Here is a 95936-nt window from a genome sequence, read left to right on the forward strand (position 1 = left end):
CCGAAGTTGGTTTATAGAAAGAGCGATAAGCTCATGTTGAAACTGACGAGATAAAAATATCTCTTGTTTGATTTTGCGAACAAAATCATTTTACTCACTCGTTGTTCAGTTTTCAAAGATCAAACATTCTTTTCTCGTTGATTCAGTTTGTCGCCTCATCAACTCTTATATCATATCATGTCCGAACCAACTTTGCAAGCATTTTTTAGAATCTTTTTTTGAAACACTCGCTCGCAATATCGTATTTCTTGGCCGGAATTAGAGTATACCATTCTGCATATTTAAATGCAACCCTTTTTAATGAATAGTTTTTACTATCTTTATTGTTGTAATTTTACCCTGTGTACACTGTACTTTTGCCAAATGGACTTAGTTATCCGCATCCAAGAACGACGTGATATCCATTCAATGATCAAGAATACGCGGGTTGCTCATTACAACTCAAGTGCATATTCTGTTTTTTTCTTTAATATTGATGATTTGACAAAGAAAGGATGGGTAAAAAGATAAGGAGCTAGCCACAAACCATACTGTAGCAGCTATTGTTTCACGCAACTTTAGGTAATGATTAATTATAGCTGTATAGAGGAGTAGATTTTCTAATGAAGCAACGAAGGCAAACATGGACGAGAATTGTGTTTCTTATCATCTCTTGCTTATTGCTTTTCGTGATCTCCGGATTTGTGTATGAGTGGATTGCATCCAAGAAGGATAAATCACAATACCCACCTCCGGGGGAATTGGTCGATGCCGGGGGCTATCGACTTCATATTCGTAAACTCGGTAACGGTTCTCCAACAATATTGCTTGAATCAGGGAGCGGGGAAAGTAGCCTCTCCTGGAGAGATATTCCCGAAAAGCTGTCATCATTCGCCACCGTTGTATCCTATGATCGGGCAGGCTATGCATGGAGCGAGGAGGCAAATACACCACGCACCGGGGAAAACATCGTTCGAGAGCTTCATACTGCTCTAAAGAATGCGGACATCCGACCTCCTTATATCCTTGTAGGTCATTCCCTCGGGGGGATGTACTCAAGACTGTACGCGCAGACGTACAGAGACGAAGTGGCAGGATTGGTTCTGGTGGATGCCAGGCCTGAGAATGACGCCCGACGGACAAATAAGATCTATGCCAAGGAACGGCCTAAGGCCAATCCCTCCCCGTTAATATCCATTCTCCTAGAAAAATCAGGGGCTTTTCGCCTGTTCCCCAATTTTATGCTGACGGGTCGGGTCGAATATCAAGATAGAAAATCTTTTGTGAATATTGTCGCTTCTTCTAAATACTTTCGGTCTGTTGCAGAGGAGGGTGACCTAGCGAGCACTACCGAAGATGCCATACGGGGACAACATCTGGGTAATCTCCCTGTACGTGTAATTGCTCGGGGCATTCAACAAGATTTGACTCAGTTCGGTATTAGTAAACGCGGAAATAATCAGATTGAACAAAGCTGGCAAATCGGACAGCGCGAGATGCTTAACATCTCTACAAACAGCAAATTAATTGTTGCCAAGAAAAGCGAGCATATGATCATCCATGATCAACCGGATCTTGTCATCCAAGTCATCCGTGAACTCATCACCAACACCAGTCACTTTCAGTCAACCACGTCTAAAGCATACACAGATGATTAGGGAGTTTATATGTTAAGGACAGCTTAAAAAAACAAAAGACGCCCGAGTTCCTTCTATAATAAAGGAATCCGGGCGTCTTTGCTGCCTAACACTTATTATGCTTGATTGAGCTTAGGACAAAATGGGCTTGTTATTAGATGAAGCCTCTGTGACCTTGCCAAGTATCTGTCTCAGTACTTTAGCATTTTCCCCAATAAAACCGGAATCAAGCAGCACATCATGCGTTCCGATGACTTCGTATTCTTTGTATTGACCAAGTGTCGCCTGTTGCCATAACAATTTATCTAATGATGTATCTGGACCAATACTATCATCCTCTGCAATCAGAGCATGGATATTCGCATGAACTTCACCTGCGTTAATAAGCTCATCGCGGTAGGTGGAGTACACCAACATTTTGTCCATGACTCGCTCCCTGTCCACTGGATCGGCGAGGAATGCTTTGTACTGGTCCCTAATGCTGTCCAGTACCGTCTCGACAATCTCTTCGAGCTCCTCTGGTGTCGATTCATCCTTGGACATCTTTCTCATAGCATCTACCATAATAATGTCGCTAACATGGTGACCTCGGCTTTCCATGGCTTTAGCTACCTCGAAGGCGAGATTTCCTCCAAGTGAGTATCCTAGGAATACATATGGGCCCTCTGCTTGAATATCCACAATGGCATCAATGTATCGATCCAGCATATCTTGACCCTGGTACCGATCGCCGATAAATTCCATTCCGTACACCTCGCAAAACCCTTCCAGCTCCTTGGCCATCTCATAGTACCCCAGAGAGTGGCCTACCCGTGGAGGGAAGCAAAACACTTTAATTGTTCCTTTTCCTGGGAAGCGGATAATTTCCATTTCTTGTTCGTCGGCAGCATTCGTTGCCTGCAGCTTGAAAATTTCATGCGCCATTTCTTCCACAGTCGGCAGATTAAACACGGCCTGGAGTGGGAGATGGACGCCCATACTGGACGAGATCCTTTGGATCAAGCCCAATACTTTCAGGGAATGGCCCCCAAGTTCGAAGAAATGATCCCTGATCCCGATTTCCTGTACGCCGAGCACCTCAGACCAAATCTGAGCGAGCTCTACTTCTGTCTGCGTACGCGGCGCGATATACTCCGCTGTGCTCCGCAGAAGTGTTTCCGGTGCCGGTAGCGCTTTGCGATCCAATTTGCCATTCGGATTCAGTGGCATTTGTGCCAGCTGTACGAAGGCAGACGGAATCATGTAGCTTGGCAGCTCGCTGGCCAGTGCCTCGCGTAGTACGCCCGCTGCGAGCCCTTCCTCGGCCACAAAGTATGCACAAAGCTGAGTACTTCCGCTGGAGTCAGCCAGTGCTAGAACAACCGCTTCTTGTACCGACGGCACCTTCAGAATTTGTGCTTCCACTTCTCCCAACTCAATGCGGTAACCGCGGATTTTTACCTGGTGATCGATCCGTCCCAAATACTCAATATTCCCGTCTGGCAACCACCGGGCCAAATCGCCTGTTCGGTAAATCCGTGCTCCCGGTTTGTACGGATGAGGAATGAACTTCTCTGCCGTCAGTTCAGGCTGATTGAAGTACCCCCTTGCTACCCCTTCGCCTGCAATACACAGTTCTCCTGGTACACCTACTGGTGATACCTGAGAGGCGCCGTCTATCATCCATACTTGGACGTTAGCGTACGGTTTGCCGATAGGCACATGCGTTAGAGCTGCGGCCTCAGGACTCGTTGTATATCGAGTCGCATATACAGCTGCTTCCGTAGGACCGTAGATGTTTTCCAGTACTGCGTAAGGAGATACTTTATAATACTCTTCCACAAGTTTGGCAGGCAGCGTCTCGCCGCAGGCAAACAGATACTTCAGAGTAAGGAATCCTTGGGTACTGCTTTCTTTCAAATACTGGACGAGCACACTGAGCATCGAAGGCACCAAATTGAGATGCGTGATACGGTTCGTATCCACGGCCTCTAGCAATGCCGTCGGGTCTTTGTCCACGCCTTGTGGCAGGATCACGAGAGTCCCTTGTCCAAAGAACCAGCAGAACAGCTCCGGCACGGAGAAGTCAAAGGTGAATGTCGTTTTGAGCAGGAAACGGTCGCCTGCCAACATCGGATATTCAGCTTCCAACTGACTCAGCGTATGGACGGCAGCGCGATGCTCAATCATTACCCCTTTCGGCTTGCCGGTTGAACCTGACGTGTAAATGATATACGCCAGATGCTCCGGCCCCGCAATTGGCTCCAGTTTCGAGCTATCCGCATGATACGCCTGCGGATCATCAAGTGCCAGGATCGTGCCAGTGAACGGAAAACGATCTTTGAGATGGTTCTTCGTCAGCAGAAGCTTCGCTCCCGAATCCTCCAGCATGTGGCGAATACGATCTTCTGGGAACTCCGGATCAATCGGTACATAGGCCCCGCCAGCTTTTAGAATGGCATGAATACCAATGATCATCTCAAGCGAGCGCTCGACCATGATGCCGACTGGTTGGTCCGGTCTGACCCCTTGGGCACGCAGCGTACGTGCGAGACGGTTCGCCTGCTGATCGAGTTCTCCATAGGTAAGCTCCGTTTCAACGTAAATAAGTGCTGTACGATCCGGTGTGAGCGCTGCTTTTTCCTCAAATATACCGTGAAGGGTCTGCTCACGCGGATAAGGAGCTGCTGTATCGCCCCACACCTCTATAATCTGCGATTTCTCTTCTGGCGTGATCAACTCCAGCTCATCAATACGGATGGTAGGTTGAACAGCAACGCTTGTCAGAATTCTCGTCAAGTGTCCTTGAATGCGTTCCACGCTCTCCCGATCATAGACGCGGGCATTGTAACGGTACAAGAACTCCAGATTACGGCCCGGCAGCACAATGAGGTTAAAATCATAATTCGTCTGTTCAAACATCTGAACATCCGTAATTCTGTATTCAGCCTCTTCACTGGAAATTTTCTCTTCCAGATGCTCTTCTACCGGGTAATTTTCGAACACCATAATATGAGAAATCAAATCTTGCTTTTGTTCGCTCTGTGCTTGAATCTCATAGAGCGGATAGGAATCATATGCATGTCCTGCCAAATATAATTCCTGCTGTCTTTTCATCACATGGGAGAACGAATCGCTTCCCTCGGCCTGAACCCGAACCGGAACTGTATTGATGAAGAGACCGATCATACTTTCAATACCCGGAATCTCGGCAGGTCTCCCCGATACTACACTTCCGAAGACGATATCCTGGCTTCTATTGTAGCGCTGCAACACGATTCCCCAGGCTGCTTGCATCAATGTATTCATCGTCACCTGATGCTGTTTGGCCACCTGTTCCAGGCGATCGGTCAATTCCGCATCCAACGTGAATACCAGCTTCTCCGACACATAGGCTTCTGCTTTTGCTGATGGCTGTGTGATGGCTTGTGGCAACCTCGTCTGCTGCTCGTAGCCTTCCAGGTACCCTCTCCAGTAAGAGGATGCCTCTTCCTCACCTTGCTTCTCCAACCATTGAATGTACTGGCTGTACGATGCTGCTGCAGGAAGCTCAGGTTCCCTTTGCTCACGTAGAGCTCCGTATGTTTCAAACACTTCCTGGAGCACAAGCGGCATACACCAGCCATCCAAAATGATGTGATGAGAGCTCCACAACAGATGGTAATGCTCTTTTGCAGTACGTAGGATAGCAACTCGCAGCAAGGCTTCATTCGCAAGATCAAAACCTCTCGCTTTGTCTTGGGCAACATAAGCTGCAAGACGCGCTTCTATTTCAGCGGATTCCAGCTCGTGCAGATCCTCGTATACGAAGTCACACGCTCTTTCTTTGAACACAATCTGTATAGGGAAATCGCCCCATCCGGCATGGAAATTCGTTCTCAATATGGCATGCCGTTTCATCAGATATTTTAAGCTACGTTTGAAATCCTCAGGATAGAATGCTCCCTGAATTTCAAATTTGGCCTGCTCAAAGTAGACTTCCGAATGAGGCTCCAGCAAGCTGTGGAACAACATTCCTTTTTGCATCGGCGTCAGTTTATACATATTTTCAATACTGCCGATATGCCGTGTCTGCTCTTCTATCTCCTCGATTTTTTCCAAGCTGATATCTTTGAGGAGTACATCGCTTGGTGTAAGTTCTGTTCTTTCCTTACTTACGCAATGTCCAATGACTTCGCTGAGACGGTTCTTCAGAATGCCAACAAACTTAGTCACGGACTCCCCGTCGAGCTGATGACGGTTATAGCTGACCGAAAGTTGAAGCTGTCCTTCGGCAATCAGTCCATTAATGTTCAATGCCTGATGCTGCACCATCTGCTCACTGACCTCAGGTCCTACTGAGTAAGACGATACTTCCATGACCCCCTCTGCAAGATCCTGGTCGAACTGTCCCAAGTAGTTGAAGGTAATCTCAGGTTCAGTCGAGAAGGAGGAGACATCGGAACCGTCGCTTAAATATTTCAAAATACCATATCCGACACCTTTGTTCGGGATACGACGCAAGCCTTCCTTGACGTGCTTGATTCTGGCGCCGATCTCCAATTCCCCTCCCATCTCAAGGGCGACAGGGTATTGACTTGTAAACCAGCCTATTGTGCGAGTAATATCCAGTTCCGGCACAACAGGCTCCCGTCCATGTCCCTCCAGAAGGATGCCTACACGTTCGATTCCCGTCCACTCGTGAACAGCCATACCCAGAGCCGTCAGGAGCAGATCGTTGACCTCCGTATTGTAAGTGCGGTTCGCTTCTTTCAGGAACTGCTCTGTCTCTTCTGGTGACCATTTCACCGTGACAGCCTCACTGTCTTTGATGAGAAGAGCGCCGTCTACCTTGTCTTTGGGAAGAGGGACAAAGCCATCTCCCTCTACCTCTGCCCAATAGCTGCGTTCTTGTTCAGCCGCCAGACTATTCGCAAATTGTGTGATTCCCTCAACCCATGCACGGTACGAATCCGTCTTCTGTGGAAGCTTGACCGCTTCTCCACGTGCTGCCTGCTCGTAGCCATCCTGCAGGTCCTCAAAGAGAATACGCCAGGATACGCCATCCACAGCCAGATGATGAATAACGATCAACAGATGTTCGCCTTCCGCACAGCGGAACAGACCCAGTCTAAAGAGAGGTCCATCCTCCAGAGAGATGCTGCGCTGAATGGCTTCCGCACCTGCTTCTATTGCTGAAGCCGGGTCTGTCTCATCCCGCAAATCGTGGATCTGGAGGCTATAGAGCTCACCCTCACCCATGCTCCGGTTCCAGGCCTCCAATCCCTGCTCACCTTGGCGGAACACCAGTCGTAAAGCATCATGATGCTCTGCAATTTTCCGAACAACCTCGGCGAGCGCATCGGTATTGAAGCCATCCCGTCGGTACAACATGACCGACTGATTAAAGTGATGCAGATCCATCGACTGTTCATCGAAAAATCTGTGCTGAGCAGGTCCCAGTCTTACCGCTCCGTGTATCTCGCTTTGGTCCGCAATTCGGCTGACCACACTAACGCGCTGTGCCAGCTCTGCAATTGTCGGATAACCGAACAAATCCTTCATTTCAAGCTTATAGCCTGCTTGAAGAAGCCTTGAGGATACTTGAATGGATTTGATCGAGTCACCTCCAAGCTCAAAGAAATTATCATGAATGCCGACAAGCGGCACGCCGAGTACACCCTGCCAGATTGAAGCTAAAATGTTCTCCACATCCGTGCGCGGAGCGGTAAAGTCTGCTCCCGCCTTGATGCCCGAGTTCGGTTCAGGCAGTGCCTTGCGATCCAGCTTACCATTCGGTGTCAGAGGCATCACGTCCAGTTGGACAAAGTAAGACGGAATCATATATGCAGGCAGTCCAGCAGACAGTTCGTCTCTCAGCTCGCTGACAGACATTTCGCGATTAGCTACGAAGTAAGCACACAGCGATTTCTGCCCATGAGCATCTGCCCACGCAACAACGAGAGCTTCCTCGACAAGTGGAATGTCCAGCAGCTTGGCCTCAATCTCACCAAGCTCAATACGATAGCCCCGTATTTTAACTTGGTGGTCAATGCGTCCAATGTACTCAATGTCTCCATTAGGAAGGCGACGAGCCAAATCCCCAGTGCGATACATATTTCCTTCCGCAGCGAATGGATTTCTAATGAATTTATCTGCGGTAAGCTCAGGACGGTTCAGATATCCACGGGCTACCCCGTCCCCGGCGATGTACATTTCGCCCTCCACGCCTAACGGTACGAGACGAAGCTGATCATCCAGGATATGAATGTATATATTGTCTGACGGCAAACCAATCGGTACGGATTCACGTATATCCTTCGCAGGATCGTACAGGTGAATCATGCAACCGACGACGGTTTCGGTTGGACCGTATTCATTGTAGATTTTGATATTGCCACCAAAGAGGTCGGTAATCGTTTTTGACAAATGTGTGGTCAGATTCTCTCCACCTACAATGAGCTGCTGAATGCGACTTTCTGCTGGAATGGTCATATCTTTAATCAGACTGAGATGCGTCGGCGTCAGCTTGAGAATATCCACCGCATTTTCGCGCAAAATATGCTGAACAACCTCCGCCTTATCTATGCCATCATAAATCCGTACTATTCCTCCGTTAATTAATGGAGTAAAGATCGATGTCATCGTCAAGTCAAAGGAAATGGATGAATACAACGGGAAATCCGTTGGTTTTCCAGCACAATAGACCTTATTGGCCCACCAGATGTAGTTCACGATCCCTTTGTGGTTAATCATGGTTCCCTTCGGATTTCCGGTTGTACCCGAGGTATAGATTAAGTACACCAGATCGTTTCCTCCAACAGGAATATTGGGATTATCCACCTCGGTTCCGTAAATGTGCGGGGAATCCAATTCCATAACCGTCCCCTCAAATGAGGCTAACTCCGTCAGGTGGCTCTGTGTGAGCAGAATTTCAGCGCCAGAATCCTTCAGAATATACTGAATCCGCTCCTGCGGATATTCAGGATCAATAGGTACATAGGCTCCACCCGCTTTGAGCACACCCATGATGGCGACAAGCAGCTCTACAGACCGATCTGCCAACAGGCCTACCACTTGTTCACTCCGTAGTCCTTGGTCTATCAAGGTAGAAGCTAGTCTGTTCGCCTGCTCGTTCAGCTCCCGATACGTAATCTGAGTGTCCCCATTTACAGCCGCAATCTTATCCGGCGTACGGACAACCTGTTCTTCAAACAAGGTATGCAGACCCTGATCACTTGGATAGGTATGTGCCTTGCCGCCCCAGTCAAGCAGGTTCATCCGTTCCTCGGATGTTACAATCTCCAGTTCCTGTATCGTCGCCTGCGGACGAACAGCCACCTGATCGAGCATCTGCAACAAGTGTCCTCCGATACGTGCAATGCTTTCTTGCTCGTAAACCGAAGCATTATAGCGAATGCAGACCTTGATGTCTTCGCCTGGAATCACAACCAGGTTAAAGTCATAGTTGGTTTGTTCAAACATGGTGAAGTTGGCAACTTCGAGATTGTCCTCCGTTTGGTTACCCGATTGCTCCACCTGCTCGTCGAGCGGGTAATTTTCAAAGATCATAATATGAGAAATCAGGTCCTGCTTTTGGGTTGTTTTCCCCTGAATCTCATACAGTGGATAGGTGTCGTAGGCACGACCAGCCAATGACTGTGCCTGTGTACGTTTCATCACTTCGACAAAGGCTTCGTCTTTGGATGACTGTACACGGATAGGTACTGTATTGATGAACAGACCCACCATATTTTCGATCCCTGCAATCTCAGCGGGTCTACCCGACACAACGCCGCCGAAAACGACATCCGAGCTGGCATTATAACGTTGAAGAATCAGTCCCCAAGCTGTCTGCATGAGTGTATTGACGGTTACGTGATTGCGCTTCGCGACAACATCCATTTTACCTGTCAAAGATGCACCCAGATGGAGAACATGCTCTTTTAGAACATAGCCCGCTTCTTTTGCTTGAGATTTCGTTTTACCTTCCGGCAATACGGTGTTCCCGTCATAATCTTCAAGATATTGGCTCCAATATGTTGAAGCTTCTTGATCATCCTGTGCATCAAGCCACTCGATATAACGGCTATAGGGCTGAGCTGGCGGTAGGACAGGCTGTACTTGCTGTTTCTTGGCAGAATAATAATCGAACAGCTCCTGTGTAATGATCGGGATACACCAGCCATCCATGACAATATGGTGGAAGCTCCACAATACAAGACAGCTTTGATCCTTCTGCAAGACGGTCACCCGCATCAGCGGATCTTCTGACAAGCTGAACCCCTTAACCATATCTTCAGCAATATAAGCCTTGATTCGGGCTTCTTGTTCCTGCATAGATGCGTCGCGCAAATCTACGTAGTGCAGAGGGATTAACCGTTGCTTAAAGGCAACTTGCAGCGGTACATCAGCAATGTTGTTGTAAAATCCGGTACGTAGTATGGCATGTCGCTGCACCAAAGCCTGGAAGCTCTCGAAGAAGATATCTACATCGAAGCTACCACGCAGCTCAAACGTTGCCTGTTCGAAGTATGAAGAGGAGTCCGGCTCCAGCAGGCTGTGAAACAGCATTCCCTTCTGCATTGGCGTCAGCTTGTACACATCCTCAATCTCTCCGATGTGAGCCGTCTGCGCCGTGAGTCGATCAAGCTGCTCCAATGTTAATCCTTGAAACAGAACATCACTTGGTGTAAGCTGTGAACGCTCCTGAGCCACACAATGACGGATGACCTCACTAAGGCTTGACTGTAATAATTCAGCAAAATGACTCACCGTCTCGTTACGATACTGCCTGCTGCTGTACGTAATCGTCAGTGATAGCTGGCCTTCAGCAATCATGCCATTCACATCCAGAGCATATTGCTGTGGTGTGAGGTCGCTGAGCGCCTTACCAACTGAATGTGTGGATAGGCTAAGGGCATTACCCTCCAGATCCTGATCAAACTGCCCAAGATAATTGAAGGAAATTTCCGGCTCCACGCCAAATCCGACACTTTTCTCCGGTGCCATATACTTCAGAAGACCGTAACCGATTCCTTTGTGCGGAACCTCTCGCAAATTCTCCTTGATGCGCTTGATGCGCGCAGATACTTCCTGTCCGCCTTGCAGGTTCAGCAGAACCGGATACTGGGTTGTGAACCAACCCACGGTACGGGTAATATCCAGGTCTGGTACGATCATTTCCCGTCCATGCCCTTCAAGATTGACCAAAATCTGCTCCATGCCTGTCCAGCGCTGAATGGCTGCCCCCAGAGCAGTCAAGAGCAAGTCGTTCGTCTCCGTATGATACGCCCGGTTCGCTTGCCGCAACAGCAGGTCTGTTTCCTGCGCAGACCACGTTACCGTAACCGATTCAGTATCCCGAATGGTGCCTGGCTTCTGATCCTCATCCTTCGGCAGTGGGGCCAAAATCGCCTCCTCGATTAGCTGCCAGTATGCACGCTCCTTGTCCAGAGCAGGCCCTGCTGCATACTTCGTCGCTTGCTCAGACCATACAAGATACGAATCGGTCTTTTGTGGAAGGACGATTGCTTGTCCATTCAATGCCTGCTCGTACCCCGCTGCAATGTCCTCAAACAGGATGCGCCAGGATACGCCGTCAACCAAGAGGTGATGAATGACAATCAACAAATGATCGCCATCGTCACAATGGAACAGGCCTAGCTTGAACAGTGGGCCACCTTCCAAGTCAAAGCTTGCCTGAATGGCATCGGCTTGGGCCTGAACCACAGCTGTCTGGTCTTCCGCCTGCCGCACATCGGCAATGTCCAATGTGTAGAGCTCGCCTTCGTCCGTTCCCCGATTCCAAGCTGCATACCCAGCTTCTGTAGACCGGAAAACCATACGCAGCGCATCATGATGGATCGCAATTTGGTCCATTGTCAACCGGAGTGCAGCTTCATCAAAGCCGTCTTTCCGATAGAGCATGACGGCATGATTATAATGGTGCGGCTCCGCTGTATGGCGTTCAAAGAACCAACGCTGAATGGGCATTAACTCTGCTGCACCTTTAATTTCGCCCTGTTCCGCTGTACGTCCGGCTGCCTGAAGATACGGGCTTAGCTCGGCAATTGTCGGATATTTGAAGAGATCCTTCATCTCTAATTTATATCCGGCTTGGAACAATCTCGAGGACACTTGGATCGCCTTGATGGAATCACCACCCAGATCAAAGAAATGATCATGGATGCCGACCCGCTGCGCTCCCAGCACACCTTGCCATACGGAAGCCAAGGCTTCCTCAGTCTTCGTCCTTGGCGGTTCATAAACCGCTCCAGTCTGCACATTGGCCTCTGGAGCCGGAAGCGCTTTGCGATCCAGCTTGCCATTTGGCGTCAAAGGCATCTGTTCCAATTGCATAAAGTAAGATGGAATCATATAAGTCGGCAGTTCGGCAGCCAAGGCTTTTCTCAACTCGCCTACCGTCAGCATCTGATCGGCAGTGAAATAGCCGACAAGCACTTTTTGTCCACTTCCATCCTCTCGGGCGAGCACAACGGCCTCCCTTACAGACGGAGCATGGAGCAGCTTCGCTTCCACTTCGCCCAGCTCGATACGGTAACCACGGATTTTTACCTGATGGTCAATCCGTCCCAAATACTCCATGCTGCCATCCGGCAACCAGCGTGCCAAGTCACCCGAGCGGTACATGCGCTCGCCCGCTTCAAACGGATGAGCGACAAACTTCTCTTCCGTCAATTCCGGTCGGTTCAGATAACCTCGCGCCAGACCTACGCCCGCCACATAGAGTTCACCTGGAATGCCAATCGGCTGTGGACGGCATTGTTCATCCAAAATGTACGCTCGCAGCGTCGGAATCGTGGTGCCGATATTGCTGCGGCCCTGTTCAATTTCCAACTCTGTGATTTCCTTGTAGGTTACATGCACGGTCGTTTCGGTAATGCCGTACATGTTAATGAGCTGCACTTGCGGATACTTCGTTCTCCAGTCCTTGAGTAGGGCCGGGGCTAATGCCTCTCCACCGAAGATAATCATACGGAGGGTCAGTTCTGCCGCTTGATGACCGAGCTCTTCCTGTAGCAACTGGTAGAAGTACGTCGGTGTCTGGTTCAAAACGGTGACCTTCTGATCCTTAAGCAATTGCAAGAAACGATCTGGACTCTTCGCGGTAAGCGATGGAACGATGACCAACCGTCCTCCGTTCAGCAATGCTCCGTACATTTCCCATACAGAGAAGTCAAAACAGAATGAATGGAACAGTGTCCACGTATCCTGAGGACCAAAGTCAAACATATTTTTATCATTAAAGAGCAAGCGAACTACATTTTTATGCTCAATCAGTGTTCCCTTTGGCTTGCCTGTCGTACCCGATGTGTAGATGACGTAGGCAAGATGCTCCGGTCCGGCTGCAGGCTGCAGGTTTGAGACATCCTCCTTGTAGGAAGCCGTTTTGTCCAGACTTACGATATCCCCGGCGAAGGAGACACGTTGCTCCAGACGCGCTTGTGTCAGCAGTAGCTTGGCTCCCGAATCCTCAAGCATAAAGCGAATGCGGTCCTCTGGATATTCAGGGTCTACAGGGACATAGGCCCCGCCTGCCTTCAAGATGGCTAAAATTCCGACCACCATTTCAAGGGAACGATCCGCCATAATTCCAGCCAAACCGTCTGGTTGCAAACCACGTTCCCTCAGCGTTCGGGCAAGTCCATTGGCCTGCTCGTTCAGCTCGCTGTAGGACAGGGTTGCATCTTCACATACGACTGCCACTGCATTCGGAGTACGTGCGGCCTGCTCCTCGAACAGCGCATGGATCGTCTTGTCACGAGGATAATCTGCCTTGGCTTCGTCCGGCGCTTTCATCAGCCTTGATTTTTCCTGAGGTGTTACGATATCAAGGGATGACAACGGCAGTGCCGGATTGGCGATGGCTTCCCGAATAAGCTGTACAAAGTGGCCTGCCATCCGCTCAGCAGTCTCTTGCTTGTAGATCGCAGTCGCATACTCAAGCGTACAGTTCAATGCCCCGTCTGCTTCACTCACGGTCAGCGTGAGATCGAACTTGGCAGCCGGATGTACATTATCGTAAGGAGTGAAGCGCAATCCTTCTATTTCTTGTTCTCCCTGCTCAATATTTTGCAGGACAAACATGGTATCAAATAGCGGGTTACGGCTCAAATCACGCTGAAGCTCCAGCTTTTCTACCAGCTCCTCGAACGGGTAATCCTGGTTTTCATAGGCCCGCAGCGCTGTTTCCTTCACTTCCTGCAGATAAGCCTCGAAAGGCTTCTCTCCTTCTGGATAAGTACGAAGTGCCACTGTGCCGACGAACATACCGATGAGGCCTTCGAGTGTCGCATGAGATCTTCCTGCCACAGGTGAACCGACGATGACATCTTCCTGACCTGTGTACTTGTGCAAGAGCGCTGTATAGGCTGCCAGCAGTACCATGAACAGAGTGGAACCCGTTCGGGTAGCCAACTCCTGAAGTGAAGCACTCAGAGAAGAATCAATTTGGAAGTCGATTCGATCGCCCGCAAAGCTTCGCACCGCAGGACGAACTTCATCTCCTGGCAAATCCAGCACTGGCAAGCTTCCACGGAAAGCATCCAGCCAGTAAGCTTCCTGGGCCTTAAGACGCTCGCCTCCGAGCTGCTCTTGCTGCCATACAGCATAGTCTGTGTACTGGATCTGTAGCTCAGGAAATACGTCCTCCTCTTGGTAGAAGCGGAGAAACTCTTCTATGAGAATATTCATAGAAACCCCATCTGAGACAATATGGTGCATGTCAAACAATAGCAAATGGCGCTCATGTGCAATTCGAATAAGGCCGACCCGCAGCAATGGAGCTACACCTAAATCAAAAGGACGGACGAACTGCTGAAGGGTAGCTCCTGCCTCTTCCTCGCTCAACTCCGCATATTCCACAGTAAACGGAACATCCGTCAGGAGCTGCTGTACAGGTTCACCGTTCACAGTCACAAAACGAGTTCGCAGCGAACCATGACGATGAATTAGACGACGGAATGCCTGCTCTAGCCGTTCCCGATCCAAAGCTCCCTCAACGGTAAGGATACCCGGCATATTGTAGCTCAGCTCTCCACCTTCCAGCTGACTTAGAATAAACAGTCGTTTTTGGGCCGAGGACAATGGATAATGCTCTCTCGCTCCGGCTGTAGGTATTTCTTCGAAATTCAGCGGTGTATAGCCCTCAATGGCACGAGCCAATCCTTCAATAGTAGGAGACTCGAACACTGCTCTCAGACTAATCTCGCGATTCATTTCCTTGCGAATTCGTGAGACTAGCAGAGCTGCACGCAGTGAATGACCTCCAAAATGGAAGAAATTATCCTTCACTCCCGCGCTCTCTACACCCAGCACCTCTCGCCAGATTTCGGCTAATTGAATTTCCACAGGTGTCCTCGGAGCCTCAGATGAAGCCGCTGCCCATCCACGCTCGCCCTGCAGCGCTTTTCGGTCGATTTTTCCGTTCGACGTCAGAGGCATGTCCTCCAGTTGTATGAAGCGGGAAGGGATCATATATCCAGGTAACATCTCCGACAGAACAGCCCGAAGTTCGGATACCTCAAGTTTCTGAGCGGCTACGAAGTAAGCGACTAGATCTTTGTAGCCGTCATCGCCCTCTACAGCCATGGCTACGACTTCCTGAACGGACGGCACTCTGAGCATTTGTGCTTCTACCTCGCCCAGCTCGATACGGTAGCCGCGGATTTTGACTTGGTGATCTATTCGACCTAAGTACTCGATGGTTCCATTCGGTAACCAGCGAACCAGGTCCCCCGTCCGATACATACGCTCTCCTGGAGCAAATGGATTGTCCACGAACTTCTCATCCATTAACTCAGGTCGATTATGATACCCCCGTGCTAACCCGATACTCGAAATGCATAGCTCTCCAGCTACACCGACAGGTTGCAATCTAAAATGGTCATCCAAGATGTACACACTATGGTTAGCAATAGGTCGTCCAATAGATACAATATCCGTTGCTTCCTCACTGTCCGGGACAGACCAGATTGTGGTGCATACAGAGTCCTCTGTTGGGCCATAGCCATTAGAGTAACGTACATGCTTCCTCCATTCTTCGATCAACTCGACCGATGCGGCCGATCCAGCGGTTAGCAGGCACCGCAGTGTTGGCAAACGCTCTGGATCAAGGTGGATAGCGTAAGCGGGTGGCAAAGTCGCTACCGTAATCCCCTTATCGTTCATGAACTGCTCGAACAGGGCATGATCTAAAATATCTTGTGTAGAAGGGATGCACAGAACAGCCCCGTGGCTCAGCGCCGTTAAAATTTCCGAAACCGATGCATCAAACGACAGACTTGCAAACTGAACGATCCGATCCTGCGGTGTAACTTCGAAGTGTGTTCCGTATACGTCCGAAAGATTTGGTAGTCCCCGATGCTCGATTAATACGCCCTTAGGCTGACCCGTCGTACCTGAAGTGTAGATCACATAAGCCAGATCATCCGGGCTAGCAGTAGCCTCCAAATTCGAGGTGTCGGCATCATAGGTCGATGATTCATCCAGCAGCAAAACATTTTCCGTCCATCCGAGATGCTCCAAAAGATGGGCCTGTGTAAGGATCAGCTTCGCCCCGGAATCTTCAAGCATGTAACTGATTCGTTCTTTCGGATACTCTGGATCGATTGGAACATAGGCACCCCCGGCTTTCATAATGCCGTAGATCCCAACGATCATTTCGAGCGACCGTTCAGCAATCAGTCCCACCAGATCTCCCGTCTTGATTCCCTGAGTACGGAGCTTTCTCGCCAGTCCGTTGGCTTTTGCATTGAGCTCGGCATAGGTTAGCATCTCATCCTCGAACCAAAGGGCAGTCGCATCCGGCGTTCGTCCCGCCTGTTCCTCCAACAGCCCGTGGAACGTGTTACAGTGCTCGTAAATGCCTTTTGTATTTCCCCATACGTTCAGAATCTGTTCTCTCTCCTGCGGCGTGACTAATTCTAGTGCATCCACGGAAATGGCAGGGTTCTCTACAATTTGTTCCATGAGGTGAACCAGATGGCCCTTGATTTGCTCAATTGTCACTGGGTCATAAACAAGTGCATTGTACTGGAACAGCAATCTCATTTCTTCGCCAGGGAGGACAATTAAATTAAAATCATAATTCGTTTGCTCAAGAAGCTCCGCTTCCTCAATCTCAAAGGCAGCCTCGCCACCACCCAGACGCTCTACCTCCTCCTCCACAGGATAGTTCTCAAACACCATAATGTGGGAGATTAGATCCTGCTTCTGATCCGTCTGAGCCTGAATCTCAAACAACGGGTAGGTGTCATACATATGAGAAGCCATATATTGTTCCTGCTGCTGCTTCATCAGAACTGTGAAGGGGAGATTCTCCTCTGTCTTCACACGAACGGGAATCGTATTGATGAACAAACCGATCATCCGATCAATGCCCGGAATTTCTGCTGGTCTGCCTGATACTACACTTCCGTACACGACATCTCGGCTACCGTTATAGCGTTGAAGCGCAATGCCCCAGAGGGACTGCAGCAATATATTCATCGTGACATGAGCATCCCTGGCCACCTTTTCAAGGCACCCAGTCAATTCCCTGCTGAGAGGATAATTCAGCTTTTCTGCTATATAGCCTTCTCCCTTACTTGCTCCACCGACTTGAGGTAAAAGCGTCTGCTGTTCGTAACCGGCCAGATATCGACTCCAATAGTTGGACGCAGCTGCTTCATCCTGCTGTTCGAGCCATTCGATATATCGACTGTACGGATGAACCTCTGCCAACTGCGGCTCTCTTCCTTCCAGGAGGGCAAAATAGTGTTCAAATACCTCCTGTGTAATTAACGGAACACACCAACCATCCATGACGATGTGGTGAAAACTCCATAAGAGACGGAAGCTCTCTTCATCTGTTTGTAAAATGGATACACGGAGAAGCTCGTCTTCAGCTAGGTTGAAGCCCAGTGCTTTGTCCTTAGCACCAAATGTCTTCAGGTAAGCTTCGCGCTGCGATGCATTCATCTCCCGCAGGTCTTCGTACACCAATTTAGCGCCTCTGTGCCGAAATACAACCTGCAAAGGCTCGCTGCCCCATCCGCTGTAAAAGTTCGTGCGCAGGATAGCATGACGCTCCACTACTGCATCCAGACTGTGCCCGAAGGCGATCGGATCAAAGCTACCCTTAAAATCAAAGGCGGCCTGCTCAAAATAAGCACCTGTATGCGGTTCAAACATATCATGGAACAGCATGCCCTTCTGCATCGGCGTCAGACTATATACATTCTCAATATCGCCTATGTGGCTGGTCTGCTTAGAAAGCTCCTCCAGATCGGCAATGCTCAGACCCTTCGCAAGCACGTCGCTTGGTGTCAATACGGTTTTTTCTTGGGTTACGCAATGCTGGAGAAGTTCCCGCAGGCTTTCTTCAATATATCCAGCGAGCTGTTCCATCGTAGATGACTTATACTGTTTTCCGTTATAAGTAATCGTCAGAGTCAGGGCTCCGTCCGTCACCATGCCATTGATATCTAGCGTATAGGCCGGTTCCTCCAACAAGCTTTGCGCGCTTCCGGTCGGATAAGGAGAAATCTGCAACGAGCTTCCTTGCAAATCCTGATCAAATTGCCCCAGATAGTTAAAAGAAATTTCAGGCTGCAAGCTGAAGCTGCCTTCATCCAACTGACTTGCCATCGTTTTGAGCAACCCGTAGCCAATACCTTTGTTCGGAATTCGGCGCAGCCCTTCTTTCACAGACTTGATCAAGGAGGCCACTTCCGGGTTATTCCCCAAGTCTAAAATCACCGGATATTGACTTGTAAACCAGCCTACGGTACGGGTGATGTCGATATTCGGTATAATCGGCTCACGACCGTGTCCTTCCAGATTCACAGCAACCTTTCCGATGCCAGACCATTTGGATACCGCCATGCCCAGAGCAGTCAATAGCAGATCATTCGTCTCTGTTTGATAAGCACGATGGGCTTTTCCCAACAATTGGTCGGTTTCTTCTAGAGTCCATTGTGCTGTTACTACTTTGCTATCCTGTAAAAGAAGGCTTTCCACAGCCTCATCCTTCGGCAACTGTTCGAGTGGCTGATCCTCCAGCTCTCTCCAATACGCCCGATGAGTCGCCATTTCTGGACCTTCCGAATAATGAGCAAGGGCGTCTCCCCAGTCACGGAAGGAATCCGTCTTCTGCGGGAATGTCAGTGCTTGTCCTTGAATTACCTGCTCATAACCTGCTGCAATATCCTCGAACAAAATCCGCCAGGATACTCCGTCCACCACCAAATGGTGGATCACGATCAGAAGGTGGTCTCCATCCTGACAATGGAAAAGTCCTAACTTCAGCAGCGGACCTTCTGTCAGATTGATACTGCGCTGAATGTCATCCGACAGCGATGTAATGGCTGCAGTCGGATCGGATTCATTCCGTAAATCAGCGGTGAACAGGCTATAAAGCTCTCCTTCTTCAAGATCACGATTCCAAGCTTCGTAGCCATGCTCTGTCTGACGGAAAACCATGCGAAGGGCGTCATGATGCTCAGCGAGTTTTCTTAGCACCTGATGCAAGGCCTTTTCCTCAAATCCCTGTTCACGATACAACATAACCGATTGATTGAAGTGATGAGGCTCTGCCTGCTTCCGTCCAAAGAACCACTGTTGGACTGGAGTCAAGCGAGTCGTTCCACGCACAACTCCCTGTTCAGCCATATGCACAGCCGTTTGAATTTCCGCGCCTAGCTCGGCAATGGTTGGCGATTTGAACAGCTGCTTCATCTCTAACCGATAGCCGGCCTGCAGTAACCGTGACGACACCTGAATAGCTTTTATGGAGTCTCCACCCAATTCAAAGAAATTGTCATGGATACCCACCTGTTCGGCACCCAGTACCCCTTGCCAGACAGATGCCAAAGCTTCCTCAGCCGGTGTACGAGGAGCTGTATACTTCCGTCCTGTATGCGCGCCTACTTGAGGAGCCGGCAGAGACCTGCGGTCCACTTTTCCGTTTGACGTTAATGGCATACGATCCATCTGGATAAAGTAGGATGGAATCATATAGCCTGGAAGTACCTGCGATAGGGAAAGGCGTACTTCGCCTGCCGTGAGCGTACGATCCGCCACATAATAAGCGCAAAGCTGCTTCTCGCCAAGCTCATCCGCGCGAACGACCACTACGGCGTCGATTACTGACTCCACCTTGGCCAGTTGGGCCTCGATTTCAGGGAGTTCGATGCGGTAACCACGTATTTTGACCTGCTCATCAATTCTTCCTTTAAACTCCAAATTCCCATCTGGAAGCCAGCGTACCAAATCCCCAGTTCTGTAGCAGGGTTCTCCGTCCTTAACAGGACTAGGAACAAATTTCTCTGCTGTGAGATCAGGACGATTGAGATATCCGCGCGCTACACCTTCACCGCCGACAATGAGTTCACCCCAAGCACCAATAGGCTGTAATTGCAGCGATCCATTGACCACATAAGCGGTAGAATTATTAATTGGGCGGCCAATCGGCACGACCCCTTCGGCACGACCCAGAATCTTGTAGGTGGTGGAGAAGGTCGTATTCTCTGTCGGACCATAGCCATTGATAGGGACAAGATCAGGATTAGCCTCGATTACACGGTTCATATGAGATATGGACAGTACGTCTCCGCCGACCAGCAATGTTTTTAGCCCTTTGAACAGGTACTCATCCTGCAGGGAAAGCTGATTGAAAAGCGGTGAAGTGAGCCACATTGTTGTAATCCCGTACTTGGTAATGGCCGCTTTGAGCCTATCGGCAATCAGGATATCGTCGTTCTCCACGAAATAGAGCTGCCCACCGTTGAGCAACGCTCCCCATATTTCGAATGTAGAAGCATCAAAGGCCACGGCTCCTGTTTGCAAAATTCGTGTGGATTCATTCAGCTCCACATAGTTGGTCTCTTTGACTAGACGGACTACGTTCCGATGTTCAACCATAACGCCCTTTGGTCTACCCGTCGTACCCGATGTATAGATGACATAAGCAAGCCCCTGCGATCCCTGAGCAGTCTCCGGCTGGGCAGGTTCAGCTGCATAGGCCTCTTCACTGCTAAGATCGACAATCGGTAAACCGTAGTCTACACTTATAAGCTCGCTCTTTTGCACCAATAATAGCTTGGCGTCGGAATCATTAAGCATATAACGAACCCGATCTTCCGGGTAATCAGGATCAATCGGCACATAGGCTCCACCCGCTTGAAGCACCGCGAGCATACCAATGACCATCTCGATGCTTCGTCCGCCCATCACGGCCACAGGCTGCTCCCTCAACGTTCCCAAACGACGCAGTGTTTGGGCCAGTCGGCTCGCCTTGTCTTGCAATTCAAGGTACGTTAGCTGGACATCGCCGAATACAAGCGCCGTCTGCTCTGGTGTACGCTTGACTTGTTCTACGAACAGCTCATGAATGGTCTTGTCCCTTGGATAAGGAGCCGATGTCGCGTTAAATACTTCAACGATCTGTACTTTCTCCTCCGGTGTGATCATTTCTATCTCGGCCAGTTGCAACTGAGGATTAGCCGAGACTGCATGCAGAACCCGGAGCAAGTGCGTTGCAAGTCGCTCTACGGTTTCACGCCGATATAAAGCCGTACTATACTCGAGGCCAAAGGCTAATTTTGCCCCCTTCTCCTCTACATTGAGGGACAGGTCAAATTTGGCTGTGACGGTGTCCATCAAGTAAGGAGTAAAGTGCACTCCGTCCATTTCCTGCTCTTCCTGCTCGGTATTTTGTAATACCAATAAGGTGTCAAAGAGCGGATTGCGGCTGACATCACGTCCTACGCCCAGCTTTTCGACCAATTTTTCAAAAGGGTAATCCTGATGCTCAAACGCCTTGAGCGCCGTTTCCTTGATTTCCAGAAGATAATCCTGAAAGGTTTTATCTCCTGCCGGGTAGCTGCGCAAGGCCAGTGTGTTGACAAACATCCCGATGATGCCCTCAAGCTCAGCCTGCGGTCTTCCGGCTACTGGAGAACCTACGACGATGTCCTCCTGTCCTGTGTACTTGTGCAGTAGTACCGAATAAGCGGCCAGCAATACCATATACAGTGTAGTACCTGTACGGGATGCAAGCTCTTGTATCGCCTTATTGCCAGGCTCATCCAATGTAAAATCAATTCGGCTACCCTCGAAGCTCCGAACTGAAGGTCGTTGGAAGTCTGTAGGCAAATCCAATACCGGCAACTCTCCTTCAAAGGATTGCAGCCAATATTTCTCAAGATCTTGCCATTGGTTCTCTGACTGTTCCCGTTGCCATACGGCATAATCCTTGTACTGGATGTGCAGCTCTGGTAGCTGTTCTCCTTGATACAAATGAGTAAGTTCCTCTATCAATATTTGAATAGAAACCCCATCTGAAATGATGTGATGCATATCAAACAGCAACAGATGACGCTCCTCCCGGAGCTTCACCAAGCTAACACGCAGTAATGGAGCCTGGCTCAGATCAAAGGCACGAATAAAGTTGTGAATGAGCGTATCCGTCTCCTCCACCGAAGCCTCTGTGTAGTCCAACGCGAACGGCACATTCCTATGCACACGCTGAACAAGTTCTCCATCCTGCATATAAAAGCCGGTTCTCAGGGATTCATGACGCTGGATCAGTGCCTGGAACGCAGACTCCAGCCGCGTGCGATCCAACGGTCCATCCACTGTGAAGACCCCTGGCATATTGTAGCTGAGCTCTCCCCCGTCCATCTGTCTCAGCACGTATAACCGCTTTTGCGCTGAGGACACTGGGTAAGCTTCGCTTTCCGTTGCCTGTGGGATGGATTCGTACATGGTCGGAATGTGTTTCTTCACAAGTTGCGCCAAGGATTCGACCGTAGGTGACTGAAACACCTCACGCAGCGAAATGCTACATCCCAACTCTTTGTGAATCCGTGAAACGAGCACTGTTGCCCGCAAAGAGTGACCACCAATTTCAAAGAAATTATCTCTGACACCGACACGAGCAACGCCCAAGATATCCTGCCAGATGAGTACCATCTGAGCTTCCACAGCAGTTCTCGGAGCCAAATAAGCCTCGCCGGATTGTACGCTGCTTTCAGGAGCCGGCAACGCACGGCGATCCAGTTTGCCATTTGGTGTAAGCGGCATTTGCTCCAGCCGGACAAAATAAGAAGGAATCATGTAAGCAGGGAGTTCCGCAGCCAGCTGAGACCGCAATTCCCCCGGCGAAAGATCACTGGAGGCTACATAGTAGGCGCACAGCAATTTTTGGCCCTGTTCGTCTTCCCGTGCGAGGACAATCGTTTCTCGTACGCTTGGAGCCTTGAGAATTTGGGCTTCTACCTCGCCAAGCTCAATTCGGTAGCCGCGAATTTTGACCTGATGGTCGATCCGCCCCAAATATTCAATATTGCCATCAGGCAACCAACGAGCAAGATCCCCAGTTCGGTACAGCCGCTCTCCCGCCCGATACGGATGCTCAACGAATTTCTCAGACGTCAAATCCGGCCGATTCAAATACCCACGGGCAAGACCGTCCCCCGCAATGTATAGCTCTCCTGGAACCCCAACAGGTTGCAGGCGTCTTTGCTCATCGAGAATGTAAGCGCTAAGTGTGGGGATCGTTCTGCCAATATTGCTTTTCCCCGCTTCAATCTCATGTTCCGTGATTTCCTTATAGGTGACATGGACCGTTGTTTCCGTAATTCCGTACATATTAATCAGCTGCACATCAGGATACTTGACCCGCCAGTTTCTCAGAAGAGATGGACTTAAGGCCTCTCCACCAAAAATGATTTTTCTAAGGCCAAGCTCTGTCGAAGAGTGCGTTAACTCTTCCTGTAGCACCTGATAAAAATACGTCGGCGTCTGATTCAAAATGGTGACTTGGTTGTCTTTCAACAACTCCAGGAAAGCTGCTGGGCTCTTGGCTGTGAGAGATGGAACAATCACCAATTTCCCTCCATAAAGAAGCGCTCCGTACATCTCCCAAACGGAGAAATCGAAGCAGAATGAATGGAACAGCGTCCACGTATCCTGAGAGTTGAAGTCAAATAAATTTTTATCGTTAAAGAGCAGTCGAACTACGTTTTTGTGTTCAATCAGCGTGCCCTTCGGCTTGCCGGTCGTACCCGACGTGTAGATAACATAGGCCAGATGGCTTGGTCCCGAAATACTCTCCAGATTGGAAGCATCTCCTGTATACGTTGCAGCTTCGTCCAGACTCACAAGCTTTCCGTCAAAAGCGGTGCTCTCCCATAGATGACTTTGGGTGAGCAACAGACGGACACCTGAATCCTCCAGCATATAATGGATACGCTCTTCGGGATAATCGGGGTCAATTGGTACATAGGCACCACCTGCTTTCAAAATGGCCAACATCCCGATGACCATCTCCAAGGAACGGTCAGCCATAATCCCTACGAGCGTATCTGCTCCTACTCCCTCGGAGCGCAAATATCTCGCAAGCTGGTTAGCCTGCTCGTTTAGAGCTTGGTATGTAATGCTCTGCTCGTCCATCTGAACGGCTACGTGATCTGGCGTGCGCTCGGCTTGTTCCTCGAATAAGCCATGAATGGTCTTCTCACGTGGATAATCGACTGCGGCGCCTTCCGAAAGAGCCAAAATGGACTGCTCTTCTGGTTCACCCAATAAGTTTACCTCTGCAATAGAAAGCTGAGGTGAATGAATGATCTGCTCGGCGATCGTAAGCAACTGGGAAACCATGTCCTTAACTTCACTGCGTTCAAACAGCTCTGTCCGATAATCGACATCCAGTACCAGTTCGCCTTCATCCAGAATCTCCACGATATGAAGCACGAAATCGTTCACTTCATCCCCGCAGAAATCATAATCTGTCAAAATACGCACATCATCCAAATCAACCCAATTGATAAGACGATATTCCATGGAAACGCCAAAAAGCCGCTGAATATCCTTGTTCCCATGCATTTCTCTAAGATCCTGAATTAACTGATTGTATGGATATTTCTGATGCCGCAGGACTGACATCTGATCTCTGGCTACATCCTGCAGGAAGCTCAACACATCTATATCCTTTTTGACGTATGTTCTGGCAGCAGCGGTGCTGACGAACATACCTATCTTTTGCTTCTCTTTTTTGTTCCCTCGGTTAGCGAACGAAGTTCCAATCACCACATCCGGCTGATTCGTCATTTTGTGTATGTAGATATACATCGCACCCATGAAGAACTGGAACAAAGAAATTCTGTTCTGTTGGCAAAATGCTTGCAGCTCGTGATATAGCACTTCTGGTACGGTAAAATGCTCCCGAACGGCGTGGGTGCTTAAAGATAACGGATTATATGACTTCCAACCCGTAAGCTCAGGCAAATCAGAAAATTTATCCAGCCAGTAAGCCTTATCCTTTTGGTATCTGTCAGAAAGTTCGTATGCATTCTCATCTGCAATATATTGAATATACGAGCAATCGTCGCCCAGCTCCGGTTCATTTCCTTGAATTAACTCCATATAAAATGCTGTCAGCTGATTGCCATAGACCACCATTGATATTCCGTCAGAAATAATATGGTGCATCTTGATATTAATCCAATACTCTTCCTCGCTAATCTTCACAATTAAAAACTGGAAGAGCTCAGAATCGAGCAGGGGCAAGGGGTTTCTTTTGTGTTGCTCAAGTAAGGCTTCCACCTCAGATACACTTTCATAGTGACTAAGATCCAGGCACTCCAACTGTCTCTCTTCATAAGGAACAACGTACTGCTGAGGCACTCCATCCACTGAGGTAATACGGATGCGGAACGCATCATACTGTTTGATAATCAAATTAATGGACTGCATAAAGGCAGCAATATTGATATGCCCTTTCATCTTAGCTGTACCGGAAAGCTGTGACACTGACGTATCTGGGTAGAGTAATTCGGTATACCATATACGCTTCTGCGCATTTGTTAAATCATATAACTGCATGTCATTCATCTCATTCACTCCTATTCCATGATGTGAATATCCTCCCGCTGCACCTGGCAGTCAGGAGGACAAAAGGACAGTTTAACGTGCGCTTCCACCCCGTCATTGATCCAGTGAAACAATTTCTTCCGCCTCAACCACCAATCGATCCCCTACGGAAGCCCGACCGCTTCCGAGAATATAGCCCCGCCGACGCTTGATCACTTCAAAATAGAGATCAATTCGGTCTCCAGGCTTGGCCAAGCTGTGGAATCGAATTCCATTGAGGTTAGTCAGGTATGAAATGCCTTTTTTATCAATCGCAGCGAATGCCGCTAATTGTGCAAGCGACTCCACAATCAACATAGGAGGCATGTATGGGTTAGTGTCAGTAATGAACCACTCACTCCAGGTGACAAGCTTGTATCCCTTCGCCCATTGCGACGTTTCGTACCCGGTCACGCCATCCAACAGAAGAAATGGGTACCGATGCGGAAGCACATCCGGGATATGGATTAGCTCTTCGCTCACAGGCTTATTCCCCTTCCCACTTGCGAACAGCAAGGCAGACGTTGTGCCCTCCGAAACCAAATGAATTGCTAATCGCCGCGCGGACCTCGCGTTCCTGATATACATGCGGCACAAAATTCAATTCAGGAGCCTCAGGATTGTCGCAATTGAGTGTCGGTGGTACTTTGCTGTGAATCATACTCTGCACAGTCGCAATTAATTCGACTGCCCCTGCACCGCCCATTAAATGACCAGTCATGGATTTAATAGACGATATCGCCAAACGGGGGGCATGCTCCCCGAATACTTTTTGAATAGCATTAATCTCCATACGATCATTAAATGGCGTACTCGTACCGTGGGCATTGACGTAGTCGATTTCCTGCGGTGTTAAGCCGCCATCCTGCAGTGCGATATTGATCGCTTCTGCCGGGCCGGAGCCAGAGGGATCTGGAGCCGTGATATGATACGCATCAGTTGTGCATCCGTAACCCACAACTTCGGCCAGAATGGTGGCTCCGCGGTTCAAAGCATACTCCAATTCCTCCAGCACCAAGACTCCTGCTCCTCCACCGATGACGAATCCATCGCGATCCACATCAAACGGACGACTAGCCTTCTGTGGCTCTTCATTACGTCTGGAGAGAGCATGGATATTCGCAAAAGATGCCAGATCAAGCTGACTAAAATTGGCTTCTGCTCCACCAGCAACCACGACATCAGCCGTGCCGTACTGGATCGTACGTAATGCCTCACCAATGGCATTACTTCCTGTGGCACAAGCCGTAACCACAGCAAAAGAAGGCCCCTTGGCTCCAATAGCAATGGAGATTTCACCAGGTGCTGAATTAATCATCATCGAGGAAACAAAATAAGGAGAAACTCTTTTGGGACCAAGCTTTGTTAATTTCCCATAGTTCTCCTCTATAACGTCGAGGCCGCCTGCTCCAGAGCCGACAATAACTCCCACGCGACTTGCATTCCGCTCATCAATCACTAGTTTTGATTGCTCCACTGCCTGCCGGGCAGCCGCCAAAGCAAACTGAGTGAACTGTGCGACTTTATTAGCTTCCTTCTTGCTCATATATTGCAATGGGTCAAAGCCCGTAACCTGTGCACCGATCTTTGTCGGAATGTCCGCTGTATCGAAAGCAGTGACAGGTCCGATTCCACTTTTTCCTTCCAACAGTGAATTCCAGAAATCCGTAAGATTAAGCCCGACCGGCGTTACGACTCCCTGTCCAGTCACTACAACACGTCTTCTCACTGTATCCACGTCCTTCATTGAAATTAATTCTTAGAAGCCTGTTGCTCGTAGAGAGGAAAGTCGCCATACACATGACTGATTTTTTCATGCACATCCGCAAGATCAGCATATACCTCGACGACCACAAGCTTGTTCTCCTGATACTTTTGCCAAGCAAGCTGAAGCTGTTCGCGTGCCTCTCCCTTACTCCGAATTGCAAGGCTTTCCACAAACTCGTACTGAGGAATTTGAATTCCTGTCTTAGCCGCCTCAGAAACAAACGGGAGGGACTGCCCTGTGAGATGCTTATAATTCATCTGATTCTGTAACCAACCATACCCACCATTATTGAGTACGAGATAGATTAACGGTATTTGATACTCCACCGCCGTCATAAAATCCGAACAAAAGAGATTGAACGCCCCGTCACCTACGAGTGCTACTACTGGACGTTGTGTTGCCACGCTTGCTCCCAGAGCAGCAGCCGCACCGAATCCAAGACTCGTTTGATCACTAGGAACAATCGAAAGAGAGCCTTGGGCAAAACGAAAATATGGATAAAAATAGGACCACATATCCTGCAATCCATTCTCTTGAAGAAGCACCAGATTTTCAGGGAACTCCGTCTGAATCATGTCCAACAGCTCAGGAACGTGGATTCCAGGGGTCTTTTTCAGCTCTTCCAAATAAATAGCCCTGTGAGAAAAAGCCTCCTGTTTACAGCTCCTAATCGTTTCAAGCCACACTCCATCAGGCTCCTGGCTGCGCCGTTCAAGCCACTGCTCCACCGCTGCATATCCATCACCAAGCACCTTGATACCCCTGTACTCGTGTGCAAAATCCTCTAGATTTACATTGACTTGAATCAAAGGTGTATCCTGTAGCAAAATATCCCACTCAAAAGTAGCCGTTTCTTCCAATCGACTGCCCAGTGTGATTACCACATCAGATTCCTTCCAGATTTGTCTTAGACTAAGATCTGTATAGAGTCCCGCAACACCACAGAAGAGTTCGTGGTCTTCATCAACTACACCCCGTCCCGAGGCGGTTGCGAACAAGGCCGCTCCATGTTGGTTAGCAAACCGCTCAATCACATCACCTGTACCTGACTTCATTCCGCCTCCGACTAGAATGAGTGGCCTGCGGGCGTTCTCAATAATTCCCCACGATGCATCCAACTCCCGACGAGACGGAGAGCACGACAGCTTTTCTGGTGGGGTAAACTGAAGCCCTGTTGGCATAGGCTGGTCCATCAGATTTTCAGGGAGTTCGATATAGACAGGACCCGGTGCTCCATTGATAGCCAAAAAGGCAGCCCGCTCCATCGCCCATACAAGCCGATCCGCATGCTCGACACGATAAGCCCACTTTACGAGCGGCTTCACGAGTGAGATTTGATCCGCTTCCTGAAAGGATCGGGTACCCAGCTTGTCTCCGCCAGTGCCAAGCGCCAGAAGCAGGAGCGGAGCGCCCAGGTTTTTGGCTTCCAGCAGCCCTGTGAGTGTATTACTGAGCGCAGGGCCTTTCCCCACAACACACACAGACATCTGGTTGGTGGTGAGCGCATAACCTGCTGCCATGAACACAGCATTGCGTTGATCTTTGCACAGGATAAAATCCATACCGGATGAGGGGAGTGACGATACGATTTTGAGATCATCACTTGGTAATCCAAAGAGATGCTGAACCCCAGCCGATTTTAAGTAGCCAATGATGGCATCCCAGGGAAAGAAGCTCGCAGTCATACCAAACTCCTCTTTTCCGACAAATATTCTGCGACAATTTCTGAAATCAAGATCGGCTTCGAAATGAGCTTGAAATCGTAAAAAATATAGTTCGACATCGTGCCGTATCCACCAAAAGGCTTATTACCTTGATCCACATCCTCAAGCGTCTGATTAATGGTCAGCGTGTGCTTCTTTCGCAGAACGTCAGTCAGGTGCTCCGATCCGTATAAGCTGCAACCCATTGCACGTTCACTGAAATAACTGGAGGAAATACGCTTGATCAATTGCTCGTCGTCTTGGTAGCTAACTACATTGAAGACTGGCGAAAAATACTCAATAATCTCCAGATTCTGATCCAATTCACTATATACAACCGTTGGCTCCATCTTTTTTGTACGGAAATCAATGCCGCCGCCGTAAATAATAAACTTATCGTTCGTGTTGAAATATTCGGAAACCGAATATAGCGTGTCTTTATAGAATATAGGGGTATAGTTTGCGTTCGGATCATCATTGGCTCCAAACACGAGTTGGTCAAGCTGTTGAATCAGCAGATCTTTGAAATGCTCACTCACATCTTGATGTACCAGAATGATGTCGGGGCCTAGGCAGTCTTGTCCAGAGTTGAACAATCTCATTCGGATCACATCGGTAACCGCCAGCTCCAGATCTGCATCAGGTCCGATGATGAAAGGATTCAGTCCTTGTCCGTAAAAAATGTAGAGCTGATCTTTTCGAATCTGTTTTTTGATCTTCTCTGCATTGGTATAGCTTCCGGTGAACACCACAATATCAGCTGGCATCACGGAATTCTCCATGAACACCTTCTGGCTAACTTTACGAATATAGATGGGTAATCCATGCACAGCCTGAAGCTTTTCATGCAGCATGTTGACGTACTCGTTTACGTGAGAAGAAGGGCGAAAGTCTATATTTTCAACGTACAGGGACGGAATCAAGAGGTATAATGCATAGGAGTACAAAATGACGTTGGAAGGCATAAATACAGCCATAGATCGTTGCCAGCTTGGCTGATAGGTCTGCACTTCTTGCAGAGCACCTTGAAGTGTGAGGATCGTGGAGTCAATTTCTGCATTGGCAGCCCGATAGGATGAAAATTGTGTGAGAATATCCATCACTTCCTGCCGATTTTCAATCAAATAATTGAGGCATTTCAGAATAGATTCATGCCTTTTCAGAAACAGTGTGTTTTCTGCCAGTTCTGGATTTATACTCATGGCACATTCTCCCTTTCCTGTATGCAGTTTTGGTATATATCTTGTTATGCTTTGCGAGAAGCAGCTTTCTCTAGAGCAACACGCTCCATCTCCAGACGATCTACTTTTCCATTGCGATTTAAAGGAAAATGATCGAGCGGAAGCAAAAGATCGGGAAACATGTATGAAGGGAGTACCTGACTCATCTCTTTGCGGAGCACAGGCACGACCTGTGAGGAATCACTTTCGATGAATGCGACAAGCAATGTCCCTTTAGCCTCATCCTCCAAGGTAATCACGCAGGATCGGTAGCCTAGCGAACCAATTCGGTCCTCGATATAGACTGGAGAGACCATATAGCCCATCCGGTTAACCGTCTTACCGCTACGACCAATGACATACAGCATTCCGTCATCCAGATAGCCCAGGTCCCCCGTCTTGAACCAGCCGTCCTGTAGAACGGATTGCGTCAGGTCTGGACGATTTAGATAACCTTCCATGCATCCAGCACTGCGTATCCACACTTCGCCTACGATACCGTCCGCCTGCTGGTTGCCTGTAGAATCTAGTATTTTCAGATCCACACCAGGTAATGGTAGGCCACAACCTTTCGGACACTCTAGCGTCCCCAGCGTAACGTTGCCCAGTTCAGAAAGGCCGTAACCATTCAGCAGGGGCTGTCCAAATATGTTGTTAAATTTCTCTTCAAGGTCCTGGGTAAGTGGGGAACCGCCTACGCACCACATGCGCACCGGAGCTTCCTTGACCATTTCCAGTTGTTCGGGTTTTCGGTTCAGCATACGCAACAAGGTGTAAAAAGCAGAGGGGTTAGCGTCTACGACCGTCGCCCGGTCTTTCGTAATACTTGCAATGACGCTCCAGAGGTTTTTTGGATTGCAGATGATGAGAGAACATGAAGTTAACCACCAGGAGAAGATAAGTGAGATTCCATAAAAATGAGAAAAAGGCACAACGGGGAGCATATGGTCAGACGGTAGGTAGTTCATGGCGTGTATGGAATGCCTGATATTCTCCATAAAAGCTGAACCAGCTTTCACGATTCCCTTGGGTTTGCCAGTCGTACCTGAAGAATACAGAATGAGCGCATCTGACCTCTCGCACCACTTGCTAAAGTCGAGGGCTTCAAGCTTTGGCTCTCCCACCCAATCCGGGTGTACTGCTTCTTCTTGAATCAGATCTTGAATCAGAATAACGAGAGCATGAGGAAGTTCTAAATCGGAATCCGTAAGGATGCAACAGGCACCCGCTTCATCATAGATTTGGGCCACCTCATCGAGCACAGTCTGCTCGTCCACCACAGTCACCGAAACAGCAATATTGCACAGGGAGAACAGAGACACAACAAACCAATAGGAATTGGCCGCTTTCAGAATCACTCTACCGTCTTCGGGAATTCCTCTGAGCGTCAACATCCGGGAGAAGATCGTAACGTCTCGCTCCAGGCGCTCCCTAGTCATAACTCCTTCAGGTGAGATAATACGGCAATCCATATGCGTAATAAGCACAACGTTCCCTCCTTACATCCCCGTAATATGGTATCCAGCATCTACATGGATAACTTCACCCGTAATGCCTCTCGATAAATGGGAAAATAGGAATAACGCCGTATCTCCGACTTCCGACGTATCAACCGTCTTGCGTAGGGGCGTAGTTTCTTCAATATGTTTGAGCATTGTGTTAAAATCTTTAATGCCATAGGCAGCCAAGGTCCGTATCGGACCAGCGGAAATCGCATTTACACGAATGCCATATGTGCCCAGATCATTCGACAGATAGCGCATGCTGGCTTCCAGTGAAGCCTTCGCTACACCCATAACGTTGTAATTTTTGATCGCTCGTTCTGCGCCAATATACGTCATGGTGACGATACTTCCACCCTCTGTCATCAGTGGGTATACTCGACGGGATACAGCAGCCAGAGAATAGGCACTGATTTCTTGTGCAACGGCGAATCCCTCGCGAGAAGTGTCAACGAACAAGCCATCCAAGTCCTCAGCCTTAGCATAGGCGACACTGTGAAAATAACCATGCAATACGCCTACTTTTTCTTTTAGAAAATCCGCCAATGCATCAAGCTCTTCATTGCTTTGTACATTACAAGGACAGACCAGTGCTCCCGGAATGGTTTCAACGAGCTTTAGTACCCGCTCTGCAACCCTCTCATTTTCGTAAGTAAAAATGAGCTGTGCCCCTTCAGCAGCTAAAGATTGAGCTGTCCCCCAGGCAATACTCCTGTTATTAGCCACGCCCATAATCAAAATGTTCTTACCGCTCAGTAGTACTGCCACAGAAACCACCTTTCTTTTTTACATTTTTAAACAAAATAACAACTTAATTGCGTATGCCTACATTTATAGACATATGTAATCTTTCCTGGAATATTATCGCGTTAATTGCCAAACTTGGATAGGCGACGTTTTAGGCAAATCACAAAATTTATTTTAAAATTTGTGTAACACATCGTGTATGCTGTCTGTCATCTCACAAGAAATAGTTGTGTTGCTTCTGTTGGTCTGTGTTCAAATCGAAAGGAATACATGTATGTGAAAAAAGGTAGCGAGGCAAAAACAAGGTGACTGTCAAAGCGAGTTAAACATAAAATCCGCATATTTTTGTAAATATTTACATTCCGATGACAGAATCACCCACCTACCGGAAGTAACCACTTCATTTTCACCAACAATGACTCTTCCGATTTGAACATCCTGAGTGACCAGCCAGATATCATCTAAGTGTAAGCCTTAACCTTTATAGACTACGCTTTTGTTTTTTGGGAGCTAAAGTATAGCTAAAGGAGACAACAAAGTCGATTGCCAGAACGATTGCCCATGTTTGCATAATGCCCTCCAAAGACATCGTACGCTGAGGATCATCAACATACACAATGATGGCGAGCAACAAAGCATTACCTATAGCCCAACCCAAAAGGTGAAGCAACCAACCTATCCGTTCCTCTTTTGCATGAGCAGCACCATACTTGCGTTCAGGCTTGGGTCCCTTACCAAACCAATGGGAGAACCGTACATCCGCCCACTTAATTAACCTATGACCAAATGCTACTGTAATACCAAAATAACAGGCCGCCAAGCCAGTAGCAGTCGTAATCTCCATGCCACTTTTCACCGTGATGAACACCGCAATCAGTAACAAGATATCAATAATGGGGGTAAATAGTAAAAGAAGACCGCCTAACTTCTTCAAGCCAAACATATACCTTGCGATCAAGCCTGCAACAACAAAAACCCAAAATAAAACTTCAGCACTAATAATAAATAAATACATAATAGATGATTCCTTTCAAATTAGAAATTGGTATTTACCTCAACTATCCCCCTTTCATGCCCACTATCATACAATATTATACATAATATTCCTAGTATTTTGTCTATAATTACATAAAAGGAAACAAATAGCCGTTTTTTTCTGCGAAAAACAGTATCTGTTCAGAACATTTCGTTTTGTTCTCAAAATGGGCATTTTACATGATATGCTACCCATAAAGAATTATGATGATCTGAAATGAAAAAAGATGTACCTATGCTGATCAGCACGGGTACATCTTTTCTACAGATACACTATCCAATTACAATATGTCCTTCGGGACGACGGTACAATGTCTTGGTCGAGCGTGGACGAATGGCATAGGCAATCGTAAGAGGACCAATCCGACCAATAAACATGGTCACACAAATAATCAGCTTGCCTGCATCAGACAATCCTGGCGTTACTCCTACGGACAAGCCTACCGTTCCGATTGCGGAAGCAGCCTCAAATGCAAGGGAGAGAAATGGGGCATCCTCTGTCATTAGGAGCAGTACAACCACAATCGAGAATATAAATAGGGCCAGTACAATAATGGTCAGCGCCCGCATCATGATATCGTTAGGGACCCTGTGGCGGAAAAACACAATTTCCTTCTGTCCTCGCATGACGGCGATTAGCGCACCTACCATAAGCAGGAACGTAGTCGTTTTAATTCCTCCTCCCGTGGAGCCCGGAGAAGCACCGATAATCATCAGCAACATAATAAAAAACTGACTTGCCTGTCTTAACCCACTGATATCGACTGTGCTCGTACCTGATGATCTCGTGGAGACCGATTGAAAGACCGCTCCATATACTTTGCCCTCCCAGTTCAACGCGCCCAAGGTTCGTGTATTGGTAAACTCAAATATAAATATAACCAGCGCACCAATCACAATGAGCACTCCCGACACGCTAAGCACCATTTTGGAGTGTAGAGACAGTCTTCGGGTACGGCGAAAATCGAACAAATCACTAAGTACAAGGAAACCCAAGCCTCCAGATATAACGAGCACAGATGCAATCATATTGAAAACAAAATCTCCAGCGTACTGTTGGAAGCTAGTCCCAAACAGATCGAATCCCCCATTATTAAAGAGGGATACGGAATGGAATATTCCATAATAGATCGCTTGTCCGACAGGCATCTCTCGCATCCACCGCAAAGCCAAGACGACGGCAGCTATCGCCTCAATGGTAAAAGAAAAGATCAGCACCTTGCGAATAATACGCACGATCCCTTCCATGCTATCGGCATTAATAGCCTCCTTAAGCAGCAACCGATCCTTTAACGATAATCGCCGCCCCAACAACAGCGCAAACAAGGTCGCTAAGGTCATAAACCCCAGACCGCCTAGCTGCATCAGCACCAAAATGACAGTTTCGCCAAACATCGTATACGTTGAATCGACGTCAACAACGACCAGTCCTGTGACACAAGCGGCTGAGACGGACGTAAAAAGCGAATCAATCCAATGCGGAGCATGACCACTATGATTGGCAACAGGAAGCATCAGTAGCAAAGTACCCAATGCAATAATCAATAAATATCCGATGACCAATATAAAAGGAGGCGATGCAAACCGACTAAGCTTGACGCTGCGTTTCATTAGAGTATTCTCTCCATCCGTTCTTATGAAAAAGAGGAACAAGACACGGGAAGCCCGGCTGATCCTCTATATTCATAATGTTATGTTATTCTACTGTTGGTTACGCATATGCGGGAAAAGCAGCACATCGCGAATGGAAGGCGCATCTGTCAGCAACATAACCAAACGATCGATGCCGATGCCCAGTCCACCTGTTGGTGGCATCCCGTATTCCAAGGCGCGGATAAAGTCATCATCCATTTCATGCGCCTCGTCGTTACCGTGCTCACGTTCCAGCAATTGTGCTTCAAAACGTTGGCGCTGGTCGATTGGATCATTCAGCTCAGTGAACGCATTCGCATGCTCACGAGCAACCACGAACAGCTCGAAGCGATCCGTAAACCGCGGATCTTGTTCGTTTTTCTTGGCCAACGGTGAGATTTCAACCGGATGTCCAGTAATAAAGGTCGGTTGAATAAGCGTTTCCTCTACGAACTGCTCAAAGAATGCATTCAGGATATGGCCAAATGTCATATGCGGTTCAACCGAAACTTTATGCTCTTTCGCAAGACGATGAGCTTCTTCATTACTCATCTGCACGCTAAAGTCTACGCCTGTTACTTCTTTAACAGCATCAACCATGGAGACTCTGCGCCATTGCGGCGTCAGATCCACTTCCTGGCCTTGATATTGAATGTGCTGTGTGCCCAGTACTTCCTGCGCAATATGTGCAACCATGTTTTCCGTCAATTGCATGATATCTTTATAATCAGCATACGCTTCATACAGCTCAATCATCGTAAACTCAGGGTTATGGCGGGTCGAAATACCTTCATTACGGTACACACGACCGATCTCATATACTTTCTCCATTCCGCCGACAATTAGTCGTTTCAAATGGAGTTCAATAGCAATACGCATATAAAGCTGCATGTCTAATGCATTATGGTGCGTAACAAATGGCTTCGCTGCCGCCCCGCCAGCAATAGAATGCAATGTTGGAGTTTCAACTTCCAAATAGCCGAGCGAATCGAGATAACGACGCATGGATTGAATAATACGGGACCGTGTAATGAACGTTTTTTGTACTTCAGGGTTCATAACCAAATCGACATACCGCTGACGGTAACGCAATTCAACATCCTTCAGGCCATGATATTTCTCTGGTAATGGATACAAGGATTTGGACAAGACCTCAATATCCAGCACTTTGATTGTCGTTTCGCCTGTTTTGGTTTTAAAGAGCACACCCTTAACACCAACAATATCGCCCAGATCCAAAATACCAAATGCTTTATATTTGGATTCAGGTACCGTGTCTTGACGAACATAAATTTGAATACGTCCGCTAAGATCCTGTATATGAGCAAAGCTGGCTTTCCCCATCACACGTTTAGCCATAATACGGCCTGCTATGCTAACTTCAATATTCTTTTCTTCCAGTTCTTCCTTAGTCAAACTGTCATACTTGCTCAGTAGTACGCCCGCTTCAGCCGTGCGTATGTATTTGCGTCCAAAGGGATCAATGCCCAATGAGCGAAGCTCGTCCAATTTGGCACGGCGAATTTGCAATAGTTCACTTAATTCCTCGCGATTTTCTTGTGATTCCTGGTTAGTAGTTTCATCCGACATGGTGCTAAATCAGCTCCTTCAATATGAATAGACGGGCCGGGGTCCGTCCGGGTGTAGAGAAAAAAAGCTTCCACAAGGAAGCTTTTACACTAAATTCCAAAGTCCGTGTCTTATTTCTTGATATCCACGATTTTATATTGAATAACGCCTGCTGGAACGGTGACATCCACAACAGTTCCCTTTTTCTTACCGAGAATTGCCTTGCCAACCGGACTTTCATTCGAAATCTTGTTTTGTAGCGGGTCAGATTCGGCTGAACCTACGATAGCATACTCTGTAATATCTCCGAATTCCAAATCTTCAACGGTCACAGTTGCGCCTACTCCCACAACATCGGTGTCAATTTCATCACTATTGATAATGCGGGCATTGCGTAGCATCTTTTCCAACGTAATTACACGGCCTTCAATAAAGGCCTGCTCATTCTTCGCATCCTCATATTCGGAGTTTTCACTAATATCTCCGTATCCGATGGCTACCTTAATCCGTTCAGCCACTTCGCGGCGTTTGACAGACTTTAAGTTCTCAAGCTCATCTTCGAGCTTTCTAAGACCTTCCTGTGTCAGAATGACTTCTTTATCGCTCATCTTAACCGATTCTCCTGTCATGGGAAAAGTTTAAAAGTGCATCGGAATGCACGCTTTCAAAACATAATATGCCACTCTGAGGGAATGAGAACATTTCCTGCTGTTGTCTTGAGAGCTGCACACAATTTGTAGCATACATCAAGATTTTATACTGAACGATTATAGGGCAAGCAATTGGAAAAGTCAATCGCGTGCACAGGCCGGAACAGCTTCCTTATTGCGCAACAGCAGCAGGAGAAGCAGCACTTGTAAAAGGCTCATCGTTATCTACCATGTGCAATTGAGATACAAATTGATCCAAAATGCGTACCATATCGTCGCGCTTTGTTTCTTCCATAATGACATCCTTAATACGTGCCGAACCTTTAAACCCTTTGAGGTACCAAGCCAGATGCTTACGCATTTCACGGACAGCTACTGCTTCACCCTTCAATGCAACCAGACGATCCATATGCAGAATGGCAATACGAATTTTTTCTTCCGGTGAAGGATCGGGCAACAGCTCGCCCGTTTGCAGGTACTCAATCGTACGGTAGAGCATCCACGGATTCCCCAGAGCACCACGTCCGATCATAACGCCATCACAATTGGTCAAATCCAGCATACGGCGGGCATCTTCCGGTGATGCCACATCACCGTTTCCAATTACAGGAATGGAAACTGCTTCTTTAACTTCTTTTATAATATCCCAATTCGCATGTCCCGTATACAGTTGCTCCCGTGTACGGCCATGCACGCTAACGGCCTGACCTCCGGCACGTTCAACAGCGCGAGCGTTCTCTACGGCATAAATATGCTCGCTATCCCAACCAATACGCATTTTGACGGTAACCGGCTTGCTTACCGATTCCACTACCGCCGATACCATCTCATAAATCTTGTTTGGATCAAGCAGCCAACGAGCGCCTGCATCACATTTGGTCACTTTGGGAACCGGGCAGCCCATATTGATGTCAATAATATCTGCATTCGTCTCCTGGTCTACGACTTTCGCAGCTTCCACCAAAGATTTGCGGTCGCCTCCAAAAATTTGCAAGCTAAGCGGCTTCTCGCGCTCATCTACAAACAGCATCTCACGTGTACGCTTGTTGCCGTGAATGATGGCCTTATCACTAACCATCTCTGCACATACCAAGCCTGTACCGAATTCCTTGGCGATCAAGCGAAAAGCAGGATTGCACACGCCTGCCATGGGTGCCAAGACGACTTGGTTTTTCATTTCAATATCGCCGATTTTCAACATATCTGTTCACCCCTTTATTCCTTCTTTTATATCGTATACTTATCGTCAATCCGTCAATTCCCGGACTTCAATCTCTAGCGTTTGGGCGATGATGTTCAGCATGTCTGGGTCTACTGTACGATTGCCTCGCTCCACAGCACCTAATACAGTCAAAGATATACCAGTACGTTCTGCCAACTCCTGCTGTGTGAACCCTTTTAGCTTCCGAAAGGCGCGGAGTCGTTGCGCCAGCTGCATGTTTTCCAAAGCTGTATGCCGTCCTTTCCATCCACAGAATTCAATGCAGTATGCACGATACTGTACAGACCGGACGGATCTTTGTTCGGAACGATGTCAGCCAAAGGAACCAGCACAAAAGCACGCTCCAACATACGAGGGTGGGGAAGCTCCAAATCCGGTGTAGCCAGTTGTGCCGCTTCCATCCATAACAAGTCCAGATCAATGGTTCGTGGACCATTAGGAATATGTCTTACTCTCCCCAGACGACTCTCCACCTCCAGCATATATACTAGAAGCTCCTCTGGAGCAAGTGTTGTCGATACGGCTACCGTCATGTTCAAAAAAGAAGGTTGATCCAGATACCCAACAGGCTCTGTTTCGTACAGGCTGGAGCAACGCAGCACCCGTATACCCGGATGTTCGTCCAGCGCCGTAATGGCTTCATACAGGGTATGCTCGCGCTCCCCCAAATTAGCCCCTAAAGCAATATAAGCCTCTGATGCCTCAGAGGTCGAATGTGCATTCATGTATCGTTCCTACTTTCTTGCGCGATAAAGCTCAACCGTCACGCCTTGAAAATGAATATCAAACGGCGGATGCGGCTTCGTGACTTTGACAGTCAGTGCATTGACACTAGTATAAGTGTCCAGTAGGGAAGATGCAATACGTTCGCCCAAAGCTTCAATCAATTGGTAAGATTCCTTTTCTACAATATCTTTAACGGTGTAATGCACCTCGGCGTAATTAACCGTTTTGTCCAAAGCATCCTGCTCACCCGCTTCACGCAGATCAAGCTCCAGTTCCAAATCAATATAGAAACGCTGTCCCAGCTTTCGCTCCTCTGGAAAAACGCCATGATATCCGTAATACTCCATACGATGCAAAACCATTTTATCCATCGTGGTAGACCCCCTGTTTTTATTAGATTTTTCTAAATAGGCTCAACCACCATAACTCAGTGCATTTTTAGACCCGTACACCATCGCATCACACATACGTACGGTGCGCTTGATTTGTGCCACATCATGTACACGCACAATCTGGCACCCTTGAGCAATGCCAAAAGCAACAGTAGCCGCCGTGCCCTCCACCACATCATTCACAGGCAAATCGAGTGCTGTACGAATAAATCTTTTGCGTGACGTAGCCAATAACAGTGGGAAGCCTAGCTGACTCAATGTATCGAGAGAAGTCATGGCATGGATATTTTCATCATAATCCTTGGCAAAACCGATGCCTGGGTCTAAAATGATCTGTTCCTCACGTACCCCCGCATCCAGCGCTAATCGGATACTCTCTTTTAAATCAGACAGCATATCAGAAACCAAATCACTATAATTACGATCATGACGATTATGCATCAAAATGACCGGGCAATCGAATTCCGAAGCTACACGTGCCATATCGGGGTCTGCCTTAAACCCCCACACATCATTAATGATATGTGCACCAGCTTCAAGCGCCTGCCTGGCTACTTCGGCTTTGTAAGTATCTACAGATAACGGAATGTGCGGTGCAATACGATGGATGGCTTGGACGACCGGAATGACCCGTGCCAGCTCCTCTTCCACACCTACCGGATCATGACCCGGACGGGTAGACTCCCCGCCAATGTCAATGATATCGGCTCCATCTTCCACTAGCTTCAATGCATGTAAAACAGCAATCTCGGGACTATAATGTAATCCTCCATCGGAAAATGAATCCGGGGTCACATTCAGTATACCCATGATCTGTGTGGAATGTCCGAGCGTAAGCTTGGCATCGCCCATTCGGTAACTACGTTGATAAAGGGTCGGTATGTTCACTTGATCCCTGCTTTCTGTCTATAATCGTGCAACAGCAAAGCTGTTATGGACCGGGTTTGTGTCAAGGGAACCGATACATGGTTCGTTGCTCCACCCGGCTCCAACAACAAATCCACGGGCCGTATTTCTTGTATAGAGTTGGTCATAAAAATTTCATCAGCCTGTTTCAGCTCGTCCCAGCGGTACAAACCTTGCTCACAAGGAATGTCTCGCAGATGCGCCAGCTCCAAAATGAATTCACGCGTAATGCCTGGCAGAATTCCTGTGGACAAGTCAGGGGTATACAGCGTATTATTCCGCACAAAAAACAGATTGCTGACCATTCCCTCCGCCAGAAAACCATCCGCCGTAAGCATCATTCCTTCAGCCTTATAACAGACAGCCTCGGCATACTGCTGAAGTTCCCGCTTTGCAAGAATATTATTCATATAATGGAGCGACTTTAAACGAACCTCACCCTCTGGAGTGTTTCTGGGGGTTCGCAACAACTGAAGCGCCGATGGGGAAATGGATTGCCCGGTTTGTGTATTGGTAGAGGGCAACGGTTTCGCAAACAAAATATGGTTGGGGCGCGTATAGTCCCCCGTCGGCAATCCTAGCACCTCTTCGCCCGCTGATACGGTGTAACGAACATAGGCTTCATCCAGTCCATTCGCCACCATCAGATGTTGGATGTGTCTCGTAAGCTGCTCCTCATCCGGTTGAAAAGGAATGCCGAGCATTCGGCAACCTTCCTGCAGTCGATGCAGATGCCGATCCAGTAAAAATGGAACACCCTTGTAGGTGCGGAATGTTTCAAACAAGCCCATTCCGTATAAAAAGCCGTGATCACTTACGTGAATCACGGCTTTTGCGGCTTCCGTGAGGACGCCGTTGACTCCGATATATTTCATCAATCAGACGCCTACCTTGCGTTTTAGGAAATTGCGTAATAGTTGATGCCCGTAATCCGTAATAATGGATTCTGGATGGAACTGAACTCCTTCTACGGCAAATTCTTTATGCCGCAAACCCATAATTTCACCTTCCGCGGTTTCTGCGGTAATCTCTAGACACTCAGGCAGACTCTCGCGTTCCACCAGCAATGAGTGATACCGGGTTGCTGTAAACGGAGAAGGCAAGCCTTCAAATACCGACGTATTGTGATGAAGAATCGGTGATGTTTTACCGTGCATGAGTCGTTCAGCCCGGATAACCTTACCGCCAAAAGCCTGTCCGATAGCCTGGTGGCCGAGGCAAACGCCAAAAATCGGAATGCGACCTTTAAAATGGCTGATCACATCCAGTGATATCCCCGCCTCATTCGGCGTGCATGGACCCGGCGAGATCAAAATATGCTCTGGTGCCAGCTCTTCTATGCCTTTCACATCAATCTCATCGTTCCGTTTTACGGTTACTTCTTCGCCAAGTTCACCCAAATATTGAACAAGATTGTACGTAAACGAATCATAATTATCAATCACCAAAATCATACGACTCACCCTCCTGTGATACCGCTTCTGCTCAAAGCAGCTTCTTCTTCACCACATTGTACCGCCTTCATGACAGCTCTGGCCTTGTTCCGACATTCCCGATATTCCCTGTACGGGTCTGAATCAATGACGATCCCCGCACCTGTCTGTAAATAGGCAGTGCTGCCTTTAACAGCTAGTGTTCTTATTATAATATTTAATTCCATATTGCCGTTATAGTCAATCCATCCAAGAGACCCTGTATAAGGACCCCGGCGAACGGGCTCTAATTCTTCAATAATTTCCATGGTGCGCACCTTGGGTGCCCCGGTAATGGTTCCACCTGGAAAGGTAGCAGCAATTACATCTATAGCTGTACGACCCTGGGCTAATTTTCCCTCAACCTGAGATACCAGATGCATAACGTGCGAATAGTATTCGACAGTCAGCAGTTCAGGCACATGCACCGATCCGTATTCAGCAATCCGTCCGATATCGTTACGCTCCAGATCGACGAGCATAATATGCTCGGCGCGTTCTTTTTCGCTTGATAGAAGCTCTGCTGCCATAGCGGCATCTTCATCCGGTGTTAGCCCCCTTCTTCTCGTACCTGCAATAGGTCGGGCGCTCACACGTCCATCCTCCAGCTTCACCAACAATTCTGGCGAGCCACTGACGATCCGTAAATCTGGCATACGCAGCATACCCATATAAGGGGAAGGATTCAGCAGACGAAGCCATTCATATATATTTTCAGGGAGGGCTGTAAGCGCACGTTGCTGACGAATCGACAAGTTAACCTGGAATACATCCCCTTGGGCAATGTATTCCTGCACACGTCTTACGGCATGTTCAAATTCTTGTTGGTTAAATGCCGCTGTCCAACCATCAGATTCTTGATGAGCAGCCTCTAGCCCCTCTTCGGCAAGCCTAGCACAACGACGAGGGTACGCAGGATCAATCTCTCCTGCATTTATGATGTTATTCCACTGAATCAGCATACGTTCTGCACGTTGGGCAGCTTCCGCATAATGCTCGCAAAGTATGGGATTTGGCCCATCCCGTATAACGGGATTGGTCATATCGGTATCACGGCTGACTTTATCGGAATGCGCAGGAGCAGGCATATGAACAGCACAATATATGCAGGATTTTTCGTGATCATAAATCCATAGCTCATTCACCCTCATCCATACATAATCAGGTATGCCCGTATCGTCTGCAGCTTGAGATGGCAAACGCTCCAACGAGCGAGCTACATCGTAACCAAGATAACCCGCAAATCCCCCGGAGAAAAAAGGCATGCCAGGTACACGCGGTGCACGGTAAGGAGCGATCCAGTTGTTCATGACTTTCAAAGGTTGACCATGTATATCTCCATGTTTCCCACTTTGCAAATCGGTCCAAACTGCATGTTCTCCCTTGCCTTCCAATATAGCAACCGGATTTAAAGCCAGATAGGTGTACCTCCCACCTTTAGCGCTCTCCAGCAAAAAGGCATATGGCGACGAATCCTCCCAAGCCTTCCGCCACGATGACGGTAGCCCTCCCACAGGTAATGGGTACTCAGCGATATAGGGAAGTATGTTCCAGCCTTCCTCCTGCCAAACCTGCCACTGCGCCTCCGTCACTCTAGCTGTCGATTTCATCCGTGTGTGCTTCCCCTTCCCTACTTTTCAATAAGTCTACATTCTCTCCTTAAAAAGAAACCCCCACCCCCCTGCAACAGGGAAATGAGGGAATCCTTACGTATAGTATACACAATTACGACATAATTACAGCTCGAAATTGTATAGTGGCGTACTCAGGTAACGTTCTCCATTACTTGGAACAATGACAACGATCCGTTTACCCTTGCCCAATTGCTTAGCAAGTTTCAAAGCCGCATGAACAGCCGCGCCAGATGAAATACCGGACAAAATGCCCTCTTCCTTGGCCACTCTACGTGCTACCTCGAAAGCTTCATCGTTTTCTACATGAATAATTTCATCATAGATATCACGGTTTAAAATTTCAGGAATAAAGTTGGCACCCAGTCCTTGGATCTTGTGGGGTCCTGGCTTACCGCCTGCTAACAACGGGGAAGAGGCAGGCTCTACAGCCACAACTTTAATATCAGGGAATTCTTTCTTAAGCACTTCTCCGGCACCAGAAATGGTTCCGCCAGTGCCTATTCCCGCTATAAAAGCATCCAGAGTTCCGCCAATGGAACGAATGGCTTCCACAATCTCAGGACCGGTCGTTTCACGGTGAATTTTGATATTAGCTTTGTTCTTGAACTGCTCAGCAGCAAAATAATCCGGATTCTCACTCAGCAATTCTTCCATTTTCTTAACGGACCCATTCATGCCTTCTGATCCTGGTGTTAACACAAGCTCGGCTCCATAAGCACGCAACAAATTACGACGCTCTATGCTCATCGTTTCTGGCATAACGATGACTGCCTTATAGCCCTTCGCAGCAGCTACCATAGCCAAGCCGATTCCTGTATTACCGCTTGTTGCTTCAATAATGGTACCGCCTGGCTTAAGCAGACCTTCACGTTCAGCTTCTTCTACCATGCTAATCGCAATACGATCTTTTACACTGGAGCCTGGGTTCTGATATTCCAGTTTCAAATAGATTTCGGCGCTATCTTCCGGTACGATCCGGTTGAGGCGAACGAGGGGTGTTTCTCCGATAAGTTCGGTAATGTTATTAACAACTTTAGCCATGATAATTCCTCCCTGACTGTAGATGATATATTAAAAATTGCGAAATCATATTGTAGATGATTCTTAGTCAATTACTTTAATTTGGTGCCGTTCATTAATTTCCGATAAAAATAGTTGGTTTTATACACTAATCATAACAATCTTCAATTCCAATGTCAATACGAGTGAATAAGCCGCGATGCTGTCAACCCGCGTTATCAGCATCGTGCTTCCTTCAAACCAATATTCTTTCACTACGTTGCAGAGAAGTTTAGGATGCATTCTTTCCAGATAAAATACGCGCTCCATATTTATCACGCAGACCCTTCTCGACCTCTTCCAAAGGAGCGGCTTGTGCAAGCGCAAGAGATCGGCGAATTTGCTGCCGGATCTGCTGCTTATCCGGAGAATTCTTCAACCTTACATCCTGTACATAAATGACAGCATAGCCATCGTTAACAGAGATCGGACCTGCAACATCCCCAGAGCTTAGCTCTCTCGCCGCCTTCATGATCGCCTCCGGTTGCAATGGATCATATTCATCCACCCATCCCAGCTGTCCACTGCTATCTTTGTCGAAAGGCTTACCTGCATGCTCTTGAATCAGCACATCGAAGCTCTCCCCCTGCTTAACCCGATCTAGCAACGCTTCTGCTTCCTCCGCATTATCCACATAAAGAGCTGCCAATTGGATCTGCTTACCGACGGCAAATTCCTCAGGATGCTGCTCCCAATACTCGTCAATCTCCGCTTCCTGAACCTGAATACCCTGCGTGGCTATTTTCTCCAAACCAATCCGGTATTCCGCTTCATTCCGCAAATCAACCGGACCTAAGCCAAACTGTCGCTGCATTTCATCAAAATAGGCATGATCTGAGTCATACCCTTTACTATCCTGCTCCAGCACCTGCTGTAGATCCTCTTGGGTGATCTTGATACCGAGACGCTTGGTTTCAGCCTGCACGGCTTTACGATTCAACATTTGCAACAGCGTATTGGTTCCATATCGCTTTTTCAGTTCCGCTACCCACTGTTCCTCCGATATGCCTTCCTGACCCATCTCCGCCACAGTATGATCGCCGTCATCCTTGCTTACATCACCCGGCTTTGACAGCCCCCGAAGCATGATAAGACCACCCAAGGCGGCGACGCTAACGGTCAGAATAATGACAGCTGTCCATAATCCTTTTTCCCGTGTAATCATCGCTTGCACCGCCCATCCGGTTAGGCTTTGGCTTGATCTAACAGATTTTGCAATTCATCTTTATTAAATTGATAAGCCTCATTACAAAAGTGGCATACGACCTCAGCCTGTCCTTCTTCCTCAATTAACTGCTCTAATTCGCTTTCTCCCAAACTGATCAATGTTTTTTCCACGCGCTCACGTGAACACTCACATTGAAAATGAATATCCAATTCATCGAGAATCCGAACGTCCGGCAGCATCCAGCGCAGCATTTCATCAAGTTCCAACCCTTGATCCAGCAAAGCAGTAACGGGTGGAATGGAGCTGACTGCATTTTCGATCGCAGTAATCTCATCATCATTCAAGCCTGGAAGCAACTGAATAATAAATCCACCGGCCACAATAACCGAGTTATCCGTATCTACCAGCACACCCAAGCCCACCGCTGACGGGGTCTGTTCCGATTTGGCAAAATAATAGGTAAAGTCCTCACCCAGTTCACCGGAAATAATCGGAGTACTGCCGCGATACGGTTCTTTTAACCCCAAATCCTTGATGATATGAATGAACCCCTCTGTACCTACGGCACCCGCTACATCCAGTTTGCCCATACTATTGCTCGGCAAATGCACATGCGGTTCAGTAACATAACCTCGCACTTCCCCTAAAGCATTGGCATCAACGACGATTTGCCCAATCGGTCCATCACCTTTAACTTGAATGGTCAATCGCTCTTTGCCTTTTAGCATAGAACCCATAATAGCACCTGCTGTGAGGGTTCGCCCCAAAGCAGCGGTTGCCGTAGGATGAGTATCATGCCTTCTCCGCAATTCCTCTACCAATTGAGTTGTCCGAACAGCAAAAGCTCTAACCCTTCCATCCATGGCTGTACCACGAATAAGTCGATCTTGCTTAATTTCCATATTGATATCCTCCCCTATTCTCCAGGACAGCTATGCTGCTTATTTTCGTTAGTATGGCTCATCATTGAAGCATAATTTCCTATTATATAAACAACCTGCATCGACAGATCACGCGAATTGTTCAAAAACGTAACATATTTCAGTATAGACGAAAAACGCCGCTAATCCAAACCGATAAGATCATCGGTTGGACTCAGCGGCAGCTTATATCCACTTTTTTTATTCAGCGTTACGTTGGTAAATGATGCGTAATCCTTCGAGCGTCAACATCGGCAACACTTTCTGAATGCTCTCTGTCTCTGATGCGATTAGCTCTGCAAGACCTCCGGTAGCAATAACCGTAGGCTCCACCTGCATTTCTTCCTTAATGCGCCTCACAATGCCATCCACTTGCCCCGCATAACCGAAGATAATCCCAGCTTGCATGGCATGAACCGTATTACGACCAATAACCTTTTTGGGTTTCTCCAACTCGATGCGGGGCAGCTTGGAAGCCCGTTGATACAGTGCCTCCGTCGAAATGCCGATCCCCGGCACAATGACACCGCCCAAGTAGTTTCCCTTATCGTCAATACAATCAAACGTCGTCGCTGTTCCAAAGTCCACCACAACCAGCGGCCCGCCGAACCGTTCGACAGCCGCAACAGCGTTCACAATCCGATCCGCACCTACTTCACGTGGATTCTCATAACGCAGGTTAAGACCAGTCTTGATTCCCGGCCCGACGATTAACGGCGTTTTGCCTATGTATTTATCGCACATTTCTTCTAATACACGGACCAATGGCGGAACGACAGAGGAAATAATCACTCCCTGGATGTCACCCTTTAATACGCCACCCATACTAAAAAGATTATGTATGAGTACGCCGTATTCATCTGCGGTTGCCTGTCTGGAGGTACTGATCCGGTAATGGTGCAACAGCTCCCGCCCTTCGTATATCCCCAGAACAATATTCGTATTGCCTACATCCACTACAAGAATCAATGGGTGTCACCTATCTTTCTTTGCGTTAAGGTCAAGGCTGATATCCAGGTTATGAAAAGAGTATGTCAGCCTGCCTACAGAAATCACATCTACGCCACTCTCAGCCATCTCACTCAATGTATCCAGCGATACATTGCCTGAGGCTTCTGTTTTGACATGTGGTGCCCGTTCCCGAATGAACCGAACGGCTTCCTTCATATCTGGGGCAGACATGTTATCCAGCATAATGATATCCGCCCCAGCTTCCAGGGCTTCCTGAACTTGTTTCATGTTTTCCGTCTCTACTTCAATCGTCATCGTATGCGGTATATTAGCGCGCGCTCGACTCACAGCTTGTTCAATCCCACCTGCGCCCTTAATATGATTATCCTTAATCATAACAGCATCGTACAAGCCAAAGCGATGATTCGAGCCACCGCCTACACGAACAGCATACTTCTCCAGCAGTCGATGTCCCGGTGTTGTTTTACGTGTATCCACCAAGCGAGTGGACAGACCATGCAATTGATCTATAAAAGCCCGAGTCCGCGTGGCAATACCAGACATCCGTTGGAGCAGATTTAACGCCAATCGCTCCCCGGTCAGAATTGCATGGGTACTCCCCGTTACTTCTGCCAAAACGCTCCCCTTTTCAATCCACTGTCCATCGACTACCAGCGGAGTGAACGACAAGGAAGGGTCCACTATCTGAAATACAAGGGCAGCCACGGGTAACCCTGCAACCACGCCGCTCTCCTTGGCATGAATAACAGCCTTGGATTGGTGGCCCTGCTCAATTGTCCAGCGCGTGGTCACATCGCCAGAGCCCGTATCTTCTCGCAGCCAGCTGCGAATTTGTGCCGTCAGTTCTTCCTGATATCCACTAAACTCTCCATAAAGCTCGCTGTTAGATGTCATGAACGTACTCCTCCGTTATCCCTTGCTCACGTCGCTGCTGAACATGCTTTCGCCAGACGCTATCATCTGACTCAGGGAAATCCTCGCGATAATGCGCTCCCCGGCTCTCCTCACGTAGCAGCGCACCATCTGTTACTAATAAAGCACAGGTGAGCAAATTGGCAAATTCGATCTCTTCCCGGCTAGCGATCACAGCCTCAAAAATAGGCATTAGCCCTTGCAACTCATCTAATGCTGCTTGCAGCCCTTCGCCGTGCCGACGAACTCCAGCATAACGAACCATTGCTTCTTGCAGCCTATGCCGCTGCTCCGCAACGGATGAAGCCGGGAACTCTGTACGGTTATCGCTATAAGATATCAACGTATGGCCGACCAGCGGTGGCAATGAATGCAGTCGCTCAATAATCCTGCTGGCGAATACAATAGCTTCAGATAACGAATTGCTCGCCAGACGATTAGCTCCGTGAACACCTGTAGAAGAGGTTTCCCCGCAGGCGAACAAACGCGCAATGGAGCTTTCCCCGTGTAAATTAGTCTGAACACCACCCATCATATAATGGGCAGCAGGCGCAATGGGGATCCAGTCTGTCGTCATATCCAAACCAAATGACAAACATGTCCGGTAAATGGTTGGAAAACGTTGCTTCACCCGCTCAGGTGGCTCATGCGTAATATCCAGGTATACAAACGCAGCTTGGGTGCGTTCCATCTCATGAATGATAGCACGAGCTACGATATCTCTGGGTGCAAGCTCCTGCCGGGAATCATACTTGTCCATGAAGCGTTCTCCGTGAATATTGCGTAACACGGCTCCTTCTCCCCGTACAGCTTCGGAAATAAGAAACCTTGGAGCGCCCGGATGGCACAACGCCGTAGGATGAAACTGTATGAATTCCATATCTCGTACAATCGCCCCAGCACGATATGCCATAGCGATACCATCCCCGGTTGCAATATCCGGGTTGGTCGTATAACGGTATAATTGTCCGCTACCTCCTGAGCACAAAATCGTTGCATTAGAAGTGATATACGACCTCTCCCCATCTGGCTTTTGGACGAGGGCCCCAATACACTCACCATGCTCCGTCAGCAGATCAATTACCATGCATTCTTCCCACACTTCGATACCGGGATGGGCAGCAACCTGGTGTGATAAGGCACGCACAATTTCATAACCGGTAGCATCTCCATTCGCATGCAAAATACGCCGATGACTATGTGCTCCTTCCCGTGTCAACGCTAGTTCACCATCCACACGATCAAAAGCCGTTCCCATACGTATTAACTCTTGAATACCAACTGGACCTTCATGGACAAGCGTACTGACCGCCTCAGATTCACACAGACCTGCACCAGCAATCAGAGTATCTTCCATATGATAAGCTGGTGTATCCTCGTCCGATGTGACAGCAGCAATGCCGCCTTGAGCATAACGCGTGTTGCTTTCCATCAAAGTCTTCTTAGTAATCAGCAACACTTTCCGATTCTCCGCAGCCTTAATCGCCGTATATAAGCCCGCAATGCCTGAGCCGATAATTAACACGTCGGCCTCCAATCGGGTCAATTCCGCTACATCAAAATCAACTAGATATCTTGGAATCATCATGCCTTCACCTGATTTCACAGAAGAATAGCGCACACCATAAGTTCTACAGTATGCGCTCACGTATATGTTCAAAATGATAGAGAGTCGATTGCAGCGACTGTTGGCTTTTATACGCTAAGAAGACGACAGCCGTTTATTTAACAATAAATGTACACAACGTTCCGATGTCTGTCAAATCACGTTAGCAATAATCTTCCATTTAAAAAACTCCGGAAAACCAATAATACCTGGTTCCCCGGAGCTTACCTATACGCTTATTCAACTATCCATCGGATGATTAGGTTGTTGTCGGTGGAGTACCACCGGAGTTGCCCGAATTGTTATCATCCTCTGGCTTTTTCAGATTAGGGATATCATTCGGTTGATCCGTTGTATTCTTAGGCTCGTCATCCTTACCTTGAATACGTACACGGACGTCTCCAATGTTGTCGATCACAGGCTCACCATTTTCCGGTGTTCCTTCTCCCTCCGTTGTGCCACCATCCAAAGAACCTGTCTCGATCAAACGTTTGATTTGTTCAAGTTCCAGAGTTTCTTCTACCAGCAAGGTTTGAGCAATCAAATGAACCTCTTTGGAATACTTGGTCAGGAGTTCTCTAGCACGCTCATAAGACTCAGTAATGAAGCGATTCATCTCCTGGTCAATCTGATAAGCGATCTGATCACTGTAGTTCTGCTCATGACCGATATCGCGTCCAAGGAATACTTGGCCTTGTGAAGTACCGAACTGCATCGGACCAAGCTTCTCACTCATACCATATTCTACGATCATGCTGCGTGCAATGCTTGTCGCTTGCTGGAAGTCGCTATAGGCTCCCGTTCCGATCTCACCAATGAACAGTTCCTCGGATACGCGTCCACCCAACAATCCAGTGATTTTGTCCAGCAATTCCTGCTTGGTTGTCAGCATGCGGTCTTCCTTCGGAAGCATGATGACATATCCGCCTGCACGTCCACGTGGAATAATCGTTACCTTATGAACCATATCCGCATTTTCCAAGAAGAAGCCGATAATCGTATGGCCTGCTTCATGATAAGCAACAATTCGCTTCTCGCGGTCACTGATAACGCGGCTGCGTTTTTCTGTACCTACGATAACACGGTCGATAGCTTCATCTACTTCTCGCATCGAAATATCTCTGCGGTTACGACGAGCCGCCAACAAAGCAGCTTCGTTCAACAGATTTTCCAGATCAGCACCTGTAAAGCCTGTTGTACGTTTTGCAATTACGTCCAATTTAACATCCTTCGTTAATGGCTTGTTGCGAGCATGTACATACAATACCGCTTCACGGCCTTTAACATCTGGACGGTCAACCGTAATTTGACGGTCAAAACGTCCTGGACGAAGCAACGCCGGGTCTAAGATATCCGGACGGTTTGTAGCCGCTACGATGATGATACCTTCGTTTGCGCCGAATCCATCCATCTCTACGAGCAATTGGTTGAGCGTCTGCTCACGTTCATCATGTCCGCCACCCAATCCGGCGCCACGTTGACGTCCAACGGCATCAATCTCATCAATGAAAATGATACAAGGTGCGTTCTTCTTCGCGTTCTCGAACAAATCACGAACACGGGAAGCACCGACCCCGACGAACATTTCTACAAAATCAGAACCCGAGATGCTGAAAAACGGTACTCCAGCCTCGCCTGCAACAGCTCTCGCCAAGAGTGTTTTACCCGTACCTGGAGGGCCCACTAACAGGACACCTTTTGGAATACGAGCGCCCACAGCTGCAAACTTGCGTGGGTCCTTCAAGAATTCTACAACTTCGACAAGCTCTTGCTTCTCTTCGTCAGCCCCTGCCACGTCCTCGAACGTAACCTTCTTCTTCTCTTCGTTATACAGACGGGCTTTGCTCTTGCCGAAGTTCATAACTTTGCCGCCACCGCCCTGTGCCTGATTAAACAGGAAGAAGAACAACAGGAACATGATCACCAAAGGAATGATAGAAGTCAAAAACGTCAGCCAAATGCTTTCGCCTTCCATTTTCTTCTGCACGTATTCAAACCCGTTCGTTTCGCTGGCATTCACCAGTTCACTTAGTGCTTGATCCGTTGGTGGAACATATACGGAAAAATTGGACGATTTAGCATTAGCCGGCTGCTTCTTATATGCACCGGTTACAAGATAGGCGTAACCGTCAAATTGGACCGTTACTTTAGAGATGTTATTAGCTTTAACCTCTTGCCGTAATTGGTCATATCTAGGGAGATCGGAGGCTTCGTTACTGTTGCTAACAAACTGAACGATACCCACCACAACTAAAAAAAGAATCAAATAAAAACCAGAATTCCGGATGAACCGATTCATCCCCTACCTCCTCTCGAGACACTTAAGTTATTTTACCATAGCCTGTAAGTCCTTCTCAACAAAGGGCCTTATTTAGTCCTAGGACTGGAGGCTGAGATTAGCTGGTGTAGATTTCCGGCTTTAAAATCCCTATGTATGGGAGGTTCCGGTAGTGCTCGGCATAGTCCAGACCATAGCCGACAACAAACGCATCTGGAAGCGTAAATCCAGTATAATCTGCTTCAAGATTAACTGTCCGGCGTGCAGGCTTGTCGAACAAGGTTACGACACATACCGAATTGGCATTACGGTTTTTAAGCAATTCAATCAAATGCGTCAGTGTCAGGCCGCTGTCGATAATATCTTCGACAATCAGAACGTCGCGTCCTTCCACAGATGCGTCCAAATCCTTAATGATTTTGATGATACCTGAGGATTTTGTGGATGCTCCGTAACTTGATACAGCCATGAAATCAAGCTCCAACGGCACTGTAATGGTTTTAACCAAATCAGCCATAAAGATAAACGCACCTTTCAGTACGCAAATCACCAATGGATTTTTACCTTCATATTTCACGCTTAGCTGTGCACCCAATTCCTTAATTTTACTCTGAATTTCTTCTTCGCTGATCAATATTTCCTGAATATCATTTTGCAACGGTGTAAACCTCCTAAGTTTATACTATGAAAGCCGTTCCTGCTCAATTACCGGTGCCCCGGACTCTCTCGTCTTTGCCATGACATATATATAACCGAAGACGTGTGCTTTTGCACTGCGGCATGTACAGAACGTCGTACGCCCGGAATCCAGAGAATAGCTCCAGCATGGTCGCAGACGATGGGAGTAACGGAACGCATTGAAGGAGGTATTTTTTCATCAATAAAAATATCTTTAACCTTTTTTCTTCCGTTTAATCCCATTACATACATGGTATCTCCAGGTAATCGCGAGCGTACAGTCAAAGGCAGACTCAATTGATCTGCGTCGAACCACGCTTCCTCCTTATTCGCCGGATGGTCCGCATCCGAATAGGAAGCCCTTCGCCACCGAAGTATACCACCTGCCTCAGGCAATTCTAGCTCACCGGAAAAAGGCAATACACTTAGTCCATAGCACCATTCGCCCATAACGACTTGCGTACGGTCAAACAAAACCGCCTGGTCATATTCGCGGACTCCAACCGCACCGCCTCCCAAGTCCAAACTCCATGTAGACGATGCCTCTTGGAGAAGTCTTAGTCGAACGGTCTCAATTTTACGAAAATCAAAATTTTCACTGTCCGAAGGCAGATAATTTAATATTAGTTTAATCAACCTCCGTTGTAAAGCAACGGATAGCTTACGGTATGAAGCGATGGGAAACATGTACCTGCCATTATCCAAGCGCACCATTTTCTCGTATGCCGACAGCGTGGATGCCTCCATAAAGTCATTTTCGTCAGCCATCGTTTCGGCGAGCCGGTTTAGGGACGGTGTCAGTCGCTCATTATATTGCCCCAAAAAAGGAAGCACATCCATGCGAATGGCGTTACGACGGTATTTGGATGATAAATTAGTGCTGTCTATCACATAGGAAAGATCATAAAAGTTACAAAACTCAATCAGGTCAGCCTTGTACATACGTAGCAGCGGGCGAATGAGTTGCACATTTTTTTCCCTGCGCGCCAAACGCATACCTGCCAAACCTGCTGGGCCGCTACCACGCAGCAAGTGCAAGAGAACCGTCTCGGCTTGATCGTCGCCGTGGTGAGCCATTGCAATATGCTGTGCTTCCCACTTTGTAGCCATTTCATGTAAAAAGCTGTAGCGCAGCTCGCGAGCTGCTTCCTGCGGGCCCTTCCCGCTCTCCTTCATATAAGTGGGTACATCCACCCGAGTCATTTCAAATGGAAGTTCGAGCTTTCGGGCAATATTGCGTACCTCTTCAGCCTCCGCATCCGATTCCTCTGGTCTGAAGCCATGATGAACGTGAGCGCAAACGAGTTGTAAAGGCATATGTATAACGGATATTTCATGTAAAATGTGCAAAAGGGCCACCGAATCCGGCCCACCGGATACAGCAACCACAATGCGGTCTCCGGGGCTCCACAGTGAATGATCTCGCGCCAAGGCGAGCACTTCCTGTACAACACCGGTCGGTTTTGTTGTTCCCATTCACGACCCTCTTTTCTCCCGACCGTAAAAATGATGATCATCTGTTATCTTATGTAAGTCATGCTGCTACCTTAACGCAATCCAGAGCGCTCCGGCAAGCAGCAAAAGCGATACCGTGAAAGCATATCCCAGCCAGCGTGGGTTCCCTTTTTTGACCGACGATTGCCTGACATGTGCGGAAGCCAAACGTGACCAAGATCGGGCCGCTGCACGAGTATCGGAATATTCTCCACGCACTGCACCCAGCAGCCATTCGGCATAGGGGCGTAATACACGGCTGCGGCGAATGATGACCGTCAATTCTGCCGTATTACGCAACTGTGGCAGCCTACTTGCAGCCGCCTTTAAAGATTCGCTCTCCAATATATGAATCGTTAGAAGAGCGAAGGCAAACAGGTCATACTGGGAATCAGCATTTCGGCTGCCAGCATTCCAGAATCCCCTATCATACCACTCTGTGAATTGTTTAACACTCCGACCAGCAAGAGACACCCCACCGTAGTCAATTAATTCAGCCTCTCCATAGGCATTGACCAAAATATTCTGCGGCTTCAGGTCGCCAAACACCCATCCTGCCTGATGGAGATCCGCCAGACGATTCAGTATACCGGTTCCAGCCACACCATACCATTCCGGCCCTTTGGCTGCCACAAAACGATGAAGCGGATCACCCTTAACATATCGCATAACATAAAAGGGGATTTCTCCGCTGCGTAACACTACATCATCCACCTCAAACAAAAAGGAAGGATTTCCATTTCGCTGAAGGGCGGCCTGAGTGCCCTGAGACTGCAATGTGGTCAGCACATTAATCTCCGATTGCAGATCAAGCGTGTTCTTCCCCATTTTCAGAGCAAATTGCCGATCGGCCTGTGCTTCTTTTACCAAATATACAGTTCCGTTCGCTCCCCGGCCCAGCAAGCGCTGGATGACATAGCTGCTCCGCTTCCACTTGCCCTTGATGACCGTTCCGGGTGCAAGAACGGGATCAGACGACGTAGTCACCGAGCATCCCTTCTCCTTTGCCATAGGATTCTTCCAGATCTTTCTGTTCTCCTAGTGTAACATATCGGTAATAATCAATCACTTGTAAAATGGCAGGACCTGTCGGTGTTGCCCCTTTCATCCGCAAGCGTCCAAATATCGATTTGATCTGGTTAAGCTCAGAGGTCCAACCGATATCCATGACTGCGTCTTCTCCCATTTTGCCGCCCGGAAAATGAAATACAGATATACGACTGTGTCCGCTTCTGGACTGTAAACTGAGCAGCAAATCACGGATGCTGTCCTCTACAGCAGGTAGCTTGGGCTTCATGCTCGCACTTGCATCAATGAGCAAAGCAATCTCCAGGGTGCTTGTTTCTGTCAGTTCATCCATCACCTCAACCACTTGGGCTCGTTTGGCCGGAGGAAGTTCACCGATATGTTTGGCGCCACCCTCACCCAGAATGTGCGTTAACTCTCTATTAACCGCCTGCTGAATGGTTTGAACCACCGTTTTGCGCGTCATCATCTGCATGGTCTGCGCCAACTGTTTCGTCCCTACGATTTGGCTAAACCCTCCCCCTGCTTTAGCAATTTCTTGGATCTCCTCACTGCCAAGCTCGCCAATAGTTCCATAATCTATGACTCCGGCGACGTTCACTGTAATACCTTCCCGCAAAGCCTGGGCAGCCGCCATGACTGGACTAACACCTACATTCGAGCATCCATCTGTAATGATCAAAATTTGCTTCATCGTTTTTTGACCTCCGCTTCCTCTTAATCTATCCCGATAGATTCTATCTTTGCCTAATCCGGAACGATTCAAACGAAGGATGCGGATTTTTAAAAACGAATAAGGAATTTCCCGGGCAATGTCGGCTTAGCTCACCGTCCGTGGACGTTCCAACCACCTCATGCCAGGTACATGGAGAGTTGCCCATTCTGGGCGGAAGTGGTCGATTTTACTAACGACTACTGTCATATCATCATAGATTTGATTTTGTTGGTATCGAATAACCCGTTCTAGCAAACAGTCGGCCAACTGCTGTGGATCTTCGCTTTCAATTTCCTGAATCATGCGTTTCATCCATATTTCCTTATTAACCGCGTAACCCGGTGAGTCGTATATACCGTCTGTAATCATAATGAGAATATCACCCGGCTGGAGCTGCAGTGATACCAAATCAATTTCAATATCCTGTATAATGCCAATCGGCAAGTTGCTGGCAGATACAGGGATGACCTCATCCCCTCTTTTAATAAAGCTCGGCGTAGACCCAATCTTCATAAAAGTTGTCTGGGCCGTGTACTGATCAATCAGCGCCATATCGACCGTAGCATACATTTCCTCAGGTGATCGCAGCATCAGGACAGAGTTAACCGACTTGATTGCCAACTTTTCGTCCATACCCGATTGCAGTAATTCCTCCAAAATGTTAAGTGCTGCACTGCTCTCTTGCTGCGCACGCTCTCCGTTCCCCATACCATCACTTAAAGAGACTGCAAAAGTCCCGTTCCCTAGCTCCATCATGCTGTAGCTGTCACCTGAGAAAAAGTCGCCTCCTTTGGCGGCACTAGCTACCCCTGTAGCAATCTCATACGTTTTAGCAGAACCGAACATGACTGTAGCCAAACCCTGGCGGCGATCTGCCTCCGTTTCGCGCATCACAGCTATATGCTCGTCCAGTATGTCCGACAGAAGTGGAGCAATGATTTTCCGACATTCATCAAATCCCCTTGTATAGGCATGGACAATCTCTATTTCTACCTGACCTGCATCCAGGTTAATAATCTCAATAGATTGGATGGACAAGCCCAGTCTATCAAGAGCCTCTCGTATTTGCTCCTCCTGCCGATGCATGGTCTGCCCTTCCCGCTGAATTTCTCGCGCTAAATCCTCCATAATTTGTGATACACCCGATAGCTGGTCAGCAACAAGCTGACGACTATCGTATACTTGGCGCTTCCATTGCATATTATGTTGGTAGAGGCTATACTGCTGCTTCATCACTTGCAGGACAGCGCCCGTTTTAGCACATGCCTTGCTCCATTGCGGGGGTATCTGCTCCGGCTCCAAATCCGGGTTATCCTCAATGGCGCTCATCATTTCCGTCATATACTGATGGGTTTGCATAAACTTGCCGTCCCAGCACTGCTCACACTTGAAGCAGGAGGCACATGTCCCTTCGGCCACCGCATTCATAAAATGTTCGATTTCTCCGTCCGACTTCGTGCTCTCACTCGCAGATATCTGGTGAAAGCTGCGGGATAACTGACTGAATACACGGGAAAACTTCGTTACCCGCTCTGCGGTGAGATCGCGAACCCTTTTGGCGTATTCATGCTGAGATTTGGCGTGGTCCTGCGTACCAGGAACATAGGTAGAAACCGCTTTAAAGAAACTTTTTGGGGTCATTAAGAATAATAGAATTGCCGCACAACTCTCCCAGGTTGACGTCAGCACGTCTCCGGTCCCGTCCAAATAGATCGTCAGAATTGAGGAGCCTAGCAGCATCCCAAGCGCAACAGCACCCTTTTTCCCTTCACGCAACATCCCTGCCAGCAAACCTGCAAAAGCGAGTAAACTCATCTGCACAATTGCAGACATATTGGCCAAGCTTAAAATTAAACCGGTAATTACACCGACCGATGCACCCAGCGAAGCACCTCCCACCAAAGCAAACACCAAGACCAAATATCGCGACAGTACATGATCGACAGACAATGAATGAACAGTCCATCCTACTGCTCCCGTCATCACAGAGGCTAATAATATAATAAGACATAAAATTTCCTCATTCTTGAGCTGGCTTGTCTTCTTGCGGTACGTAAACAACGGTATGGCCTGCGTGAACACCAGCGTAAGCATAAAGCTGAGAACCGCATCCGTTCCCACAATGATAAGCTCATACCATGTGAAAGTTGGAGCCATCACGGCGTTAAATAAATTGACCATAAATACCGACAAGAAAACCATAAGCGGGGCATAGGATAATTCCAGACGATCGAAGGTTCGTAGTCCGCGATACAGGAGATAAAATACCAGTAGCTCGCCACCAATCATAAATAACGATGGATAAGGAGCTAACAGGCTGCCTAACACAACGGATACAGCTACAGGCAGCATCAGGTCACGCCGAAGGAACGTTATGACCGCAAAATAAGCGAGGGCAAAAGGAGAAAGCTCGTCCAAAATAGTGGCGCGTCCCAGGAGAACTCCCATAGCTGACAATAGCAGCATCCATCTTTGCGCCGTTACCCATTGCACCACTTTATGTGAATCCAGCCGTTTCTTGAGTCTGGAAGACCACCCTTCCGTACGCTCTTTGGATTTGGACTTTCTAGATTTTAACCCCGGAAAATGTACCACGTTCCATTTCTCCATCATGCGTCAGGCACCCCATTCATCAATTTGATGTTCCCATCTTAAACCGGAACGACTGAGAAAGTTTGTCAGAACCCCACGTCTTATTCCAAGAAATTTCCGACAAAAAAACGTTCTGCGCGAAAGGACAGAGCATCACTCTGAACATCAAGCTACGCCCGTATGGGAGCCGATGGAAGAAACGTCCCGCTACTCCTTATATGACCTCTCGATGTCGTTCATCCTGATGTCCAAACTAGCGATTTGCACAGAAGATAGACGGAAAACCGTTGGAGTTTGTCGGACGATTATGTCCTCACGACAAAAAAAACATCCGCTTTCCAGCATCAAAGCTCTTTTCTTCTTCATCAAAATTGCGAATCTCATAAATGCCCGTACGACTAACCACGGGATTCAGCGCCCACAGCCGCTGCTTATCGCATCTGTTGTCGGTAGAACGCAAAAAAACCGTAGCAGTCTCTCGACTGTACGGTTTTCCGTGTATGATTGATACGGTTGTCAAAGTGAATTAAACACGCTTCGCGCCGCGTCCTCCGCGTTTACCTTCGGTGTTCTTTTTCAGCGACGAAATGCGTTCCTCACTATCTTTCAGGAAGCGTGACATTTTATCCTCAAATGAAGGTTTACCCGGTGCAGGCTTGAAAGAACGGCCTCCACGATCGCGGTTAAAACCACCGCCACCACCACCGCGTCCTTGACTTGGACCTGAACCTCCACCGCCGAAACGGTCGCCTCCGCCTGGTCCTCCTGTACGCTCCGGTCTTGGAGCTCTTGGGGGACGGGCTTCACTTGCCGGCTTGTCAATCGTTTGCTTAATGGAAAGCCCGATTTTGCCATCTTTGTCAACATTAATGACTTTCACCGTCACAACATCATTAATCTTCAGGTGGTCGTTAACATCCTTAACATAGTTATCGGCGATTTCCGAGATGTGAACGAGACCCGTGACACCTCCAGACAAATCCACAAATGCTCCAAAATGCGTGATGCCTGTCACTTTGCCCTCTAACTTGGTGCCCACTTCAATTGCCATAGAATAAAATGATCCTCCCTTAAAATATACAACCGATTTTTTTGCAAAAAAATCCCGCTGTGGTGATTTGATTATACAAAATGGCGGAACCAAGGTCAACTAAGCATTGGCCCGATAATGTTCCTATTTCTGATCTCCGATGATTGGCGTCTCTTCCGGTTTGTAAAGACCGTACTTGCTTCTGGCAATCTCGCCAATGTACTCAGGGTCCTTGAGACGATTCACTTCGGTTTGAAGCTGTTGTTCCGTTTGTGTAGCAGCTTGCTTCTGTTTTTCCTTCTGGGTGAGCTGTTCACTTCGATCGGCCATAATCATGCCTTGAGAAAAAAAGGTAAAAATTGCCCAACTACCAAAGGCGGCAAGCGATAGCAACCAAATCATGATTCGCCTGCGCCCGCCCGCGTTGGACTTGGACGTAGAAGATGAATGGCGATCTACAGACGAATTACGCATGATACTACCTCCTTCCAAACCATCTTTTCGCTGTGTTTTTCAGTCTGATACCTAGCTTTACGAGCAACTCTGGAGTCTTCCAGCGCGCTTTAAGCGGACCGATCAGCCATAGGATCGGCTTCCAAACCGGCATCAGGATGTATATCAGCATCCTTCCCAGGAACACAATAAGTGCCCATGTCCATCCGACCAGCTTGCGTAACAGCCGATACAGCGCTAACACCGGAAGAACAATCAGGATGCGCAGTATGCTGTTCACGATCAACGTCAGTCTGCGAACTATCTCTAATAACATTACCACAAAACGTTGGGTTGTAACACTAAAGGCCCAAAAATAGAGCCAAACCCCCAAAAGTAGTCCTAAAAAGACATAAAACCGCAGCTCACCGCGATTACTCGCGTATAGCACACGGAAAATAAACAAAGCCGAGGCCACCCAGTAGAGCACGTCCAACATATGAACGCTCCAGCGGGCAAAATGAAAGCGGATGGACAGCACCCGGTAGCTGTCAAACACCACTCCCATGGCTATGCCCGACAACAGCATCCACGTCAACGTCAGCCATTGCGTGTAAGGGTTCATTTGAAGATCTTGCCGAATAGGCTTTTTCCGTTTTTGGCCGGGGCCCCGGGCTCCAGGTAGACGAGGGAAGTAATCAGACCTTCAATGGACAACAGCCCCTCTTCTAGACTGAGGTTTTTGATATGTAAATGTTGTCCGCGAATGGTGAGATGGCCCAGCTCGGTCTGAAGCAAAAATTCTTCACTGTCAAAGCTCTCCACATTGCTGACGCCTGAAATATCGAGTTGCTTGCGGCTTTGCATGCGCAGATCATGGTGCTTGGACTTCCCTTGTTCAATCATGGCATGTACCCCTCCTTCTGTTCTTAGCTTATGAAGGGGGCCGTATGATTTAGAACCGCTTTTGCTGTTAATCAGCATATGATGGACGAAAACTCGTCATCTAAAGAAAAAAAGCACTCCTTCATAAAATAATGAAGGAATGCTTTCATGTACAGTTATGAGAAAATCAGATGTCTGCTTACCAGTTCAAACCATTGTCCCTGGCAATAGGCTCTTCCTTTACCAAAGTGTACATACTTGCAGCCTCGTCCTTGCGTGTAGTGTCGGCGAGCCGTTCCACTCGCACGGTCACCAGCTTCTGGCCAAACTGGACGGTAATTTCATCGCCTACTTTGACCGCACTGCTCGGCTTGGCTTCGCGTCCGTTCACCAGCACTCTCCCTTGTTCGGAGACGTCCTTGGCTACCGTACGCCGCTTAATCAGCCGCGAGACTTTCAAGAATTTATCAAGACGCATTAGTTAACGGCTTCTTTAAGCTTATTACCGGCTTTAAAAGCAGGAACGGTCGATTCTGGAATTTCAATCGTGTTACCGGTTTGTGGATTGCGGCCCGTACGGCTGGAACGCTTGCGTGTTTCGAAAGTACCAAAGCCGATCAGTTGCACTTTGTCACCGCTAGCAAGTGCATCTGTAATTTCACCAAGAACGCCATTCAATACAGCTTCAACGTCACGTTTGCTCAAACCGCTTTTGCTGGAAATATTGTTGATCAGATCTGTCTTGTTCATAAGATAAAAGCCTCCCAAATGTCAAAAAATAATCATCACGCTGCATGTCCATTCATGGAGCAGACGTGAGGTCCAACTGTGGCCGAAGCCCTCCTGAATGTCACTGTAACACGCTTAACTATAAGCTACAGTTATTTTCAGAATTACTACAAGTTATTCTGGCTTGTCCGTAAAAATCCTGCAATAACAGGCGTTTTTTTATTCGACCCCAGTTAAGCCAACATCCTACTACAAAACTCTGTCCATTGGCAAGTCTCCTCAAACGGAGCCTTCTTTCAACCCTGCATATGTCTCATTTTACTGGTCTGTGCAGCCAAAAGCGAATGTGTGGAATCACGCTTTGCCAAGGAGCTTTTTCGCTTCCTGCCAGTAAGTCTCCATTTCATCTACGCTGCTTTCTTCGGGACGACGCCCCTGCTCGCGTAATTTCTGCTCAATATACTGGAAACGGTCGACAAATTTGCGATTGGTGGCGGACAATGCCTCTTCTGGATCTACTCCCATGAACCGGGCTGCATTCACGGCAACAAATAACACATCGCCTAACTCCAGCAACTGGGCTTCCACGGCATGCCCTTCACGAACCGCTTCCTTCAACTCAGCCACTTCTTCGTCTAATTTATCAAATACGCCCTCAATGCTATCCCAGTTAAAGCCTACTTTAGCTGCTTTCTTCTGGAGCTTGTACGATTTCATAAGAGCAGGCAGATCACGTGGAACCCCATCCAGTACGGAAGGGTATGCTGCCGTCGTGCCTTTAAGCCGTTTTTCCTCAGCCTTCATCTGCTCCCAGTTTTGCAGCGCCTCTTCCGCATCATTCGCTTGATTGTCACCAAATACATGTGGATGACGGAAAATAAGCTTATCATTCAACCCCTGAATTACATCATACACATTGAAGGTTCCGACTTCCTCTTCCATTTGGGCATGCAGCAAAATTTGCAACAACAGATCACCCAGTTCTTCCTTCATATGCTCAGGGTCGTCCTCATCTATCGTTTCGATGACTTCATACGTTTCTTCGATCAGATTCTTGCGAATCGACTGATGTGTCTGTTCACGATCCCATGGACAGCCCTCCGGGCTGCGTAAAATATCGACAATCTCGTGTAGACGGTCAAAAGAACGCCGTTTCAGCGCCTCATCTTCACTGCGAGGTATGTATACCAAGGATAGGTTCCCGTAGCCCTCTACTCGATCCAGCTCGTACAGCGGCACCTTGTGCACCGCCTCCTCACCTTCCACCCCAAGAGCGTGACCGACATACACCTCATAATCGTCAGGATACCGCTCCATCAGGCACAGCTTCACATCAGATGCCGTGAAGGTGTCATACACCTGTCCGATCAGCGTATGCAGCTGAGGCTGGAGCCAGCTGGCATCCAGTGTACCTGCGTCCAACAGCTGGAAACCCTCAATCGGATCAAAACCAAGACGCACAAAAGCTTCATCCAGGAAACTTTCGCCGCCCAGAATGTTCAGTTCAATTCCTTGCGCAGGACAACGCTCCTTAAGCAACTGCACCGCTGCTTCTGCCACCATCGGGTGACCGGGAACCGCATAGACGATTTCGCTTCCGTCTGCCGCCTTAGCAGCCGTCGTAATTAATTGGCTGGTAATTTCCTCGTATACCTCTGGAAAGGACTCCTTTGTCTCATATACGTTGTCAAACGACTCAAAAGCCACTTCAAACTCATTCAGCACTTGAACCGCAGGATGCTCCTTGGTCCGCAGATAGAGCGCTGAAGCGCCCCGCATTTTGTTCAATATCCCTATCGTAAGCTGATCCGGGTCTCCCGAGCCCAAACCTACGACCGTTAATGTTACGCTCATATTCAATCCTCCGTTTCGCAGAAACAAGGTTCATGCTCGAAAAAATACACGGCCTAACCCGCTTCCGCTTCCTTTGCTTTGGCATTTACTATACCACAAAGTGGTATAGGCTCATAAAATGGCTGTGCCGCTTTCGTGCCCTAAGCCCTATGCCTGGGCTACGTCAGTACACGCAGCCTGCGCAGCACGGCTGCCAGCGGGCGTCCGAGCTTGGGCACCGCCACAAGCTCGGCTTCCGTGATCAGCCTCAAGCGTGCGAGGCCGATCACGAACACTACGGTGCCTGCGGCTACGCCCAGCAGGCTCTCCGCGGCTGCCGTGGCACGACCTCCGGCAGCCCACCCCAAGGCACCCAGCACAGCGCTGGTGCCCCACATCGCCGCCCCGGCCGCACCAGCCAGGGCGATAAGCAGTGCCGCCGGCTTGAGCACGCTGGCGGACCAGCTCCCACGCAGGCCTACCAAGCGAGCCAGCAGCACGATGTTGATCACCGCCGCCAGCAGATAGGCGACAGCCCCCGCAATGGCGGCTCCAGCCGTGCCTAGCTGCGGCACGAGCAACCAGTTCAGCAGTGCCTTGGCTACTGCAGCCGCGAGCATCGCCAGAGCCGGCGCGCGAACCGCGCCAAGCCCTTGCAGCAGCGCAGCCGAGATGATGCTGAGCGTGCCGCCTACGGCGGTTAGCGCCATCCAGCGCATGACCCCGCTGCCAGTGTCGTCCGCATACAGCATCACATTGACGGGCACAGCCAGCACGATCAAGCCTGTCGCAGCGGCTAGTCCCAGTAACCAAAACCAGCGCAGCGATTGCTCGCACTGGCGACGTGCCAGCTCCGTACCGCCGGTTATCCGGGCCTCAGCCAGCGATGGAATGAATAATGCCGACAGGGTGGTGGCAAACATCATGACTAGCTGTACCAGCGGCAGACCTCGGTTATACACGCCAAAGGCCACCATAACCGCAGTATCGTCCAAACCCTCCTGCTTTAACAATCGAGGTACGGTAAATGTGTCTACCAGACTAATTAACGGAACGGCTAGCGCTCCAAGGCAAACAGGCAAGGCATAACGCAGCAGCGCCTTTAGCAAGGCACCGTTGCTTTCCGCTGGCTGTAGCTCTCCAGTTTGTGCTTGCACTGTCGCCATGACCGTCCCTTGCCTTCTAAGCCTCTTCCTGTGATTTCGCCAATATAGCAACATGACGACCAAGCCCGCTGCTCCGCCTGCTGCTGAACCAAACACTGCTCCGGCGGCAATCATATCCGCCCCCGCTCCTTGTGACAGCATGAGCAGCAACAGCATAATCATCACGCTTACCCGTATCGCCTGCTCCGTCACTTGGGAGATAGCAGTCGGAAGCATATTTTGCAAACCTTGAAAATATCCTCTCAATCCCGCCATAACCGGCACGAACAAAAAGGCAAACGCCGCCGCCCTCACCGACGGAATGACGTGAGCATTGTCGATCCATTGACCAATGAGCGGCGCACACGTATACATCAGCACGCCCAGGATCAATCCAAAGACACCCAAGACAAGCGAAGATAGCCGAGCAACACGTTGCCCCGCTGCCCGGTTTCCCACTGCCTCAAACTCAGCTACAAATTTGGATATTGCAGCCGGAAATCCAGCAGCTGCAATGGTAATGAATAGCGTATAAAAAGGATAAACCGTATTATAAATGCCAAACACGCCGTCGCCGCCGATATTCTGCAGCGGGATTTTTTGCACTGTGCCGATCAGCTTGCTCGCTACTGCTGCCAGTGTCAAAATGACAGCACCCCGTAGCAGCCGCGAAGCGGCGCGATTTTCCTGCATTCTCCGTCTTCACTCCCACCTGAAATATGCATCTTTCACGAGTCCTATTATACCGCCTCTTCTCCCGGAAAGAAAAAAAACCCTGTACAACGTAGGACGGCTTTCGCCATTCTGTACGTCATACAGGGGTGAAACGGGATGTTACTGTTCCATTTGTTTGCCCAGGAAGCCAGCGGCTGTTTCAGCCATTTTGACTTCCATTTCGGACATTTTTACATTTTCGTCCTTGTTCAACAATACAACGGAACCAATGGGATCACCACCGGAAACAATGGGAGCCGCCACAAAGGACGAGAGTGTTTCTTCGTGGTCTCGCGTTAGCTCATAAGAGCCGCTGGCTGTCTCCAGCACAGTTTTGCGATTATCCATACTACCTTCGATAATGCTACCGATTGGCTTGTCCAGAAAATCTTTTTTGGAGCCTCCAGCCACCGTAATAATGGTGTCCCGATCGGTAATCATTGTAATATGGCCCGTGCTTTCAAACAGGGACTCAGCATATTCTTTGGCGAAATCACCAAGTTCACCAATAGGTGAATACTTTTTCAAAATGACTTCTCCGTCACGATCCACAAAAATCTCAAGCGGATCTCCTTCACGAATTCTCAAGGTGCGGCGAATTTCCTTTGGAATAACTACCCGCCCAAGGTCATCAATACGGCGAACTATACCAGTAGCTTTCATTTCACATGTTGCCCCACTTTCTCAAGAAGAATTTAGTAAACTACTGACGGTATCGAAAGACGCTTCCACTCCCCCAGAAGCGGTCACGAAGAACGTCACGGTCATGGTGTTTATGGTGATATCTGACCATAGTATTCATCTGTTCCCAATTCCTTATGCATGTTCAGTTATTTACCTTCGTTTGTAGCTCCATCTTTGGCTGTTCCTGCGTTGGTATCGCCCGTACCGTTTGTTGTTGCGCCAGGTGTAGTTGTGCTACCGGCACCGGAAGTTGCACCACTTTTCTCTTGCGTAGCTGGTACCTTCGGCAGATTGATTTTCAAATCAAGTTTTGCCAAATCATTTTCGGTAAAGTTTTGGATACTTTCCCCGGCCAATTTATTTTTCAGGGCTGCCTTTTCGTTGTCTTTCAATTTATCAAACGTTGGCTCATTGCGAGACTCCACTTTGATCACGTGATATCCGTATTCCGTTTCCACTGGCTCACCAATTTTGTTAATCGGTTGAGTCTCAGCGGCCTCTTTAAAAGCAGGTACCCATTGCGCTACGGATGCATTCTCATACAGACCTCCGTTAGAGGCAGAACCTGGGTCTTCTGAATATTTCTTAGCAATCGTCGCAAAATCCGCTCCTCCATCCAGCTTCGCCTTCACTTCTTTGGCCAGCTTGAGGGTATCCTCTTTTTTGCGCTGTTTCTTCGTTTTAGGATCTTCGAAGTTAATCAATACATGGCGCACAGTTGCTGTCGTGAATTGATCTTTATTTTTCTCAAATTCCTGTTTTAGCTGATCATCTGTTACTTTGTTGGTTTCGCTGTTGATTACCGTCATTACACGCGTGAAGTAATCTTTCACACCTTGTTCGGTCAGTTTTTTATCACTCAGAAATGTCTTGAACTTATCTTCTCCGACTGACTTTTTATACTGCTCCAGCTGTTCGTTCCCTTGTTTGGCACCCTGCTCCTTAGCTTTATCGTCCGCTTTTGCCGCCAGAAGCTTGTACACCACTTCCTGCTTTACAATTTGCTCCCGTACCTGATCCGAAGCTAACGCAGCCTCATATTCCGGGTAAAGGAACTTCATCATGCTGATTTCTTGGTTGAACTCATTTTCGGTAAGGGTTCCACCCTTATAGGTCACGACAACCTTGCTGTTGTCCTTCGGTTCATCCTTGACCTTGTTCTCATCCGCTTGCTTCGTACATGCTGCCAGGACAGATATAGCTAGCAGCGCTGCCATTCCCAAGGAGAGCATTCTCCAAGGTTTTCTTTTATTTAGTTGTGGCATTTTGCAGTTCCTCCTTCAATGTGAATGCTTCTTTCAATGCACTCAAAAATTGTTCCAGCAGTTCTAGCAACTGTGGATCATTTAGACCTTTGCCCTTTATGCGTGCGCTCATAGAAGTGCCCTGTTCAAATTGTACACGTCTTTCAAAGCGATTGCCAATCTCGGCAAGTTTGGCGGTCTGTACCGCCTGCTGGCGCCCTTCATGGAATTTCAGCACTATATTGTCATCCCGTTGCACCATGGACTCGATGCCATACATGCGTCCATATACCTTAAGGCGAGCCACGGCTAGCAAATGACGCACAGCCTCTGGCAGATCACCAAATCGGTCGACCAGCTCATCCTCCAGTTCGGAAGCCTCGTCAAAGGTGCTGACCGCTGCAACCTTTTTATAAATCTCAATCTTCTGGATGCTGTCATAAATATAGTCTCCTGGCAAGTAAGCATCGACGCCTAAATCAATCGACGTACTCCAATTCCGATTGGACTGATCCTCTTCTCCAAGTACGCTGACTTTACGTTTATTAATTTCCTCAGCCAGCATCTGCGAGTAGAGATCAAAACCGACGGATGCGATGAAACCATGCTGCTCAGCGCCAAGTAAGTTACCCGCTCCACGGATGGACAAATCGCGCATTGCAATCTTGAACCCGGAGCCGAGCTCCGTAAATTCTTTAATCGACTGAAGGCGCTTCTCCGCCACCTCCGTGAGCACCTTATCCCGCTGGTACGTGAAATAAGCATAGGCAATCCGATTGGAACGACCTACACGCCCACGCAACTGATAAAGCTGAGATAGCCCCATTTTATCGGCATCATGCACAATGAGTGTATTCACATTTGGAATATCCACGCCGGTTTCAATAATGCTGGTGCTGACCAGCACATCGTATTCGCCATCCAGGAAATCCAAAATCGTTTTCTCCAGTTCGGTTTCGGACATCTGTCCGTGACCCACGCCCACCTTAGCCTCCGGTACGAGCGCATTGATCTCGGCAGCCATCTCCTGAATACCCTGCACGCGATTATACAGATAGTACACCTGTCCACCGCGTGCCATTTCGCGTTCAATGGCCTCACGAACTAGAGTTTGGCTGTGCTCAACCACATAGGTTTGCACTGGAAAACGGTTTTCCGGTGGCGTCTCAATGACTGACAAGTCACGTACACCCAGCATGGACATATGCAACGTACGCGGAATAGGTGTTGCCGTTAACGTCAGCACATCTACGTTCGTTTTCAGCTTCTTCAGCTTTTCCTTGTGAGTTACGCCAAATCGCTGTTCTTCATCGACAATCAGCATTCCGAGGTCCTTAAACACCAGATCCTGCGACAACAGACGATGGGTACCAATGACAATATCGACCGTGCCCTGCCGGACCCCTTTAATCGTCTCATTCTGCTCTTTGCGCGAGCGGAAACGGCTCAATACCTGAATATTGAACGGATACCCTGAAAAACGTTCACGGAATGTCTCATAGTGTTGCTGTGCCAAAATCGTCGTCGGTACCAGCACCGCTACTTGTTTGCCTTCAATAGCAGACTTAAAAGCAGCACGAATGGCAACTTCAGTTTTGCCGTAACCTACATCACCGCATAGCAAACGATCCATCGGGCGGCTCTGCTCCATATCCTTCTTAATCTCTTCGATGGCCCGAATCTGGTCACGTGTCTCATCATACGGGAACATATCCTCAAACTCTTGTTGCTCCGGTGAATCCTTTTCAAAAGCAAACCCTGGTGCCGACTGTCGTTCTGCATATAGCTTGATCAAGTCATCCGCAATATCCTGAACCGAGCTGCGCACCTTACTTTTAACCCGTGTCCACTCATTGCCACCCAGTTTATAAATCTTGGGTTCCTTGTCCTCTGAGCCGACATATTTCTGAATCAAATCAATTTGTTCAATCGGCACTGACAGCTTATCTCCACCCGCGTAGAGGACATGCATGTAATCCTTATGGATACCGCCAACCTCCAGCGTGCCGATCCCCATGTACTTCCCGATCCCGTGATTTTGGTGTACGACGTAGTCGCCCACCTTCAGCTCGCTATAGCTCTTAATCCGTTCTGCATTGTCCACATGCCGGCCCTGCTTACGAGCTTTCCGCTGCTTCTGGGAAAACATCTCGCCCTCGGTAATGACCGCCAGATGAATAGATGGCATTTCAAAACCGCTTTGCAGATTGCCGATAGCCATCGTCGGTTCATCAATACCGTAATCTTCAAGCACTCGGCGCATCCGGTCCAGACGTTCATCTCCACTTGCCAGCATCATAACCTGTGTGCCGGCTTTGCGCCAACGATCCATCTCCGCCTTGAGCACATTCATTTGGCCATGGAAATCCTGCATGCCTCGGCAGATGAAATTCAAAATATTTTGTGGCTGGGTATGAGGAACCTGACGAAGAAAAATCGACAGGAACAACGTCTGAAATCTCCGGTTGTACAGCAGATTGTCCGCGTCATCTGACAGTTCTAGCTGCGGTAACGTTTTACCGTTTTGAAGCAAATGCAGATTCCATTCTGACTCATCCCGTTCCAGTTGCTTGGCTGTTTCCAGCATACGTGCCGGTTCATCAATAATCAGAATCGTATCTTCCGGCATATAGTCTGCTAGTGTTTTACGTTCAGGATACAGCAGGGAGATATATTTATAGATTTCGTCAAAATACACATGCTCTCGCAGTAACTCAATTTCACGATGAATCTCTTCTTTCAGGTGCTGCTTAGCTTGACGATCCGTCATTTTGCCCAGCTGCTCCTCCAGCAAAATAGCAGCGGCATCCGCCGCCTGGTCCATACGCTGGTTATTCGCAATAACTTCCTTACACGGTGTTACGGTAACGTCCTGAATCTTTTCCACCGAACGCTGATCTTGCGGATCAAACTTACGGATCGAATCGATTTCATCGTCAAACAGCTCCACACGATAGCCCCAACGGGTTGTCATTGGATAAAAATCAATAATTCCTCCGCGTACGCTCATCTCTCCACGTGATTCCACACGCTCTACACGCTGGTAGCCCATCTCGACCATATGTAGCAAAAACGCTTCCAGCTGAATCGTTTCGCCTTCTTTCAGCTCAATACGAGCCTCACGCCATGTTTCCGGGATTGGCAGTAGACGTCGGACACCAGAAAACGGCACGACAACAATCCCACGAAAACCCTGGGCGCAGCGTATCAATACATCAATTCGTTGGGACAATGTCTCTGGACTGGATATTGCAGCTTCAGCAGCTACCAGCTCATTAGCAGGATACAATAAAACCTGATCAGGAGAAAGCGCTTCCTGTAAGTCATCTGCTATTTTTTGAGCGGCAAACATATTGTGCGTCATGACCATTAACGGTCGTCCGGTATCTTCGGCAAGCGCGGCCATCAGTACCTGTCGGGAAGAGCCTGATAAACCTGATATCAGTTGTTCCTTCATCCCTGATGAAATACCTGCTGCAATGGATGCATAATCAGCATCCTTCGTAAAAGCCTGAATAAGTGCTTGTAACAAAAAAGGCACCCCTTTATGCTTATAAATAGTTACATGTAAACCGAAAAAGAAGCCTCAGCAATGCTGCCAAGGCTCCATAAGCGGAATTGCCGCTTCACCTCTCAAGCTGGTACATCCTACCAGTTGAATACCTGTTATTGGAGCGGATTAACGAGCAGACTCAGCTCTGGATTATTCTCCAATGCCTGACTGCAATGCTCGCAAATGACTTTGACGGTCACTTCACCACCCGAATTATACGCTATTATATCTCTACGTTCGGCAGGGGTCAAGGAATGGAAGCCCAACCTTTCTTCGGTTATTGCCGCGGAATCAATTCGTCCCAAGAAAGTTCGACAATGTCTGCATACATAATTAACAATCATGTAATGTATATGCCTCCTGAAAGTTTTCTATACCTTTCAGTATGTCCAACAATCTTCCATTTAAGCCCGTCTGCTACGTCTGAACTTACTTGTTGAATTCAGCCATCGTCCGTTCAAACGGATGACTCAAGCTGTGTTCTAAGGCGTTGCACGTGTCCTCGATCATTCCGGCCAGTAATTCTTTTTCCTTCTTGGGAAAGGTACCCAGAACATAATCGACAATAGCATGTCCAGGCTCCGGGCGGGAAATGCCCATACGAATCCGATTGAAGGACTGCGTGCCGGTATGCTGAATGATCGATTTAATGCCGTTATGACCGCCTGCGCTACCTTGATAACGCAATCTTATTTTACCGACTTCTGTATCCAGATCATCGTACACGACAATCAGATCTTCCATATCGGCCTTATAATAGTCCATATAAGCACGTAGAGACTCGCCTGATAGATTCATATAGGTCATTGGCTTAATCAGTACGGTTTTTACGCCACCAATGTGACCCTCTCCAATTAACGCCTTGCATTTGCTTTGGTTAATCTGGATGTTATGACGCGAGGCAAGAGCATCCAATGCCATAAATCCGACATTATGTCTCGTTTTCTCGTATTGGGGACCGGGGTTGCCCAATCCTACAATCCACTTCATAACTTTGACACCCTCTTTCGCAGTCTTGATTTTTTGGTAAAATAGTTGTATTGAATAGGAAGGTGCGTGCCGGTATGCTCAATCAAGGTGATATCCTCTTATATGACAGCCATTTTCTATATCATTTAAAACATTCCGTTCCTGTCCAGATCTATGACGGGAATGTACATATTCAGATTGGCATCGTTGCGCGTTTTAATGAGCATTTCGTCGAAATAGAGGACACACTATACAATCGTCAACGTTTCACATTCATATCTCGCCCAGGCTTTTAGCCTGACATGCTGATAGGGGTTACCTTTTCCATATGGAAAAGGCAACCCCTTTTTTAATGAGCCAGCGCTTATTCGATTTCAAACAGTTTGCTGATCGACAATTCTTCATGCACACGGATGATAGCTTCTCCCATTAATGGAGCCACAGATAATACCTTCAGCTTGCTTGTCGGATTCGGGTGAACGATCGGGATTGTATCCGTCACAACCACCTCTTTTAATGGCGAATTCTCCAGTCTTTCCATAGCAGGACCGGACAGCACAGCATGTGTACAACACGCATACACATCTTTTACGCCGCCTTCTTTAAGCGCATTTGCACCTAATACAATCGTTCCGGCTGTATCAATGATATCATCAATTAAAATAGCCGTTTTACCCTCAATGTTCCCGATGATGTTCATCACTTCACTGACATTTGGCTCTGGACGACGCTTATCAATAATAGCGAGCGGCGCACTCAGGAAGTCCGCCAGCTTACGCGCACGAACAACCCCACCATGATCGGGTGAAACGACAATCGGGTTCTCAATTTGCTTGGAACGGAAATATTGGGCCAGAATTGGCGCTCCCAACATATGATCTACTGGAATATCAAAGAATCCCTGAATCTGCATCGCATGCAAATCCATGCTGATTACGCGGTGAGCTCCCGCTTTTTCAATCAAGTTAGCGACAAGCTTCGCTGTAATCGGATCGCGTGAACGAGCTTTACGATCCTGACGAGCGTAACCATAATATGGCATAACGACATTGATACTTTTGGCAGAAGCGCGTTTAAGTGCATCAATCATAACCAATAACTCCATCAAGTTGTCGTTAACCGGCAGACAAGTTGACTGCACAATATACACATGGCAGCCGCGTACGCTTTCCGACAGCTTAACCTGGATTTCACCGTCACTAAACGATGTGGTATGGGATTCCCCCATTGGGATGCCGATGTAGTCCGCAATCTGGTGGGCTAACTTCGGATTGGAGTTACAAGTAAATATTTTGAGTTTGGAATCGCAATAAGTCATTAATAGAAACCCTCCGTGCTGGTTCATTCATTACAGATTCAACAGCTTGCTGATTAAGGTCATTCCGATCTTTTCTTCTTCGCTTTGGCACGTGCGCGGATTTTGTCCGCATATCCGGCTTTGTTCTCTTGACGTGGTCTGGCAATGGCCAGATCGTTATCAGGGACAGCATGTGTTACAGTGGAGCCTGCTACAACATAAGCACCTTTTCCAATCTTAATCGGGGCGATCAGATTCACGTTGCTGCCAATAAAGGCATCGTCTTCAATTTCTGTAATGGATTTATTATATCCATCATAATTGACCGTTATTGCCCCGCAGCCAATATTTACGTTTGTACCCACCTTGGCATCACCGACATAGCTCAAATGAGACACCTTGGAATGATCTCCAATGGTCGCATTTTTCACCTCAACAAAATCACCAATTTTCACATGTTCGCCAAGCTTCGCGCCTGGACGCAGATAAGCAAACGGCCCCACAGATGTACTGCTTCCCACTTCCGCTTCGTTCAACACCGAATGTTTTACCGTTGCGCCTGAATGGATAATCGTATTCTGAATCTCAGCCTGTGGACCAATCACACAATCTTCTCCGATTTGTGTTTGACCATGCAGCCATGTGTTCGGGTACAGTACCGTATCGGAACCAATAACAACCTCGCTCCCGATATAGGTAGAAGAGGGATCAATGACAGTGACACCATTCAGCATATGCTTGCGAACAATGCGCTCACGCATATAGCCCTCAGCTACCGACAAAGCCACTCTGTCGTTAACACCGATGGATTCAGACACATCATCTGTCAAATACGCCTCAACCTGCTCACCTTCACCATGCAAAATACCAATGACATCTGTCAGGTAATATTCCTGCTGTGCATTGGTGTTCGTTACCTTGTCCAGCGCTGCAAACAGCTTGGCATTGTCAAAGCAGTACGTTCCCGTATTGATCTCCCGGACAGCATCTTCCTCAGGTGAACAATCTTTCTGTTCCACGATCTTGAGCACGGCCCCGGAAGCATCACGAATAACTCGTCCATATCCTTTCGGGTCGTCCAACTCAGCGGTCAGAATCGTCGCAGCCGCCCCACGGCTCTCGTGCAGTTGCACCAAGCCCTCCAGCGTTTCCGCTGTGATCAAAGGAGTATCCCCACAAATGACAATGGTTGTACCTTTTTCCTGACCGAGCAAGTCCTTGGCTTGCTTGACAGCATGGCCTGTTCCCAACTGCTCAGCCTGAAGCGCATATTCTGCCGACGGTCCCAAATAAGACTGTACCGCCTCTGCTCCATGACCCACGACGACTACGCTTCGGGACACACCGATTTCACGAACCGTGTCGAGCACATGCCCGACCATCGGTTTTCCGCACACCGGATGCAGAACTTTATATAATTTGGATTTCATACGTTTTCCCTGCCCTGCGGCAAGAATGACTGCCAACCTTTCCAACAAGTCCAACCTCCTATCCTGAAAATAACAGTTACCCCTTGGCTAAAACGTTAATTCCCAGATCAGATTTTGCTTAACTTTTCACAATCCTCCTGAAAAATAACGGCGAACCTTTGGTTAATGGCTATTTTTTCAGGCCAGCTTGTGCTGGACATTCATCCCCGGGACGCATCGCTGCCTAGTCCCTGTCTTATGAAAAAGCCGCTTCGGCAGCCCGGATGGCTCCAAGTTGCCTTAAAACTGACTGTTAACTCACTAAAGAATATATCTCATTCCAGACAAAAAGAAAAGAGAGCCACAGTTAGTGGCTCTCTTTTTCTTTTGTTCCCCAATCCTGCTTTAGGTGAATTAAGCGCCTTCTTCAATAGCAACTTCTTCATCCACAGCTGCACGTTCGTACTCAGTTAATACAGCAGCTTGGATCTTCTCACGGGTTCCAGAAGATATCGGGTGAGCGATATCGCGAAACTCTCCGTCTGGAGTTCGTTTGCTTGGCATAGCTACGAACATCCCGTTATTACCGTCGATAACTCGGATGTCATGAACAACAAACTCGTTATCAATCGTAATGGATGCAATCGCCTTCATTCTTCCTTCTGAGTTCACTCGGCGGAGTCTAACATCCGTAATCTGCATGTGTGTTTCACCACCTTTTTCCAAATAGGACTTGGTGTATACATTCCACACAGCAGTTCGAAATCCTTCTTTTTTTCGGTAATTCGTATCCTAAATTCAGGTAATTTTTTTGAAAAGATTTCTTTTCGACATATTTAGGTATTTTATGATGGATTGTGACAATTTACTGCCCTGTTCACTCATCAAAATAATTGCCCAGCTTGACCGTAATTTGCTTGCTTCGAGAATCGACTGCGGTCAGATTCGCCAGTGAAATATAATCGTGCAGCAGGCGCTCTTCGTTCTCCACCTCGCCCGATTCTACCAGCACACCTACACCGGCCACCTCAGCATCAAACTCAGCCAGCAAGTCGACCATCCCCTGAATCGTGCCACCGGCCTTCATAAAATCATCTACGATGAGCACACGCGATTTCTCACGCATCGCACGTCTGGATAAAGACATTGTATGCAGGCTCTTTTGTGATCCTGAAACATAATTAATACTTACAGCCGAGCCTTCTGTCACCTGATGATCACGCCGTACGAGGACGACTGGCAAATTCAGCTGTGCTCCGGTTGCATAGGCAAGTGGAATACCCTTGGTCTCCACCGTCATAACCACATCAATCTGACGATTGGCAAAAGCGGTCGCGAATATTTTACCAGCTTCGTTCATCATCGCAGGTTGGCCCAGCAAATCGGACAAATACAGGTATCCTCCCGGTAATATGCGGTCAGGCTGCTCCAGTTGCGCACACAGGTCGTTCGCAAACGCAAGCGCATGCTGCTTGGAAAGCCTCGGGATCAGTTTCACGCCCCCTGCCGCTCCCGCCAGTGTCAGAAGCTCGCCAGTGCCCTCATCCTCAAAAACTTCCTTGATGATGGCCAGATCCTCGCTTATGGAGGACTTAGCTGCCCCGTAGCGATCCGCAAAATGAGTAAGAGGCACCAGCGTATGCGGCCGTGACAACAAAAATTGCGTCATTTCCACCAATCGTGAGCTTCTTTTAAGTTTTTTCACAACAATTCCTCGCGATCTATTCTCCTGCCGCCCGCTTTGTACAGTAAAGCACCGGCGGACTGGCCGGTTGCTGGCGGAATGTAAGTGATATAGTAAAATCCGAATATTTAATAGTAAATATATCATCTTCGTACGTATTTGTACAACAATTACCACTATAATAAGAAAAAAATATCTAAAATCAGGTCAAAAGTCGTACTGCATACACATCTTTACAAAACCCTCTTAATCCATTGTAAATCCGTGGCACTTTGGCTTCCTTCGATACCAGTCCGAACACTGTAGGTCCACTACCTGACATCAGCACACCATCTGCTCCTAAGCGGATCATGGAGCTTTTAAGATGCTCTACCTCTGGATACAGCTTTAGTGTTACATCCTCAAGTACATTCCCCAGCGCGTTGCATACATCGGTAAATGAAGCGTTATGGATCGCATGCTCCATCTGGCGGGCAGACGGGTGGTGCGCAATCTGATCTGCTTTGACACGACCATACACTTCAGCCGTCGATACATTAATCGGCGGCTTCGCAAGGATCACCCAGCATTGTGGCGGATTCGGAAGTGGCTTGAGCAGTTCTCCGCGTCCACTTGCTAAAGCTGTACCCCCTGTAATACAGAAAGGTACATCTGAGCCCAGTTCCGCACCCAGTACCCTTAATTCGGCATCCGAAATACAAAGCTTCCATAGCTTGTTCAGTCCACGCAGCGCTGCGGCAGCATCACTACTTCCACCCGCCAACCCTGCCGCCACCGGGATATGCTTATCCAGATGAATGTGGACGCCCGTAGACACGTTATAACGTTCTTTGATCAGACGAGCAGCCTGAAAAGCCAAGTTCTTTTCATCCAATGGTATGTACCCGGCTTGACTTGAAATAATAATGGTATCACGCGGTAACTCAGACATCGTCAATCGGTCAGACAGATCGACCATGGTCATAATCATTTCGACCTCGTGATAACCATCGTCCCGCTTACGTAGAACATCAAGCATTAAATTGATTTTCGCCGGTGCTTTTTCATATATTTTCAAGGCGTTCACCCACCTTCAACTTTTCCCTCAAGACAGCTTAACATATTATATCAGACTCAGCGTGTCAAGTCATGAGGTTCAAAAAAGCGGAGATGACCCGGTCTAATCCCGGATATCCCCGCTTTTCATCAGCACCACCGATAGCTACGATTTGCGGGAAGCTGCCTGCTCGGCAAGTTGGATAGCCCGCTTGACCATATTGCCCGCATCCTTGGCTTTAATGCCTCCCCAGCCTTCTTCCTTGACCGTGTCGTAAAATCCAAGATCTTTGGCCAGCTCGTACTTTAGCTCCTCCGACATGACACTCCGTCTTCTTCGGCTCATACATACGCCTCCTTCAGCAATGGAATAAGGAAGATCATTCCCGGCTTAGTATGTGCAGAGATGTCATGCTTCATCCTGCTCTGTATATACAAAACGGCCCCGTCATTTGAAATGACGAAGCCGTCGTTAAACCTGCAAAGCTGGTATAAATCACGAAATCAATTAAGGTGTTTCAAAATATTCGACTACACTTGTATGGGAGTCGGGATCATATACGCTGACTTCTACCGACTCGGTAAGAATGTCAGCATAGCTGTAGGAGACACGTTTAAACGTCTGTTGCTCCTGATCCAGCTTGACGATAAAAACAGAAGGGTACGTTTCTTCCAAGACACCAGTTCGTTCGACGGTCTTACGGCGTCCGCCGTTAGCCCGCAGCAAAATTTTTTGCCCTACATGTGCGTCGAGACTGCGTTTGATTTCCAACAGCGTATTTTTAGCCATTGCCTAACGACCACCTCTTTCCTTGTCCATTATAACGAATTTTAGAGGGATTGTCAAATCAAGCTAAATATTATAACAACACGAAAAATAAGTTGTCAATTTAATTTTTTGCGAACAGGAATAATTTATATAAAAAATGACAAAAAGCCTCTGAAAGCAGAGGCTTTTTGCTCAGGTTAGTCCTATTGGCACATTTGAATCCTAGATTGCGGAAGGCGTTACTTTAAGCGTTGATAAATTTTCAAGCTTCGGCAGGCCGATGCGATAGCTTCCCCTAGTTTCAATTCCACCCACTCCGCGACTGCCACTGATTGTCTGGTGAAACAGGTCCCCCATGTTGACCGTATCACGGATCGAAGTAAAGGCCGCCTTGGCAGCCACGTAAACGGGGTCCAGCGCGTGAATCAGGATACGCCCTGGTGAGCTGGCGAAGTTCGCTCCCGCACGTAGCAGCGCCTCAAAATGGGACTGGCACGCTCCCGCTACAATCGTCAGGGAATCCAGATGACGTTCATATTGCCTTGCTACCTGAATTGCCGCCACAAAATTTTGCGAATTTTTATAACTTTTCAAGCTGTACAAATCGTAAGGCTGTGGCTGCTTCAGTACACCGTCATGTCCAGTAATGACTACGATATCCGGGCGGATACGAGGAAGCAGTCGGTACAACGTGTCCGCCATTGCCGATTCGTGAACGTGATGTCCCTCTGCAGGAACACGGAGCTGTTCATATAAACTGAGACATTTTTTCAGATAGCTGGGATCTCCATCCAGGTGAAGAACCTTTCCCGGCATTTCAAAATACGTTGACTCGACCGGATCACTCCAGTCCCCTACCAGAGCTGCCTGACTACGAGCAGCTTGCTGCTGGCGTGCCCGTTGCAACAGATTAAGAGACTCACCAGCCTTAATGTGGGCCTGCTGAGTCTTACCGCTAATCTGGTCTGCAGGCACTCTGACCAGATCGTTCACCGGGGAATCAGCCAGCAGCCGAAATTCTATTCCCTTAATGATCGCTTTATCCCGCTGGATGTCCTCAACACGAAACGTGACATCTCCGCCGTACGATTTCCGAACGACCAAGTCTCCTAAACTCATCACACTGTATCACCCCTCCTATATCGTATGGGTGAATGCACAGTTTGGTTCCAGCTTAGGATATACCTGCCTCCAACAGCACAGCGCTGAGACGCGCAAATTCCTCAATACTTAGCGTTTCTCCTCGACGGGAGGGTTCAATACCAGCTTGTTGCAACAGCGGCTCCAGCGTGTCCCTGTTCTCTTTGGTGAAGAAACGGCTTTTCAAGTTATTGGAAATGGTTTTACGACGCTGAGCAAAAGCAGCATGAACCACTTCAAAGAAGTGCTTCTCATCCACCACTTCCACCGGAGGGGCTTCCCGTACACGCAGCCGGATGACTGCAGACTCCACATTTGGCTGGGGAATAAATACTGTATTCGGCACAATGCAGACTAATTCAGGTTCGCTGTAATATTGCACTGCAATGCTCAGACTGCCGTAATCCTTCGTTCCAGGAGACGCAGCCATGCGCTCAGCCACTTCTTTTTGGATCATAACGACGATATTCTCCAGAGGGAGCTTGTCCTCCAGCAGCCTCATCAGAATCGGTGTAGTAACATAGTACGGCAGATTAGCCACGACACTTACTTTACTCACGTCTGCAAAATCGGCTGCGAACACCTCACGTAAATCCAGCTTCAGCACGTCTCCATGACGTACCTTCACATGCTCGTAAGGGGCCAACACCTCTTCGAGAATTGGCAGCAGCCGCTGGTCAATCTCGACAGCGGTAACTGCCTTAGCCGATTGCGCCAGCTTCTCGGTCAAAGCGCCAATCCCAGGACCGATCTCAAGTGCACCCTTCGTCTCATCCAATCCGGCAGCATTTACAATCTTATTGAGAATATTTTGATCAATCAGGAAATTTTGTCCCAAACTCTTTTTGAACGAAAAACCGTGCCGTTGAATAATTTCCTTCGTACGCCGCGGTGTTGCTATATCTTGAATCCCTGCCATACGGACATCACAATCCTTCACTTTCAATTTGTGCCAGTGCCCCGGCAAATTCCTCGCGGCTGATCTGAAATACAGACAGCCGTTTATGTAGCTGCTTTCCGTTACAATAACCAATACCCAGCACATTCCCTAAGGCCATACGGCGTGCAGCAGCATTGGGATGGGTGATGAGTCCAGCATCAATCAGGTCCGCCCACTCAATCAGCGGGTCGGCGCCTTCCACTGTCGTATGAACCCGTGCAAGAGCGTGTCTGATCGCATCTGGTGAGGCATTCTCCACGCCAATATCTCCTTTACGCGTCGCTTCTGCCTCGGGTATAAAGGCCTGCTTGCAGCCGGGTACCTTGGAAGCGATAATCTTACGGATGCGCTCCCCTGCATGATCGGGATCGGTTAAAATAATGACCCCCCGCCGCTCCTGCGCCAATGCAATTTTACGCAGCGTCATTTTATTAATGGCGGAGCCGCCAGTTTCTATCGTATCCGCTTCAACAGCGCGGCGAATGGCCACCGTATCATCCCGGCCCTCTACCACGATCACTTCCTTGATCATTTGTGTTTCCCTCCACTGCTACACAGCAAGCTATATTTATCTTTCCCTGCTTTTGAAAACAAAATAAGAAGAGGATATCCTCTTCTTAGCATGGCATAACTATGTTGTTAATACTATCGCATTGCCCTCAACATACACAACCTGTTTTAGTTGATTTCAGGCTTTACCGGTCCGATAACATATACGGTTTTACCGTGCTTACGACCAAATTGGTTGGCTCGGCTCAAACTCTCATAATACACATCGATTTTGTGGCCTTTAATCGCGCCACCGGTATCCTCCGCACGACGGAAGCCCACCCCTTCGATATACACCCACCAGCCGATTGGAATTATACTCGGATCGACCGCGATGGTGCGTCCTTCCGTGACACGTGCGCCGGATGCAGTACGTGTACCGATACCTGGCTCCTGTGAGGAATACGCCGTCATGGAGACGTTTTGTAAAACTTTGCTATATTTAAAATTTACGCCTGCTTTACGGACAGCACTGCCCGAACTAACCGTCGTTGCCTTAACCGCATCATTGGGACCGACGGAAGCAGCAAGAACGACCGGTTTTTTCTTCGTTCCTACCGCAATGACCTTATCCACCCGGTTCTGTGCAACTTCCTTGTTAACCAGCTGTTTGGATACCAACTTTCCATCATGATATACCTTTTGAACGTGCTGGACGACCACACCCGATTTGCCGCTTTGAATGACCCGATTATCGCCTTTATAAAGACTCGGATCGGCCGTTTTGATGACCTGATAAGGCACCTGTTTTTTCTGTTCGACCTGCTGTTTCTTCACACGGACGATTTTTATGTCCATGTTAGACGAAACAGAGGCATCCAACGCAGGATAAACTTTATCCGTTGATGATAATTTATAGCCCGAGGTACGAATGGCACCTTCTACTGTATTTTCTGTTGTGTACAGCTTTTTCGTCTCATTGCCTGAAGATACTCTGACTTGATTGGCACGTTTAATGACTACGCGATCGCCATCCTGTATTGCTCCATTTAGCGGCATGGAAACTGTATCATGCGGCTGAAGTGAAATGGAATGCTCGCTCAGCAAATCTTGAAGCATGGATTCCCGGGTTTCTACCGCAGACGCCTTGCCATCGATGACAAAAAAGACTTGTTTTTTAGATTGCGTGTACATCAGAATTGAAATCATAATCGTTAGCGCGATTAGAAAAATAGCAACCAAAGCAGCCTGGCGCACATTCTCTTGCTTCCAACGCAATACGTAAGACATGCTGGATGAGCGTGACTCATGGGTATCCTTTTTTTGGAAAATGCCCATTTCCTCCGTCCTCCTTACATAGCCCGCCGTCTGGAGTAAGACATAGTTGAGATTTGACGTGACTATAACAGATTTTCTACAAGACAAGCCCAAACTACGACTGTCCTGCACCATGTACCCGTCTTCGCGGCATGCTGTCCTCCCCTGTTTAACCACAGTATGATGACAGATTTTCTTTTATTCACAACAAAAAAAGCCAGAGAAAGAGACTAGAGAGCTCTTTCGTGGCTTCCGGCATGTGTGAATATGCGGGAAAACTCATGCACGAGATGGCTTCTCTCTTGTTACGCTTACGGGGTTAGCTGTCGGGTTCGGACGTAGAGAGTCGCCCTAGCTTGGGTCAACCGCTCATGGCGGTCGCCTTCACATTCACCCCGAAGACCCAGAAAGAAATCGAAATACGGCTCCTCCACCTGTTCAATCCCATCCGGGAAAAGAATTTAGGTCGAGCCGGCTGGCGGAAGAGACGTTCCCTTCTTGCACATACGCCGGACGTACTGTAAGCCATATCGGTTCCCCCGTTCCCTGTAAAAGGGACTCAGCGAGACTGGTTCATGAAATGACTTGTTGATGTTTACATTCAAACAACAATTCACTGAAAAGATGATATCCTGTTTCTATGCATGTTGTAAAGCAGGTTTCAAGTACATTTTTTAAAATATTCGGTTAAAATATTGTAATATTCTCGAGTTTCCTGCAACAAATTCATGATTAGCTTCGTCTATCTCTTTATTTTGATCGATTTCTTCACTTTTTCATTGAATGTCAAATCGTTCCAGGGCATTTCGGGTCGTTATTGACACTAATTCCTCCACTGTAATCCCTTTGATTTGGGCTGCAGCCTCTGCTACCAGTCTCACATGTGCAGACTCATTTCGCTTCCCACGATACGGATGAGGTGTCAGATAGGGAGCATCAGTTTCAATGAGCAGACGGTCCAGCGGCACCTGTGCGAGCACCTCTTTTGGCTGCTTGGCATTTTTGAACGTTATTGGACCACCGAAGGAAAGGTGAAATCCCATATCCAGCACCATTTTGGCTGTCTCCCAGCTACCCGAAAAAGAGTGCATGACTCCACCAATCTCACTCGCTTTTTCCTCGCGCAAAATCTTAACAATATCTTCATGTGCATCCCGGTTATGAATAACAATGGGCATCTTGAGCTCACGAGCCAGACCAATTTGGTTTCGAAACACCCGATGCTGCACATCCTTCGGTGATGTATCCCAATAATAATCCAGACCGATCTCCCCGATGGCTACAACCTTCTTATGACTGCATAACGATGCAATCCATTCTAGATCGCCCTCCTGCATTGTAATCGCATCCTGCGGATGCCATCCAACTGCTGCATAAATAAAATCGTACGTCTCGGCCAATTCCATGGTGGATGGAATGGTCTCACGATTAAATCCGATATTGATCATCCGCGTTACTCCTGATTCGACAGCACGTGCTATAACTTCTTCACGATCTTCGTCAAATTGTGGCGCATCCAAGTGAGTATGGGTGTCGAATAAATCCAAGGTTTACATCTCCTTTTTTTACTTACATTTCTATATAGTTGTCTATTCTTTGACAAAATAATTCCTTATTTTGGCAGGTAACCTGTCTTTTACCGCGTTCAATTTATTCTGGGGAAAATACATATGATATTTTCCTCGGTGAATACCACTTATTGAGCGCACAATTTCCGAAACTTCGGATATTTCACTCACCTCGCCCTGACGTCCAAGCAGTAAAATCTGGTTGTCCGTCGAGCCACCCTGCCGAAACACATCATAAGGAAGATCTGTCGGAAAATCAATTTCAAAATCATATTCAGGGTGCAAACCAGCCTCTTTCAAAGCTTCTCGAATACTGTCAATGGTATCTGTATCCATATTTTCAATCTCTACATATTTATACAATCTACGGTCCATAAACCGGCTGCTCAAATCACTTAAAATCTCGTCCTTTTCTCGTTTCCACTGGCTAAATACGGTCTGGATTAATGACTCGTCGAGCATCAGATATTGCTCTACTGTAAGATCTCCTTTCAACAGATCCGGCAACGGGTCCAGCAGAAAGCCAAACTCATATCCGTTTTTAAACAATTCCTTTGCTCGCTTAAAAATTTTACGTAAAAGGATTTCCGAGCTGCGTGTTACAGGATGAAAATAAATTTGCCAATACATCTGGTAGCGTGACATTAAATAATCTTCTACTGCATGCATACCTGATTCCTTCACAACAATTCTCCCATTATGAGGACGCAGCAGTCGTAAAATACGATCCAAATCAATCGTGCCGTAGTTGACGCCTGTCGAGTGAGCATCCCGCAACAAATAATCCATACGATCGGCATCTAGCGGACTGGTTACCAGGTTGACAACAATCGGTTTATCATACGTTTTGGCTATAACCGCAGCCACCTTTTGTGGAAGCTTCTCGTCGACTTGCCGTAGCACGGCGTTGATCTTCGTGTCTCCCAGTACAATGCGGCATGTCCAATCCTCATGGTTCATATGAAAGGCTTCCTCAATTGAATGAGAAAATGGGCCATGCCCCACATCATGCAATAGAGCTGCACACAGAGCAACCAGCCTTTCCTCCTTCGGCCAATCCGGGAAATCTCCACGTTCAAATTGAGAAATAATACTTCTCGTAATCTCATATACGCCCAATGAGTGTGAAAACCGGCTATGCTCCGCTCCATGAAACGTAAGATACGACGTGCCTAACTGCCGTATGCGCCGTAAACGTTGGAACTCCGGCGTGTTGATCAACCGCCATATCACAGTATCCTGAACATGGATGTAATTATGTACCGGGTCTTTAAAAACTTTTTCTTCACTGAGTGGCTGGTGCAAGATATCAGCTCCTTTAATATTCGGAATAATGGATTAAAATACAATAAAATCCTAAATGGTTTCCCTCATTCGACATTCTTTGTCGTAATATGTCGAATTATAGTTTTTCGACATTTCCAAATCGACAAACTGAATAAATCATCAATAAGATAAGGCAATACACACAAGTAAAGCTCTTTAATCTAAATACTTTTGCATAATCAGACTGTTACTACATTTTTAAGGTTGACTGTTTTGGGAATCGTTGGTATAGTAAATATCAGAAAAGAGAAAATTTTGTCGAATCATGACACTTATATTATTTTAAACGGCGAGAGGAGCCTGATTTATTATGATGAAATCCACTGGTATTGTAAGAAAAGTTGACGAGCTCGGACGTGTTGTTATTCCAATCGAATTGCGCCGTACCCTGGGAATCGGAGAGAAAGACGCTTTGGAAATTTATGTTGATGGCGAACGCATCATGCTTAAAAAATACGAGCCAGCTTGTATCTTCTGCGGCAATGCTGAGAACGTAATTTACTTCAAAGGAAAAATTGTTTGCCAAGATTGCATTTCTGAAATCCCAACACCTGTGACAAACTGAGAATTTTAGTATATAATAGACTTATCAGATATTGTTAATTCTAACCTTTTTCATATATACTCCTTGTTGCCTTCCACGGTTTGAACCCAACCGTTGGAAGGCCCTTTTTTGTTTAGGCAGATATTCATAAGAGTGCGTTATAAACATCTCTCTTGGAGATTGAACGATCTGTGGCTGTACGCTTCATTGCATCCTTGCGTGTGAGTCCCTCTGCCTCATAATGTGCGACGTGGGACTCCAAAGATAAAGACTGCCACCATGCCTGACGTTCCTGTTCCTCTTCCTCTTCGTCTTTCCCTTCAACCACCAGGCAATATTCACCAATCGGCGGATTCTCCTCTAGTTTAGCAAGGCATTGCTCCACGGTTCCCCGCACCCATTCCTCATGCAGCTTGGTCAGCTCACGCGCAAGCACCACTTTGCGTGAACCTAATGTTTCCTTCAACACCATCAATGTCTTCACAATACGATGAGGCGATTCATAAAAAATAATTGTGCCGTGAGATACCTGAAACGATAGCAACAGCTTCTCTAGGTCCTTTTTCTCCCGTGGTGGAAAGCCAGCGAAGGTGAACCTTTCTGTATCCAGTCCTGAGGCAATTAAAGCCGATAGTGCCGCATTTGCTCCTGGGATAGGAATGACGCTAATTTCCGCTTCCAGTGCCAGTTTGACCAGATCCGAACCAGGGTCAGAAATGGCTGGTAGACCTGCATCGCTAACCAGTGCCAAATTTTTTCCTTCTATTATATAACGTATCAGTTCAGGCCCACTAGCAGCCTTATTATGTTCATGATAACTGAAGAGCATATCCGGTGTAATTTCGAAATGAGTGAGCAGTTTGCGTGTCTGCCGTGTATCTTCAGCAGCGATAATACTACATGATTTTAAGGTGTTAATCGCCCTAAAGGTCATATCGTCCAGATTTCCAATAGGTGTCGCAACAAGATACAACTTTCCCCGTTCTTCTTCGCTGGTACTAAAGCTTTTTTGTACAGCTGCTTTCACACAGAATCCCCCTTGCTTACTTCTCCATAGATATCTCTTATTTCCTGAGTATAATTCCCATTTTCCTGATATACAATGAGCGGAGGCAACAAACGAACCTCCGGTTTGCCGTCACGTAATGCTTCAACCAGGACCATATTGGCTTCCATATGAACTCGTGGGTGAACAAAACGTATTCGTTTGGGTTCCAAACTATGTTTACGCATCAAGGTTATAATCTCACCCAGCCGCTGCGGGCGATGAACCATAGATACCTTTCCCCCATTACGGACAAGCCGGGTGGATGCCTGAATGACTTCTTCGAGTGTGCAGTTCACTTCATGACGGGCAATTGCCTGGTGAGGATTCAGCTTGATATCGCTACCATTTAGCGGCATATAGGGGGGATTCACGGTAATCGCATCATAAACACCATGTCCCGTGATGTGAACCAGCTCACGTAGGTCCCCTTCCCGAATCTGAATTGCTGCTTCTAATCCATTCAAGCTGACACTCCGTCTAGCCATATCTGCCAAGCGTGGTTGAATCTCAATTCCTTCAATAGACGCCTTTGTTCGTGTCGTTAGCAACAGCGGGACAACCCCATTGCCAGTACACAGATCCAGAATCTTCCCACGCTGTGGAATACCGGCAAAACGTGCCAGCAAGACCGCGTCCATCGAGAAGCTGAATACTTCATCACTTTGGATTATACGCAAATTATGTGAAAGCAGATCATCAATTCGTTCCGACTTCTTTTCATTTTCGTACATAATGCTCTCCCATCTTTTATAACCAAAATCGCTTTTCACTCATACTTCCTTACAAAAAAGCCGTAGGCATCTTCCTCCTACGGCTTGTTTTTATTTATTCAAAAATGACAGACAGAAGAGGCAATCGCCTTCCGTTCGCAAATGTCCGTAATACACGTTGCATATATGAAATCCTTCATGATACAGCCTCGCTAGATTGTCGTAGCCTTCGCCCACGACCTCACCCGTTTGCCCTTCATCCTTAATGACGATCGGAGGAGGAAGCTTCGGCTTGTTTGCCGTCTTTTCTTCTCCAGAGGTTTCACGTTTGAGCATCTTGCGCACCTGTTCGTTTTCAATCGTTAGTCGTTGATTTTCCTCCAGCAGCTCTTTTACTGCCAGTTTCAATTCACCCAGATCGCTATGCAACTGTCCCATTTGGGTTTCCATTTCGTGAATACGCGCAAAAACATTTAATTTATCCAAGTTTCCACCCCGAAGCAACCTAATGGTTTACTTGACGACTACATCGTCCATTGGAAGTTCCTTGACCTTACTGATCTCAAACAGTTGAACATGCACCGTGCGATGACCTGCATTCACACCTACGACTTTACCTTCTCCCAAAGAGGTGATAACCATCTTACCCACCTGAGGTAGCTCTTCTCGCATGCTTTCGTAGTTATCATGTTCAAACTTGAGACAGCACATCAATCTCCCGCACAACCCGGAAATCTTCGTCGGATTCAGCGACAAACTCTGATCCTTCGCCATCTTAATAGATACCGGCTCAAAATCCCCCAGCCATGAGGAGCAACACAGAATACGTCCACAAGGTCCGATTCCGCCAAGCATTTTAGCCTCATCCCGTACGCCGATCTGCCGCAGCTCGATCCGTGTACGAAAAATACTGGCCAAGTCCTTTACAAGCTCTCGAAAATCCACCCGACCCTCTGCCGTAAAATAAAAAATGATCTTATTCCGGTCAAATGTAAATTCTACATCTACCAGCTTCATTTTAAGGCCATGGTCTTTAATTTTATTTAAACACGTGCCGAATGCATCCTTGGCCGCCAATTTATTCTCTTCTACAACGAGAGCGTCATCATCCCCAGCAATACGAATGACTTTTTTTAAGGGCAGGACAACATCCGAATCATTTACCTCTTTTTTGCCCACTACAACCTTGCCATATTCAATACCGCGCGCGGTCTCTACAATGACGCAGTTTTCTTTCTCCACTGGAAGATCCAACGGATCAAAATAATAAGTCTTGCCCGCCTTCTTGAAACGGACACCCACTACACTATACAAAAATTAACCCCCTTGTATGCCACTAAACCTCATTTGAAGCCGACATTGTACGAATGGCCGCAATTGAAGTCTCACTGTCGCACAAACCGGGAACCTGGCGTCGCGGATTGTGCAGAGTGGAACAAGCGCGCCTTCCTGTTAGCCGGTGATAGAACCGCTTGTATCGGACAACCCAATCAGAAGCTGCTCCACGCATAATTGCCCGTTGACGTGAAAACGGAGCTTCTTCCTGCAATTCGCGGCCAAATCCATATAAGAGACCCATTGTTCCGTGCTGCGGGTGATTGCCAATTTGGAGACGGACTCCAAATGATCTATGAAAACAATGCTTTCGTGCCTTCCGTAACGGAAATGAAGCATATCCTTAAACCACAAATGAAACAGATGAAACAGAATATCCAGGTGTTCAGAAAGTCCAGTTTTAAAAATCTTCTGTTGAGCCAGAATAATAGACGAGCTCCCCCGACTCATGGACTCCTTCACTAATTGTAACACTACGTTTCTAATTTCTGCAAACCAATTCTGCTGGAGAATTTCTCTACATGATTCCAGTCCTGAAGCAATATGAACGACCGACCGGACAATCCCTGCCGTATAGCCTTCCCCAATTAATGCCTGCATCATCACCTCCGGCTGTAAAGCATGGAAAGGAACCTGCTGCGTCCGTGATTGAATCGTAGGCAGCAACGCCTGTCCATTTTCAGAAATGAGTATGCCGACCACTGGAATCTGGGGCTCCTCCAGAAATTTAAGTAGGCTATTAGCAGCTTGCACTGTCATGGTATCCGCCTGCCGAATGATATATACCTTCGGATTGGAGCTTTCAGATTTGTAAGAAAATATACGTTGAAGCCCACGAATCTGATCAATTTTAATCGTAGCTCCATCGGGCTCTACAATATGCAAATCTGGATGATTCCCGTGCTCTACCTTGCGGCATGACAAACACTCCCCGCATGCATCATCCGTCTGTCGCTCACAAAATAAAGCCTTAGCAAAGATCTGCGCCATGTTCATCTGCCCGCTTCCCGGCGGCCCGCTAAAAACATAGGCATGGTTGACCGTATGATTCCGTAGTGCACTTTGCAGCATTTTTTTGGCTACATCCTGGCCCATTATATGTTGAAAAGACATATTTCCTCACTTTCTCCACTGAAAACAACTGTGATCCCTCAACAAATCGTTGTTCTTCCGGGCATGTACATAGTCAAAAATAATCTGCCAGCATGATCAGCAAGCAGATTATTTCTTCGTGGCAACAGCCCGTCTGTATTCATTTATAACATAAGTCTGCATTAAAATGAGAGATTAATTAGCAATCCTCTGATCTCACCGACCCCTTGCAAAAGCTCAATCTTGCCTTGCTCGGTTTCGAGCAGCTCATCCGCCATTTTGAGCAACAGCTCATCCACTTCATCAATCAGCTTATAACGTTTGCTGCGTCCCCGGCGATCCCAGCCCTTCGTGTCCTTCATGGACACGCCTCGCCGAACGGTATCTTCCAAAAACCGTTTAACCAGCATCTTATAGGCCTTCAGCTCACGAATCGTCATTGAACGTGCAAGACGATCTCCCTGCATTTGTATTTCCTTAAAGCGCCGATTCAATTCCTCCTGCGAAGCTTGCTCCCCATTTTGCTGCATAACGTCGGAGAAGCTCTTGGGCTGAATTGGCTTTGCACTCATTTCATTTGTAGACAATGTACTTTGTAAAGGGCGATAGCCCGGATTTATTTTCATATAAACCTGCTTTCTCCCCGGATGCTTCCACTTTCCCCCTTCATGAACAGTTCAATCTAGAACCCAGGGTTTCTTCGGCTTTCCGGGAACTGCGCTGTAGCGCTGCCGTTTTAGTGGATCTGCCCTCACTCTCATCAACTCATCATGTGAGAAGATACAGGCGATTCCCCTATCATATCGGCAGAATAGGCGCTATTGTGTAGATTCAGAAATGCTCGAAACGGTCTACAGGCATCACGAATACCGTCGCTCCACCCACCTGGACTTCAACAGGCAACGGTAAATAGGAATCCGTCGTCCCGCTCATAGGGGTAACGGGTGTGACCAGCTGTTCACGAACCTTGCAACTGCTGCGAATGACGTTCATTAATGAGTCCACCTGATTGTCATCAACACCGATCATAAATGTCGTATTACCAGCACGCAGAAATCCTCCTGTGCTCGCCAATTTAGTAGCACGGAAATTAGCTTTCACCAGTCCGCTGGATAATCTGTTACTGTCCTTATCCTGTACAATCGCAATAATCAGCTTCATCCTGTATTCCTCCTTCAAGTCATATTAGAGACAACCTTGTCCCTAGCTCAATTTTACCGTATATCCTTCGACAATTATATGCTAAAATTCTGAACAAACCGCTTTTTCAGCAAATCCTTCAATACTTGCTCCACCTGCTCTGGCGCCGGAGATGCATCAACAATTGTAATTCGCTCTGGAAATTTGCGAGCCAACTCCAAATATGCCTCTCGCACCTTATGGTGAAACGATATACTCTCCATGTCGAGGCGGTCCATTTCTGCTCCTCGTGACGCATTAATTCTTGCCAATCCCAATTCGGGCTCAATATCCAGATAAAATGTGGCATCCGGCTCCCAATCATCCACCGCGAAGCGATTAATTGAAGCTACCTCTTCAATTCCGATCCCTCTTGCAAATCCTTGATAGACCAAGCTACTATCCACAAAACGATCACATAATACGATAGCTCCATGTTCAATAGCCGGCTTTACCTTCTCCACCAAATGCTGGCGCCGCGCCGCCGCGTATAAAAGCGCCTCTGTTCGAGCATCCATACTGGTATGAGCAGGGTCCAAAATGATAGAACGAATCTTTTCGGAAATTTCGATGCCACCCGGCTCCCTCGTCGTGATGACTGGATAGCCTTCTTCCTCCATAAACTTCGCCAGCCGTTGAATCATAGTTGTTTTACCGGAGCCGTCTCCCCCCTCCAGTGTGATAAAAATGCCTTTCCGATTCATGTTATTCCCTGCTTTCCTGCCTGAAAAATAAAAGTCACCCATAGGCTACGTATGCTTCTTTTATTCAGTCTTCTGTATTTGTTAAGTCTCTAGTATCTAATCTTTATTGTAAACGGAATACCCGAATTGTAAGCATATTTTCATCTGCTACCCCGTGCCACTTGGCTCCCAGCTCACGTAGACGACTCATCCGCAATGCAATCGCTTCTGTAATCGTCTCTCCTGCATATAGCAGTGGAATACCTGGAGGATACGGGATAATCATTTCAGCCGCTACCCTGCCAGCGGATTCGTCTACAGGCACGGTCTCCATCTGATTCGGGCTAATCGGCCGAAGCCCAAACGGCACCGGACTAGAGTATCCCTTCATTCTATCATTGTTCCACGTGGAAAAATCTAATTCGAATCTTTGCTGCTCTTTTTCCGTTGCCCCCGGCTCACCAGCCGTCTCCTTAAATCTTATATCATTATCTATATGCACAAGAGCCTGCAACAGGTGACTCGCATCCTTAGCCGTAGAGCCTAACGTAAACAATAAAACAACATGTTTTTCGTCGCTCATCTCTGGAACACATCCGTAAGTCTCCAACTCATGCTTGAGTCCAAACCCATCCAGTATACCCCATGTATCATACAGCACCAATTTAAAAGGATCCTGGGCTGAATATCCGCTTATTCCCTCATCAGCCCTTTCTAGGACCTCAGAGATTCCCCTGTGAGCGTATTCTCCATCTAGTGCCTGCTGTGTAGGTTCTAGCAAGCGAAAGCGAGGGAGGTGCTCCAGGCCCTTTCTAAAAGCATCTGCCGCCGCTAAGCCCACTGTAAAAGCATCTGTTCCATACGCCTCTATATACCATCTTGCCAAATCCAGTGAAGCCATTAACGGATAAGAAGGGCTAGAGCTTTGCACCATCGCCAAACGCTGACGAAGCAGTTCCCGATGGATTCTCTCTCCCTGCACATGTAACATAGCCCCCATGGTCATGGCTGGAAGCATTTTATGTGTCGACTGGACGACTACATCAGCCCCGCAGGATAGCGCAGAGGCTGGCAAACGAGGATGCAGCCCATAATGGGCACCGTGTGCCTCATCTATCAATAGCGGCACATGGGCTGCATGACAGGCCTTAGCCGTTGCCTTCAGGTCATGCCCCATCCCATAGTAATTAGGTAGTGTAAGTAACACCCCTTTAGCCGAAGGATAGGACTTCAGTGCAGCTTTTATTGTATCCGTCGTTGGGGCAACTGCCAGCCCGCTTCGTGTATCTATTTCCGGATCTAGGAATACCGCATTAGCCCCTGACAGCATGAGACCGTTCAGGACAGACTTGTGTACATTTCTCTGTACCAGCAGTAGATCTCCCGGCTCCGTACATACAGTTAAAATCATAGCCAAATTACCGACCGTGCTTCCTCCAATTAACCAAAAGCTCTCTTCAGCACCAAAGCACTTTGCAGCCAGCTCTTGCCCTTCACGAATCACATCTTCTGGGTGATGCAAATCATCCAGTCCAGTAATTTCTGTCGCATCAATAGACATCACTTCTTGCAACAGAGATGCAATATTTTCATGCTCATATACTTGTCCATTTTTATGACCGGGTACATGGAAAGAAGCATTGCCCTGAGTCCGGTAACGTATTAGAGCTTCCATTAATGGTGCATGTACCGCCTTTTTCCCCATCATTCTGCAATCCTTCCAAACAAAGCTTTATATCTACCTTATTTTATCGTAAAATCAAGCGGAATCCTACTTTTACTCACAGAAAAAAAGGCCCGTATCGACAGACCTTAGAATGCCAATCCTTCAAAGACTAATTAGCAAAGGATATTATGCATTTTTCTGTACCCAGATTTGCTTTAGTTGATCAATAAAAAAATGATATTTGGCATCAGTTGCATCCGTGTGCACCATTTCAGCTTCACACGTATCACAGATAAACTCGGAAACGATAAAAATGCCTTCATGCTTGTGCTGCCCGCATATAATACAGCGGTGGCCGCCTTGATCATGCATATCCATCCCACCTTGTTTCTTTTACTATTAGTATGGGGCACTTTCTACTATTTTAAACCTTTTCATAGCCCAGTTTGACGATATATTCTATATATATTCCATCTGGGCCATTATGGTGTTTGTACCCCGTATGTTTAAAAAACAGCCGTCTATGCCGATATAATAAGAAAAGCTCTTATGTATGGATACCCTTTCATCGGAGCCCTTGAACACTTCATCAGTGATAGCCTTTCCAGTAATTATAGAGTAGGCTAGCTAACACTGGATGTCGATCATTCTGTATTTCAACAAAAACGATTAAATGCTTATTTAAAGCGGCATGAGCGAAGTACCGTCCCTTTTTCCGGCTGTGGACGGGAAGCCACTTGTGATGCAGTAGATTAATGAAAGGACTGTTCGCATGACAGAGGAAACCGGAACCAAAGCTACCTACTATCACTACAAGCTCATTAAAAAAATCAGTATACCGCGTCAACTAATATGGAGTCATATCACACTGCCTGTTATTATGCTTCTCTTTCTACTTCTTGCCTTTTCCTGGACTAGCGTGTTTTTGTTTGCTCTTGCCTTTTTCCTAACCTTATGGGTACACTTCGTAATCTCACGATCTGTCCTATACATCGGTGGCGGAACATCCTTCCGCAAACGCTGGGCATTCCACCGTAAATTACCTTGGCTAGGCTATATGACAGACCAGTACATAGGCTATAGCATCTTTCGTCGTGTGCACATACATACCCTCTGGATCGGTATCTGCTTATCAGCCGTATTCATTCTCTGGTCTCCACCAGCCTTTACTGTATCCTTACTCTTCTGGCATCTATGGCTTATTGCACCGCGTCTATACATCCTCAGTCGGCTTACAGGCGAGAGAAAAGACGGCATGTTGAAGTTTACCGATGAAGATGCCTCATATTATCAACAGTAAATTTAACCACTAATTATCCGTACAGATAGAAAACTCAGGTCTGAACTAACCTATCAACAATCTAGACTGAAGCCATAAAAAAGGAGCAACCTCAAACGGTTACTCCTTTTTTTATGGCTTAACAATTAAAATCGCTTTATTCTCTTATCAAGTAACTTTTCCTCATCCTTATCCACGTTATTCATGTAGAGCATTTGATCAACATGCAAATATATAAAAGGAAGCCACTCCCTACTCAACGGCAGTTCTGAGTGCTTCCCCATATCCGATCTCTTCATTCATCATGATACACTGCATACAATATGCTGAGTTTACTATAAATATGATCTACAATAAATCCTATGCTACTTACTCGGTTGAAAACCGTGTCCCTAATTAAGATCCACGCTTTTGCTCTTCACAACAGCCTTTCTGTCTTTTGGAACCAATACAGTAAAAGAACCATCATGCACAGACAAATGCACCATATGCTTATTTTTCTGAAACACCTTCTGATTCGAGGTGGATAAATTCGGTTCCTCAGTCCAGCCCCAAGCTGCAATCTCCTCTAGATAAGGAGCAGGTAGACTATCACTTTCCTTCAACGCTGGCAGTGCATAGCGAACATAGTCCATGTCCGAATTACTGCTGGCCCGATCGGTTTTACTAGCTTCTTTAGGAACCGGAAACGTCTTCTCGTTGGCAGCACCCTCAAACGATGTCCAAGAAGGCTCCTCTTCCACGCACCCGGTAAGAATCGCGACAGCGACACTGAATAGCACCAATAGAGCAAGCCATTTATTTCGCCGCATGATCTTCCCTCCTTACCAGCCTGATTGACTATACAAAATCCTATGATGGAGTTTGCATAATTCTGCAATAATGCAGCGTGTGTGTATGGGATTCAATACCTATATTATACAGGGTTTACTCCTACATTCCGTAACAAAAATGTTACCTTCCTTTTGTAAGGATATTTCTAAAATATACGTATATGCAAAAAAAAGATCATAATCTCAACGAGATCATGATCCTTTTTACTTGTTGCTTGGCGACGTCCTACTCTCCCAGGACCCTGCGGTCCAAGTACCATCGGCGCTGGAGGGCTTAACGGTCG

General features: G+C 47.7%; 72 protein-coding genes and 1 riboswitch. Of the genes, 4 read left to right on the forward strand and 68 right to left on the reverse strand.

The window, feature by feature from the left end:
- Positions 1 to 602 precede the first annotated feature (602 nt).
- Positions 603 to 1637, forward strand: coding sequence for an alpha/beta fold hydrolase (locus NLX74_RS22790; RefSeq protein WP_235306864.1), 1035 nt, complete (start codon positions 603 to 605; stop codon positions 1635 to 1637).
- Positions 1638 to 1748: 111 nt separating this feature from the next.
- Here the strand turns inward: NLX74_RS22790 and NLX74_RS22795 are convergent, their stop codons facing one another.
- From NLX74_RS22795 to pth, 44 genes are all read right to left on the reverse strand, one after another.
- Complete coding sequence (locus tag NLX74_RS22795) at positions 1749 to 25475, reverse strand: non-ribosomal peptide synthase/polyketide synthase (RefSeq protein ID WP_254330442.1); 23727 nt, start codon at positions 25473 to 25475, stop codon at positions 1749 to 1751.
- A 93-nt stretch (positions 25476 to 25568) separates the two neighbouring features.
- Positions 25569 to 25976, reverse strand: a complete 408-nt coding sequence (locus tag NLX74_RS22800; RefSeq protein ID WP_025721676.1) for a 3-hydroxyacyl-ACP dehydratase FabZ family protein — start codon at positions 25974 to 25976, stop codon at positions 25569 to 25571.
- Between the two features lie 4 nt (positions 25977 to 25980).
- Positions 25981 to 27222 carry a beta-ketoacyl-ACP synthase II gene (gene fabF, locus NLX74_RS22805; protein WP_013308168.1) on the reverse strand — a complete coding sequence of 414 codons (1242 nt, stop codon included), beginning with the start codon at positions 27220 to 27222 and terminating at the stop codon, positions 25981 to 25983.
- Positions 27223 to 27245: 23 nt separating this feature from the next.
- On the reverse strand, positions 27246 to 28946 hold the full coding sequence (locus NLX74_RS22810; RefSeq protein WP_254330444.1) for a thiamine pyrophosphate-binding protein: 1701 nt from the start codon (positions 28944 to 28946) through the stop codon (positions 27246 to 27248).
- Positions 28943 to 30166, reverse strand: coding sequence for an aldehyde dehydrogenase family protein (locus NLX74_RS22815; RefSeq protein WP_103049295.1), 1224 nt, complete (start codon positions 30164 to 30166; stop codon positions 28943 to 28945). The genes NLX74_RS22810 and NLX74_RS22815 overlap by 4 nt, the downstream gene beginning before the upstream one ends.
- A gap of 44 nt (positions 30167 to 30210) precedes the next feature.
- On the reverse strand, positions 30211 to 31671 hold the full coding sequence (locus NLX74_RS22820) for a class I adenylate-forming enzyme family protein (RefSeq protein WP_254327499.1): 1461 nt from the start codon (positions 31669 to 31671) through the stop codon (positions 30211 to 30213).
- A gap of 12 nt (positions 31672 to 31683) precedes the next feature.
- Entirely contained in the window at positions 31684 to 32454 is a 771-nt protein-coding gene (gene fabI / locus NLX74_RS22825) for an enoyl-ACP reductase FabI (RefSeq protein ID WP_013308164.1), read from the reverse strand.
- A 460-nt stretch (positions 32455 to 32914) separates the two neighbouring features.
- Positions 32915 to 33448 (reverse strand): hypothetical protein, encoded by a 534-nt coding sequence (locus NLX74_RS22830; RefSeq protein WP_165179770.1) that lies wholly within the window; start codon positions 33446 to 33448, stop codon positions 32915 to 32917.
- 293 nt (positions 33449 to 33741) lie between these two features.
- Positions 33742 to 35079 (reverse strand): TrkH family potassium uptake protein, encoded by a 1338-nt coding sequence (locus tag NLX74_RS22835; protein ID WP_254330449.1) that lies wholly within the window; start codon positions 35077 to 35079, stop codon positions 33742 to 33744.
- Positions 35080 to 35169: 90 nt separating this feature from the next.
- The gene (lysS, locus tag NLX74_RS22840) at positions 35170 to 36690 is read right to left on the reverse strand and encodes a lysine--tRNA ligase (RefSeq protein ID WP_061831234.1); all 1521 of its coding nucleotides are present in this window, start codon (positions 36688 to 36690) and stop codon (positions 35170 to 35172) included.
- Positions 36691 to 36800: 110 nt separating this feature from the next.
- Positions 36801 to 37277 (reverse strand): transcription elongation factor GreA, encoded by a 477-nt coding sequence (gene greA, locus NLX74_RS22845; protein WP_013308160.1) that lies wholly within the window; start codon positions 37275 to 37277, stop codon positions 36801 to 36803.
- A gap of 214 nt (positions 37278 to 37491) precedes the next feature.
- The gene (gene dusB / locus NLX74_RS22850; RefSeq protein ID WP_254330451.1) at positions 37492 to 38520 is read right to left on the reverse strand and encodes a tRNA dihydrouridine synthase DusB; all 1029 of its coding nucleotides are present in this window, start codon (positions 38518 to 38520) and stop codon (positions 37492 to 37494) included.
- A 45-nt stretch (positions 38521 to 38565) separates the two neighbouring features.
- Positions 38566 to 38766, reverse strand: coding sequence for a helix-turn-helix domain-containing protein (locus tag NLX74_RS22855; protein WP_235306857.1), 201 nt, complete (start codon positions 38764 to 38766; stop codon positions 38566 to 38568).
- Positions 38718 to 39266, reverse strand: coding sequence for a 2-amino-4-hydroxy-6-hydroxymethyldihydropteridine diphosphokinase (gene folK / locus NLX74_RS22860; RefSeq protein WP_254330453.1), 549 nt, complete (start codon positions 39264 to 39266; stop codon positions 38718 to 38720). The genes NLX74_RS22855 and folK overlap by 49 nt, the downstream gene beginning before the upstream one ends.
- Positions 39267 to 39275: 9 nt before the next feature.
- The gene (folB, locus tag NLX74_RS22865; RefSeq protein ID WP_023986457.1) at positions 39276 to 39638 is read right to left on the reverse strand and encodes a dihydroneopterin aldolase; all 363 of its coding nucleotides are present in this window, start codon (positions 39636 to 39638) and stop codon (positions 39276 to 39278) included.
- Between the two features lie 42 nt (positions 39639 to 39680).
- Positions 39681 to 40547, reverse strand: coding sequence for a dihydropteroate synthase (gene folP / locus NLX74_RS22870; protein WP_254330454.1), 867 nt, complete (start codon positions 40545 to 40547; stop codon positions 39681 to 39683).
- Positions 40544 to 41440, reverse strand: a complete 897-nt coding sequence (locus tag NLX74_RS22875) for an aminotransferase class IV (RefSeq protein ID WP_254330460.1) — start codon at positions 41438 to 41440, stop codon at positions 40544 to 40546. The genes folP and NLX74_RS22875 overlap by 4 nt, the downstream gene beginning before the upstream one ends.
- A gap of 3 nt (positions 41441 to 41443) precedes the next feature.
- Positions 41444 to 42019: an aminodeoxychorismate/anthranilate synthase component II gene (gene pabA, locus NLX74_RS22880; RefSeq protein ID WP_013308153.1), complete on the reverse strand. Its 576-nt coding sequence runs from the start codon at positions 42017 to 42019 to the stop codon at positions 41444 to 41446.
- 5 nt (positions 42020 to 42024) lie between these two features.
- Complete coding sequence (locus NLX74_RS22885; RefSeq protein WP_254330462.1) at positions 42025 to 43647, reverse strand: anthranilate synthase component I family protein; 1623 nt, start codon at positions 43645 to 43647, stop codon at positions 42025 to 42027.
- A 126-nt stretch (positions 43648 to 43773) separates the two neighbouring features.
- Positions 43774 to 44712: a cysteine synthase A gene (gene cysK, locus NLX74_RS22890; protein ID WP_061831241.1), complete on the reverse strand. Its 939-nt coding sequence runs from the start codon at positions 44710 to 44712 to the stop codon at positions 43774 to 43776.
- Positions 44713 to 44962: 250 nt separating this feature from the next.
- The gene (locus NLX74_RS22895) at positions 44963 to 45895 is read right to left on the reverse strand and encodes a peptidyl-prolyl cis-trans isomerase (protein WP_254330464.1); all 933 of its coding nucleotides are present in this window, start codon (positions 45893 to 45895) and stop codon (positions 44963 to 44965) included.
- A 20-nt stretch (positions 45896 to 45915) separates the two neighbouring features.
- Positions 45916 to 46800, reverse strand: coding sequence for an Hsp33 family molecular chaperone HslO (gene hslO, locus NLX74_RS22900; RefSeq protein WP_254330466.1), 885 nt, complete (start codon positions 46798 to 46800; stop codon positions 45916 to 45918).
- 219 nt (positions 46801 to 47019) lie between these two features.
- Positions 47020 to 47787: a type III pantothenate kinase gene (locus NLX74_RS22905; RefSeq protein WP_235306851.1), complete on the reverse strand. Its 768-nt coding sequence runs from the start codon at positions 47785 to 47787 to the stop codon at positions 47020 to 47022.
- A 6-nt stretch (positions 47788 to 47793) separates the two neighbouring features.
- On the reverse strand, positions 47794 to 48684 hold the full coding sequence (gene nadC, locus NLX74_RS22910) for a carboxylating nicotinate-nucleotide diphosphorylase (protein WP_254330468.1): 891 nt from the start codon (positions 48682 to 48684) through the stop codon (positions 47794 to 47796).
- Positions 48674 to 50287, reverse strand: a complete 1614-nt coding sequence (gene nadB / locus NLX74_RS22915) for an L-aspartate oxidase (protein ID WP_254330500.1) — start codon at positions 50285 to 50287, stop codon at positions 48674 to 48676. The genes nadC and nadB overlap by 11 nt, the downstream gene beginning before the upstream one ends.
- Positions 50288 to 50567: 280 nt before the next feature.
- A complete protein-coding gene (gene ftsH, locus NLX74_RS22920) occupies positions 50568 to 52607 on the reverse strand; it encodes an ATP-dependent zinc metalloprotease FtsH (RefSeq protein ID WP_254330469.1) in 2040 nt (679 codons plus the stop codon).
- A gap of 97 nt (positions 52608 to 52704) precedes the next feature.
- Positions 52705 to 53244 (reverse strand): hypoxanthine phosphoribosyltransferase, encoded by a 540-nt coding sequence (gene hpt, locus NLX74_RS22925; protein WP_025721686.1) that lies wholly within the window; start codon positions 53242 to 53244, stop codon positions 52705 to 52707.
- Positions 53245 to 53291: 47 nt separating this feature from the next.
- A complete protein-coding gene (gene tilS / locus NLX74_RS22930) occupies positions 53292 to 54740 on the reverse strand; it encodes a tRNA lysidine(34) synthetase TilS (RefSeq protein WP_254330471.1) in 1449 nt (482 codons plus the stop codon).
- Between the two features lie 66 nt (positions 54741 to 54806).
- Positions 54807 to 55745, reverse strand: coding sequence for a protein kinase domain-containing protein (locus NLX74_RS22935; RefSeq protein ID WP_103049279.1), 939 nt, complete (start codon positions 55743 to 55745; stop codon positions 54807 to 54809).
- Complete coding sequence (locus NLX74_RS22940; protein ID WP_190298360.1) at positions 55729 to 56478, reverse strand: VWA domain-containing protein; 750 nt, start codon at positions 56476 to 56478, stop codon at positions 55729 to 55731. The genes NLX74_RS22935 and NLX74_RS22940 overlap by 17 nt, the downstream gene beginning before the upstream one ends.
- 126 nt (positions 56479 to 56604) lie before the next feature.
- Positions 56605 to 59112 carry a stage II sporulation protein E gene (gene spoIIE / locus NLX74_RS22945; protein ID WP_254330472.1) on the reverse strand — a complete coding sequence of 836 codons (2508 nt, stop codon included), beginning with the start codon at positions 59110 to 59112 and terminating at the stop codon, positions 56605 to 56607.
- Between the two features lie 505 nt (positions 59113 to 59617).
- On the reverse strand, positions 59618 to 60142 hold the full coding sequence (locus NLX74_RS22950; protein WP_014279051.1) for a S1 domain-containing RNA-binding protein: 525 nt from the start codon (positions 60140 to 60142) through the stop codon (positions 59618 to 59620).
- 123 nt (positions 60143 to 60265) lie between these two features.
- Positions 60266 to 60595, reverse strand: coding sequence for an FtsB family cell division protein (locus NLX74_RS22955; RefSeq protein ID WP_013308137.1), 330 nt, complete (start codon positions 60593 to 60595; stop codon positions 60266 to 60268).
- A 4-nt stretch (positions 60596 to 60599) separates the two neighbouring features.
- A complete protein-coding gene (yabQ, locus tag NLX74_RS22960; RefSeq protein ID WP_013308136.1) occupies positions 60600 to 61178 on the reverse strand; it encodes a spore cortex biosynthesis protein YabQ in 579 nt (192 codons plus the stop codon).
- The gene (gene yabP / locus NLX74_RS22965) at positions 61175 to 61459 is read right to left on the reverse strand and encodes a sporulation protein YabP (protein ID WP_025721693.1); all 285 of its coding nucleotides are present in this window, start codon (positions 61457 to 61459) and stop codon (positions 61175 to 61177) included. The genes yabQ and yabP overlap by 4 nt, the downstream gene beginning before the upstream one ends.
- A 178-nt stretch (positions 61460 to 61637) precedes the next feature.
- Complete coding sequence (locus NLX74_RS22970; RefSeq protein WP_016818913.1) at positions 61638 to 61916, reverse strand: RNA-binding S4 domain-containing protein; 279 nt, start codon at positions 61914 to 61916, stop codon at positions 61638 to 61640.
- Entirely contained in the window at positions 61916 to 62188 is a 273-nt protein-coding gene (locus NLX74_RS22975) for an HU family DNA-binding protein (protein WP_007428028.1), read from the reverse strand. The genes NLX74_RS22970 and NLX74_RS22975 overlap by 1 nt, the downstream gene beginning before the upstream one ends.
- A 333-nt stretch (positions 62189 to 62521) precedes the next feature.
- Entirely contained in the window at positions 62522 to 64021 is a 1500-nt protein-coding gene (gene yabN, locus NLX74_RS22980; protein WP_235306846.1) for a bifunctional methyltransferase/pyrophosphohydrolase YabN, read from the reverse strand.
- A gap of 158 nt (positions 64022 to 64179) precedes the next feature.
- Positions 64180 to 65838, reverse strand: a complete 1659-nt coding sequence (locus tag NLX74_RS22985; RefSeq protein ID WP_254330474.1) for a putative polysaccharide biosynthesis protein — start codon at positions 65836 to 65838, stop codon at positions 64180 to 64182.
- A gap of 141 nt (positions 65839 to 65979) precedes the next feature.
- Complete coding sequence (gene spoVT / locus NLX74_RS22990) at positions 65980 to 66522, reverse strand: stage V sporulation protein T (RefSeq protein ID WP_061831843.1); 543 nt, start codon at positions 66520 to 66522, stop codon at positions 65980 to 65982.
- 167 nt (positions 66523 to 66689) lie between these two features.
- Complete coding sequence (locus NLX74_RS22995) at positions 66690 to 67808, reverse strand: peptidylprolyl isomerase (protein WP_254330480.1); 1119 nt, start codon at positions 67806 to 67808, stop codon at positions 66690 to 66692.
- Positions 67792 to 71319, reverse strand: coding sequence for a transcription-repair coupling factor (gene mfd, locus NLX74_RS23000; protein WP_235306843.1), 3528 nt, complete (start codon positions 71317 to 71319; stop codon positions 67792 to 67794). The genes NLX74_RS22995 and mfd overlap by 17 nt, the downstream gene beginning before the upstream one ends.
- A gap of 134 nt (positions 71320 to 71453) precedes the next feature.
- Positions 71454 to 71684, reverse strand: coding sequence for an anti-sigma-F factor Fin (gene fin / locus NLX74_RS23005; RefSeq protein ID WP_013308128.1), 231 nt, complete (start codon positions 71682 to 71684; stop codon positions 71454 to 71456).
- An 85-nt stretch (positions 71685 to 71769) separates the two neighbouring features.
- Positions 71770 to 72330 (reverse strand): aminoacyl-tRNA hydrolase, encoded by a 561-nt coding sequence (gene pth, locus NLX74_RS23010; RefSeq protein WP_061831840.1) that lies wholly within the window; start codon positions 72328 to 72330, stop codon positions 71770 to 71772.
- Between the two features lie 74 nt (positions 72331 to 72404).
- Between pth and NLX74_RS25940 the strand changes: the two genes are divergently transcribed.
- Entirely contained in the window at positions 72405 to 72605 is a 201-nt protein-coding gene (locus NLX74_RS25940) for a hypothetical protein (protein ID WP_023986434.1), read from the forward strand.
- A gap of 68 nt (positions 72606 to 72673) precedes the next feature.
- On the opposite strand, the gene NLX74_RS23015 is transcribed toward NLX74_RS25940, so the two are convergent.
- The 13 genes from NLX74_RS23015 to NLX74_RS23075 all read right to left on the reverse strand — a co-directional run bounded on the left by NLX74_RS23015 (position 72674) and on the right by NLX74_RS23075 (position 85262).
- Positions 72674 to 73627, reverse strand: a complete 954-nt coding sequence (locus NLX74_RS23015) for a ribose-phosphate diphosphokinase (protein ID WP_013308125.1) — start codon at positions 73625 to 73627, stop codon at positions 72674 to 72676.
- Between the two features lie 59 nt (positions 73628 to 73686).
- Complete coding sequence (gene glmU, locus NLX74_RS23020) at positions 73687 to 75084, reverse strand: bifunctional UDP-N-acetylglucosamine diphosphorylase/glucosamine-1-phosphate N-acetyltransferase GlmU (protein ID WP_080658680.1); 1398 nt, start codon at positions 75082 to 75084, stop codon at positions 73687 to 73689.
- 345 nt (positions 75085 to 75429) lie between these two features.
- Positions 75430 to 75717, reverse strand: coding sequence for a septation regulator SpoVG (spoVG, locus tag NLX74_RS23025; protein WP_007428016.1), 288 nt, complete (start codon positions 75715 to 75717; stop codon positions 75430 to 75432).
- A 175-nt stretch (positions 75718 to 75892) separates the two neighbouring features.
- Entirely contained in the window at positions 75893 to 76720 is an 828-nt protein-coding gene (purR, locus tag NLX74_RS23030) for a pur operon repressor (RefSeq protein WP_013308122.1), read from the reverse strand.
- A 181-nt stretch (positions 76721 to 76901) separates the two neighbouring features.
- Positions 76902 to 77756 (reverse strand): 4-(cytidine 5'-diphospho)-2-C-methyl-D-erythritol kinase, encoded by an 855-nt coding sequence (gene ispE / locus NLX74_RS23035; RefSeq protein WP_235306842.1) that lies wholly within the window; start codon positions 77754 to 77756, stop codon positions 76902 to 76904.
- A 144-nt stretch (positions 77757 to 77900) separates the two neighbouring features.
- Complete coding sequence (locus NLX74_RS23040; RefSeq protein ID WP_007428013.1) at positions 77901 to 78080, reverse strand: small, acid-soluble spore protein, alpha/beta type; 180 nt, start codon at positions 78078 to 78080, stop codon at positions 77901 to 77903.
- A 162-nt stretch (positions 78081 to 78242) separates the two neighbouring features.
- Positions 78243 to 78524, reverse strand: coding sequence for a biofilm formation stimulator Veg (gene veg, locus NLX74_RS23045; RefSeq protein WP_013308120.1), 282 nt, complete (start codon positions 78522 to 78524; stop codon positions 78243 to 78245).
- A 201-nt stretch (positions 78525 to 78725) separates the two neighbouring features.
- Positions 78726 to 79622 (reverse strand): sporulation peptidase YabG, encoded by an 897-nt coding sequence (gene yabG, locus NLX74_RS23050; protein WP_061831846.1) that lies wholly within the window; start codon positions 79620 to 79622, stop codon positions 78726 to 78728.
- Positions 79623 to 79677: 55 nt separating this feature from the next.
- Entirely contained in the window at positions 79678 to 80562 is an 885-nt protein-coding gene (gene rsmA, locus NLX74_RS23055; protein WP_254330482.1) for a 16S rRNA (adenine(1518)-N(6)/adenine(1519)-N(6))-dimethyltransferase RsmA, read from the reverse strand.
- A gap of 7 nt (positions 80563 to 80569) precedes the next feature.
- Entirely contained in the window at positions 80570 to 81115 is a 546-nt protein-coding gene (gene rnmV / locus NLX74_RS23060; protein WP_235306840.1) for a ribonuclease M5, read from the reverse strand.
- A gap of 146 nt (positions 81116 to 81261) precedes the next feature.
- The gene (locus NLX74_RS23065) at positions 81262 to 82410 is read right to left on the reverse strand and encodes a resuscitation-promoting factor (protein WP_254330484.1); all 1149 of its coding nucleotides are present in this window, start codon (positions 82408 to 82410) and stop codon (positions 81262 to 81264) included.
- Positions 82411 to 82681: 271 nt separating this feature from the next.
- Positions 82682 to 82964: riboswitch (cyclic di-AMP (ydaO/yuaA leader) on the reverse strand.
- A gap of 201 nt (positions 82965 to 83165) precedes the next feature.
- On the reverse strand, positions 83166 to 83936 hold the full coding sequence (locus NLX74_RS23070; RefSeq protein WP_254330486.1) for a TatD family hydrolase: 771 nt from the start codon (positions 83934 to 83936) through the stop codon (positions 83166 to 83168).
- 42 nt (positions 83937 to 83978) lie between these two features.
- Positions 83979 to 85262: an HD domain-containing protein gene (locus tag NLX74_RS23075; RefSeq protein ID WP_254330487.1), complete on the reverse strand. Its 1284-nt coding sequence runs from the start codon at positions 85260 to 85262 to the stop codon at positions 83979 to 83981.
- A 331-nt stretch (positions 85263 to 85593) separates the two neighbouring features.
- Between NLX74_RS23075 and NLX74_RS23080 the strand changes: the two genes are divergently transcribed.
- Positions 85594 to 85848: an AbrB/MazE/SpoVT family DNA-binding domain-containing protein gene (locus NLX74_RS23080; protein ID WP_007428005.1), complete on the forward strand. Its 255-nt coding sequence runs from the start codon at positions 85594 to 85596 to the stop codon at positions 85846 to 85848.
- Positions 85849 to 85972: 124 nt separating this feature from the next.
- Here NLX74_RS23080 and rsmI read toward each other — a convergent pair whose 3' ends face one another.
- The 10 genes from rsmI to NLX74_RS23130 form a co-directional block, all read right to left on the reverse strand.
- Positions 85973 to 86854 (reverse strand): 16S rRNA (cytidine(1402)-2'-O)-methyltransferase, encoded by an 882-nt coding sequence (gene rsmI, locus NLX74_RS23085; RefSeq protein ID WP_053324314.1) that lies wholly within the window; start codon positions 86852 to 86854, stop codon positions 85973 to 85975.
- Positions 86851 to 87606, reverse strand: a complete 756-nt coding sequence (locus tag NLX74_RS23090; protein WP_025722559.1) for a tRNA1(Val) (adenine(37)-N6)-methyltransferase — start codon at positions 87604 to 87606, stop codon at positions 86851 to 86853. Before NLX74_RS23090 ends, rsmI begins: the two co-directional genes overlap by 4 nt.
- 90 nt (positions 87607 to 87696) lie before the next feature.
- Positions 87697 to 88071, reverse strand: coding sequence for a DNA replication initiation control protein YabA (yabA, locus tag NLX74_RS23095; protein WP_025722558.1), 375 nt, complete (start codon positions 88069 to 88071; stop codon positions 87697 to 87699).
- Between the two features lie 27 nt (positions 88072 to 88098).
- Entirely contained in the window at positions 88099 to 88899 is an 801-nt protein-coding gene (locus NLX74_RS23100) for a PSP1 domain-containing protein (protein ID WP_013308110.1), read from the reverse strand.
- A 138-nt stretch (positions 88900 to 89037) separates the two neighbouring features.
- Positions 89038 to 90033 carry a DNA polymerase III subunit delta' gene (gene holB / locus NLX74_RS23105; RefSeq protein ID WP_254330489.1) on the reverse strand — a complete coding sequence of 332 codons (996 nt, stop codon included), beginning with the start codon at positions 90031 to 90033 and terminating at the stop codon, positions 89038 to 89040.
- Positions 90034 to 90194: 161 nt separating this feature from the next.
- A complete protein-coding gene (locus NLX74_RS23110) occupies positions 90195 to 90638 on the reverse strand; it encodes a YaaR family protein (RefSeq protein WP_013308108.1) in 444 nt (147 codons plus the stop codon).
- Positions 90639 to 90843: 205 nt separating this feature from the next.
- Positions 90844 to 91173, reverse strand: a complete 330-nt coding sequence (locus NLX74_RS23115; protein ID WP_007427998.1) for a cyclic-di-AMP receptor — start codon at positions 91171 to 91173, stop codon at positions 90844 to 90846.
- A 74-nt stretch (positions 91174 to 91247) separates the two neighbouring features.
- Complete coding sequence (tmk, locus tag NLX74_RS23120) at positions 91248 to 91895, reverse strand: dTMP kinase (RefSeq protein ID WP_254330495.1); 648 nt, start codon at positions 91893 to 91895, stop codon at positions 91248 to 91250.
- Between the two features lie 103 nt (positions 91896 to 91998).
- Entirely contained in the window at positions 91999 to 93582 is a 1584-nt protein-coding gene (locus NLX74_RS23125) for an aminotransferase class I/II-fold pyridoxal phosphate-dependent enzyme (protein WP_254330498.1), read from the reverse strand.
- 144 nt (positions 93583 to 93726) lie between these two features.
- Positions 93727 to 93912, reverse strand: a complete 186-nt coding sequence (locus NLX74_RS23130; protein WP_023986422.1) for a sigma factor G inhibitor Gin — start codon at positions 93910 to 93912, stop codon at positions 93727 to 93729.
- 400 nt (positions 93913 to 94312) lie between these two features.
- On the opposite strand from NLX74_RS23130, the gene NLX74_RS23135 reads away from it, so the two are divergent.
- Positions 94313 to 94840, forward strand: coding sequence for a hypothetical protein (locus NLX74_RS23135; protein ID WP_061831832.1), 528 nt, complete (start codon positions 94313 to 94315; stop codon positions 94838 to 94840).
- A gap of 371 nt (positions 94841 to 95211) precedes the next feature.
- Here the strand turns inward: NLX74_RS23135 and NLX74_RS23140 are convergent, their stop codons facing one another.
- On the reverse strand, positions 95212 to 95631 hold the full coding sequence (locus NLX74_RS23140; RefSeq protein WP_013308104.1) for a hypothetical protein: 420 nt from the start codon (positions 95629 to 95631) through the stop codon (positions 95212 to 95214).
- Positions 95632 to 95936 lie beyond the last annotated feature (305 nt).

It is taken from the genome of Paenibacillus sp. MZ03-122A (assembly GCF_024213325.1).
GTDB classification, from domain to species: Bacteria; Bacillota; Bacilli; order Paenibacillales; family Paenibacillaceae; genus Paenibacillus; species Paenibacillus polymyxa_B.

Bases quoted from the DNA above. Each gene is read 5' to 3' on its own strand.
- NLX74_RS22885 (WP_254330462.1), bottom strand. From the start codon at position 43,647: ATGAAATCGACAGCTAGAGTGACGGAGGCGCAGTGGCAGGTTTGGCAG.
- NLX74_RS22810 (WP_254330444.1), bottom strand. From the start codon at position 28,946: ATGACTGCGAGCTTCTTTCCCTGGGATGCCATCATTGGCTACTTAAAA.
- NLX74_RS22950 (WP_014279051.1), bottom strand. From the start codon at position 60,142: ATGGCAATTGAAGTGGGCACCAAGTTAGAGGGCAAAGTGACAGGCATC.
- NLX74_RS23040 (WP_007428013.1), bottom strand. From the start codon at position 78,080: ATGAGCCGAAGAAGACGGAGTGTCATGTCGGAGGAGCTAAAGTACGAG.
- spoVT (WP_061831843.1), bottom strand. From the start codon at position 66,522: ATGAAAGCTACTGGTATAGTTCGCCGTATTGATGACCTTGGGCGGGTA.
- yabP (WP_025721693.1), bottom strand. From the start codon at position 61,459: ATGATTGAACAAGGGAAGTCCAAGCACCATGATCTGCGCATGCAAAGC.
- spoVG (WP_007428016.1), bottom strand. From the start codon at position 75,717: ATGCAGATTACGGATGTTAGACTCCGCCGAGTGAACTCAGAAGGAAGA.
- pabA (WP_013308153.1), bottom strand. From the start codon at position 42,019: ATGATTTTGGTGATTGATAATTATGATTCGTTTACGTACAATCTTGTT.
- lysS (WP_061831234.1), bottom strand. From the start codon at position 36,690: ATGTCGGATGAAACTACTAACCAGGAATCACAAGAAAATCGCGAGGAA.
- ftsH (WP_254330469.1), bottom strand. From the start codon at position 52,607: ATGAATCGGTTCATCCGGAATTCTGGTTTTTATTTGATTCTTTTTTTA.
- NLX74_RS22975 (WP_007428028.1), bottom strand. From the start codon at position 62,188: ATGAACAAGACAGATCTGATCAACAATATTTCCAGCAAAAGCGGTTTG.
- tilS (WP_254330471.1), bottom strand. From the start codon at position 54,740: ATGGGAACAACAAAACCGACCGGTGTTGTACAGGAAGTGCTCGCCTTG.
- NLX74_RS22815 (WP_103049295.1), bottom strand. From the start codon at position 30,166: ATGAGTATAAATCCAGAACTGGCAGAAAACACACTGTTTCTGAAAAGG.
- cysK (WP_061831241.1), bottom strand. From the start codon at position 44,712: ATGGCTAAAGTTGTTAATAACATTACCGAACTTATCGGAGAAACACCC.
- NLX74_RS25940 (WP_023986434.1), top strand. From the start codon at position 72,405: ATGCTCAATCAAGGTGATATCCTCTTATATGACAGCCATTTTCTATAT.
- NLX74_RS23080 (WP_007428005.1), top strand. From the start codon at position 85,594: ATGATGAAATCCACTGGTATTGTAAGAAAAGTTGACGAGCTCGGACGT.
- veg (WP_013308120.1), bottom strand. From the start codon at position 78,524: ATGGCTAAAAATACGCTGTTGGAAATCAAACGCAGTCTCGACGCACAT.
- fin (WP_013308128.1), bottom strand. From the start codon at position 71,684: ATGATTGTTAATTATGTATGCAGACATTGTCGAACTTTCTTGGGACGA.
- NLX74_RS23135 (WP_061831832.1), top strand. From the start codon at position 94,313: ATGACAGAGGAAACCGGAACCAAAGCTACCTACTATCACTACAAGCTC.
- NLX74_RS22940 (WP_190298360.1), bottom strand. From the start codon at position 56,478: ATGAAGCAAATTTTGATCATTACAGATGGATGCTCGAATGTAGGTGTT.
- yabQ (WP_013308136.1), bottom strand. From the start codon at position 61,178: ATGAACCCTTACACGCAATGGCTGACGTTGACGTGGATGCTGTTGTCG.
- NLX74_RS22875 (WP_254330460.1), bottom strand. From the start codon at position 41,440: ATGAAATATATCGGAGTCAACGGCGTCCTCACGGAAGCCGCAAAAGCC.
- NLX74_RS23125 (WP_254330498.1), bottom strand. From the start codon at position 93,582: ATGATGGGGAAAAAGGCGGTACATGCACCATTAATGGAAGCTCTAATA.
- folB (WP_023986457.1), bottom strand. From the start codon at position 39,638: ATGGATAAAATGGTTTTGCATCGTATGGAGTATTACGGATATCATGGC.
- hslO (WP_254330466.1), bottom strand. From the start codon at position 46,800: ATGGAAATTAAGCAAGATCGACTTATTCGTGGTACAGCCATGGATGGA.
- NLX74_RS22895 (WP_254330464.1), bottom strand. From the start codon at position 45,895: ATGATTACACGGGAAAAAGGATTATGGACAGCTGTCATTATTCTGACC.
- pth (WP_061831840.1), bottom strand. From the start codon at position 72,330: ATGAAGTGGATTGTAGGATTGGGCAACCCCGGTCCCCAATACGAGAAA.
- rnmV (WP_235306840.1), bottom strand. From the start codon at position 81,115: ATGATCAAGGAAGTGATCGTGGTAGAGGGCCGGGATGATACGGTGGCC.
- folK (WP_254330453.1), bottom strand. From the start codon at position 39,266: ATGAATGCACATTCGACCTCTGAGGCATCAGAGGCTTATATTGCTTTA.
- dusB (WP_254330451.1), bottom strand. From the start codon at position 38,520: ATGTTGAAAATCGGCGATATTGAAATGAAAAACCAAGTCGTCTTGGCA.
- NLX74_RS23015 (WP_013308125.1), bottom strand. From the start codon at position 73,627: ATGACTTATTGCGATTCCAAACTCAAAATATTTACTTGTAACTCCAAT.
- NLX74_RS22985 (WP_254330474.1), bottom strand. From the start codon at position 65,838: ATGCAGGAAAATCGCGCCGCTTCGCGGCTGCTACGGGGTGCTGTCATT.
- yabG (WP_061831846.1), bottom strand. From the start codon at position 79,622: ATGAGTTTAGGAGACTTGGTCGTTCGGAAATCGTACGGCGGAGATGTC.
- NLX74_RS23065 (WP_254330484.1), bottom strand. From the start codon at position 82,410: ATGGGCATTTTCCAAAAAAAGGATACCCATGAGTCACGCTCATCCAGC.
- NLX74_RS22790 (WP_235306864.1), top strand. From the start codon at position 603: ATGAAGCAACGAAGGCAAACATGGACGAGAATTGTGTTTCTTATCATC.
- greA (WP_013308160.1), bottom strand. From the start codon at position 37,277: ATGAGCGATAAAGAAGTCATTCTGACACAGGAAGGTCTTAGAAAGCTC.
- yabN (WP_235306846.1), bottom strand. From the start codon at position 64,021: ATGAGCGTAACATTAACGGTCGTAGGTTTGGGCTCGGGAGACCCGGAT.
- NLX74_RS23130 (WP_023986422.1), bottom strand. From the start codon at position 93,912: ATGCATGATCAAGGCGGCCACCGCTGTATTATATGCGGGCAGCACAAG.
- NLX74_RS22970 (WP_016818913.1), bottom strand. From the start codon at position 61,916: ATGCGTCTTGATAAATTCTTGAAAGTCTCGCGGCTGATTAAGCGGCGT.
- holB (WP_254330489.1), bottom strand. From the start codon at position 90,033: ATGTCTTTTCAACATATAATGGGCCAGGATGTAGCCAAAAAAATGCTG.
- nadC (WP_254330468.1), bottom strand. From the start codon at position 48,684: ATGACATCTAACAGCGAGCTTTATGGAGAGTTTAGTGGATATCAGGAA.
- NLX74_RS22835 (WP_254330449.1), bottom strand. From the start codon at position 35,079: ATGAAACGCAGCGTCAAGCTTAGTCGGTTTGCATCGCCTCCTTTTATA.
- tmk (WP_254330495.1), bottom strand. From the start codon at position 91,895: ATGAATCGGAAAGGCATTTTTATCACACTGGAGGGGGGAGACGGCTCC.
- NLX74_RS23110 (WP_013308108.1), bottom strand. From the start codon at position 90,638: ATGAAAATAAATCCGGGCTATCGCCCTTTACAAAGTACATTGTCTACA.
- rsmA (WP_254330482.1), bottom strand. From the start codon at position 80,562: ATGGCAGGGATTCAAGATATAGCAACACCGCGGCGTACGAAGGAAATT.
- NLX74_RS22955 (WP_013308137.1), bottom strand. From the start codon at position 60,595: ATGCGTAATTCGTCTGTAGATCGCCATTCATCTTCTACGTCCAAGTCC.
- NLX74_RS23140 (WP_013308104.1), bottom strand. From the start codon at position 95,631: ATGCGGCGAAATAAATGGCTTGCTCTATTGGTGCTATTCAGTGTCGCT.
- nadB (WP_254330500.1), bottom strand. From the start codon at position 50,287: ATGATTCCAAGATATCTAGTTGATTTTGATGTAGCGGAATTGACCCGA.
- NLX74_RS23115 (WP_007427998.1), bottom strand. From the start codon at position 91,173: ATGAAGCTGATTATTGCGATTGTACAGGATAAGGACAGTAACAGATTA.
- NLX74_RS22830 (WP_165179770.1), bottom strand. From the start codon at position 33,448: ATGTATTTATTTATTATTAGTGCTGAAGTTTTATTTTGGGTTTTTGTT.
- spoIIE (WP_254330472.1), bottom strand. From the start codon at position 59,112: ATGATGGAGAAATGGAACGTGGTACATTTTCCGGGGTTAAAATCTAGA.
- NLX74_RS23090 (WP_025722559.1), bottom strand. From the start codon at position 87,606: ATGTACGAAAATGAAAAGAAGTCGGAACGAATTGATGATCTGCTTTCA.
- NLX74_RS22995 (WP_254330480.1), bottom strand. From the start codon at position 67,808: ATGCCACAACTAAATAAAAGAAAACCTTGGAGAATGCTCTCCTTGGGA.
- NLX74_RS22795 (WP_254330442.1), bottom strand. From the start codon at position 25,475: ATGAATGACATGCAGTTATATGATTTAACAAATGCGCAGAAGCGTATA.